Below are 111,481 nucleotides of genomic sequence, written 5' to 3'. Positions count from 1 at the left end.
CGACCTCGACCACCCATGCTGATCCTTCGGCCCACAGGTGCAGCGACAACGGCAACGCGCCATGCCGCTCGGCGTTGACCAGCAGGTTCTCCACCGCGCGCAGCAGGGCCATCGGCTTGCCAGGCAGCCAGGCATGTTCCGGCAGGTCCACGCGCCATCCTTTCGACGCGGCGGCGACCGCATGGCGGCAGATCGCGGCCAGGTCGACCGTTTCGCTGCCTTCGTCGCGGCCATCGCGTGCGAAGGCGATGAACTGGCCCAGGATCGCGTCCATCTCCATGATGTCGCGCTGCATGCTGCGGGTCAGTTCGGGATCGGTGTCCGGCACCATCTCCAGCGCGAACTGCAGGCGCGTGAGCGGTGTGCGCAGGTCGTGCGAGATGCCGGCGAGCAGCAGCGCGCGCTCTTCCGCCGCCGCGCGCACGTCGCGGCTGGCCTCGCCCAGCGCCTGCGCCAGGCCGGCGACTTCGTGCGGCGCGCGCGCAGGTACAACCGGCGGGGCGTCGCCGCGCACGATGGCCGGCGCCGCCGCCGCGAGCTGGCGCAACGGCTGCACCAGCCGGCGTGCGAAGTAGGCGGCCGCCAGCCAGACCAGCACCACGCAGCCGATCAGCATGAACACCGAGAAGCGGCGCATGCCGGTCCCCGGGCGGTCATAGGCGAACGACACCCACAGCGGTTCGCGCGTGGCCGGTTTCAGCCAGATCACCCGCAACCCGCGGCCGGCATCCATCCGCAGCTCGCGACCGGCGCCCAGCGTGCCTGCCGCCTGCTCGCGCAGTTCGCGCAGCAACGGGGCGAAACGCGGTCGCGCGTCGGCGGGCGGTGTGCTGCGCACCTCCATCCCGGCATCACGCAGCTGCTGCACGGTGCGCGCATGCGGCTGATGGTGATCAAGCGCTTCCACCACTTCAGCGAAGCCCTGCATCGCGCGCAGCAGCTGGTCCGCCGCCGGCCGCGTGGCCAGTTCCCGTCCGAGCAGGATCGCCAGCACGCCCGCGCCGATCAGCACCAGAGCGATCACCAACGCCAGCTGGCCGAACACGCTGCGCGGCAGTGGCGACCTCATGGCGCGGCCTCCGGCGGCACGAACACATAGCCCACGCCCCATACGGTCTGGATCAGGCGAGGATGGCGCGGATCGTCTTCCAGCAGGCGGCGCAGGCGCGCGATGGTGACGTCCATGCTGCGTTCGAACGCATCGTGTTCGCGGCCGCGCGCCAGGCTCATCAGGCGGTCGCGGCTCAGCGGCTGGCGTGGATGCCGCAGCAACACCGACAACACCGCGAATTCGCCGCTGGTGAGCCGCAGCAGCGCGCCGTCGCGGGTGAGCTCGCGCCGGCCCAGGTCGAGCGTGAAAGGCCCGAACACCACCTCGCCGCCGTCGGCCTGCGGTGCACCCGGCACAGGTCGCGTGCGCCGCAGCACCGAGCGGATGCGGGCCAGCAGTTCGCGCGGATTGACCGGCTTGGGCAGGTAGTCGTCGGCGCCGATCTCCAGCCCGACGATGCGGTCGATCTCGTCGCCCTTCGCGGTCAGCATGACGATGGGCGTGGCATCGCCCTGCCCGCGCAGGCGGCGGCATATCTCCAGACCGTTCTCGCCGGGCAGCATCAGGTCCAGCACGATCAGGTCGAAGTGGCCGCGATCCAGCGCCTGCCGCATCTGCGCGCCATCGCCCGCGCCACGCACGTCGAAGCCCTGCGACTGCAGGTAGCGCACCAGCAGCTCGCGCAGCCGCACGTCGTCGTCCACCAGCAGGATGCGCGCCGAAGTTTCGTCCATGCGGCCACTATCGCCGCCTCCACGACGGCCGGCAAACCCCGCCGGCGGCCCGTTTGTAAGCAGATGTTTCCGGCGCCGCCGGCAGACACATCTGCTGTCAACGGCGACACACCTGCCACCGTTGCCCGCCCTACCGTGGTCCTGCCGCCGCTTCCCTGCGCGGCCATCCCACACCCCAACGAGGATTCCGCCATGAGCAAGACCCCGTTCCTGATCGCCACCGCCTTCGCCCTGTGCGCCACCACCCTGTTCGCCGACCACGCCGAAGCGCGCGAGCGCAGCCGCGCCGTGCAACGCACTGCCCAGGGCGGCAGCGTCGCCGTCGAGCGCAGCAATGCGCGCTTCGACAGCCAGCGCCAGCGCGGCTGGCAGGCCGATGGCCAGGGCAATGCGAGCGCCGCGCGCAGCGGCAGCATCAGCGGCGGCAACGGTGGCAGCGCCGGTTACGACCGCAGCGCCTACCGCAATGCCGATGGCAGCGCCGGCCGCCAGCGCAGCGCCTATGCCAACGGTCAGAACGGCGGCACCGCCAGCACCAGCGGCGGCATCAGCCGCGACGCGGCCGGCCATGTCAGCGGCGCGCGCAACACCACGGCCACCGGCGCCAACGGCAACAGCTACACCGGCAGCACGACGGTGTCGGACGGCACGCTGGTGCATACACGCAGCTGCACCAATGCCGCCGGTGACGCCATCGCCTGTCCGCGCGGCAACTGATCGGCCGGCTGCACCCGCTTTCCCGCAGGCGCAGCGGCATGGCACTCCCCCCTGTCGCACGGATGCATTCCCGCACCGCCGCGCCTGCACCTTTTCCTTCCCTCACCCGGAGATTCCCGATGTCCCGTTCCATCCTGCTCCCCCTCGCCACCACGCTGTCCATCTTCGTGCTGGTGGCCGTCCCCGCCGGCGCGCAGCAGCGCACGTTGACCGAAGAACAGAAAGCCAAGCTGCAGGAACGGCTGCAAGCCGCCGATGCGAATGGCGATGGCCTGATCGACAAGGCGGAAGCCAAGGCCAAGCTGCCGCGCGTGGCGAAGAACTTCGACACGCTGGACACCAATGGCGACGGCAGGCTGTCGGCTGACGAGATGCGGGCGATGGCCACGCAGCTTGCCGAACGCCGCCGCCAGCGTTGAGGCCACGACGATGGCATCGCTGCCCCCGCTGTTGGGTGTGCCCCTGCTGGTGTTCGCCGGCATCGCCGCGCTGGAAGGCGCATGGTTGATGCGACGCGGCGGCTATGACTGGAAGAGCTATTGGGCATCGCTGGGCGATGCGGCGGGACGCGCATTGCTGGGGCTGCTGATCCAGGGCGGCGTGGTGGGCGTGCTGCTGCTGGCGATCTGGGACTTCCGGCTGACCACGATCGCGATGGACCGCCCCTGGCACTGGCTGGCGCTCTTCGTCGGCCAGGAGTTCTGCTACTACTGGATGCACCGCGCCGATCACCGCGTGCGCTGGTTCTGGCTGAACCATTCGGTGCATCACTCGTCCGAGCAGTACGCCCTGTCGACCGCGTACCGCTTGGGCTGGACCGGCAAGCTGACCGGCGCCGCGGTGTTCTTCGGGCCGTTGGTGTGGCTGGGCTTCCCGGTGCCGTACGTGGTCGGTGCTCTGGCGGTGAACCTGCTGTACCAGTACTGGCTGCATACCGAGCTGGTGCCGCGGCTGGCGGGCCCTATCGAGTTCGTCTTCAACACGCCCGCGCATCACCGCGTGCACCACGCCAGCAACCCGGAATACCTGGACTGCAACTATGGCGGCGTGCTGATCGTGTTCGACCGCCTGTTCGGCACCTGCCGCGAGGAAATCGTCGGGATACCGCTCCGCTACGGCCTGGTCGAGCCGGTGCGAAGCTACAACCCGGCGAAGATCGTCCTCCATGCCTGGGTGAAGCTGGGCCGCGACCTGCGCCGGGCGCGTGGCCTGCGCCAGGTCGTGATGACGCTGTTCGGACCGCCCGGATACGTCCCCGACGGTGCGGAAGCGGTCCGCCCGCGCCGTTGAGAGTGGCTCGCGCCCGCCCGGGCGGCGACAATACGCTCCCCCGGCGGCCCCACGCCGCCCGCATGCCGAGCCCCATGACCGCTTTCGTTTCCCCCGACCGCATCCGCGGCCTGTTCGCGCAGGCCATGTCCGACATGTACCGCGCCGAGGTGCCGCTGTACGGCGACCTGATCGAGCTGGTCGGCGAGATCAATACCGCGACGCTGGATAACGATGCCGCGTTGTCCGCGCGCCTGCAGCGCACCGGCGAAACCGAACGGCTGGACCTGGAGCGCCACGGCGCGATCCGCGTGGGCACGCCGGCCGAACTGGCGATGCTCGGCCGCGTGTTCGCGCTGATGGGCATGCACCCGGTGGGCTACTACGACCTGACCGTGGCCGGCGTGCCGGTGCACGCCACCGCGTTCCGGCCGCTGACAGAAGAAGCGCTGGCCGCCAATCCGTTCCGCATCTTCACCTCGCTGCTGCGGTTGGAACTGATCGCCGACGCGTCGCTGCGTGCGGAAGCCGAAGCGATCCTGGGGCGACGCGACATTTTCACCGCCAACGCACGCGCTTTCGTGGCGCAGGCCGAACGCGAGGGCGGGCTGGACGACGCCGACGCGCAGCGCTTCGTCGCCGAAGTCCTGGAGACCTTCCGCTGGCATGGCGACGCCACCGTCTCGCTGCAGACCTACCAGGCCCTGCACGGCCTGCACCGGCTGGTCGCCGACGTGGTCAGCTTCCATGGCCCGCACATCAACCACCTGACGCCACGCACGCTGGACATTGATGCCGCGCAGGCGGCGATGCTCGACCGTGGCATCCAGGCCAAGGCACTGATCGAGGGCCCGCCGCGCCGCGCCGTACCCATCCTGCTGCGCCAGACCAGCTTCAAGGCGCTGGAAGAGGAAGTCGCCTTCCCCGATGCCACCGGCACGCTGGTACCCGGCAGCCACAGCGCGCGCTTCGGCGAGATCGAACAGCGCGGCCTGGCGCTGACACCGGCCGGACGCGAACTCTACGACCGCCTGCTCGCGCAGGTCCGCCAGGCGGGCGGTGCCGGCAACACGTCGGCGGACTATCCGCAGCGGCTGGCGGCGGCATTCGCGGAATTTCCGGACGACGAAGACACGCTGCGCCGCGAAGGCCTGGGCTATTTCCGCTACCGCCTGACCGACAGCGGCGCCGCACTGCCGGCATCCGAGCGCGCCACGATGACGCCCGATGCCTTGGTCGAGGCCGGTCATGCCGCCGTCGATCCCGTCGTGTACGAAGACTTCCTGCCGGTCAGCGCGGCGGGCATCTTCCAGTCCAACCTGGGCGGCGGCGAACAACGCGCGTATGACGCGCAGGCCAACCAGGACGCATTCGAGGCGGCGCTGGGCAAGACGATCCATGACCCCTTCGCGCTGTACGCGCAAGCGCAGGAGGTTTCGATCGCGGCGTTGCGGGCGTGATGCTTCATTCCCTCTCCCCGCGCCAGTGGGGAGAGCGTGCCGAAGGCGGGTGAGGGGCGAACGGAGCCCGGGCACCCAATGCGCCGGATCGGGACAACATTCTTGATACCGAAGCGCTTCACGCACGAATCATCACCGCGCCTGCCCCTCATCCGCCCCCGTATCAAGTACGGGGCAGGCTCTTCGGGCACCTTCTCCCCGCCACACGGGGAGAAGGCTTCAAAGCGTGAAACCCGCATCGCGTCGATCTCGGCTGTTCCACACAACATTTGGTGTTGACGCTTCCATACACCCCCACTATCTTGTGGCCGTCGGTTCCGGGGGTCGCTAGCCTCCGGATGAAAAGGGAAGCCGGTGCGGCCTTCGGGCCCACTCCGGCACTGCCCCGCAGCGGTAATTGGGAACGACCCCGCCACACAGCACTGAGGCCACGCCTCGGGAAGCGGCGGATTAGGAGGAAGGCGCCGCCTTCCACGCCCATGAGTCCGAAGACCTGCCGACAGCCGCGCGATGCACACCGCGCGGTGCCGGCCGCGGATTCTCCGGGGGGAGATGGCTGGCGAAGCAGGACACCCGCAGTCCGTCTGCGTGGTCTCGCCGCCTGCGACGCCGCTTCCCCACTGTGATTCCCCATCCGGCCTTCCGCTGCCCCGCGAGGGACGGGCCGCCGCGTGCACCACGCATGGAGGAATCTCGTGACCCAGACCGACACCGCCGTCGTCGACGCCGGCACCACCCCGTCCCAGAAGGACGCGTTTTCGCTGACCCCGCCGCCCACCGCCACCGCGATGAGCGTGACCAAGCGCAGTGGCGGCCGCGAGCCGGTGGACCTCAACAAGATCGTGCGCGCGGTGCAGCGCAACTGCGAAGGCCTGCACGCGATCGACCCGATGCGCGTGGCCACGCGCACCATCTCCGGCCTGTACGACGGCGCCAGCACGCGCGAGCTGGACGAACTGTCGATCCGCACCGCCGCGCTTCTGACCGGCGAAGAGCCTGAGTACAGCCGCCTGGCCGCGCGCCTGCTGGCCGGCTACATCGTCAAGGAAGTCACCGGACAGGAGATCCATGCGTTCTCGCAGTCGGTGACGCGTGGCCACGAGGTCGGCCTGATCAACGACCGCCTGCTGAACTTCGTGCAGACCAACGCGCGCAAGCTCAACGATGCGCTGGACGCCTCGCTCGACCTGCACTTCGACTACTTCGGGCTGCGCACGCTGTACGACCGCTACCTGCTGCGCCACCCGCACACCCGCAAGGTGATCGAAACGCCGCAGCAGTTCTTCCTGCGCATCGCCTGCGCGCTGAGCGAGGACGTGCCGGAGGCACTGGCGCTGTACCGTCGCATGGGCAACCTGGACTACCTGCCCAGCTCGCCGACGCTGTTCAACAGCGGCACCACCCACGAGCAGCTGTCCTCGTGCTTCCTGCTGGATTCTCCGCAGGACACGCTGGAATCGATCTACGCCAAGTACGGCGACATCGCCCAGCTGAGCAAGTTCAGCGGCGGCATCGGCGTGAGCTACACCCGCGTGCGTTCGCGCGGCTCGCTGATCAAGTCCACCAACGGTCACAGCAACGGCATCGTGCCGTGGCTGAAGACGCTGGATTCCTCGGTCGCGGCGGTCAACCAGGGCGGCAAGCGCAAGGGCGCGGCCTGCGTGTACCTGGAAACCTGGCATGCCGACATCGAGGACTTCCTCGAATTGCGCGACAACACCGGCGACGAGGCGCGCCGCACGCACAACCTCAACCTGGCCAACTGGGTGCCGGACCTGTTCATGAAGCGCGTCGAGGCCGACCAGGAGTGGTCGCTGTTCGATCCGCGCGTGGTGCCGGAGTTGACCGACCTGTACGGCGCTGCATTCGAGCTGGCGTATACGCAGGCCGAGCTGCAGGGCAAGGCCGTCAAGACCATCCCGGCCCGCAAGCTGTACGGCCGGATGATGCGCACGCTGGCCGAGACCGGCAACGGATGGATGACGTTCAAGGACAAGTGCAACGCCGCCAGCAACCAGACCCTGCGTGCCGGCAACGTGATCCACCTGTCCAACCTGTGCACCGAGATCCTGGAAGTCACCTCGGCTGAAGAGACGGCGGTGTGCAACCTGGGCTCGATCAACCTCGCCCGCCACTTCGACGAGGATGGGTATTTCGATTTCGACAAGCTGGCCGAAACCGTCCGCCTGGCCGTGCGCCAGCTGGACCGCGTGATCGACCTGAATTTCTATCCGATCGAAACCGCGCGCCGCGGCAACCTGCGCTGGCGCCCGGTGGGCCTGGGCTGCATGGGCTTGCAGGATGTGTTCTTCAAACTGCGCCTGCCGTTCGACAGCGCCGAAGCGCGTGCGATGTCGGCGAAGATCGCCGAGACCATCTACTTCCACGCACTCGAAACCTCGGTGGAGCTGGCGCAGGAGCGCGGCCGCCATCCGTCGTTCGGCGACACGCGCGCCGCCAATGGCGAACTGCAGTTCGACGCGTGGAACGTGGCGCCCGAGAACGCAGAGCGCTGGGATGCGCTGCGCGCCCGCATCAAGGAGCACGGCCTGCGCAACTCGCTGCTGATCGCCATCGCGCCCACGGCGACGATCGCCTCGATCGCCGGCTGCTATGAGTGCGTCGAGCCGCAGGTGTCCAACCTGTTCAAGCGCGAGACGCTGTCGGGCGATTTCCTGCAGGTCAACCGCTACCTGGTGGACGAGCTGAAGAAGCTGGGCCTGTGGACGGCGGAGACCCGCGATGCGATCAAGCTGGCCGAAGGCTCGGTCCAGGGCATTGCCCAGATTCCCGAGACACTGCAGCAGATCTACCGCACGGCGTGGGAAATCCCGATGCGCTCGCTGATCGACATGGCCGCCGGCCGCGGCGCCTTCATCGACCAGTCGGCCTCGCTCAACCTGTTCATGGAAAGCCCGAACATCGGCGCGATGTCGTCCATGTACATGTACGCGTGGAAGCAGGGCATCAAGACCACCTATTACCTGCGCTCGCGCCCGGCGACGAAGATCGCGAAGACCACGGTCAGCAGCACGACGGCGAACGCGCCGAAGCGCGAGTACACGCCGACGGAGGCCATCGCCTGCTCGCTGGAGAACCCGGAAGCCTGCGAGGCCTGCCAGTAACACCTTTCCCACGTCGGCATCCCCGACGGACTACGGAACACGGAGGTTCCGGGCGCATGGATGCGCCGACCCACGTAAATCGCCCCCTCCCCGCGTGCGGGGGAGGGCTGGGGTGGGGGCCAGCCGACGACTCCGACGGCAAACCACCACAGGCTCGGCCGAAACCTTCGCTGCTCTTTCCGCTCCAGCAAACGAACGCCGAACGGCTTCGTTCGCCCCCATCCCAGCCTTCCCCCGCTCGCGGGGGAAGGAGCAGAACAGGAACACCGCACCATGTCCGCACACCCCAAGCAGATGCTGCTAGACCCCGGTTTCGAACTGACCCTGCGCCCGATGCGCTACCCGCAGTTCTATGACATGTACCGCGACGCCATCAAGAACACGTGGACGGTGGAGGAGATCAACTTCCAGATCGACATCACCGACCTGCATTCGAAGATGACGCCCGCGGACCGCCACCTGATCCACCGGCTGGTCGCGTTCTTCGCCACCGGCGATTCCATCGTGTCGAACAACCTCGTGCTGAACCTGTACCAGCACCTCAACGCGCCCGAAGCGCGCATGTACCTGTCGCGGCAGCTCTACGAAGAAGCGCTGCACGTGCAGTTCTACCTGACCCTGCTGGACAACTACCTGCCCGACCCGTCGGAGCGCTTCAAGGCGTTCGCCGCGGTGGAGAACATTCCCGCGATCAAGAAGAAAGCCGACTTCTGCTTCAAGTGGATCGATTCCATCCAGGACATGAAGCGGATCGAGACCCGCGACCAGCGCCGGCAGTTCCTGCTCAACCAGATCTGCTTCGCCGCGTGCATCGAGGGCCTGTTCTTCTTCGCCGCCTTCGCCTACGTGTACTACTTCCGTTCGCGCGGTCTGCTGCCGGGCCTGGCGTCCGGCACCAACTGGGTGTTCCGCGACGAGAGCTGCCACATGGAGTTCGCGTTCGAGTGCGTGCGCACCGTGCGCGAGGAAGAACCGGACCTGTTCGACGACGCCATGCAGCAGCAGGTCTACGACATGCTGGAGGAAGCCATCGAATGCGAAGTCCAGTTCGCCGAGGACGTGCTGTCCGGCGGCGTGGCCGGCATCTCGACCCGCGACATGCGCCAGTACCTGCAGCACTGCGCCGACCAGCACTTCGCCAAGCTCGGCATGCCCAAGCGCTACGACGTGCGCAACCCGCTGCCCTTCATGGAACTGCAGGACGTGCAGGAGCTGACCAACTTCTTCGAACGCCGCGTCTCGGCCTACCAGCTGGGCGTGCAGGGCGAAGTCGGCTTCGACCACGCGTTCTAGCGCTGGCCCCTTGTAGGAGCGACGTGAGTCGCGACCACGCAATGAAAGCCCCGTGGCGCCGCACCGTCCCGGAAATGTCGGCGACAGGCCCAGCGCCATCGCGAACCCATCGGGCATCCGGGCCATTCGTTCGTGCGGTCGCGACTCACGTCGCTCCTACATCCAGCCCGGACGAACCTCACGACCGGCTGACATCCCGGCGCGCTATGCTGCCGCCGGGAGCACGCGAACCGGAGTACCACCATGACCGAACTGGCCAACGCCGAAGTGCGTCCCCTCGAGGCGCGCCTGCTGCACATGGTCTTCCCCGATCACACCAACCACCTGGGCACGCTGTTCGGCGGCCAGGCGCTGGCGTGGATGGACATGTCGGCCTTCATCGTCGCCTCGCGCTATGCGCGCAGCACCGTGGTCACCGCACGCTCGGAGCAGGTGGATTTCAACCAGCCGATCCACAAGGGCGACCTGGTGGAAGTGGTAGCGCGCGTGGTGAAGGTCGGCCGCAGCTCGATGAACGTGGACGTGGAAGTCATCACCGAGAACCTGCTGACCGGCGAACGCAAACTGTGCACGCGCGGTCACTTCGTGATGATCGCGCTGGATCCACTGGGCCGGCCGACGCCGGCACCGCCGTTGCCCCCCGCGATTGCGCAGGACTGACCGCCGCGACGTTCAGAGGGTGGACGTCGTCTCGTTTCCCGCCTGCGCCAGGATGCGCTCGGCCTCGCGCTTCTGCTCGGCCGAGAGTGCATGGACCACGACCGCCGAGTCGCCTTCGCGCAACGCGCCGAGCACTTTCATCACGTAGGCGTCGTGGTCCGGACGAAGGGTAACCAACCCGCCCAGCATCAAGCCGGTGATCGCGCCGAAGAACAGCAATGCGCCCAGCGACAGCCACGGCGACTGGACGATCATCGGGACCGCCTGCATCCGCAGCACCGCATAGGCCAGCAGGCCGGCGAGCATGCCGAACACACCGAGCTTGGCATGCGACCACAGCATCGTGCGGTAGATGCCATGGCTTTCCGGTTCCAGCTTCCGCCCCGGTTGCGTCTCTCCCGGCACCAAGACCTGCACCTGCCGCTCGGACAGATGCAGCGCCTCGCGCACCCGGGCCGCCTGCAGGCGGGCAACCGCAACGCTGGGGCAGATCGCCGCGACCTTGCTGTTGGAGACTTCCTCGGTGAAGAACACGGTCCCGGTCATGATCGACTCCCGGTGTGGACGTGCGGCTACGGTCTCCCCAGCCACGTTGGCGCGGGGTGAACAACGCGTCGAGCCCGTGTTGCGCATCTCTCGCCGTTCATTCGGGGGTGATCCGACGAAAGGCGGGGTTCCCCACGTTCGTCCGTCTTCTTTCGGTATGCCTCCCAGTGCGTACCCCTCATGACGCCAGACGCCGCCCCCACTTCCCTCCAACGCCGCCGCTGGCTGACCACCTTCGGCGCTGCGCCCCTCGCCGCCATTGCATGGCCCCGCCTCGCCTCCGCTGCCGCCTGCAACGACGCAGCGGCCTGGATCCCGCCCGACGCCTTCCTGGCCGACCTTCCGCGCCTGATGCAGGCGCTGCGCGTGCCGGCCATCGGCATGGCCGTCGTGGAGCGGGGCGAGGTGGTGTGGTCGCGCAACGTGGGCGTGACGAACGCGGAGACCCGGACGCCTGTGGCGGACGACACGCTGTTCGAGGACGCCTCGCTGAGCAAGCCGGTATTCGCCTACCTGGTGCTGCAGCTGGCGGACCAGGGCGTGATCGATCTCGACGTGCCGCTGGTGGGTTACCGGCGGATGGACTATCTGGCCGACCATCCGTGGGTGGATCTGGTCACCGCGCGCGACGTGCTGCGCCATTCCACCGGCCTACCGAACTGGCGCAAGGATCCGGCGAACGAAAAGCTGGTGCCTGCGGTGAGGCCCGGTACGCGCATCGATTACTCCGGCGAAGCGATCTTCTGGCTGCAACTGGTGGTGGAGACCCTCACGGGAGAAAGCCTGGACCAGTCGATGCAGCGGCTGCTGTTCGGTCCGGCCGGCATGCGCGACAGCAGCTACACGTGGAGCGCCGATCTCGCCGCACGCTCGGTGTACGGTCATCGCGCCGTCGAGGACGAGGAAACCGGCATGCCGCCGCAGATGCTGCGCGACACGTGGAATGCCGCGCAGGTCGTGGCCGACCGCTGGGGAAAGCCGCTGTCAGCATGGCATTACGAAGACGCCGAGCGCGCGCTGCCGGACGTGCAGGCGATCGCGCCGAAGGGCCTGGTGAACTGGCCCGGCGACATCCTGGCCAACGCGGCCGCCAGCCTGCGCACCACGCCCGCCGACTACGCGCGCTTCATGACGCTGATGGTGCGCACGCCGCGCGAACCTTGGCAGATCACCGAGGCCACGCGACGCGAGATGCTGACCAAGCAGATCGACGTGCCCGGCCGCTGGACGGACAAGGGCCTTGGCTGGAACCTGGAAGCCACGCCACGCGGTCCGGTGTTCTACCACTCCGGCAGCAACGGCGGGATCTTCAAGAACTTCGCGCTCGGCGATGCCGCCGGCCAGCGCGCGCTGGTGGCGCTGACCAATGGCGGCAGCGGCAACGTGCTGTACCGGCGCGTGGTGCGTGCGGCCACCGGGCACGACCTGCTGGCGTTCGACCTGTGACTACAGGCCCAGGAACACGAACGACTCCGCCGGCCTGAAATCCTTCACTGCGTTGCCGGCGAACACGTTGCGCTGGTCCGGGCCCAGGTCGAGCCGCAGCACCTTGCCGGTGTCCTTCGAGAAATCCACCTCCTTCAGGTCCACCCAGAAGGTGTTGGGTGTCAGCGCGGATTCGAAGAAATAAAGCCTGCGCTTGTGGTCGGCCACCGTGCGCCAGCGGGTGGAGGAAATGTTGGGCTCCTCCGGCGTGTTGATGCCGAACGGTACCGATGCATTGCGGATCACGCTGAAGACACTGGCCAATGCTTTCACCGGATCTTCGCTCTTGGGAATCGCGTTGACGTAGAACGATGCCCGCGCGAAGCGGTCCGCGGCGCGGTTGGTGCCCGGCAGCATCACCGTGCCTCCGATCTGCTTCCAGTACGCGTTGAGCGCCAGCTGCTGGTCGAACACCGGTGAGTTGGTCATCACCTGGTACTGGCGCCCGTGGTGGATCACCTGCTTGCCGCCGATGTACTCGATGATGGCGCTGTCGCCGCTGGCGTCCGACAGCGACAGGTGCAAGGTGGCCAGGCGGTCCTCACCGGGAACCTTGTCGGTCACCAGAGTGAAGGGTTCCCGGCGCAGCGCGTCGACGGCTTCCTTCACGCTGCCGTAGTTGTCCAGCGCGTATTGCGCCCACGCGGCGATGCTCAGGCCCGGGCCGCGCCCGTTGTAGGCCGGGTACTCGGATTCCACCAGCCAGAGCACGTTGGCCATGAGGCCGGCTTCGTTCATGCCGTCGGTGGTGGAGACCTCGTAGCCGGTGGCGATGACGCTGCCGTACTTCGATGTCCACGTGATCGAGTTCGGCCCGGCCTGCCCGCTGCGCTGCATGCCGCGCGGGAAGATCCACAGGTTGGTCGCCACATCGTTCTTCCAGTCCATCGAACGGGCGGTGATGACGTCGTTGTCCGCCCCCAGATAGACCAGTCGGGTGCAGGCGACGGCGGGGCCGGAGGCAAAGGCGGGCAACAGCGATGCGGCAAGTGCGAGCGGCAGGACGAAGCGACGATCCATGACGATCTCCGGAGGCGTGGGATGGCGGCAGGCGACAGCGGCAGGGCTCGCCCTTTATGCCAGCGAGTGTGTTAAACAGCGATCCTCCCCCGCTCCGGAGATGCTGCCATGACATCCCCTCGTGTGTTGCGCCGTTCGTCTTTCCAGGCCTGCCTGCTGACAGGCGCCGCCTTCGCCCTGTCTTCCTGCGTCAGCACGCCGGGACCGCAGGTAGCCGGCAACGGCCGTTGCAGCGATGCCGCCCTCGGCTGGGCGGCCGGTCAGCCCGCGGACGAGGCCACGCTCAAGCGCCTGTCGCGCGAGAGCGGTGCCGGGCTGGTCAACCCCATCGGCCCGAAGACGGTCGTGAAGCACGACACGCGCGACGACCGCCTGCGCGTCTACATCGACGCCGACAACCGCATCACCGCGGTCCGTTGCGAGTAAGCCAGCCACTCATGCGCCGCGACCACATCCTCACGCTCTCCTGCCCGGACACCACCGGCATCGTCTATCGCGTCACCGGCCTGCTGTTCGACGCGGGCTGCAACATCCTGGACGCCCAGCAGTTCGGCGACGACGAATCCGGCCGTTTCTTCCTGCGCGTGCATTTCGACCTGCCGGAGGCCATCACCGCCGATGCCCTGCGCGCGCGCTTCGCGTCGCTGGCCGACGCGTTCGCGATGGAGTGGCAGATCCACGACGCCCGCCGCAAGGCGCGGCTGATGGTGCTGGTGAGCAAGCAGGGCCATTGCCTCAACGACCTGCTGTTCCGCGTGCACAGCCGGCAGCTGCCGGTGGAGATCGCCTGCGTCGCGTCCAACCACGACGACTTCGCGGCGCTGGCGCAATCCTACGGCGTGGCGTTCCACCACCTGCCCGTCTCCGCGCCGCATCGGGACGAGCAGGAGCAGCGCATCATCGACCTGGTCGAACGCGAGCAGATCGACCTGGTCGTGCTGGCCCGCTACATGCAGATCCTCTCGCCCACGCTGTGCGATGCGCTGGCCGGCCGCGCGATCAACATCCACCACAGCTTCCTGCCCAGCTTCAAGGGCGCCCGGCCGTACCACCAGGCGCACCAGCGCGGGGTCAAGATCATCGGCGCCACCGCGCACTACGTGACCCGCGACCTGGACGAAGGCCCCATCATCGAACAGGACGTCGCACGCGTGGACCACGCGATGACGCCGAAGGAACTGGTCCGCATGGGTAGCGACATCGAATCGCTGGTGCTCGCCCGCGCGGTGCGCCGCCACGTGGAGCACCGCATCCTGCTCAACGGTCACCGCACGGTGGTGTTCCGCTAGGCCGTTGCCTGATGTAGATGTAGGAGCGACGTGAGTCGCGACCGCACGCCCTGCAACGCCAGGCACGCGCCCATCATGCGATGCATGACCCATCCAGGCAGGTTGATTCTCGCGGTCGCGACTCACGTCGCTCCTACAGAATCCAGAATCAGAAGGACGCGAACCACATCCGCAAGGGATGCTGCGGGTCGGCCAGCAGCCGGATCGCCAGCGCGATCGACACCGTGACCAGCAGCGGCTTGATGATGCGGGCGCCCTGCTTCATCGCGAAGCGCGAGCCCAGCTGCGCGCCGAGGAACTGTCCCGCGCCCATCACCAGCCCCACCTTCCACAGCACCGCGCCGAACGCGAGGAACACCGCGAATGCGCCCAGGTTGGAGCCGAAGTTGAGGAACTTGGTATGCGCCGTGGCCTTGAGGATGCCGAACCCCGCCAGCGCCACGAAGCCGAGCATCAGGAACGACCCCGTGCCGGGACCGAACACGCCGTCGTAGAAGCCGATGACCGGCACGAAGGTCAGCCCGAACACGAGCGGGCGCATGCGCTGGTGCCGGTCCACGTGGCCGATGTCAGGTTTCAGACCGAAATAGATGGCGATACCCACCAGCAGGAACGGCAGCGCCAGCTTCAGCCACTCCACCGGGATGATGGTCGCCAGCAGCGCGCCGCCCACCGCGCCCAACGCCGCGGTGAGCGCCATCGGCAGCTGGCCTTTCAGGTCGACATGTCCATGCCGCGCGTAGGCCCAGCTGGCCGAGGCCGAACCGAACAGCGACTGCAGCTTGTTCGTGCCCAGCACGTGCAGTGGCGGAATGCCGGCCAACAGCATCGCCGGGATGGTGACCATGCCACCGCCACCGGCGATGGCATCGATGAAGCCCGCCAGCATCGCGGCGAGGAACAGCAGCAGGAGTAGCTGCACGGCGAGGTCGGGCATGGGGGTTCCGCAGCGGACGATGATGCGCGTCCGCCTGGGGACCAGCGCGTGCGACGCTCACGCATTCTAGAAGCTGCGATGCCATTGTAGGAAGGCTGACCCGCCCCTCCTGCATGCCATTGCGGTTAGCATCGGAACATCCCTCCAGGAGCCGACCCGATGCGCACAGCTCGTCCCCTTGCCGTTTCCCTGCTCGCACTCGCGCTCGCCTGCGCGCTCCCCGCCACAGCGCAGGATGCGGCCACTCCGCAGCGCCCCGAAGTCGTCGCCGCTGGCAAGGCCGTGCAGCAACAGGTCGTGGACTGGCGCCGGCACTTCCATCAGTACCCGGAACTGTCCAACCGCGAAGAGCAAACAGCCAAGCGCGTCGCGGAAGAGTTGCGCAAGCTCGGCCTGCAACCGCGCACCGGCATCGCGCACCACGGCGTCACCGCTGTCATCAAGGGCGGCAGGCCGGGTCCGCGCATCGCGCTGCGGGCGGACATGGATGCGCTGCCGGTGACCGAACGCAACAGCCTGCCGTTCGCATCGAAGGCGACCGCGACCTATCGCGGCGAAACCGTCGGCGTCATGCATGCCTGCGGCCACGACGCCCACACCGGCATCCTGCTGGGCGTGGCGAAGGCGCTGGTGGCGATGAAGGACACGCTGCCCGGCGAAGTGCTGCTGGTGTTCCAGCCTTCCGAGGAGGGCGCGCCGGCCGGCGAGGAAGGTGGTGCATCGTTGATGCTGAAGGAAGGCCTGTTCAAGGACTTCAAGCCGGACGCCATGTTCGGCCTGCACGTGTTCTCGTCGATTCCCGTCGGCCAGATCGGCGTGCGCCAGGGCCCGCTGATGGCGGCGTCGGACAGCTTCAACCTGAAGGTCGTCGGCCGGCAGACCCATGGCTCGCGGCCGTGGGGCGGCGTGGACCCGATCGTGGCGATGGCCGACGTCATCGGCACCACGCAGACGATCGTCAGCCGCCGCACCGACATCTCCCGGCAACCCGCGGTGGTCAGCTTCGGCGCCATCAAGGGCGGCATCCGCTACAACATCATTCCCGACGACGTGGAGGTGGTCGGCACCATCCGTACCTTCGACGAAGGCATGCGGCAAAAGATCTTCGCCGACCTGAAGAACGTCGCCAGCCATGTCTCCGCCGCGCATGGCGCGAAGGTGGAAGCCAACGTGCCCGACCGCGACGGCAATCCCGCCACCATCAACGACCCCGCGCTCACCGCCCGCATGACGCCCAGCCTGCAGGCCGTGGTCGGCGCGGACAACGTCATCACCCCGCCGCTGCAGATGGGTGCAGAGGACTTTTCGTTCTACGCGCTGGAAGTGCCGTCGATGTTTTTCTTCGTCGGCAGCACGGCGAAAGGCACCGACCCGGTGACCGCGCCCAGCAACCATTCCCCGGAGTTCATGCTGGACGAAGCCTCGCTCGACGTCGGCGTGCGCGCCCTGCTGCAGGTCACGCTGGATTACCTGGAGACGCCGAAGGGTTGAGATGGTTTCTCCCTCTCCCTGCGACAGCGGGGAGAGGGTGCCGAAGGCGGGTGAGGGGCGAACGGAGCCACGATGTCGTGAACTTCCGCGTGCCGGCAACAGGCGATTCGGACACGACGCGCTTCACGTCCGCGCGCGCGCGCCTCATCCGGCCTCCGGCCACCTTCTCCCCGCCTCGCGGGGAGAAGGACGCAGATGCGCCTTGCTACTCGAGCCACCCACACGGCGAGACAACTCCCCTCGCGTGACGGGGAGAAGGGGTCGGCATCACCTATGCTCACCTTCCACGTACAGCCACCGCCCGTCGAGGCGGACGAAACGGCTGCGCTCGTGCAGCCGCACGGCGCTCCCACCGCCGACACGGTAGCGGGCGACAAACTCCACCTCGGCGGTGTCCTGCCCGGTGACGCGGTGCTGCTTCACCGACAGGCCCAGCCACGTGGTGCGTAGCGCACCCGGTGCGTCCAGGCCCAGTGCGGGTGGACAGGTGTCGGGGTGCCAGGTGGCGCGCAGGTAGCCGGCATCAGCCGTGACGAAGGCGCTGTAGCGCGAACGCATCAGCGATTCGGCATCCGGCGCGATGCCGCCGGCGTGGTAGCGGCCGCAGCAGGCCGCGTAGTCGCGGCCGGTGCCGCAAGGGCAGGAGGTCATGCTTGTGCCCTTTGTAGGAGCGACGTAAGTCGCGACCGTACACCTTCCGATAACAGGGAAGCGGGCACCACGGGATGCGGCAGGCGAACGGGCGCAGACGTCATCCGGTCGCGACTCACGTCGCTCCTACAACGTCGCCCGCCCTCATCGCCGCCCGTTGCCGGTCTCGATGAAACGCAGGAATTCGGCGCGGGTGCGCGCATCTTCGCGGAAGGTGCCCAGCATCTTGCTGGTCACCATGCTGACGCCGCGCTTGTGCACGCCGCGCGTGGTCATGCATTCGTGCGCGCCATCGACCACGACCGCCACGCCGCGCGGCTGCAGCACATCCTGGATGCACTGCGCAATCTGCGCGGTCATCTTCTCCTGCACCTGGAAGCGGCGCGCATACACATCCACCACGCGCGCCAGCTTGCTGATGCCCACCACCTTGCCGTCGGGCAGGTAACCCACGTGCGCCTTGCCGATGATCGGCGCCATGTGGTGCTCGCAATGGCTTTCGAACTCGATGTCGCGCAGCACGATCATCTCGTCGTAGCCGGCCACTTCCTCGAACGTGCGCGCCAGGTACTCGCGCGGATCCATCTGGTAGCCGCTGAACCAGTCGCGGTAGGCCTTGGCCACGCGCTTGGGCGTGTCCAGCAGGCCTTCGCGCGCCGGGTCTTCGCCGGCCCATTCGAGCAGCACGCGCACGGCATCCTCGGCCTGCGCCTGGGTGACCTTGCCGGGATTGTCGTCGGACTGGCTCATCGCATCGATTCCTGCGGGGGGCGTGGAGGATAACCCATCATGCCGGACATGGCCCGGGCGGCCCCGGGCTGGGCCGCATCCAGTACTACGTAGCGGGACAACGTCCGGATGCGCGCATCCACAGTGCGCGGCGCGCCCTGCCGATGCCTGTTGCCGGAGCAGGATCGCCGGCACATGTCGGGAAGGCGTCGCGCATCGGCGTGCCGCATGCGCTTCACCATCGCGTGCGCAGTTGGCTATGTGAACGTCGTGCATGCGCCGCCATCACATCGTGTTTTCGCGCCTGCGCCTAGAACGGTTACTCCCTTCACAGCCACGGAGTACCGCCATGGCACGTTCCCGCACCGTCAACACCGCCCAAGTCCACGAGCTGCTGCTGCAGGCCATCGAAACCGAGCGCGGCGGCATCCAGATCTACACCACGGCGATCAAGGCCGCCGTGAACAAGGACCTGAAGAAGGAGTGGGGTGAATACCTCGACGAAACGCGCACGCATGAAGAAGTGCTTACCCGCGTGTTCGAGCAACTCGGCATGGATACAGAAGAGAAGTCGCCGGGCCGCAGCGTGGTCGCGCACCAGGGCGCTTCGCTGGTTAAGGCCATCGAGATGGCCATGAAGAGCGACACGCCGGAAGCCGCCGAACTGGTCGCTGCCGAATGCGTCGTACTGGCGGAAACCAAGGACCACCAGAACTGGGAACTGATCGGCAAGGTCGTGGAACAGGGCGGCGAACTGGCCAAGGTGCTGGAGCCCGCGTACAAGGCCGTGGAAAGCGACGAAGACCACCACCTGTACCACACGATGGGCTGGTGCCGGGAGCTGTGGATCCAGTCGTTGGGCATGCCCGCAGTGCTGCCGCCGCCGGAAGAGGTCAAGAAGGTCGAGACCGCGATTGGTGCCTCGCGCGCAGAGCAGAGCCGCGACGAGATGCTCGGGCACAAGCACTGAGTTTCCGAAGTGCGCGCGCCCGGTCTCTGGCCCCCTTCTCCCCGCACGACGGGGAGAAGGATGGGCGCACCGTATTGCCACCCACCTGGCTACCCGATCAGGGCTTCCTGCCGATGAAGGTGATCTCACCCGAGGTTTCCAGCACGGCCAGTTCGATTTCCCCCAGCCTGGCGTAGCCTGCGGAACGGCGCGCGATGGCGAAGTCGTGCTCGCTCAGCGACTGGCGCGCCAGCTCATCGCGGAAGAGTTCGCCGTGCCGCAGCAGGATCACCGGCTTGCCCTCCACCACCTGGTCGAAGCGGCGGCTGCGCGCGGAAAGTTTGCCCACGCTCCAGTTCAGGCCCAGCAGCGTTGCCGCCAGGATCAGGCCGCCCAGTAACGACGTGTCCTCGCCGATCAGCGAGTTCTGCACCGCCGTGCCCAGCAGCACCACCACCAGCAGATCGAACGGCGTGAACTGGCCTACGGTGCGCTTGCCGGTCAGGCGCACCATCAGCAGCACCACCACGTAGACGGCGACGGCACGCAACACGAATTCCCACCACGGCATGCCCAGTTCGAACAGGCTGCGCGCCACGCTCTCCATCGTCGTCACCTCGTCGTGTATCAGGGTTTGCCCGCCGGCCGCTCATCGCCGTCGGGCGTGTAAGCGGGCGGGGAATAGAAGTTGACCGTCTTCAGCGGCGTGCGGCCGGTGGCGCGGATCTCGTGGCGTTCGCCGCGTTCGATCAGCAGCAGGCTGCCGGGCTTCAGCGCGCGGCGCGCGCCTTCCACGATGGCCACGCCCTGGCCCTCGGCGACGAACAGCCACTGGTCGGCGCCGCGATGGCGATTGTCCGGCCCGCCTTCCCTGCCACCGGGCCTGATGACCATCTGCGCCGCCTGCACGCCGTTGGCCTCGAAGATCGGCACGAAGCCGATGCCCATGCGCAGATGCCTGGATTTCATCGAATGCCTCGCGTGTTGCCTGGACCGTGTGCAGCATCCGGGGTCCTACGTGCAGGTTCCGTCAAGCCCACAAAGAAAAACGGCGGGGATTGCTCCTCGCCGCCTGCATTCCCTTGCTGCCTCACCTCAGTGAGGCTTGGATTCCGGGATGTTCACTTTGTCGATGCCGTGGATCACGCCATTCCTGGCCATGATGTCGGGCCGCACCACATGGGCACCGCCTATGCTCAACTGTCCGTCGGCGACCGTGACCGGGGCTCCCTGGCCCTGCACGGTGCGTGCGGACTTCCACTTGCCGACGTCGGCCGTGGTCTTGCGACCCGTGACCAGGTGGTAGTTCACCAGCGCGGTGAGCTCGTCCTTGTTGGACGGCTCCAGCAGCCGGTCCAGCGTACCGGCGGGCAACGCCGAGAACGCATCATCGGTCGGCGCGAACAGGGTGTATTGGTCACTGCCATTGAGTGATGCTGTCAGGCCTGCCTTGTCGATGGCGTGGGCGAACGTGCCGAACGTGTGGTTGCTCCTCAGCGTGCCTACCAGGTTCTGTTGAACGAGGCCTTCTTTCTGCTGCATTTCCATGGGATTTCCTGCGGGATGGACCCCGTCACGGGTCTCGTGGACGGCCAAGGCCGTGACCCGGCGCGATGCCAGGTGCAGCTCAATGCGGAGAATGGGAAGAGGTGTTGCGCGGCTGAGCAGCCGATACGGTATTGCACCGTAGCGGCGCCACGATGCGCGCCCCGCCGTGATCGTGGCGTGACGCCCGCCTGTCCGAAACCGCGTCGTGCATGCTGGCGACGTGCTAGCGTGGCCTCGCGCGGGATTCCGAGACTGGCTAGCTTCCGCGCCCGCAGTGTGCCGGCTCGCACAACGTCCGGAGCCGCCATGAACACCAAGCTGCATCGCGTCATCTCGAATGCATCCGGCTTCCAGCGCGTCGCACACCTGCTGAATGACCGCGCGGTGGAATGCGCCGAGAACGAAGGCTGGCCCATTCCGGCCGAGGCGAGTGAACCCATGCTGGTGGTCGTGCAGACCGGCGTGGTGCAACGCGTGGCGGTGTTCTTCGGGCAGCACCTCAAGCGAGAGATCCATTTCTGGTCCGGAAGCAAGGACGCGCAGCGCAAGACGAGGCCGCGGCGCGCGCTGCCGTCGCTGCTGCTGCACGCGCAATCTACTTCACCGTGATCGCGCCCGGGTGAGGCCAGGGCCGCATCCGGCACTGCACATCCCGATACTTCGCTTTACCCCGGGCGCGTTGCGCCTGCCGGGGCTGCATGGCTGGACAGTGCTGCAGGTGCAATGGCATGGTCGCCCTGCCCGCGACGGAGGTGGTTCCCGCCGCCATCGCGCCACCCTGCACGGAGGCTCCATGAAGACCAAGTCCCTCGCCCTGTTGGCCATGCTCGCCCTGCACGCGACGCCGACGTTGGCCGCGTCACCGCTGATCGGTCGATGGGCACTCGATGTCGCGACATTGCCGATGCCGCCCGAAGCCCGCCCGCGCAGCGTGACGATGGAATTCAGGCAACCCGGCGACGGCCTGTGGTCGACCCACATCGAGATCGTCGATCCGAACGGCGGCACCATGGATTCGGACGCCACGCTGGCGCTGGATGGCACGCCAGGCAAGATCACCGGCAGCTACTGGGCCGACGTCGGCACGGCGAAGATGCCGGCGCCCAACGTGGTGGTGCTGCAGCTCGCTTACCAGGGCACGCCGTCATCGACACGCATCTATTCGGTGACGGAAGACGGCAGGACGCTGACCGAAACCAAGGCCGCCTTCCACAAGGATGGCACCCCGTTCCTGCAGACGACGACGTTCAAGCGGCTGCCGTAACGCGTCGCGAGCCGTGGACGTCGCTGTCACCGACACACCGCCCGCGCCGCGCATGCCAGCCACCGCATCACCGCATGGCATCACCGCCCTGGCGCACCCTGCTGGCCGTGGTGCCGGCGATCATGCTGAGCTGTCGCCGCAGGCACCCGCCGTTGCGCGTCCGTATCTACCCTGAGCCCGCCACCTCTCCGCATCATGTGCCTGTCCACGCTTCCACCCACCTGCGTCGAACACGGTGCGGCATGCCGATGACGCCTGTGCGCGCCAGCCGGCACGCGCTGCCGCCGTTCTGGCTGCCGGTGCTGGCCGGGCTGCCGCTCGGCGCCTGCCTGCTGGTGATGGCCATGCCGATCCTCGGCCACGGCAACGCCACGCTGGCGCGCACGCTGTACCTGTCGGCGTTCGTGCTGTGGGTGCTGCCGCTGACCGCCCTGCAGCGGTGGCTGTGGCGGCGCGGCATGGCAGTGTGGCGGATCGCGCTGGTGCTGCTGCTGGCCACCTATGCGATGACACTGGCCACGCGCCTGCTCAGCGTGGCGCTGCAGGCCTTCATGTCCGGCAGCCTGGCGCGGCTCGTCACGCCGGGCGCGCTGGATGTCGGCTTGCTGTTCCGTGGCCTGGAAGGCGCCTGGCTGGTGCTGGTGGCGTACTGCGCGGTGCATGCAGTGGTGACGTATTACGCGGAGCTGCGCCGCGAACAGGCCGAGCACCTGGAAGCACGCGCGCTGGCGCGCGATGCCGAACTGCGCGCGCTGCGCTACCAGTTGCAGCCGCACTTCCTGTTCAACACGCTCAACGCGGTCTCCACACTGGTCGCCGAGGAGCGGGGCCCGGAAGCACGGCAGATGCTGGCGCGGCTCGGCGATTTCCTGCGCGCGGTGCTCGATGCGCGTGCCGGCCACGAGGTGACGCTGGCCGAAGAAATCGCCATGACCGAAGCCTATCTGGAAGTCGAGAAGGCCAGGCTGGGCCGGCGCCTGCTGCTGTCATGGCATGTCGGTGACGGCGTGCTCGGTGCGCACGTGCCCGGGCTGCTGCTGCAGCCGCTGGTGGAGAACGCGATCCGACACGGCATCGCCCCGCGCAGTGCGCCGGGCCGCCTGGACATCCGCATCGCCCGCGACGATACGCAGCTGGATATCCGTATCGACAACGACCTGCCAGCGCACGAAGAAGCACCACCACGATCGGAGGACGCGCGTACCGCCGTCGGCCTGGACAACGTGCGTGGCCGCCTCGCCCGGCTTTATCCGGACCGCGCCAGCCTGCAGGCCGGCATCGACGCGGAGCGCTACCGCGTCCGGCTGACGTTGCCGCTGCGCACCGTGCCGGAGCCGGCTGCGTGATCCGCGTCTGCGTGGTCGACGACGAACCGCTCGCACGACGTGGCGTGCTGTCGTTGCTGGCCGCGTTCGACGATCTGCAGGTGGTGGGCGAATACGAAGACGGCACCACCGCGCTGGCCGGCCTGCAGGCGCAACCGCCGGACCTGGTCTTCATGGACGTGCAGATGCCTGGCATGACCGGCCTGGATGTGCTGGCGGCGCTGCCGTCGCAACAGCGACCGCTGGCGATCCTGCTGACCGCGCATGACAGCTTCGCGGTCAGGGCGTTCGCCTTGAACGTCGTCGACTACCTGCTCAAGCCCGTCGACGACGCGCGCTTTGCCGAAGCGCTGACCCGCGCGCGCCAGCTGCTGCGCCTGCGCTACCTGGACACGGCGCGCACGCCACCCGCCGCCACCCTGGCGCGGCACTTGGAGAAATTCTCGGTGCGGATCGGCCATCGCACGCTCTTCATCCGCGCCGACAGCGTCGCGTGGATCGGCGCCGACGGCGACTATGCGGTGCTGCATGTCGGCGAACGCACGTACATCGTGCGCGAATCCCTGCACCAGCTCGCCGCACAGCTGGACCCGGAGCGCTTCGTGCGCGTGCACCGCTCTTCCATCGTGCGCCTGGACCAGGTGGGGGAGCTGCAGCCGCTGACCAACCGCGATGCGGTGCTGCGGCTGCACGATGGCACGCCGGTGCGCGTCAGCCGCACCTACATCGACGCGCTGCTGTCTGCGCTTCACGCGGGCGGCTGACCCCGGCAACGGCGCCGGCGCACGCCGTCTTACCCGCCGCGCGAACACCGCCCCACCGGATCGGCGCAGCGCGTGCACGTGCAGCCGCACACGCGACGACAACGCAGGATCGCGCTACTAGGGTGAGGGCTCCCCTTCCGGAGCCGTCCGATGCGCGTCACTTCTTTCCGTCCGTCCGCACCACTGCGCTCCACCGCATGCGTGCTTGCGCTGTCCTGCATGGCTGCGCCCGCGCTTGCCGCCGACACCTGCACCGGGCCGTCCGACGATGCCGGCGCCGCCACTGCGCAGCAACTGCTCCAGGCGCTGGTCGCCACCAACGGTGTGCCGGGCATGGGCGCCGCCGTGTGGCGCGACGACCGCGTGGTGTGGACCGGCTGCGCGGGACTGCGCGATGTCGAAGCCCACGCGCCGGTGCAGCGCGATACGGTGTTCCGGCTGGCCAGCGTCTCCAAGGTCATCGCCGCCACCGCGGCGGCGAAGCTCGCGGAAGAAGGCCGTATCGACATCGACGCACCTGTCGGTGACGCTCTGCCGTGGCTGCCGGCGGCGTGGTCGCCCGTGACGGTGCGCCAGCTTGCGTCGCACACCTCCGGCGCACCGCACTACGCCGGCAACGACCTGCAAGTGCTCGGTCGCGTCCGCTATCCGACCGCGCGCGATGCGGTCGGTATTTTCTCCGGCCGCGCGCTGCTGTCGGCGCCCGGTACTACCTACCATTATTCGTCATGGGGCTACACGCTGCTCGGCGCGGTGATCGAAGCGCGTTCGGGCGAACACTTCCTCGACTACGTCCGCCACCACGTCACCGATGGCCTGGCGATCGGTGCCGACGGCGAAACGGATGGCGGACGCGCTTCGCAGCTGTACGACATCGAACACGGCGCTGTGCGCCACGTACCGCGCACCGACATGAGCTACACCTGGCCCGGGGGTGGACTGGCCGCCACGCCCGAAGCGCTGGCCACCTTCGGCGGCCGCGTGCTGCAACACCGCATCGTCGGCGCCGCGCGCTGGCAGGCGATGCAGCAGCCCACGCGCCTGGTCAGCGGCGAGCCCGCGCACGACAGCACCTACGACGTCGGCTTCGGCTGGCGCATCGGCCGCGATGCCGACGGCGAACCCATCGCGCACCACGCCGGCATCACCACCGGCGCGCGCAGCATGCTGATGCTGTGGCCGGCACAGGACACCGCCGCAAGTATGCTGTCCAACGCGAGGTGGGTGTCGGCGATGGAGCCCACCGCGCAGTTGCTGGCGGCGCCGTTCCGGCCGCAGCCGAACGGATTGGTCGCGGCGGCCTGCCCCGCTTCGGGTCGCCTGGCCGGCACGCTGAAGGGCGCGCGCTTCGACACCGACGCTTCGTTCCGCATCGAGGACGGCCGCTGCGTCGGCGAACTGGTCGCCACCGAAATCGAACCGCTGCGCGCGTTCTTCGCCAGCGCCTACGCGTGGCCCGATCAACGCCTGCGCATCGTCTCGCTGACCGCCGACAGCTCGCTGTCGCGTGCGGCGCTGGTCACGCCTTACGGCCTGTACGACCTGCGCGCCATCAGCGCAAGGCGCTGGTCGGTCACGTTCAACGCCGACGCGACGCTCGAACTGGCGCTGTGATCCACCCGCGCGCGCTTCCGGGGTCTGCGCGTGCGTTGCCTCTCCGGCCCCCATCATGAAAAGGATTCACACGATGCGTTTTCGCACCTTCGCCTGGCATGCCCTGGCACTCGGCTCTCTCACCGCCGCCGGTTGCAGCTCGATTGCCAGCCGCACCAACACCCTGTCGGACGAACGCATCCTGTCCGAAACCGGGGGCGTGCTGGGCCTGTCCCCCTCGGAACTCACCATCGCGGAACGCCGCACCGAAGGCACCAACACTTACGTCACCCTCAAGGCCCGCAACGGCAGAACGTATGCCTGCACCGTCAATGGCGGCAATCTGCTGTCGTTCGGCATGACCAACCCGCCGGTGTGCCAGCCGCGCTGACGCCGTTGCCGCCGCGACCGTTCCCGGTCGCGGCCTTGCCTGACATGAGGCGGGCCGTCAGGTGTTCGGCGCGCCGCAGGCCTGCAGGTCGTCCACCGAACGCGCCGCCATGGCGCAGTCGTAATGGCGCTTGGTGACCGTGCCGGCTTCGGCGCAGACCGCAGACTCCCTGGCCAGCAGCTCCTCGCCCATCATCGCCTGCAGATCGGCGCCGTCGAGCCGGTAGATGTGCTCGTAGTAGGCACGGCATTGCGCTGCCGTCACTTCGCGCGAATCCGACCCTGCGGTGCCGGTGCAGGCCGCTAACCACAACAGGCCGGTCGCGAAGAGAGTCCTGTTCACGTGCATGCGATTCACCTCTTTCATTCGTTGGACCGGATCGGTCGGCGGCACAGTAATGCCGCGTACCTCCGGCACGTTCCATCGTGCGGCCAGCCGGTGGTTGCCTGCGCCGATCCGGTATCGCGCGCGCCCTGCACACGCGAAGCGCTGTAGAACGTTGATGCACACGCGCGCTTTCGCAGTCACTGAACACAGACGTGCCCGGACTTTCACCTTCTCCCCGCTTGCGGGTAGAAGGTGCACGAAGGGCGGATGAGGGGTGCTCTTCGCGCAGAACGCTTGGTACTGATTGAAGGCGCGCATGCGCAACCACCTCAACGCTTCCTGCTGCGCCTGGATCAAGACAGTTGCTCTCTCCGCACGCGGTGCGAGGGAGAGGCGTTGAGGACAGCAGGTCCCCTCTTCATGCCCTGGGCGCGCTGCGGTTAACCGATCTACCTGCCTGCGCCCATCTCCAGGTGCGTCAGGTAAAGCCGCAGATCGAACTCCAGCTGGTGGTAGTCGGGTTCCATGTGCGTGCACAGCTGGTAGAAGGCCTTGTTGTGGTCGGCTTCCTTCAGGTGCGCCAGCTCATGCACCACGATCATCTTCAGGAACTCCGCGGGGGCGTCGCGGAAGACCGTCGCGATGCGGATCTCGCGGCTGGCCTTCAGCCGGCTGCCGTGCACGCGAGAAATCGCGGTGTGGGTACCCAGCGCATGCTTCATCACCTGCAGCGTGCTGTCGTAGGCCACCTTCCCCAGCGGCACCGAGCGGCGCATGTGGCGTTCCTTCAGCGCCTGCACGTAGTCGTACAGCTGGCCGTCGCTGCGCACCGTATGCAGCTGGCCGTACTTGTCGGCCAGCATCGGACCCAGCCGCTCCTGCGCGATCAGCGCACGCACGCGCGCCTGCAGGTCGGCGGGGTACCCGGCGAGGTATTTCAGGGCATCCATCGTGGGCGGGGACGGCGGGTGGCGGGCGGGGACGGCCGGTATGATGGCGCGGAAACCTCCTGCACGACACCACGACATGGCAAAGGGAAATCCGCTACAGGAACAGCTGCTCAAGGCAGGGCTGGTCAAGAAATCCAAACTGGCCGAGGTCGCGCGCGAGCAGAACAAGGCGCGCCATGGCAAGGGACCGGCCGCGCCCAACGACATCCAGCGCGATGCGGAACGGGCACGCGCCGAGAAAGCCGAACGCGACCGCGCCATCGAAGCCGAGCGCAAGGCGCAGGCGCGCAGCGCGGAACTGCGTGCACAGGCGCGGCAGATCATCGAAGACCGCAAGGTGCCGCGCACCGGTGAGCTGGAATACCGCTTCACCGCCCACGGCGCCATCCGTACCGTGCTGGTCAACGACGACCTGCGCCGGAAGCTGTCGGCCGGCGCGCTGGTGATCGTGCAGCTGGACGACCGCTACGAACTGCTGCCACGCGTAGCCGCCGACAAGGTGCGCGAACGCGATGCCGGCATGATCGTGCTGGACCACGGCCAGGGCACCAAGACCGAAGCCGCCACCTCCGAAGACGATGCGTACTACGCGCAGTTCCAGGTGCCCGACGACCTGATGTGGTGACGGCGTCCGCCGCATCGCTTTGACAAGGAGTTCCGCCATGCGCCTGCACCGTCTGCTCACCTGCCTGCCGATCGCGTTGCTGCTGGTGTTGCCGCCGGCACACGCCGTGGATGCCTCCACGGCGGTGGCTGCGCCGGCGGAAGACACCGGCACGTTGGCCGCCGCGCCGTACCGCATCGACATTCCCGTCGACTGGAATGGCGAGCTGGTCATGCTGGTGCACGGCTTCGAGCCGGTCGGCGTGCCGCGCGCGTCGCCGTGGCCGGCCAACGAGGCCACGCCGGTGTTCCTGTCGAAGGGATACGCGGTGGCGCAGAGCGGGTTCGCGACGCAGGGCTGGGCAATGCGCGATGGCATCGACGATACGGAGCGCCTGCGCGCGCACTTCGTCGAACGCCATGGCGTGCCGCGCCGCACGTGGCTGGTGGGTTTCTCGATGGGCGGCGGCATCGCGGTGGCCAGTCTTGAACAGCAGCCGGCGCAGTACGACGGTGCGCTGTCGCTGTGCGGCGCCAACGTGCCGGGCGCTCGGTTGGCGGAGGAGTTGTTCACCACGCTGGTGGCGTTCGATGCGTTCTTCCCCGGAGCCACGGGCGTACCCGACGGTGGGCTGTCCGGCCCTGCCGCGGTGGAGCTCGGGCAGATGGACGTGATGAACACGGTGACCGGCGCGTTGCCCGGCAACCCGCACGCCGCCGCGTTGTTGGCCAAGCGGATAGAGGTTCCTGTCGACACGGTGCCCGGCATCGTCAGCCTGCATGCCCTGGTGTTCAACGACATGCGCCGCCGCGCGGGTGGGCTGCCGGTGGACAATACGCGCACGGTGTACACGGGGTTTGGCGACAACGCGGTGTTCAATGCAGCGGTGCCACGCCATGCGGGCGATGCGGCGGCGATGGCCTATGCAGCCACCGCACCGGCGCTCACCGGGCAGGTGCGCAAGCCCCTGGTGATCCAGTACAACACCGGCGACCCGACCATCGCGCCGCGCCTGCAGCCTCTCTATGCGGCCCTCGTGCGCGCGGGCGGGGACGTCATCGCACCGCTGGTGCTGCCCGACGCGGGCGAAGGGCATTGCGGGTTTTCCCCGGAGCAGATTGGCGAGGCGTTCCGCACGTTGACCCAGTGGTCGGTCACGGGGAAGCGGCCTGGCGGGGAATGAGGCGTGGCCGGTATCGCCGGCCACGTGATGGTATTGCCGCAAAAGAAAGGCCCCGCGTCGCGGGGCCTTCTGCTGTCTGGGACGGCGGCGTATCAGGTACGGCATTGGGCTTCCCTGCGCTCACCCCAACCCATGTGCTGCGCAGGATAAGTCGGGCACGCACCATCCGTCGGCCCGCGTGGGGCCGCTTCGATCATCGGGAGGGAGCAACCACTGCCTGACGGCGCGTGCCGGGGCACGCGCGGGAGGTTCTCAGCGCCAGCTCGCCTTGCGCGAGGGCTGGGGGGGGGTCGGGGTCGGGTCGATGGTGGGCACCAGCATCGACAGGCGAGCCTTGGCGAACTCGCCGCCTCCGGCCACATCCAGCTTGCCCACGCTGTTGGCGTTGATCAGGCCGGTGTCCAGGAACACCTCCTCGCCCACCGTCAACGGATGACGGGCACTGCACAGCTTCGACGGCACATGCAGAACGCTGATGCCATCACGCTGCCACTTGGTCTCCGGCACCAGCCGACGGACGATGGAACCGTCGACCCACACTTCGACCGAATCCGACGATACCGACCGGCACTTGCCGATCCCGACATCAAAAGCCATGCACCCTCCTACAGGGCGGTATGCGTAAGCGTGAACAGGAAACCACGCGCTTCAAGCAGGGCACGCATCCGCCTTTCGGCCGGTGCGCGATGGAATTGGCGGCCCGCCCACAGACTGAAACACGGGCGACCGGTGTTGTGGCCGTGGCCAAGCTCGCGCCGCGACACTGCGATATCCAGCGACTCGCACGCCGTGGCCCACATGACCCGCAGATCGCCGGGACCAATGGATTGTTGCGACCCCAGATGGAGAATGAAGACCTGGACTTGCTGATTCGTCATACGCACCTCCTCGGCACGCGCTCAGTCGCGTTCGGTAAGCCGAGAGGGAGAGAAATCGGCCCGCGGGAGGCGGCGGAGGAGACTGCCAGTCAGCCAGGACAGGTATACGCCCTTGGGGGCGTGACCGCAAACCCGTGTTCATGCTTTGCGACGCGCGTGCGATGCGATCGCACGGCACTGCGGTGTCACGACGCGATGCGTGGCTGCGCCAACCGCCACCCCAGCCCGGACCATCGGCTTGCATGCCGCGACAGTGCGTCGCGGATCACCACTTCGTTGCCGGCGATGTGCAGCTCGCGCCGGGCGCGGGTGATGCCGGTGTAGACGAGTTCGCGCGACAGCACGCGGTTGCCGCGCGCGGGCAGCAAGAGCCAGACCGCGTCGAACTCGCTGCCCTGCGCCTTGTGCACGGTCATGGCGAATGCGGACTCGTGCGCGGGCAGCGATGCGGGGTGGAACGCGCGCGGCTGTGCGGGTGTGTCGCCCGGGAACCAGGCCAGCAGCACGCCTTGCGCATCGCGGAAACATAGCCCGATGTCGCCGTTGAACAGGCGGTGGCGATAGCTGTTCTCGGTGACGATGACCAGCTGGCCGTGGAAGTGGCCTTGCCCGGCGCGCTGCAGGCCGGTACCACCCTCCACCAGCAGGCGCTCGATGCGGGTGTTCAAGGTGCGCGCGCCCTGCGGGCCTTCACGCACGGCGGTGAGGATGCGCAGGCGTGCGGACAGCGCCAGCGCGTCGGTGGGCGTTGGGGCTTCGCCCAGCGCGCGCCAGTGCGACCACAGGTCTTCGCGCTGCATGTCCAGGGGATCGGCCAGGTCTTCGTGGAACCGCACGCCGGCCAGCGTGTCGCCGCGCAGAAGCGAGAGCGTGGCGGAGGCATCGCCTTCGCGCACGGCAGCGGCCAGCGGTGCCAACTGCAGGGCTTCGCTCTGGCGCCAGCCGCGCTGCAGGTGCACGCGGATGCCGGCGAAGCGGTCCTGTCGATGATCCCCGCCAGCATGGTGATCAGTGCGCGGAACATCGCCGAGCAGCGGGCGGAGCGCCCCGGCATCCTGCATGTCGATGTCGTTGCCGTCCCCTGCCGCGCTGAGAATGGCGGCCAGCACGTCGCCCGCTTCCACCGATGGCAACTGGTCCGGATCGCCCAGCAGCACCAGGCGCGTGCCATCGGCCACGGCGTCGACCAGCTTGGCCATCAGCGGCAGGTCGATCATCGAGGCTTCGTCGACGACCACCACGTCGAACGGCAGTGGGTTGTCGGCGTGGTGGCGGAAGCGGGGCGAATCCGGAATCGTGCCGAGCAGCCGGTGCAGCGTCGTCCCCGTGGTGGGCAGCGTTGCGAGCAGGTCGGCGTCCACGCCCTGCGCCGCCAAAGCCTGCACCGCATGGCGGACGCTTTCGGCCATGCGTTCGGCGGCGCGGCCAGTGGGCGCGGCCAGGGCGATGCGCGGCGCGGCGCGGCCTGCGTACTGCGCCTGTGCGGCCAGCAGCACCAGCAGGCGCGCGGTGGTGGTGGTCTTGCCGGTACCCGGGCCGCCAGTGACCAGCAGCAGGGCATGGCGCAGCGCGAGCGCGGCGGCACGCGCCTGGTGGGCATCATGCGCGGCCGGCGGAAAGAGCTGCGCGAACAAAGGCGCGAGCGCATCGATGCCGGTTGCCGGCACCGGGTGCACGGCGAGGCGTTGCAATCCGAGCGCGAGCGCGCGTTCGTACTCGCGATAGCGGCGCAGGTAGAGCAGGTCCTGTTCCAGCACCAGCGGCGCGTGCGGATCGGCGGCGGCATCGGCATCGTCCGGCGTGGCCACCCAGCGCGAGGCAGCAAGGCATGCGCGCCACGCGTCGGCGGATGGCCAGTCGATGGGGGCTTCGGCATCTAGCAGTGCTTTCGGCTCGCGCAGCGAGAGTCCGGCATGGCCCTTGGCGACGGCAAGCGACGCCAGCGCGACGGCGGCCAGCACGGTGTCGGGCGTGGACGCGTCCAGCCGACGCAGGCTCTGCGCGAGGGCGTGGTCGAGGGTGCGCAGGTGGCCGTTGCGGAACAGGGCATCGAGCAGGCTCATGCGGCCACCTCCTGCCCGTGGCCTGCGAACAGGGCGTCGAGTGCATGCACCAGTTCCGGCGCGAAGCGCTGCGCATGCACCCCGAGCGACGCATCGCGCGCGGGTTCGAGTCCACGGCAGAACACGTAGCGGATGCCGCCGAAGTCGCGTGCGTAGTCGTAGCCGTCGCCCAGGCGGAAACGCAGCCAGCGATGCAGCGCGACGGTGTAGACCAGGGCCTGCAGGTCGTACTCGCTGTGCGCCATCGCGGCGGCCAGCGCAGGCGCGTCGTAGCGCGGCAGGCGGTTGGATTTGTAGTCGAGCACGTACCAGCGGCCGTTACGTACGTAGGTCAAATCGATCTTGCCGGTCATCAACCCTTCCAGCCGCGTGCGCAGGCCGAAGCCCTGGCGGGCGCGCACCACGCCATGCGCGTGCAGCAGCGCCAGCAGCGCCGGCACGGCAGTGGGCGCGAGAGCGAAGTGGAATTCGATCTCGGCACGCCGCTCGTATTCGCCCAGCGCATGCAGTGCGCCGCCCTCGGGCAGCGCGACGGTCAGCGTGCGCCCGACCAGCGAGGTGAGCAGAGCGATGCCGTCGGCCAGGTCGTCCTGGGCGTAGCCTTCCCTGCGCAGCGCGGCAAGCAGGGCAGCATGCTCTCCTTCCGGCGCCGCATCACCCACCCGCCACTGCGCCCATGCGCTGAAGCGGGTGTCTTCGAGCGCCGCATGCAGCACGTTGCCGAAACGGCTGCCACTGAAACGCGGGTCGTACGCGTCGGCGGTGATATCGGGGGATGCGTCTGCGTCATCGGGCGGCTGCACTGGTTCGTCCGCGGCCGCGCCATCGGCCTCGGTGGAGGCGGCGTCGATGGCGTGGCCCGCATCGGCATGCGCAAGCTGGGTGAAGCTGTAGACCCACCAGTCGGGCGCGATGGAGCGCCGGGCGATGCGGGCGGGCGGCACCGCGCCCTCGGCCACGGGCGGCAACCACGGCAATGCGGCGGGCGGCGGCGCGGGATCGATGCGGATGCCCGGGTCGCGCGCCACCAAGGCGTCGGCATCGCGCACCATCGCCCACAGCGGAGACTGCGCATGCTGGTAGAAGGCGCCCGCTGCCAGCCACAGCGCGTGGCAGGCGCGGGTCAGGCCGACGTACAACAGGCGCGCGTCTTCCGCACGCTGCGCCTCGCTCCATTGCGCCTTGGCCGCGCTCCAACCGGAGACCTCGTCCTGCAGCTTCCAGTGCAGCACCCGGCCGGCCGCGTCGGTGACGACGACACGCTGGCCGGGATCGGGCGCCTTGCCGCCGATGCCTGCGTACGGCAGGAACACCAGCGGATACTCCAGGCCCTTGCTCTTGTGCAGTGTCACCACCTGCACGCGGTGCGCGTCGGATTCCAGCCGCAGCAGCTGCGCGTCGTCATCGGCGCCGGTGCCGGCATCGGCGATGGCAGCGGCCAGCCAGTCGACGAGGCCGGGCAGGCCGAGCGTCCGCGCGTCGGCTTCCTGCAGCATTTCGGCCGTCTGCAGGTAGTTGGTGAGCCTGCGCTCACCGTCGAGCAGCCCGAGCAGGCGCGGGGCGTGCTCCGCGCACAGGTCGTTGACCAGCGCCAGCGGGCCGCCGCGTTGCAGGCGTTCGCGCCAGTCCTGCGCGCGCTGTTGCCAGCGGCGCATCGCATCGCCGTCGGTCTCGAGTGCGGCGATGCCGGCGGCATCCACGCCCAGCAGGACGGTGGACAGCGCGGTGCGCAGATGGCCGTCGTCCGCGCCGTGCATCAACGTGCCCAGCAGCGCGTGCAGTTCGCGCGCTTCCGGCGTGGCGAACAGGCTGAGCTTGCCGGCCGCGACGGCGGGAATGCCGACCTCGGCCAGCGCCTGCCGGATGCGGGTGGCATCCCGGTGCGTGCGGACCAGCACGGCGATGTCGCCGGGCCGCACGGGCCTGCCGGCGATCGTCGCCGCGCCGGACCGCGCCTCGACCAGCACGCCATGGATGGCGGCCACGCAGGCAGCGGTGGCCAGCTCACGCGAGGTGCCTGCGTCCCAGGGCTTGAGCTTGCCGTCCGGTCCGGGCGCTGGCGATGGCGCCTGCCACACGGTCAGCGCGGGTGCGGCCGCGCCATGGCGCTGGAAGTCGTCATCGTGACGGGTGCCGCCGGGCGCGACCGGATGGAAACGGATCCGCGCATCGACGAACGCGGCGTCGCCGGCCTGTGCGTACAGCGCTTCGATGGCGCGCAGCACCGAGGGCCGCGAGCGGAAGTTGTGCGAGAGCGGCGGCGCGACGACGGCATCGGCCTGCGCGGCGAGGTAGGTTTCCACGTCGCCGCCACGGAAGCCGTAGATCGCCTGCTTGGGATCCCCGATGACGAACAGCGCCGGCTGCGGACTCCTGCTGCCGAACACGCGGTCAAAGATGCGCCACTGGCGCGGATCGGTGTCCTGGAACTCGTCGACCAGCGCGACGCGGTACTGCGCCCGCAGGCGCTGCACCAGGGCGTCCGCATGCGGCGTTTCGAGCGCGTCGGCGACGCCGTCGATCAGGTCGTCGTAGGTCTGCACGCGCAGCTGCTGTTTGCGCAGCGCCAGCCGTGCCCGGGCATCGTCGCGCAGGCGATGCAGCAGGGCGACGCGGCGTGCTTCGCTGTAGGCGTCGACGCGGTCCTGCGCCTGCAGATAGGCATCGATGGCATGAGTCAGCGGCGATTCCGGGGTGCGGCCCGCGCCGCCCTTGCTGGTTTTCTGCAGCAGCGCCTCATGGCGCAGCTGCGGCAGCTTGTCGTGCGCGAATGGCGCGCCTGCATCGTCCGCGATCGCCCACGCACCCAGCGCGTCGAACAGCCCGGTGATCCACTCGACCTTGTAGCTGCCGCCGTGTAACACCTTGCCCTCCACCGCGGCGACCAGCGCATCACGAAACGCGTTCCCGTGGGCGCGGTATGCGGCAGCCAGTGCTTCGCCCGCCGCGCGCAAGGCGGGTGCAGGGTCGGCAGGCAACGGATCGACGGGGTGCGGCTGCAACCGCTGCTCACGCAGCAGCGCGGGCAGGTCGGCCGCCAAGGCCCCGGGACCGCCCTTCCATAGCGCAAGCAGATCCTCCGCACCGTCATCGTCCACGCCATACGCGCGCCACAGGTCGGCCGCGATTTCCTGCCGCAGCGATGTGTCGTTGGCCAGCAACACCGGGGCATCGAAACCATGCCCGCTTTCCAGGGCGTGCTCGCGCAGCACCCGTGCGCAGAAGCCGTGGATGGTGAACACCGCCGCCAGGTCCATGCCGTCGGCGGCGTCGCGCAGGCGACGATGCAGTGCAGCGGGGGATTCGCCACTCCGCGCGACATGCGCGTCGAGGAGCGCGCGCGTCAATGCCACCTCCGGCCCTTCATCGGCGGCGGCGACGGCGGGCAGCGATGCCGCCAGCAGCAGACGGGCACGGATGCGCGCGCGCAGCTCCTGGGTGGCGGCCTCGGTGAAAGTGACGGCCAGGATCTCGCCGATGCGCAGGCCGCCTTCCACCAACAGCCGCACGACCAGCGTGGCCAGGGTGAAGGTCTTGCCGGTACCGGCGGACGCCTCGATGGACTGCACGCCATCGAGCGGCAGCGCGAGATAGGGATCGCGCGCGGCGGTCATCCAGCGTCCTCCGCGTCGAAGACGGGGGCCAGCGCGCGCAACGCATCGGGATCGGTGCCGGCGTAGACCTCGCCCTGCGTGACCGCGAGATAGATCGACATCGAGAGATCCGCGAACCGCAGCCGCGTTGCGTCATCGCTGAACGGATCGCGCCCGCGCAGCGCGAGCCGCAGCGCATCTCCGCTGCCTTCGCTCCAGCTGCGCTCGCTTCCGTACCATTTCTTCGCCGCTTCCTTCAGGCCCGCTTCCATGTCGGGCGCGGCGGCGAAGAATTCCCAACCGCTGTAAGGCGCGAACGGCAGCGGTTCGCGCAGGCCCTGTCCGCGCAGCCAGAGCAGGTGCCGGAGCACAGTGAGCGCCTGGTCCGGAGCGAGCGGCGGGCGCATGTGAGGACCGAACGGATGGCCGGATGCCGGCTTCCTGCCGCCCTCGTGGAATTGAACCAGGGGCAGCGCCAGGCCGGCCGCACTGGCGAGCAGCCAGTCCAGGCCGTCGCGGATCGCCGCGGTTCCGCCCGGAGTACCGATGCGAACGCGGGCAAGCCCGTGCGGATACACGCCCGCCAGCGTGCCGTGCAATGCGACGCCGTCGATGTCCACCTCGATGCGCTGCGTCGCCGGCACGTCGCCGCCACGCCAGTCGGCGAAGGCGCGTGCATACGGCATCACCTCGCTGCGCAGCGCAGCCAGCGTGCGTCGCCCCAACGTACCCGAGGGCAGCAGTGCGCGGGCACGCAGGGCGGCATGCAGCGTGGCGTCATCGTCGCCCTGCAGCACCCCGGCGAACACGGCCGCCTGCACTTCACTGCGCGCCAGGCCGCGGCCCGGCAGCAGCAGAGGTTCGACGTCGTCGCCCGTCTCGTCGATCCCGTCCAGCCGCAAGCCGAGCCGCTGGCGCAGGAACTGCTCGGCCGGTGCGGTCAGGAAGCGGCGCAACAGGTCGACCGACAGCGGGGAGCCGGCGTCGTCAGGTGGCGGCATCGCGTCGCCCGGGAACCAGCGCGGCAGGGGCGAGCGTCGCCCCGCCAGCTGGCCGGCGGCGGGATGCCATTGCCGCCGGTAACTGAAACGGCGCGAGTCCTCGTCGCCACCGAACGCAGCGGGCGAGAACGGCTGCAGCGGGTGGTGCACCACCAGCGTCCTGGCGACGCACGCCGGATCGGCATGCTGCCGCGCGGCGGCGTCGATGAGTTCACTGACCAGCACCGACGGTTCGCGTGCGCTGCCGTCGCGCGGATCGGCACCGAGATAACTGAGAAGGAACACGTCCTGCGCGGCGGCGAACAGTTGCAGGAACAGGAAGCGATCGTCTTCGCGCAGCGAGCGGTCGCCATGCCGGCGCTTGTCGGTGCCGAGTTCGGCCGTGAGCTTGCTCAGGCCGGCGGCGGGATCGCGGCGCGGATAGTCGCCATCGTTCATGCCGAGCACGCAGATCACGCGGAACGGCAACAGCCGCATCGGCACCATGCGGCCGAAGCTGATGCCGCCGGTCAGCAGGGGCGCGCGCGTATCGGCTTCGGCAAGCGTGGTGGTGAAGTGCGCGCGCACCACGTCGGCCGGCACGGTGTCGGCATAGCCCGCTTTCTCCGCCTGCGCGGCGAAGTCGTCGATGAGCATGCGCAGGCGGTCGAGTGCGCGCTGTCGGGCGGGCAGCGTGGGCTCGCGCGGCAGCAGTGCGGCGAGCAGTCCGAGCAGCCGTTCGCGCCATTGCGCGGGCGTGATCGCCTCGCCCAGCGATTTCTGGTGGCGGGCCAGCACGCGCAGCAGGCGGATCAGGGTATCGAGCGCATCGAGCGCGCTGCCTTCCAGTTCCGGCCAGGGCGCGACACCGGCGATGTCGTCCTGCGCGCCACTGGCGTGGCCCAGCAGCAGGCGGTCGAGTGCGAACTGCCAGGTGTAGGCATCGTCGGCGGGCGCGTCGTGCGCGGCACGGTGCTTCGCATCCAGTCCCCAGCGCGCGCCCGCGGCCTGCAGCCATGCGTGCAGGCGCTCGAAGGCGGGGGCATCGAGACCGGCTGCCTCCGCGATGGGCGCACTGGCGAGCAGATCGAGGATCTCGTGGGTGCCGAAGCGCGAGACCGGCAGGCCGAGCAGGCGCACGAGCACGTCGGCCAACGGCTCGCCGGCCAGCGGACTGGTGTCGGCCAGCGCGTACGGCAACCGGTCGCCATCGCCCGGCGCGCCGAACACGGCTTCCAGATAGGGCACGTACGGGTCGATGTCCGGCGCCAGTACCGCGATTTCGCGCGGCTGCAGCGGCGGATCGAAGCGCTCGTCCTCCAGCAACGCACGCAGTTGGTCGTGCAGGACCTGCAGTTCGCGCAGGCGTGTGTGGCAGGCGTGCACCTGCAGGCTGGGATCGTCGGTGCGCAGGGCCGGCAGCAGGTCGAGCGGCTGCGGGCGGCGATGGAACAGGTCCGACTGCAGCCGCCGCAGCAGGCTGCCCCGGAACTTGCCTCCCCCCGCACCGGGATCGGCATGGCCGCGCACGTCCAAGGTGGGGTGCACCAGTTCGTAGCCGCCGATCACGGCCATGAAATCGCGCCCCGCCGCGCCCCAGGCCTGCAGCAGGCGGGCGTCCGCGGTCGTGTCGTCCTCGGCGCCCGCGCGCAGGCGTTGCAGGTCGCCCCAGTAGTCCTTCACCGGCGAAGGGACATAGAAATGCAGCGTGCCCACACGCGCCTGCGTGGCCAGCACGCGCAGCACGTCGGGGGAGACATTGAGCGTGGCGAACGCGAATACGCGCGGCGGCAGTCCCTGCGGCAACGGCTGGCCCGCGCCCTCGAAGCGGTCGAGATAGCGCTGGATGCGCCGCGCGCGGTAGTCGTGGCCGCCGGCAACGTGGCGCCACAGGATCGCCTGCGGGTCGTCGGGATCGGCGCCACTTTCCCAGCGCAGCAACCAGTCGCGACGCCAGGCCTGGTACTTCTCGAACACGTCGGCCAGTTCCCCCGCCAGCGCCCACGGCTTGAGTGGATCGGGCCGGCGCGATGCGGTACCCGCCAGGTAGGCGGCGATCTGCGCCATGGCCGGACGCACGAGCAGCACGGGGTCGGTCAGTGCGGCGTACAGCCGCCAGTGCAGCGCCGCGGCATCGAGATCGTCGCCCTCGCCCGGCACATTGGCGTCCAGCGCACGTGCGACGAACTCGCCGGGGGTGAGGAATTCCAGGTTCGCGGCGATGCCGTGCTCGGTGGCCAGCGTGGCCTGCAGCCAGCGCCGCATCGCGACCTGCGGGATCAGCACGGTGTCCGGCGCCAGCAGCGGCACGCCGGGCGCGGGCGTGCTCAATTCCCGTGCCAGCAGGCCCGCCAGCACCTCCAGCGCATTGGAGTGGTAGAGGCGGAAGTCGGGCGTGGCGTCGGTCGTCATCGTCGTCGCCATTGTGCCGGATGCCGGGCATGGCGCCGGAGACGCGGCGGTTTGGGCCACAGCATCCCGCACGACCGTGCGCGCGGGCGGCGGTCGGGTGCCACAATAATCAAACTGCGCGGTACGGTTTATGTTCAGCCGTCGGCCGTGAAGCTACAGCGTTGTTTTTCCGTTAACCCGCTACTCCCCGCTCCGCCACCCCGCTCGCCGACGACGCCCATGACGCCTGCCGACGCCCCTGCCGTGCACCTGTCCGGCCTCCGCCTTGACCGCGGCGGCCGCACCATCCTGCGCGGCATCGACCTGACGGTGCCGCGCGGCAGCATTACCGCCGTCCTTGGCCCGTCCGGCAGCGGCAAATCGACGCTGCTGGCCGCGCTGACCGGTGAGCTACCGCCCGCCGCGGGTACGGTGGAGGTGTTCGGCCAGCCCGTGCCGCACGGCAGCCGCGCGCTGCTGGAGATGCGCAAGGGCATCGGCGTGCTGCTGCAGGGCAACGGCCTACTGACCGACCTGACCACGGCGGAGAACGTGGCGCTGCCGCTGCGCACGCATACCAAGCTGCCGGAGGCGCTGATCCGCCGACTGGTGGACCTGAAGTTGAACGCGGTCGGCCTGCGTGCCGCCGCCGACGCCTACCCGCGCGAGTTGTCCGGCGGCATGGCGCGCCGTGTGGCGCTGGCGCGCGCGCTGGCGCTGGATCCGCCACTGATGCTCTACGACGAGCCGCTGACCGGCCTGGACCCCATCGCCTCGGGCGTGATCATGAGCCTGATCCAGCGCCTCAACGACACGTTGGGCCTGACCAGCATCATCGTCAGCCACCACGTGCACGAGACCCTGCCGATCGCCGACCAGGCGGTGGTAATCGCCAATGGCGGCCTGGTGTTCTCGGGCACCTCCGCCGAACTCGACGCCACGTCGGACCCGCTGGTGAGGCAGTTCCTGCGTGGCGAGCCGGACGGCCCGATCGCCTTCGACACGGTCAAGCGCGGGGAGGCCGCCTGATGGCCTTCGCCACCGCCATCCGGTCGCTGGGCCGTGCCGGCCTGTTCTCGCTGTCGGTATTCCGTGCATCCACGCCGACCCGCGACTTCCTGGCCGAGCTGACCCGCGAGATCTACAAGATCGGCGGCCGCTCGCTGCCGATCATCGCCGTGGGCGGCGCCTTCGTGGGCCTGGTGCTGACCCTGCAGGGCTACCGCACGCTGACCACGTTCGGCGCCAGCGACGCGCTGTCCACGCTGCTGGGTCTGTCGCTGTACCGCGAACTGGGCCCGGTGCTGACCGCGCTGCTTTTCATCGGCCGCGCCGGCAGTTCCATCGCCGCCGAACTGGGCCTGATGCGCGCCACCGACCAGATCAAGGCGCTGGAGCTGATGGCCATCGATCCGGTGGCGAAGGCCGTGGCGCCGCGCTTCTGGGCGGCGGTGCTGACCGTACCGCTGCTGACCGGTTTCTTCTGCTCGCTGGCGATCAGCGCCAGCTATTTCGAAGCCGTGCACGTGCTCGGCCTCGACAATGGCACGTTCTGGTCGGCGCTGCAGAACAGCGTGGATTTCTGGGACGACTTCGGCGTGGCGCTGCTGAAGTCCGCCGTGTTCGGCGGCACCGCCGCGCTGGTCGCGGCCTACGTGGGCTTCCACGCCGAGCCGACCATCGAGGGCACCTCCGTGGCCACCACCCGCGCCGTGGTGAACGCCTCGCTGCTGGTGCTGATGTTCAATTTCGTCATGTCTGCATTGCTTTTCAGGAGCTGACCCATGTCCGTCCGTGGACCCCGTCTCGAGTTCGCCGTCGGCGCCTTCCTGCTGCTGGCGCTGGCGTCCCTGCTGGTGCTGGCACTGGCCTCCACCAACAAGCGCTTCGGCGTGGGCGGCGGCAGCTACGAGCTGACTGCGCGCTTCTCCAACCTCGGCCAGTTGCGCAAGCAGGCGCCGGTGAAGATCGGTGGCGTGGTGATCGGCCAGGTGGCCGACATCCGGTTGGATCCGGTCAAGTTCGATTCGCTGGTCACGCTGTCCATCGACAGCCAGTACAAGGACCTGCCGGCCGACACCGCGGCCGGCATCTTCACCAGCGGCCTGCTGGGCGAGAACTACATTGGCCTGTCGCCGGGCGGTGATCCCGAAGTCCTGAAGCCCGGCGAAGAGATCGCCTTCACCCAGCCGGCGGTCGACCTGCTGCAGCTGGCCGGCAAGTACATGTTCAGCGGCGGCGCCAACAATGCCGATGCAGGCTCCGGGGATACCCCCCCGGCCAGCGGCGATAACGCCGCGCCCCCCGTTACGGAAGAACCGACGCCATGAAGACCCTGATGAAGCCCTCCCTCCTGTCCGTCGTGCTGTCTGCCGCGCTGCTGGCGTCCGCGCCGGTCGCCGTGTTCGCGCAGACCGCGGCACCCGCCACCGCCACCAAGGCCAGCGCCAGCCAAGTCGTGCTGGCCAGCAGCACGCGCATCCTGACCACGCTCGACCAGCGTCGTGCCGAATTCAAGTCGAACCCAGCCGCACTGCGCCAATTCGTCACCTCCGAGTTCAACACGCTGTTCGACGGAGACTACGCCGCCCGCCTGGTACTGGGCGTGCACGGTCGTGGTGCCTCCGATGCCGACGTGAAGCTGTTCGGCCAAGCCCTGACCGAGCGCCTGCTGTCGGCCTATGGTGCGCGCCTGGCCGACTTCAACGCGCGTCTGAAGGTACGGGTGAAGTCCGAAACGCCGCTGCCCGGCGGCCGCGGCGTGAAGGTCGACACCGAGTTCCTGCAGGCCGACCAGACCGTCACCCCGATCACCTTCTATGTGCGCAACGTCGGTGGGCAGTGGAAGGTGTTCGACGTGCTGCCGGAAGGCGTGTCCTTCGTGCAGACCTTCAAGACCCAGTTCGATACGCCGTTGCGGCAGAAGTCCATCGCCCAGGTGGCGGCGGACCTGAAGGCCGGCAGGCTGCAGGTCAATGGCAGTGCCGGCGGCAACTGACGCCAGCGTCCAGCGGGACGGCGACGCGCTCGTGTTCACGGGTGCGCTGGACCGTGCGGCGGTGGCAGCGCTGTGGCCGCAAGCAACCGCGCACCTGGCCGGCGTGCAACGCTTCGTCCTGACCAACGTCACTACCGTCGACAGCGCCGGGCTGGCACTGTTGTCCGAGTTGGCCGCGCGCGCGCGCGCCAGTGGCACCACCCCCCGTTTCGATGGACAGCCTGCAGGTCTTGCCGATCTCCAGGCGGCGTACCGACTGACGCCGGAACTGGATTTTCCCGCGTAACCCCACCCGAAGTTTCCAGGAATCAGGATGAATCTGTTCCGCCTCTGCACCGTCGCCCTGCTGGCCGCCCTGGCGACCGCCTGCGCGTCGGCACCCACGTCCTCGACGGCGCCGCCTGCCGACGCCGTGGTGATCGACAGCACTGCCACGGCCGCCGCGCCGCTTCCGCCCGAGCCACCGATCGACCCGTCGAGCATCGATGCCCCCACGGCCGCGACGGATCCCGCCACGACATCGGAAGGCGAGGATGACTTCGCCGCGATCTATGGCCAGGGTGCGTACGACCCGGTCGCCGACCCCACTCTGCCCGCACCCGCCCAGGCACCGACCTCGTACGACCCGTGGGAGAAGTTCAACCGCAAGGTGCACCGCTTCAACAACGCGGTGGACCGCGCCATAGCCCGCCCGCTCGCACGCGCCTACGTGGCGGCGGTGCCCCGGCCGGTGCGGCTGGGCGTCGGCAACTTCTTCGACAACCTGCGCCAGCCGCTGACGATGGTGAACCAGCTGCTGCAGGGGCGTCCGCGCGATGCGACACAGACGCTCGGCCGCTTCGTGCTGAACTCGACCGTCGGCATCGGCGGCATCTTCGATCCCGCCAGCGACCTGAAGATGAAGCGCCGCAGCGAGGATTTCGGGCAGACGCTGGGGACGTGGGGCTGGAGGCGCTCGCGTTACGTGGAACTGCCTTTCTTCGGCCCGCGCACCATCCGCGACGTCTTCGGTATGGCCGGCGACATGCCGCTCAGTCCCGTGCGGCAGATCGAGGACGACAAGACGCGCATCTTCCTGCAGGGCCTCAACCTGGTCGACACGCGCGCGCAGTTGCTGTCGCTGGACAGCCTGCGCGAGGGTGCGGTGGATGATTACGCCCTGGTCCGTGATTCGTGGCTGCAGCGCCGCAACTACCAGATCGAAAGCCACCGCACGCAGCAGAAGACCGAGAGCGAGCTGCCGGAATACCTGCAGGACGAGAACAACCCGACGGTGCCCGTGGACGCCATGCCGATGCCGGAGATCAACGGCGGCGGTTGAGGCCGGGCATCATGCTGCGATGAAGGAAAACGGCGCCGAAAGGCGCCGTCGTCCTTTGAGGGGCAACGACGGCCGGCGCACCTCCCTCCAACGGGAGGAGGCATCACTCCTTGTCGTGGTCATCGCCTCGGGCGGGTGCCGTGAGCTGCTGAAATGTGTCGGGCTGCAGTTCCGGCGGCAACGCGCGCTTCGCCTTGCTTCCAAGTTCCGCGAGACGTCGTGCGCGATGGAGCGCAGACTGAGGGGAGTCGGCGAGACGATTACGGGCGCGATTGAAAGCCTGACTGGCGTCGTCCAGCCGCTTGCCAACCGTATCGAACTCGGTGAGGAATGCCGTCAGCGCGTCAAGCACACGTCCACCAGCCTCGCTGATCTCCAGCGCCTGCTTCTGCACCTTGTCCCTCGTCCACAGGCGCTCAGTGACCCGCAGCAACGCCATCAGAGTATTGGGGGACGCGAAGACCACCCGGCGATCAAAGGCATACCCTTGGAGATCTGTATCTGTACCAAGCGCAGCGGAAAGCGCGCCCTCAATAGGCACGAAGGCGATAGTGATGTCTAGGGCACTCTCCCCGACCGCCTTCGGATAATTCTTGTCGCCCAGCTCCTTCACATGCTGGCGCAAGCCCACCGCATGACGACGCAATGCGTCCTCTTGCTCGTCCGGGGTCGCCGCATTCATTGCTTCCTGCCAAGCGATAAGGTTGACCTTGCTGTCGACAACCACCTTGCGCTGGTCCGGAAAGTTCACGACGACGTCGGGCCGCAATCTTCCCCCTTCGTCGTCCACGGCGTGCTGCTGGCGCTCGTAATGTGTCCCCTCCTCCAATCCAGACCCACGAAGCACGCTATCCAGCATCAACTCGCCCCAGTCGCCACGTATACGCGCATTGCCTTTCAGCGCATTCGTCAGCGCGGCGGCTTGGGTGGCCATGTCCTGATTCAGCGTCTTCAGTTCGCCGACCGCGCCCAGCAGGCTCGCACGCTCACGCGACTCCTCCCCATACACGGTGTCAACACGCTGGCGAAACTCCCCCAGTTTGTCGGAGAAGGGCTTGAGCAGCCCCTCGATGTCCACGCGTGACTGAAGCGTCGCCTGCCGGACGTTCTTCTCAAATTGCTGCCCTCGCTCCTCGAACACCTTGCCGGCCAATTCCGCGAAGGCACCGGACAGCTTCTCCTGAGCACTGTCCAGATAGGTGCGCAACTCTTGCTGCGCCTGCCGTGAATGCTGGAGGTCCGCGGCGATCTGGGCATGCTCACCGTGCAGGCGCTGGTACGCCAGGCGCTGACTCTCCAGCTGCCTTTCCAGTTCGGTCATGCGCTGCTTGGCTTGCAGCGCATCGGCGATACGTTCGCCCAACTGCGCATCACGCTCAGCGGATAGAGTCAATTCCCGCTCGATACGCAGCCTCGCCTCAGCCAGTTCCTTCGCATGGCTCACCGAACGCGCGCGCTCAGCATCGAGTTCGACTTGCAGCGCGTCCAGCCAGCCACGTTGCTGCGCAGCTTCCACCGCGATCGCTTGGCTTCGTGCACGTTCTGCTTCGAGGTCACCAAGCAGCTTGTCACCGTCTGGTCCGCTCCCGGCGCGCGGGCGCAGCACCAGCACCGCCAGCAGCACGATGGCGGCGGCCACGAGGATCAGCAGGAGGACGAGCAGGGTCTGGGAATCCATGCCGACAGTGTAGCCGCTGGCGTCTCACCGCCTGAGCCGGCCACGACGCGAACGCCCTCCCACAGGAAGCGCGCGCCGCGTCACGGGACGTGGAGATGCGGCTTGACCCGCTCGAGCCGGCGGCGCACAGTCGCCGCGCACTGACCGCTTGGGGAAAGCCGGCATGCTGCAACGCCTCCGCACGCTGATGGGCGCCGCGCCCGATCCGCTGCCCGCACTCGCCGGCGCGCGGATCGCCGCATTGCGCGACGCGCTGGGCGAACCCGAGTACGTCGACCGCGACGGAGACCGCCAGCACCGCGTGGACGTGCACGTGTACGCACGCGAGTTCTCCAGCAGCGGCGACACCGGCCATGTGCTGGTCACCAGTGGCATGAGCGACCGCCTGATGACGATGCCGGAGGGCTATGACGGCGATGAATCCGCTGCGCGTGAGCTATTCTGGTATGTCCGCGAGCCGCATCCGGACTTCATCGCCCAGCTGCGCTGGCTGGCCAAGCTGCCGTTCGCCGAAGGGAGCTGGCTGGGTTACGGCCACACCGTGCCCATGCCCGTGCCACCCCTGGCCACCTCGCCGTTCTCCACGTTCCTGCTGCTGCCGCCCGCGGTCGCGGCGGACCGGCACCTGTTCGACAACCTGCATCTGCACGGCCATGGCATAGAGACGCTGGTGGTGCACCTGCTGTCGGACGCGGAGTACGACCTGGTGCGATCGGACGAGGGCCTGGATGTGTTCCTCGACCTGCTGGATGTGCACCACTACCCGCAGGTTTTCGACCCGTCGCGATCGTCCTACCTCTGAGTGGCCCCGCATCGCGTGGTGCGGCGCCGATTGCCAGCGCGGGGCCGGGCCGCTTAGGCTGCGGGCGGCCTCGGATGAGACGCATGTGACCGGAGCCCGCAACGGTGCGGCTTGCAGGTCCACGACTCTCTTCCCGCGAAACACCCGTCAGAACATCAAGGATCCTGCATGACCGTCAGCACACCGCTGCTCGTCACCTTTGCCGCCTACCTGCTGCTGATGGTGGGGATCGGTTTCGTCGCGTGGCGAAGGACGCGGACATTCGACGACTACATCCTGGGCGGACGCTCGCTGGGAAGTTACGTCACTGCGCTGGCAGCCGGCGCCTCGGACATGAGCGGCTGGCTGATGATGGGTCTGCCCGGGGCGCTCTATCTGGGCGGCGCTTCCGAGGCATGGATCGCCATCGGCCTGGTGATCGGTGCGTGGTGCAACTGGAAGTTCGTGGCGGGCCCGCTGCGCGTCTATACCGAACGCACGGACAACGCGCTGACGCTGCCGGACTATTTCACCCACCGCTTCGAGGACCGCAGCAGGCTGCTGAGGATCCTGTCGGCCCTGGTGATCCTGGTGTTCTTCGCCATCTACTGCGCATCCGGCATCGTGGCCGGGGCGCGCCTGTTCGAGAGCATGTTCGGCCTGCCTTACGGACAGGCGATGTTCTGGGGCGCGGTGGTGACCATCGCGTACACGTTCGTCGGCGGCTTCCTGGCCGTGAGCTGGACCGACACCGTGCAGGCGACGTTGATGATCTTCGCGCTGCTGCTGGTGCCGGTATTCGCCATCGTCGGTGCAGGTGGTCCGGGTTCGGCGATGACATTGATCGAACAGGTCGATCCCGCGCGCCTGCAGTGGGTTGGGGCGGGCGGCATCATCGCCATCGTGTCCGCCACGGCATGGGGATTGGGTTACTTCGGACAGCCGCACGTACTGGCGCGCTTCATGGCGGCCGACGACCTTGCCACCATTCCACCCGCGCGCCGCATCGCCATGACCTGGATGATCCTCTGCCTGATGGGTGCGATGGCCACCGGCTTCTTCGGCATCGCCTGGTTCGCTGCCCATCCGGATGTCGCGGCACCGGTGGACGCCAATCCGGAGCGGGTGTTCATCGTGCTGGCCGACCTGCTGTTCAATCCCTGGGTCGCCGGCGTGCTGCTGTCCGCGATCCTGGCCGCGATCATGAGCACCCTGTCGGCGCAGCTGCTGGTCTGCTCCAGCGCGCTGACCGAGGACTTCTACCGTGGCTTCATCCGGCCGAGCGCGGGACATCGCGAACTCGTCTGGTTCGGTCGCCTGGCGGTGCTGGCGGTGGCATTGCTGGCCATCTGGATCGCGCGCGACCCCGAGAGCCGCGTGCTGGGACTGGTCGCCTATGCATGGGCGGGTTTCGGCGCGGCCTTCGGTCCGGTCGTGGTGCTGTCGCTGTTCTGGAAGCGCATGACGCGCAACGGTGCGCTGGCCGGCATGATCGCGGGCGCGGCGACGGTGGTGCTGTGGAAGCAGACCGGCAGCGCGCTGTACGAGATCGTGCCCGGCGTCATCGCCGCGACATTGGCCGTGGTGGTGGTGAGCCTGCTGGGCAGGGCGCCGCAGGCGCTGTACCCGCGGCACGAAGCGGTGCACGCGACGTTGCGGCAGGAAGGATACTAGACCTCCATCCTGCCAACGCGCGCATGATCACGACTGTGCGCGATACGACATCCATACGCCTGCGTGTGCATGCATGACGCTTCATTCCCGGCGCCTGCGGCACTAAGATGCCGCGCAGGCACACCATCCCCCGGGTTACGACGTTGATCATCCATCCCAAAGTCCGCGGCTTCATCTGCACCACCACCCATCCGCTCGGTTGCGAGCTCAACGTGCGTGACCAGATTGCCGCGACCCGCGCGCAGGGCGTGCGCACCGACGGGCCGAAGAAGGTGCTGGTGATCGGCGCGTCCAGCGGCTACGGCTTGGCGGCGCGTATCAGCGCGGCGTTCGGTTTCGGCGCGGACACGCTGGGCGTGTTCTTCGAGAAGCCGGGCAGCGAGAAGAAGCCGGGCACCGCGGGCTGGTACAACTCGGCCGCGTTCGACAAGTTCGCGAAGGAAGCCGGCCTGTACAGCAAGTCGATCAACGGCGATGCGTTCTCCGACGAGGCTCGCGCGAAGGTGATCGAGCTGATCAAGACCGAGATGGGAGGCCAGGTCGATCTGGTGATCTATTCGCTGGCCTCGCCGGTGCGCAAGCTGCCGTCCACCGGTGAAGTGAAGCGCTCGGCGCTGAAGCCGATCGGCGCGCCGTACACGTCCACCGCCATCGATACCAACAAGGACGCCATCACCCAGGCGACCATCGAGCCGGCCACCGAACAGGAGATCGAGGACACCGTTACCGTGATGGGCGGACAGGACTGGGAACTCTGGATCGATGCGCTCGACAAGGCCGGCGTGTTGGCCGACGGCGCACGCACGGTGGCTTTCAGCTACATCGGCACCGACATCACCTGGCCGATCTACTGGCACGGTGCGCTCGGCCGCGCGAAGGTCGACCTGGACCAGACCGCACAGCGCCTGGACGCGCGCTTGAAGGCCACCGGAGGCACCGCGAATGTCGCCGTGCTGAAGTCGGTGGTGACGCAGGCCAGCTCCGCGATCCCGGTGATGCCGCTGTACATCAGCATCGTGTTCAAGGTGATGAAGGAGCTGGGCCTGCACGAAGGCACCATCGAACAGCTGGACCGCCTGTATCGCGACCGCATGTACCGCGCCGACGGCGCCCCGGCGGAGACCGACGACGAGAACCGCCTGCGCCTGGACGACTGGGAGCTGAAACCCGAAGTGCAGACGCAGGCCAAGGCGCTGTGGCCGCAGGTGACGACCGAGAACCTGTTCCAACTGACCGACTACGCCAACTACAAGCGCGAGTTCCTGAAGCTGTTCGGCTTCGAACGCAGCGACGTGGACTACGACGCCGATGTGGATCCGGACGTGCAGTTCGACTGCATCGAGCTGTCGCCGGAGAGCTGAGCGTCTCGCATAGTGCATGAAAAAGGCGGGCTTAGGCCCGCCTTTTTCCTTTGCCCTCCTGTAGGAGCGACGTAAGTCGCGACCGAACGGACGGACAGCAGGGACACCATCAACAAGCGCAGATTCGCCGGGATGCATCATCATCCGGCGCCATCGACATCTGTCAGCGCGCGGTCGCGACTTACGTCGCTCCTACAGTGAAGCCGGCTTGCAATCCGGGCCCAGCGCCCGGATGCGCATGTTGCGCAGATACACCGCATTGCCGTGGTCCTGCAGGGCTAGATGCCCGCGGCGCGCTTGCGCGAAGTCCACCTGCCCGGCGAACTTACTGGCGGCGACGCGACGTTTCCAGTCATCGCTGTCGAGGTCGTAGGTCGCCACGCGCAGGCCATTGAGCCAGTGCTCCACGTGCGGTCCGCAGGCGACGATGCGCGCGTGGTTGTACGCATCGATGGGACGAAGCGCGTCCTGTGCCGGCGCGACCAGGTCGTACACCGCACCTGCGCGATGGCTCGGCACGATGCGGTCCTCGGCTTCGCGGTCGTCCAGCATCTGGTACTCGACTGCACGTGCCCACACCGGCTCGACATCGGCCGCGCGGTAGAACAACCCGCTGTTGCCGCCGGCCGGCAACCGCCATTCCCATTCCAGTTCGAAATTGCCGTAGGTGCTGGCGCTGATGATGTCGCCGCCACCGGCAGCAGTCAGCACAAGATCGTTCCCGCGGACCTGCCAGCGCGCGTCCAGCGTGGAGGCACCCACATTGCGCCACTGGTCCTCATCGGACAGCGACTGCCAACGCGCCTGGGGCGTCGACGCGCAGCCTGCCAACAGTGCGGCGAGCAGGATCGGAACGATCCGCGCGCCGCGCACCTCAGTCCACCACGCGGCAGAACACCGCCTTCAGGTAGCGCGATTCCTGCACGTGCGCCATGAAGGGATGGTCGGGGCCGGCGCCGGCGACCTTGAGGATCTGGATCGTGCGGCCGGAGAAATACGCGGCGCGGCGCAGCATGTCGAGGAACTGTTCCTCGCTGACCAGGCCGGTGCACGAGAACGTCGCGAACAAACCACCGGGCTTGACCACACCCAGCGCCAGCTTGTTCATGTCCAGGTATTTCTTCAGCGCGGCGATCACCTGCTCGCGGTCGCGCGTCATCTTGGCCGGATCGAGGATCACCACGTCGTACTGCTCGCCGCGGTTCGCCGCGTCGCGCAGGTAGGGGAAGATGTCGGCCTGCACGAACTTGGGCCGCACGTTGTTGAGCTTGGCGTTGCCCTTGGCGATCTGGATGACGTCCTGGTCGATGTCCACGCCGACCACCTCGCTGGCGCCACGCGCCGCGGCGTACACCGCGAAACCGCCGGTGTTGCAGCACAAGTCCAGCACGGCCTTGCCTTCAACCTGCCGGCTCAGCCACTCGCGGTTCTCGCGCTGGTCGGCGAAGAAGCCGGTCTTGTGCGCACCGGCGGGATCGGCGCGGAACTTCACGCCGTACTCGGTGATGACGGCCGCTTCGGTGGTGGTATTGCCGTGGAAGTCGAAGCTTTCCTGCTTCTGCACATGCTCGTCGGCGAAGCTGTGGAAGCGGCAGCCGGGGAACTGCTCGCGCAGCGCCTCGTAGATCCATTCGCGGTGGCGGAACATGCCGGCGGCGAAGAACTCGACGACGATCAGGTCGCCGTAGCGGTCCACCACCAGGCCGGACAGCCCGTCGCCCTCGCTGTGCACCACGCGCCAGGCATCGCTGACGGCATCCAGCTTCAGCACGTCCCGTCGCAGGGAAACCGCATCGGCGATCTTGCGCGAGAACCAGCCGGCATCCACCGGGATGTCGGGGTGGGTCTCCAGGATGCGCACGGCGATGCGCGAATGGCCGTTGTAGAAGCCCCGGCCGATCCACTCCCCATCCACGCCGACCACCTCGACGAGTGTGCCGGACTTGGGCTTGGCGACGGGCTTCTCGACCAGCTTCTGGAAGATCCACGGGTGGCTGGAACGCCAGGCGTTCTTCAGGCGTACGGTCGGGTTGGGGGTATTCATGAACGCATTTTACCCGCGCGGTTGACCGCATCGCGTGCCGCCCGGACAATTCACGGCAGAAGGGGAGTAGCTCCCAACGTGCCGGCCGTCATTTCGAGCAGCGATGCTCCGGTCCCACGGCAGCCCACCGGGCTGTGAGCGAGACCTTCGCCGCGATGGCGAAGGCACCCCCGGACTCCCGTTTCCCCGGTTTCCGAGATGTCCGCGCCTGCGGCCGTCCTCCACTTTTTTCGGGAATCTCAATGGAAACGATTGGCAACCCCTGGTTATGGGCCGGCTTCGGCGGCCTGGTGGTGATCGCGCTGCTGGTCGACCTGGTGCTGATGCGCCACGGCGGCGCGCACAAGGTGACGTTCAAGGAAGCGGCCTGGTGGAGCCTGGGCTGGATCGCCCTGGCGATGGTCTTCAACGGCGCCCTGTGGTGGTACGTCGGCCAGACCGCCGGTGCGGCCGAAGCCAACCGCGTGGGCCTGGAATTCCTGACCGGCTACCTGGTCGAGAAGGCGCTGGCAGTGGACAACATCTTCGTGTTCCTGATGCTGTTCACCTACTTCGCCGTCCCCGAGGAGCAGCGCCAGCGCGTGCTGGTGATCGGCATCCTGGGCGCCATCGTCCTGCGCGCGATCCTGATCTTCGTGGGCGCCGCGCTGCTGGCCAAGTTCCACTGGCTGCTGTACCTGTTCGGTGCGTTCCTGCTGCTGACCGGCATCAAGATGTGGTTCGCCGCCGGCAAGGAGCCCGACCTGGACAAGAACCCCGTGCTGCGCTGGATCACCGGCCACCTGCCGCTGATCAACCGCTATTACGGGGCAGCGTTGTGGCTGGGCCGTGGCAAGCGCCGTCGCTACACGCCGCTGTTCGTGGTGCTGGTGATGATCGCGGTGACCGACGTGATCTTCGCCGTGGACAGCATCCCGGCGATCTTCGCCATCACCTCGGACCCGTTCATCGTGCTGACCTCGAACGTGTTCGCGGTGCTGGGCCTGCGCGCGATGTTCTTCCTGCTGGCCGGCATGGCGGACCGCTTCCACCTGCTGCCCTACGGCCTGGCCGTGGTGCTGGCCTTCATCGGCAGCAAGATGCTGCTGGTGGACGTGTACAAGATCCCGGTGCTGTGGTCGCTGGGCACGGTGGCGATGATCCTGGCCGTGACCGTGGCGCTGAGCTTGGCGCGTCCGCAGAAGACAGAGCCGCAGGTCTGACGCGGCTTGACGGACCATCCCGTGCGCGGGATGGTCTGTCCATCCCGGCTGCCCTTGCATTCGTCGGCCCTGCCGCCAGAACTGGACCATGGACCTGCCCCCCGACGACCCGGCGTTCGATCCGGAATCCCAACAGCACCACGACCGCAAGCGCCTGCTGCGCGCGCTCAACCTGAGCCTGGCCTTCGTGCTGTTGCTGGCCATTGTGTACTCGGCGCAGAACAGCTTCGATGTGCGCGCCTTCACCATCTCGCCACTGTCGATGGAGGGCCTGCTGGGCATACTCACGGCGCCGCTGTTGCACGGCTCGCTGGAACACATCGCCGCGAACGCTTCGGCGCTGCTGATCCTCGGCACGCTGGCCGGCGCGGTCTATCCGCGCGCGACGCTGTGGGCGATCCCGTTGGTGTGGCTGGGCGCGGGCCTCGGGCCGTGGCTGCTGGCCGAACCCGGCACGCACACGCTCGGCGCCAGCGGCCTGACCCACGGCCTGATGTTCATGATCTTCATGCTCGGCCTGCTGCGCCGCGACCGCGCCGCGATCGCCGCGGGCATGATCGCGTTCCTGTTCTACGGCGGCATGGTGCTGACCGTGCTGCCGCGCGAGGCCGGCGTGTCATGGCAGGCGCACCTGGGTGGCGCCGTGGCCGGCCTGATCGCGGCGTTCCTGTTCCGGCGCCTGGACCCCGAGTTGCCGAAGAAGAAGTACAGCTGGGAGATCGAAGAAGAGGAAACGGCTGCGCGTGGCGACGATGAGCTCGAACTGCCGGCGCCACGCGAAGTCCCGCTGCTGTGGGTGCGCCCGGAGCATCCGGAAGAGGAACAACGCGGCGTGGTGTTGCGCTTCCCTCCGCGCGAGCCGCCCACGTCATGATCGTTCCTGTCTGAGCGACGGGAGTCGCGACAGCTGCGGGTTTACTGACAACCCAAAAGAAAAGGCAGACCGTTCGGTCTGCCTTTGTCTTCACGGCGATCTCGTTTCTCGGTCGCGACTCACGTCGCTCCTACAGTGGAACCGTCAGAACTTCGCGCTGAACTCCACGCCCACCGTGCGCGGCTCGTTGATGAAGCCGGTCAGGTTGTTGAAGTCGATGCCGCCGACGATGCGACGCTGGTCGGTGATGTTGCGGCCGAACAGCGCGACCTCGTAGTCGCCGTAACCCCAGCCGTAACCGACACGCAGGCCGCCTTCCAGCGACGACTTGCCGGTGAATTCGATGGAGTCGTACAGGAAGAAGTTCACTTCGCTGCGGTAGGCCCAGTCGGTGTAGACGTACAGTTCGCTGCCCTCGCCCAGGCCGACGCTGTAGCGCGCGGTGAAGTTGTGCACCCACTTGGGTGCCTGCGGCAGGCGATTGCCACCGATGTAGTAGCGACCCGTCGGATCGCCGTTCTCGTCCAGCACTTCCTCATCGGTCACGGTGCAGGCCGCACAGACGGCGACGTTCAGGTCGTCGTCCTTGATCTCGGTGTCGTTGTAGCTGCTACCCAGCGTGACCAGCAGGTTGTCCAGTACGTAAGCCTGCAGGTCCAGTTCGAAGCCCTTGCCCACCGACTTCTCGGCATTGACCAGGATGTTGGCGTTGGCAGCGCCGCCGACGGCGGTCAGCTGCTGGTCCTTGACGCGGTAATAGAAGACGCCCGCGCTCAGGCGCGCGCGCTTGTCCCAGAAGTCGGCCTTCACGCCCGTCTCGAACGAGGTGACGGTTTCCGGACCGGCGACCGACTTGCCGTTGAATGCGCCGGCAGCCTGGATGCTGCTGCCACGGAAGCCGGTGGCCGCGCGCGCGTACACGTTGACGTCGTCGTTGACCGCGTAGGTGGCTGACAGGTCCCAGTTGAACTTCTTGTCTTCCGGCGATGCGGAGAGGTCGCCATCGGGTTCGAGCGCGGCCAGCTGCGCCAGCGTGCACTTGCCCGCCAGCACGCAAGCGGCGAAGCCGGTGTTCCAGTAGTCCTCGACGGTCAGCTTCTTTTCGTCGACGGTGTAGCGCATGCCGGCACGCAGTTCCAGTTGCTCGGTCGCCTGCCACGTCACCGCACCGAATGCCGCCCACGCGTCATTGGTCTGGCGGATGCGCTGGTAGCCGTCCTGCGCACTGTTGTTGAGCGAGTCGTAGCTGAAGCTTTCGACGCGGTAGTCTTCCTTGAAATAGAACACGCCGGCCTGCCAGTTCCACGGGCCATCGAAGGCCGACTCGATGCGGAACTCCTGCGTCCACTGCGAATGGTCGGGAATGCCGTCGGCCGTCTCGGACGCGAACGGGATCACGCCAGGACCGGAGTCGGGCAGGAAGACCGCGCCGTAGCCGCCGTCGATGTCGCCGCGGTTGATCGTTTCGACGCTCTCGTACCCGGTGATCGAGTAGAGCTTGTAATCCCCGATGTCCCAGTTGAGTCGCGCACTGGCACCCTGCGATTCCAGCTCGGAGTAGTTCAGGCCGTCCTGCGACACCTTGTCTTCGTCGAAGCCGGGCACGAAGTCGTTGGTACCCGGCTCGATGATGTTGGCGCGGAACAGGCGCGCAGTGCCGTTGAGCTTGCGCGCATGCGCGTTGAGCAGTGCCTCGAAGCCATCGCCTTCGTACAGGAACTGGACGCGACCAGCAGACTCGTCATAGCCCTCGAACCCGTCGTTCGGACCCGGGTAGGTGTTCTCCACCCAGTCGTCGCGGCGCTGGTACAGCACGGACGCGCGCGCGGACCAGTTTTCGCTCAGCGCGCCACCAACGGCACCTTCCAGGTTCCACATGTTGTCGCTGCCCACGCCGACCTTGCCGTAGCCGCTGGTTTCCTGCGACGGCTTGGCCGATTCGAACTTCACCACGCCGGCCGGCGTGTTGCGGCCGAACAGCGAGCCCTGCGGACCGCGCAGCACTTCGATCTGGTCAAGGTCGAACAGCGGGAAGCCCTTCAGGATCGGGTTTTCCTGCACCACGTCGTCGTACACCAGCGAGACCGGCTGCGAGGTGTTGAGGCGGAAATCGGTGTTGCCGTAGCCGCGGATGTAGAAGCGCGGGAACGCGCGGCCGAACGAGGACTCGATGTTGAGGCTGGGCACGCGGCCCGACAGGAAGCGGATGTCGGTGCCGCCGGACGCCAGCACGCCCAGCTGTTCGCCGTTGATGGTGCTGATCGACACCGGCACGTCCTGGATGTTCTCGACCTTGCGCTGCGCGGTGACTTCGACGGTGTCGAGGGTGGTTGCGCTCTGCGTCGCCGGCTCGGCGGGTGCGGGCGTTTCCTGGGCGAAGGCGGTGCCGAAAGGCAGCAGCGCGGCGATGGCAAAGGCGAGACGATGCGGCCGGGCGACGGCCGGGCGGAGTCGGGACATGGCGGTGGCTTTCCGAGTGGGTGGGAGTCGGGGCGCGCGGCGGCGCTAGCACGCGAATGTTGCATTACAGCAACAGCAGGGGCAATGGCCGGAAGTCCCGTTACTGACGAAGGTAACGGCGATTGCCCGCCCCGGTCCGTATTTCCGTACGCCAGGCGGCCGGCCGGTACGTTCGGGCCACCGACGTGACCGCTGGCAGGTGACGGCACGCGGGCACGGCGAGCTAGACTCGGCGCCCTTTCCAAGCCTCAGGATGACGCCCATGACGCACTGGTTCTTCAATCTTCCCGGCAGCGCCGACCGCACCGGTCCGCTGGACGAAGACGCCGCCCGCGCCTATGCGCAGCGCAATCCCGGCGCCCTCGGCTGGCGCGAAGGCATGCGCGAGTGGAAGCCGGTGCGCGAGCTGCCCGAACTGGCCGCCGGCGCCACGCCGCCACCCCACCTGCCGCCCCTGCCAGGCGCCGGTGGCCGCCGCGGCGCCGACGAGATCGACTTCCGCATCGTCGGCCACGAAATGCAGTTCGTCGAAGTGGAGCTGGACCCGGGCGAGAGCGCCATTGCCGAAGCCGGCGCGCTGATGTTCAAGGACAGCGCCGTGCAGATGGATACGGTGTTCGGCGACGGCTCCCACAGCGGCCAGGGCGGCGGCTTCATGGACAAGCTGTTCTCCGCCGGCAAGCGCGTGCTGACCGGCGAGAGCCTGTTCACCACGCTGTACACGCATACCGGCCAGGGCAAGGCCAAGGTCGCCTTCGCGGCGCCCTACCCCGGCACCGTGCTGGCGATGAAGCTGGACGATCATGGCGGTCGCCTGATCTGCCAGAAGGACAGCTTCCTGGCCGGCGCGCGCGGCGTCACTGTCGGCATCCACCTGCAACGCAAGATCCTGACCGGCCTGTTCGGCGGCGAGGGTTTCATCATGCAGAAACTGGAAGGCGACGGCTGGGTGTTCGTGCATGCCGGCGGCTGCGTGGTCGAGCGCGAACTCAAGGCCGGCGAGCGCATCGACGTGGACACCGGCTGCGTGGTGGCCTACCACGCCAGCGTCAACATGGACGTGCGCCCGGTCAGTGGCATCAAGAGCATGTTCTTCGGCGGCGAAGGCGTGTTCCTGGCCACCCTGACCGGCCCGGGCAAGGTGTGGATGCAGTCGCTGCCGTTCTCGCGCCTGGCCGGCCGCATGCTGCAGGCCGCGCCGCAGGGCGGTGGGCAGGCCCGCGGCGAGGGTTCGGTGCTCGGCGGCCTGGGCCGCATCCTGGACGGCGACAACAGCTTCTGAGGACTCGACGCCGGTTGGCCCTCATTGCGGCGGCGCACGCTATGCTCCGCCGCTGATCGCCACCCACCCTGCCCCGCCCCATGCACCTGATCCCGCGTCCCCTGCTGCTCGCCGCCTGCGTCACCCTGCTTGCCGCGTGCGGCGGCGACAACGTCAGGCCCACGCCACCGCCAGCGGCGGTGAAGCCGACGCCCGCGGCGCCGAAGGTGAAGGTCGGCATCGCGCTGGGCGGCGGCGCAGCGAAGGGTTTCGCGCACATCGGCGTGATCAAGATGCTGGAGGCCAACGGCATCGAGCCGCAGGTCGTGTCCGGCACCAGCGCGGGCAGCGTGGTCGGCGCCCTGTACGCCAGCGGCATGGACCCGTTCCGGATGCAGACCCAGGCGTTCGCGCTGGACGAAGCGAAGATCCGCGACGTGCGCCTGTTCTCCGGTGGGCTGGTGCAGGGCCAGAAGCTGCAGGACTACGTCAACGAGCTGGTCGGCAAGCGCACCATCCAGCAACTGAAGAAGCCCTTCGCCGCCGTATCCACCCAGCTGGAGAACGGCGAGCGCACGGTGTTCGTGCGCGGCAACACCGGCCAGGCGGTGCGCGCGTCCAGCAGCATCCCGGGCGTTTTCGAACCGGTGGTGATCGGCAAGGCCAGCTATGTCGACGGCGGCGTGGTCAGTCCGGTGCCGGTGGACGCGGCGCGCCAGCTGGGCGCGGACTTCGTCATCGCCGTGGACATCTCCACCAAGGCGCCGGGTACCAAACCGGGCAGCATGCTGGGCATCGTCAACCAGTCCATCAGCATCATGGGCCAGCGCTTGGGCGAACAGGAACTGGCGCGCGCCGACATCGTCATCCGGCCCAAGGTCAACGACATCGGCCCGGCCGATTTCGAACAGAAGAACACCGCCATCCTCGAAGGCGAACGCGCCGCGCTGGCGGCGATGCCGCAGATCAAGGCCAAGCTCGCCGAACTGCAGCGCACCCGCAACGCCGCGCACGCAGCGCGCCACGCCCCCCCCAAACCGGATCCGCGTTGCCTGGAAGAACCCTCACGCCTGGGTCGCCTGTTTGGCCGCGACGTGAAGTGCGACGCCGCCGGACAACCCTTGAAGCAGTAGCGCGGAGCTCGCTCCGCTGCGCCTGACATCAGCGCTCTACCGGTTACTGACATCCTGCGCGGCCGGGCAAGTCCAGCTCTACCTGGCGGTGACGCGGCGTAGGTTGTCGCGTGCCCTCGCCTCCAGCGCTTCGTGGAAATACGGTGTGCTGTAGATCGCCGGACGGTCGAGGAAGCCCTCCAGGATCTGCCGCCGCTTGCGCCGGAACAGGAAACCGGGGACGTACGCGTATTCCCTGCGGATCTGCTGTTCGTACTCGTCGAAGCGCGCGCGCTCCGCGCCGAGGATGGCCAGGTCGATGTCGACGAGCAGCTGTTCGTCCCGCCCTGACGGAACCGCGGTATGCCGCGTCGCCATCACCAGATCGTGCACGCGCCCTGCCGCGTCTGCCGGCGCACCTGCACTCCGCAATGCATCGCGCGCCCATTCGGCGCTGCGCTGCTCGTTGTCGTGGCCCCTGATGTCGTAGATCGCGTCGTGGAACCACAGTGCGAGCTCCACTTCGTGCGCATGCTCAGCCTGAGCGTGCACGTTGTCGAACGCCGCGAGGCATTCACCGAGGTGCTGGAGCGTGTGGTAATGGCGTTGCGGTTCGGCGTACGCCCCCTTCAGCTGCGCGAACAGCTCATCGCCCTCGCCTGCCGCGCCGATGCCGGCCCAGGCGCGTTGCCAGGAAGGGAGGAGGCTATCCATGGTGTAGTCCGTGCCGAGAGCGGTGCTTCCATTGTAGGAGCGATGTAAGTCGCGACCGCGCTTCGTGGACGCCATGAGACGCACCCGGGAGCCGCGCAACATCACGTCGGGATCACTCGTCTTCCCGCCATCCCGACAAGGTGGGCGTGCGGTCGCGACTTACATCGCTCCTACGGAGAAGCAGGCAGCCCATGCCCACCGACCGGCACCGTCTCGACATGGCTGTCGAATCCCGCGATCAACGGCCGTGCCTTCGCGATGGCCTGTTGCACGGCGGGCAGCGAGAGCGAGGCCTTGTGGCTGGCCGCATCGGTCCAGACCTCGGTGATCCAGATCGCATCCGCGTCGGAGGGATCCTGCGCGAGGACATAACTCAGGCAGCCGGGCATGGCCTCGGTGCCTTCCAGCAGGATCGCGAGCAACGCCTCGCGCTGGCCGGGCGAGGCGCGCATCTTGCCGATCAATCCGTACATGGTGGTCTCGAGGGTCGGTAGCCGCGAGCGTTGTAGCACGTGTCGGGGACAGGATCCGCGTGGAAGCGACCTGGGGACGCTGCGCTAGTCGCCCCACTTCGCCAGATAGTCGCTGTAGGCGACCGTCCACGCATCCGACCCGAACGCGCCTCCACTCTGGTGCGTCAACGCGATCGGCCAGGTTCCCAGGCGCAACCCCGCCTGCCTGGCGGACCGGCAGAAATCCATGTCGTAGAAGTGGAAGCCGAAGCGTGGATCGAACTCGATGCGCGCCTGCGACAGGGCTGCCCGGCTTGCGGCGAGGAAGACGCCATCCAGCAGTTCGCAGTCGGCAGGCATGCTGCCGAAGTAGGACACCCCGCCAAAAGGATATGCGCCGTGCGCCACCCCGCCCGACAGGTGGGCCTTGTCGTCCCATGCCAACGTCATATCGGCGAACGCCCATGCGGGCTGCCGTGGCCGCCTGCGCCGGTTGCCTGCCACGCCGACCACGTCGTAGCGGAGCAGCGCGTCCTGCAAGCGGTCAGCAAGGAAACTGTCGTCGATCCAGACATCGTCGTGCACGAATACCAGCACATCACTGTCCTCGCTTTCCCTGATCGCCTGGTTGTAGACCTCTGGCAGGCCGCGACCGTTCTGGTACGCGATCCGGCTCCGGATGCGCGCGTCGAACGACAGCCGGCGCAACGATGTCCCCAGCGCGCTGCCCTCCTGGAAATCCCGCTCTGTCCGCCGTGTCGCGCTGACGATCATGATCGATGTCATCCGGCATACCCCAATGGCAGGCCGGCGTCGGTCTTCACCGCGCGCAGCACGAAGCTGGAATTGACGTCGGCCACGCCGCTGGCGTTGAGCAGACGGTCGAGCAGGAAGCGTGAAAAGTGCTCCAGGTCCTGGACCACCACGTGCAACAGGTAGTCCATGTCGCCGGTCAGCGCGTAACAGGCCACCACTTCGTCCCAGCCCCGCACGCCATCGCCGAAGTGCTGGACGCTGGCCGGGTCGTGCTTCTCCAATTGCACGCGCACGAAGGCCTGCAGCCCGAGCCCGACAGCCTTGGGGTCGACGCGGGCGGCATACCCGGCGATCACCCCGGTCGCCTCGAGTCGCTGGATCCGGCGCAGGCATGCCGAGGGCGACAGGTTCACCTGGCCGGCGATGTCGGCATTGGTGGCGCGACCGTCGCGCTGCAGCAGGGCCAGCAGGCGCAGGTCGGTGCGGTCGAGGGTGTGCGGTTCGGCCATTTGGTGCGCAGAATAACGTATTGGCGCTCGATCATTGCGCCATCGATCAGGAGAGACGCAATTTTGCAAGCCTGTTGCGCGGTTCTGCCGCTAGCATCGTCCCATCACCCGCCGATCGAAGGGAGTCGCCATGAACGAGCCGCGCCGCGTCGAGCACCAGCAGACCGACAAGGGCTACGTGCCGGTGTACACGACCGCCGTCGTGGACCAGCCCACCGACTACCCCGCCGCCGACCACGCCACCTGGGGCGCGCTGTACGAGCGCCAGCGTGCCCTGCTGGTCGGGCGAGCCTGCGACGAGTTCCTGCAGGCCCAGGACGCCATGGGCATGACGCCGGACCGCATCCCGCGCTTCGATGAATTGAACGACGTGCTGCGTGCCACCACCGGCTGGCAGCTGGTCGGCGTGGAAGGCCTGCTGCCGGAGCTGGAGTTCTTCGACCATCTGGCCAACCGCCGCTTCCCGGTGACCTGGTGGATCCGCCGCCCCGACCAGATCGACTACATCGCCGAACCCGACCTGTTCCACGATCTGTTCGGCCACGTGCCGCTGCTGATGAACCCGGTGTTCGCCGATTACATGGAGGCGTACGGCAAGGGCGGCGTGAAGGCGCATGGGATCGGCCCGGATGCGCTGCAGCACCTGACCCGGCTGTACTGGTACACGGTGGAGTTCGGCCTGATCGACACGAAGGACGGCCTGCGCATCTACGGCGCGGGCATCGTGTCGTCGAAAGGCGAGTCGCTGTATTCACTGGAATCGGATGCGCCCAACCGCATCGGCTTCGACCTGGAGCGGATCATGCGCACGCGCTACCGCATCGATACGTTCCAGAAGACCTACTTCGTGATCGACAGCTTCGAGCAGCTGATGAACGCCACCGCGCCGGATTTCACGCCGATCTATGCGCGACTGGATGCGCAGGACGCAGTACCGGCCGGCGATGTACGCGACGGCGACAAGGTCTACACCCGCGGCACCGGCGAAGGCTGGGCCGACGGCGGCGACGTCTGACGCGCACGCCCGTGCAGGAGGGTTTCAGCCCCGACCACTCTTCGTGTCCAGGACTGTCTCCAGGATTGGTTGAAAACCATCGGGGCTGAAGCCCCTTCCACAATCGCCGGAGTGCCGAATCTACAATCGGCTTCCTCTCATCGTGTGCCCGGCCATGCCCCGACTGCTTGCCATGTTCGCCTTGCTGGCGTTCTCGCTCTTGTCCGTTCCGGCCCTTGCCCGCAGCTGCGCGGTGACCGTCGAAGCCACGGACATGATGACCTTCAACCTGAAGACCATCCGCGTGCCCGGCGACTGCGTGCAGCTGCGGGTAGTGTTGAAACACACAGGTCGCATGCCGGCACAGGCGATGGGGCACAACTGGGTACTGGCCGAAACACGCCATCACCGCGACCTTGGCTTGGCCGGCGGCCGCATGAAGCTGGCTGACGACTATCTGCCGCGCAACGACGCCCGCGTGATCGCCCACACGCCGGTGATCGGCGGCGGGCAGGCGACCGAGGTGGTGTTCCCGACCTCGCTGCTGCGCAGGGGTGGCGACTACACCTTCTTCTGCACCTTCCCCGGGCACTGGAACATGATGAAGGGCAAGCTGGTGTTCGAATGACCCGCGCATGTTGATGGTCTTCATCAACGCATCGGTGATTTCTTGCCGGTAACAGGCGTTTTCCCGGCCATGGACACCTGCCTCCGGTAGCATGTCGTCACGCGCCGACCCGCTTCGCGCGCACCCGTTCACAGCAGACGGCACGCCATGAATACCGACTTCCGCACTCCGCTCCCGGGCACCACGCTCGACTACATCGACGCGCGCGCCGCGGTCGATGCCCTGCAGCCTGGCGCCTGGGCCACGCTGCCGTACACCGCGCGCGTGCATGCCGAGAACATCGTGCGCCGTGCCGATCCCGCGCGCCGCGACGCCTACCTGCGCCAGCTCATCGAGCGCCGCCGCGACCTTGATTTCCCGTGGTTCCCGGTGCGCGTCGTCTGCCACGACATTCTCGGGCAGACGGCGCTGGTGGATCTCGCCGGCCTGCGCGATGCGATCGCCGACATGGGCGGCGACCCGGCGCAGGTGAACCCGGTGGTTCCGGTGCAGCTGATCGTCGACCATTCGCTGGCGGTCGAGTGCGGCGGTTACGATCCGGATGCGTTCGCCAAGAACCGCGCCATCGAGGACCGGCGCAACGAGGACCGCTTCCACTTCATCGACTGGACGAAGCAGGCGTTCAAGAACGTCGACGTGATCCCGCCAGGCAACGGGATCATGCACCAGATCAACCTGGAGAAGATGTCGCCGGTCGTCTACGTCCAGGACGGCGTCGCGTTCCCCGACACCTGCGTGGGCACCGACAGCCACACGCCGCATGTCGATGCGCTGGGCGTGATCGCGATCGGCGTGGGTGGGCTGGAGGCGGAGAACGTCATGCTCGGCCGCGCGTCGTGGATGCGCACACCGGACATCGTCGGCGTCGAACTGCAGGGCAAGCCCGCACCCGGCATCACCGCGACCGACGTGGTGCTGGCTTTGACCGAGTTCCTGCGCCAGTCGAAGGTGGTCGGCGCCTATCTCGAATTCCGTGGTGAAGGTGCGGCGGCATTGACCATCGGCGACCGCGCGACGATTTCCAACATGGCACCCGAGTACGGCGCCACTGCGGCGATGTTCTTCATCGATGACAACACGCTGGACTACCTGCGCCTGACCGGCCGCAGTGACGAGCAGGTGGCGCTGGTCGAGACCTACGCGAAGGCCGCCGGCCTGTGGGCCGACGACCTGCAGACCGCGCAGTACGAACGCACGCTGCAGTTCGATTTGTCCACCGTCGTGCGCAACATGGCTGGCCCGTCCAACCCGCACAAGCGCCTGCCGACCAGCGCGCTGGCCGAGCGCGGCATCGCCGACGAGGGCAAGCTGCAAGCGGGCAGGGCGGAGGAGGCGCAGGGCCTGATGCCCGATGGCGCGGTGATCATCGCCGCCATCACCTCGTGCACGAATACGTCGAATCCGCGCAACGTCATCGCGGCTGCACTGCTCGCTCGCAATGCCAACTCGAAAGGCCTGGTGCGCAAGCCGTGGGTGAAAAGTTCGCTCGCGCCCGGCTCCAAGGCCGTGCAGCTGTACCTGGAGGAATCCGGCCTGCTGCCGGACTTGGAGAAGCTCGGCTTCGGCATCGTCGCGTTCGCCTGCACCACCTGCAACGGCATGAGCGGCGCGCTGGATCCGAAGATCCAGCAGGAGATCATCGACCGCGACCTGTATGCGACCGCCGTGCTGTCGGGCAACCGCAACTTCGACGGCCGCATCCACCCCTACGCCAAGCAGGCCTTCCTCGCCTCGCCTCCGCTGGTGATCGCCTACGCCATCGCTGGCACGGTGCGCTTCGACATCGAGAAGGACGCACTGGGCGTCGATGCGGAAGGCCACCCGGTCACGCTGAAGGACATCTGGCCCAGTGATGCCGAGATCGACGCCGTGGTGAAGGCCAGCGTGAAGCCGGACCAGTTCCGCAAGGTCTACGAGCCGATGTTCAACGTCCGCATCGAACATGGCGGCCGTGTCGACCCGCTGTACGCCTGGCGCCCGCAGAGCACCTACATCCGCCGCCCGCCGTACTGGGAAGGCGCGCTGGCCGGTGAGCGCACGCTGACGGGCATGCGTCCGCTGGCGGTGCTGGGCGACAACATCACCACCGACCACCTGTCGCCGTCGAACGCGATCCTCGCCTCCAGCGCGGCAGGCGAGTACCTGGCGAAGATGGGCCTGCCGGAAGAGGACTTCAATTCGTATGCCACGCATCGTGGCGACCATCTCACCGCGCAGCGCGCGACCTTCGCCAATCCTCAGTTGGTCAACGAAATGGCGGTGGTCGATGGCGAAGTGAAGAAGGGTTCGCTGGCGCGCATCGAACCGGACGGGCAGGTAACCCGCATGTGGGAAGCCATCGAGACCTACATGCACCGCAAGCAGCCGCTGGTGATCGTCGCCGGCGCCGACTACGGCCAGGGCAGTTCGCGCGACTGGGCGGCGAAGGGCGTGCGGCTGGCGGGCGTGGAAGTCATCGTGGCCGAGGGCTTCGAACGCATCCATCGCACCAACCTGATCGGCATGGGCGTACTGCCGCTGGAGTTCAAGCCAGGCGAAACCCGCAAGACCTACGGCATCGACGGCACGGAGACCTTCGATGTGGTGGGTGCCCGCAAGCCGCGCGCCGATCTGTCGCTGGTGATCCACCGCCGCAACGGCGAGACCGTACAGGTTCCCGTGACCTGTCGGCTGGATTCGGACGAGGAAGTCTCGATCTACGAGGCGGGCGGGGTGCTGCAGCGGTTCGCCCAGGATTTCCTGGACGCGTCGAAAGCGGCTTGACCCGTTCGTCGTATCGGTACACCCAACGCACAGGAATCCGATCATGTCCGAGAACACCTCCCCCGGTACCGTCCGCCTGCATCGCGTGCTGCGAGCACCGCCTTCGCGCGTCTACCGCGCGTTCCTCGATCCCGATGCGATGGTGAAGTGGCTGCCGCCGCATGGCTTCACCGGCAAGGTCCATTCGATGGACGCCCGCGTGGGCGGCGGCTACACGATGTCGTTCACCAACTTCGGCACCGGTTCCAGCCATTCCTTCGGCGGCCGCTATGTGGAGCTGGTCGAGGATGAACTGCTGCGCTACACCGACCAGTTCGACAATCCCGGCCTGCCGGGCCAGATGCAGGTCACGGTGACGCTGAGGAAGAGCGTCGTCGGCACCGAGCTCAACGTCGTGCAGGAAGGCATTCCCGCCGCGATCCCGGTCGATTTCTGCTACCAAGGCTGGCAGGAATCGCTGGAGATGTTGGCGAAGCTTGTGGAGCCTGAGATTCCGGATGGGGCGTAGTGTTGCGCCCAAGTTCTTGCGCATGGTCATCAGGTGAAAAGAACTTCTTCGCCTCGCATGTTCTTCGCAGCGCTGCCTCCGGCCGCGTGGTCGAAGGACGCGCTGCAGCGGTTCAACGCCCTTGGGTTGATGCTCGAGTTGGGAACTACCCTATTTCCTGCCGAAAACTGGCATCAGTCTTTCTCGGAACGGATTTTCGATCCGACGACGAGGGATCGCGATGCGTTGCTGCGGGTTGGCGATCGCATTTCGGCACATGCTTGCACGCTGCTATTCAATCGTATCGAAGGTCCGGATCTTGCAGCCCCGAAGCAGCACTGCACCCTGCGTGCGTACGGCAAGCCCACGGCATTCAAAGATTTGCTGGCTGCGGTGCAGCACCAGCTGACCGACGCAGGATTCGACCAGATTGCGACCGGCGTGAATCCCCATGTCACTTTGAGCTACAGGCACCACGCGCGTTCGACAAGATCGCGCTCGATCCGGCCATCTCCTGGACGATCGATACCTTGTGCCTAGTGATCGGTAGCGGCGACCCATATGACTACGAAGTTGTCGGGAGCTGGCCGTTACTGCCCGAGCTTGATCCGCCCGCAACGCAATCTTCTTTGTTCTGAGTCGTACCACCACCAAGTCAACGGATAACTTCCATGTCACACGCCCTCCAGATCCGCATCCCCGCCACCTACATGCGCGGCGGCACGTCGAAAGGCGTGTTCTTTCGCCTGCAGGACCTGCCCGAGCGAGCACAGGTGCCGGGACCGGCGCGGGATGCGTTGCTGTGTCGCGTGATCGGTTCGCCGGATCCGTACGGCAAGCACACCGACGGCATGGGCGGAGCGACGTCGAGCACCAGCAAGGTGGTGATCATCGCGCCCAGCGCGCAGCCCGGGCATGACGTGGATTATCTGTACGGCCAGGTCCCGATCGACGAGGCCTTCATCGATTGGAGCGGCAACTGCGGCAACCTGTCGTCGGCGGTGGGTCCGTTCGCGATCGCGAACGGGATGATCGATCCCGCGCGCGTGCCGCGCGACGGCCTGTGCACCGTGCGCATCTGGCAAGCCAACATCCAGAAGACCATCGTCGCGCATGTGCAGGTCACCGGCGGCGAAGTGCAGGAGACGGGCGACTTCGAACTGGATGGCGTGACGTTCCCGGCGGCGGAAGTGCAGCTGGAATTCATTGATCCGGCTGACGAGGGCGATGGGGACGGCGGTGGCGCGATGTTTCCCACCGGCAACCTCGTCGACGACCTGGACGTGCCCGGCGTGGGTATGTTCAAGGCCACGATGATCAATGCCGGCGTGCCGGTGGTGTTCGTCGAGGCTGCCGCACTCGGCTACGACGGCACCGAACTGCAGGGCGCGATCAACGAAGACCAGGTCGCCCTGGAGAAGCTGGAAGCGATCCGCGCGCACGGCGCGGTGCGCATGGGCCTGGTGGCCGATGTGGCAGCGGCGGCGAAGCGCCCGCTGACGCCGAAGGTCGCCTTCGTCGCGCCGCCGAAGGATTACGTCTCATCCAGCGGCAAGCCGGTCAACGCGGCCGATGTCGGCCTGCTCGCGCGCGCCATCTCGATGGGCAAACTGCACCACGCGATGATGGGCACGGCCTCGGTCGCCATCGCCACGGCGTCGGCCGTGCCGGGCACGCTGGTCAATGCGGCCGCAGGTGGCGGCACGCGCGACGTGCTGGTGTTCGGCCATCCGTCCGGCACGCTGCGCGTCGGTGCCGACGTCAAACAGGTGGACGGCACCTGGGTGGTGACGAAGGCGGTGATGAGCCGCAGCGCGCGCGTGCTGATGGAAGGCACGGTGCGCGTACCGGGCGACGCGTTCTGACGGGTTCCCGCTGACCTGCCAGAAGTCACCACTTGCGCCGGGGCCATTGCTCCGGCGCGAGGCAGGCGACAGCATGGGTGCATGTGGACGGCCCTGACCCGACTTCGCGAACCCATGACCCTCGCCGGGGTGTTCACGCTGGCGGCGGTGTCGTTGGGTCTGCGCTTCCTGCCGCCCGAGGTGCTGCCGGCCGCGGCTGCCGCGCTGGCGGCTTACGCGCTGGGATTCCTCCTGTTCGCACTTGCACCGGACACCTGGGAGCGGCAGCGGCGGGTCGCCCTGGTGGCGATGGCCGGCCTCGCGCTGCTGCTGGCCTGGCTGACGCCGCGCGTGGGCACCGCGCAGGTGCTGCTGGTGGTCTGGATGGCGTGCGCGGTGAACGTGCTGTCGCCACGCGGGGTCGTCGGCGCCGCGCTGGTGTTGAACGTGGCGTTCTACACGCTGATGGTGCACCACGAATTCGGCGCGCCGCTGACGATGACGCTGATCAACATCGGCTTCCAGGCGCTCGCCGGCCTGTGCGTGCACTATGCCCGTCGGTCCGAAGAATCCCGCGACCAGTTGGCGCTGGTGAATGCGGACCTGCTGGCCACGCGGGCGCTGCTGGCCGACAGCGCGCGTGATGCCGAACGGCTGCGCGTGGCACGCGAGCTGCACGACGTGGCCGGGCACAAGCTCACGGCGATGAAGCTCAACCTGCGGGCGTTGGCCAGCGATCCGGCGTTCGCCGTGCGCGATGAAGTCCGCATCGCGCAACAGTTGTCCACCGAGTTGCTGGACGATATTCGCAACGTCGTGCAGGCCCTGCGCGATGCGCGCGGGCTGGACCTTCAGACCGCGATCCGTGCCCTCGCCGCGCCGCTGCCACGACCCGCGCTGGATCTGCGTATCGCGGAAGACGTTCGCATCGACGATCCGGCCATAGCGGAGTCGCTGCTGCGCATCGTGCAGGAGTGCCTGACCAACGCCGCACGGCACGCGAACGCGGAGACATTGATGGTTTCGCTGAGCAAGGAAGACGCTGATATGCGCCTGTGCATTGAGGACGATGGCAAGCTCAGGGGCGGTTTGCGCGAAGGCAATGGACTATCGGGCATCCGCGAGCGCGTGGCGGCGCTGGGTGGCGACCTGCGCCTGGGCACCACGCCTCGCGGTGGCTTGCGCCTGGACGTGAGGCTGCCCGCATGAGCGTGCGGGTCGCCCTGGCCGATGACCAGGCGCTGGTGCGCGCCGGGCTGCGCGCCCTGTTGAAGGCGCAGCAGGTGGACGTTGTGTTCGAGGCCGACGACGGCGCGGACCTGCTCGCCAAGCTGGAAGCGCAGCCGGTGGACGTTGTGCTGAGCGACATCCGCATGCCCGGTGTCGACGGCATCGAAGCCTTGATCAAGCTGCGCCAACGCGGCGACCGCACGCCGGTGCTGCTGCTGACAACGTTCGACGACAGTGACCTGTTGCTGCGCGCCACCGAAGCCGGTGCGCAGGGCTTCCTGCTGAAGGATGCCGCGCCCGAAGACCTGCATGACGCCATCCAGCGCGTGGCCGCAGGCGAGACGTTGCTGCAACCGGTGAGCACAGATCCCGTGCGCGCGCGCTTCCGCTTCCGCGACGAAGCGCCGCCCAGCGATACGTTCAGTGGGCGAGAAGTGGCGATCCTGCGGCTGTTGGCGGGCGGGTATTCCAACAAGGAAATCGCGCGCACGCTGTTCCTGGCGGAAGGCACGGTGAAGAACTATGTCTCCACCATCCTGGACAAGCTCGGTACGCGCGACCGCACCCGCGCCGTGCTGAAGGCGATCACGTTGCGGATTATCTGAGGGGCGCCCGGTAGTGCTTCCTGTGGGAGCGACGTAAGTCGCGATGCTTTTTTGCTGACGCCCAATCGCTACTTACGTCGCTTCCACAACAGCACAGCTTCCCTTCAGAACCCCACCATCACCGCGCCCGCCGCCAACGCCGCCATCAGGCCCGCGGACACGCGCAGCCCGTAGGCCTTGCCGCCGCTGATCCAGGCGATGACCGACTTGGCGATGAGGCTGGCCGCCAACAACGCCAGCATCCACCAGCGTGCTTCCGCGGCCTCCAGTCCACCACGCGAAAACTGGTTGGCCAGCGTGGCCACGGCCGCATGCAGTTCCGCGATCGCCGACAGCGCAGCAGCCGCCATCGCGCCCCGTGGTCCGATCCACGCCGCGAGCGCCGCCGCCACGAACGTCAGCACACCCACCAGCAAGGCGAATCCGAGCGCCTGCCCGAAGCGGAACATGCGGCTCTCGGAGGTTGGGGGCTTCACGGTTTCCTCGTGTCCCGCACGCAGGCCCAACACGCCGCCGGCCAGCAATACGCCGCCGATGGCGCAGAGTTCCGGCAGCAAGTCGCGCACCAGCGCCGGCGATACCGCCCACAGGATCGGGATGCACAACGTCAGCGAGGCCAGATTCGCCAGCAGCGCGGCCGCAACGGCCGAGCGCAGAAGGGCCGGTGTTTCCTTCGCCCGCTGTCCGAACCCGATGGTGGCCGCCGTCGAGGACACATAGCCGGCAAAGAACCCCGCCGCCGCCAACCCCCAACGATTGCCCACCACGCGCAGCACGACATGGCCCAGCGCACTGACCGCCATCACCAGCACCACGAGTTTCCAGATGGTGGCGAGGTTGATGGCGTCGAAAGGCCCGATCGGGCGGTCCGGCAGGATCGGCAGGATGACCAGGGCGGACGCCAGCAGCAGCAGGCCGTCGAAGACCTCGCGTTCGCTGAAGGTGTCGCGGGTGAGTTCATGCAGCGGCTGCTTGGCATACAGCAGCACCGCCACCACCACCGCCAGCGCGGTGGCCAGCGCCGGGACGCGCATCGCCATGGCGCCCAACAGGAAGGTCAGCACCAGGGTCACTTCGCTCGTCAGGCCGGGATCGTCCTGGCGCGTGGCGTGGTACGCCATCGCCGCCAGCGCTCCGACGACGCCCAACCCGACCATCAACACGGGCAGTCCCAGCCACGCCGCGACCGCCGCGCCCAACGCCACCAGCGCGTGCGTGCGCAGGCCGGCGATGGCATGCGCACGACCGTGGCTGCGTTCGCGCACCAGGCCGATCAGCAGGCCCAGACCCAGCGCCGAGGACAGCGCCAGCCAGGTCTCCGGGGTTGCTTCGTCCATTCCTTCCTCCAGACCCGTCAGCATAGCGAATGGTCTTGCATTGGTCCCATCAACCCGGACAATGCGCGCACCGTTCGCCGTGGATCCCATCATGCCCGCTTCTGCTCCATCCGCCGTCTCGCTGAGCCGTTACCTGATCGAGGAACAGCGCGCGGGCCGCATCAGCGCCGACCTGCGCCAGCTGATCGCCGTGGTGGCCCGCGCCTGCACCAGCATCTCCATCGCGGTCAGCAAGGGCGCGCTGGGCGGCGTGCTGGGCGATGCCGGCACCGGCAACGTGCAGGGCGAGGCGCAGAAGAAGCTGGATGTGCTGAGCAACGACATCCTGCTGGAAGCCAACGCCTGGGGCGGCCACCTCGCCGCGTGCGCGTCGGAGGAAATGGACCACAGCCAGCCGATCCCGGATGCCTATCCGCGCGGCGGCTTCCTGCTGCTGTTCGATCCGCTGGACGGCAGCTCTAACATCGACGTAAACGTCTCGGTCGGCACCATCTTCTCGGTGCTACGCAGTCCGGATGGCGTGACCACGCCGGGTGATGAGCACTTCCTCCAGCCCGGTCGCGAGCAGGTCGCCGCCGGTTACTGCATCTACGGCCCCAGCACGATGCTGGTGCTGACCACGGGCAACGGCACCCATGCGTTCACCCTGGACCGCGAGCAGGGTGCGTTCGTGCTGACCCAGCGCGACATGCGCATCCCGGAGGAGACGAAGGAGTTCGCCATCAACATGTCCAACCAGCGCCACTGGGAAGCGCCGATGCAGCGCTACGTCAGCGACCTGCTCGCCGGCAGCGAAGGCCCGCGCGGCAAGGATTTCAACATGCGCTGGATCGCCAGCATGGTCGCCGACGTGCACCGCATCCTGACCCGCGGCGGCATCTTCATCTACCCGTGGGACCGCAAAGACCCGGGCAAGGCCGGCAAGCTGCGCCTGATGTACGAGGCCAACCCCATGGGCATGCTGGTGGAGCAGGCCGGCGGCGCGGCCAGCACCGGGCGCGAAGACATCCTGACCCTGCGGCCGACGCAGCTGCACCAGCGCGTGCCGGTGTTCCTCGGATCAAAGAAGGAAGTCGAGGCGGCCGTCGGCTACCATCGGGCCCACGACACCGCCTCCGCCTGACCGCGACGCGGGCGGCTAGAATCCGGCCATGACGCCGCATCCGCATCCCGCCGACTTCATCGAGGTTTATCACGACGCGCTGGACGCGGCGACCTGCCGCGCCATCGTGGCGCGCTTCGACGCCAGCCGGCAGGACCGGCCGGGAAAGGTCGGGGGTGGCCACCATCCGGAGCTCAAGCACAGCCGCGACATCAGCATCAGCGGGCAGGCCGACTGGCGCGACGTGGAACAGCGCCTTAACCTGGCCGTGCTCGCCGGGCTGAAGCAGTACCTGCGCACTTATCCCTTCAGCCTGATCGCACCGCTGATGCTGCAGCAGCCGGGCGAGGACGGGCAGTTGCACCGCCTCGGTTACGAGGACGTCGCCGGCATGGACGACGATGCGCTGATGCGACTGATCATGGCGGTGTTCGTGCCGGGCCGGATCAACCTGCAGCGTTATCCAGCCGGCGAAGGCGGTTATCCCTACTGGCATTGCGAGCTGTTCCCCAAGGGCGCCGATGCGGAGCCGCTGCACCGCCACGTGTTGTGGACGCTCTACCTCAACGATGGCTTCGAGGCGGGCGAAACCGAATTCTTCCACCAGCAGCGCAAGATCGCGCCGCGCACCGGCAGCCTGCTGATCGCCCCGACCGCGTTCACCCACACGCACCGCGGCAACCGCCCCGTGGGCGGCGACAAGTACATCGCGACCAGCTGGATCCTGTTCCAGCGTGCCGAACGGCTGTACGGCGGCCGCTGACGCGGCTCAGGCGACCCTGTGCCGGGCGTCCAGGTCGCGACGCAGGCGCTGCAACGCCGCTTCGGCATCGCCCACCACCATCACGCAGGGCACGGCGAGCATCAGGTTGAGCGGCAGGCCGAACTCCTCCAGCTGCCAGCCCTGCATGTCGTTGCCGGCGTCCTCGCCCAGGTATTCCGGGCAGCGCCGGCGGATACGCTCTGCCAGGCTGCCGCCTTCGGGCACGTAACCGTAGACCGGCTTGCCGCGGGCGATCGCGTAACCCACTTCGAAGCAGGTGCCACTGTCCGGTTCGGCACCGCGGAAGAAATCCAGGTTCGCCAGCACCGCATCGGCCGCATCGAGCAGGCCGATGTCGGCACGGTAGATCCAGCGCGCGGTCTCCAGCGGATCGCCGGTGGCGTGGCCGGCCACCTGGACGTCCAGCGGAAACAGGCCTTCGAAGCCATGACGTGCGCACAGCGCCTTGAGTTGCTCGCCGCGGGCGGCGGCGTCGGGGCGGAAGATGTCGGGACCGGCAAGGTAGAGCGACTGGATCATCGGCACGGGGCGCAAGGCGGGGATGATGGATTGTCCCTGGCCGTCGGCGGGCCGCCGCGTGACCGATCGTCGCAGTGGTGCCGTCGCTGGCGTCAGAACAGCTCGCCCTGCGGCGACGGCGCGCGGGGTGGCACGAAGCGTGTGCAGTCGAACGGAGGATGGCGCCGTCCTTCGAAGCCGTGGCGCTTCAACGCCAGCCCGAAGCGCCGCGCCAGCAGGTCGGCGTACACGCCCTCGCCACGCAGGCGAGTGCCGAACCGGCTGTCGTAATCCTTGCCGCCGCGCAGCTGCTGCACCGTGCTCATCACGTGCGCCGCACGATCAGGCAGGTGCGTCTGCAGCCAGTCGCGGAACAGCGGGGCGACTTCGTGCGGCAGGCGCAGCAGCACGTAGCCGGCCGCCGTGGCGCCGGCATCGCGCGACGCTTCGAGCACCGCTTCCAGCTCGTGGTCGTTCACCCAGGGAATCGCCGGGGCGAACATCACGCCCACCGGCACGCCCGCCTCGCTGAGCCGCGTCACCGCCTTCAAGCGGCTGTGCGGCGCGGACGCGCGCGGCTCCAGCCGCGAGGACAGGCCGTTGTCGAGCGTGGTGATCGACAAGTAGACGTGCACGAGGTTCTCCCGTGCCATCGGCGCCAACAGGTCCAGGTCGCGTTCGATCAGCGCGTTCTTGGTGATCAGCGACACCGGATGCTTCGCTTCGGCCAACACCTCCAGGATCCGGCGCGTCAGTTGCAGGCGACGTTCGGCGGGCTGGTAGGCGTCGGTATTGATTCCCAGCGAGATCGGACTGGGCTGGTAGCCACGCCTGGATAGCTCTCTGCGCAGCATCTCCGGCGCATTCGTCTTGGCGTAGATCTTGGTCTCGAAGTCCAGCCCGGGCGACAGGTCGAGATAAGCATGCGACGGGCGCGCGAAACAGTAGCTGCAACCGTGCTCGCAGCCGCGGTACGGATTCAACGATTGATCGAAGGGGATGTCCGGCGATTGGTTGCGGGTGATGACGCTGCGCGCCACTTCCTCGTGCAATTCGGTCTGGGGTGCCGATGCGGTATCGCCTTCGTTATCGGCCTCGTGCCAGCCGTCGTCGACCGTCTCCGGCGTGGTCACGGCGAACCGGCCCGGCAGGTAGCCGGTAGAGCCACGTCCCTTGATGCCGGGGTGTCGCATCGTCGCCATGCCGGCCAGCTTGCGCCCGCGGCGTCGCAGCGTTCGCGACACGGCATATAGAATCGCCCCATGCGCAACGCTCTGACCTCCCTCTGGGACACGCTTGGCTCAGTGCCGAACCTGCAGCTGTGGGTCACGGTGGCGTGGCTGCTCTACCTGGTGCCGCTGTGCTCCTGGATCATCCTGCAGAAGCGCGAGCCGGTCGCCACGCTCAGCTGGCTGCTGTCGCTTGCGCTGTTGCCCTACGTGGGCTACCTGATCTACTTCCTGCTGGGGCCGCAGCGGATCAAGCGCCACCAGTTGCGACGTACGCGTTCGCGCGAAAGTCTCGATCGCTACGAAGTCTTCGCGCCCACCGACGGCAACAGCGCCGAGCTGCCGATGCTCGCGCAGAAGATCACCGGGTTGCCTCCTTCCACCGCCACGTCCGTGCAACAGCTGGTCGACGGTTGCGCCACGTACCAGGCGATCCTGGATGCGATCGCGGCTGCCGACAACCATATTCACGTCGAGTACTACATCTTCAATGGCGATCGCACCGGGCAGCGCGTGCTGGACGCGCTGACGACCAAGGCACGCGAGGGCGTGAAGGTCCGCCTGCTGCTGGACGCGGTAGGCTCCAACCGGTTGAAGAAACGTGCCCTGCAACCGCTAGTGGAAGCCGGTGGCGAGTACGCATGGTTCCACCCGACCAAGTTCAGGCCCTTCACCCGGCCCTGGCTCAACCTGCGCACCCACCGCAAGATCGTGGTGGTGGACGGTCGCATCGCCTTCACCGGCGGCATCAACGTCACCGATGAGGAAGACGAGTCCCTGCGCGACGATGCCTACCGCGACCTGCACCTGCGCCTGGAAGGTGAGGTCGTCCGCAGCATCCAGCAGGTGTTCGTGGAAGACTGGGTCTACGCCACGGGCCAGCAGCGCAAGGATTTCCAGGGCACGCGCCTGTGGAGTGCGAGCGATGCGAACGTGCAGGGCGGTATCGCCGCGCAGGCGCTGGTATCGGGGCCGGATTCGGCATGGGAGCCGATCCATCGCATGAAGGTGGCCGCCATCCACGAAGCGAAGTGGCGCGTGTGGCTGGTGACGCCGTACTTCGTGCCGGGCGAGGCGGCACGCATGGCGCTGACCTCGGCCGCGCTGGGCGGATTGGATGTAAGGCTGGTGGTGCCGAAAGTGAGTGATTCGAGACTGGTGACGCTAGCCGCACGGTCCTACTTCGACGAGCTGCTGGCCGCAGGGGTGAAAGTCTACGAGTACGGACCGCGGATGATGCACAGCAAGGCGCTGCTCTGCGACGATGCCATGGCGGTCATCGGCAGCGCCAACTTCGACCACCGGAGTTTCCGCCTCAATTTCGAGATCTCGATGATGTTCCGCGACCGCGGCGTCGCCGGCACGCTGGCGCAGTGGCTTGAGGGCGAGATCGCCGCCAGCGAACCGGTGAAGCTGCAACGCGGCCGCTCGCTCTGGCGGCATCGGCTCCCCGAGGCGCTGGCCCGCCTGATGTCGCCGCTGCTGTGAAGCAGGCCCGTTTTTGTGCCGTGCCGGAGGCGGTAATATGCCGCGACCAACCCCGGGGGTGGACGATGCACTGGTTGTTCCTGTTGATGGCGGTCGGCGCCCTGTATGTCGGCTTTTCCGTGACCTCCACTCCGGTGATGGTGATGTCGCTGCTCGCCTCGCTGGTACTGTTCCTGCTCTGGATCGTCAGCTGGTACGCACGTCGCATCGGTGAGAGCAGCCAGGATCCGTCGCAGATGATCGATCCGGCCGAGCTGCGTCGCCTGCGCGAGGTGGCAGAGGCGCGCCGCAACGCGATCCCCCCCTCGGAGCCCCCTGCTTCGTGACCCTGCTCAGCGTCAACGTCAACAAGATCGCCGTGTTGCGCAACTCGCGCGGCGGCTCGGAGCCGGACGTGGTGCGCGCTGCCCGCACATGCCTGTCCGCAGGCGCGCATGGCGTCACGGTGCACCCGCGGCCGGACCAGCGGCACATCCGCACGGCGGACGTACATGCCCTGTCGGCACTGACGCGTGAGTGCAACGTTGAACTGAACCTGGAGGGCAATCCTTTCGCCCCACCCCGCGAGGGCTATCCCGGCTTCCTGGCCCTCTGCGATGCCGTGCGGCCGGCACAGGCGACGCTGGTGCCGGACGCCGATGGGCAGATCACGTCGGACCATGGCTTCGATTTCAGTCATGACATGGATCGCCTGCAATCATTCGTCGCCGAATTGAAGGCGATGGGCTGTCGCGTCAGTCTGTTCGTCGATGCAGGCTGCGAGGGCCTTGCTGAAGCTGCCCGTGTTGGCGCGGATCGCATCGAAATCTATACCGGCCCGTTCGCCGAGGCCGCCGCGCGTGGCGACGCCGCAACCGCGCTGGCGCTGTGCACCCGCACCGCACGCGAAGCTCACGCCCTGGGCTTGGGCGTCAATGCCGGGCACGACCTGAGCCAGGACAATCTGGGAGAATTCCTGGTTGCGGTGCCTGACGTTCTGGAAGTCTCCATCGGTCATGCGTTGATTGGCGAGGCGTTGTACGCCGGCCTCGAGCGCACGGTGGAAGCCTACCTGTCCATCCTGCATGCAACATGCAGGGATACCACCAGCGCCGGTCGCTGAGTACCGACCGGCGCCGTCATCCGGTCGTCAGTTCCGCATCACGATGTTGTCCAGGCCGCTCGCTTCTGCCTGGGCCAATGCGCTGACCAGCTGCTGGTAATCGGCCCCGCTTGCGGCTTCCACCTGCAACACCGTACGCGGATCAGCGAGGACAGCGTCCTCTAGCCGAAGGCGCAGGTCGGCAAGTGATACCGGGCGATCATCCAGTGTGTAGGCTCCCGCCAACCCGACCTTGAGGACCAAGTCATTCGGTGGCTCGGTTCTTTCCCCCCGTACGGACTGCGGCAGGATCGTTTCGATGGGGCGCGAGAGCAACGGTGCGGTGACGATGAAGATCACCAGCAGCACCAGCATCACGTCCACGAGTGGGGTGATGTTGATCTCGGCCAGTTCACGACGGCTTGCGGGAACGGAGAACGCCATGGCACACCTCCTTCTGTCAGGACCGTGGCCCTGACGCTACGCCGCCCGCGGCGTCGCCACAAGAGGGAGCCGGTGCGCTCCCAAAGAAAAACGCCGCCCAAGGGGCGGCGTTCAAAGGCGTCTTTCGCGTCAGGCTTACTGTACGAAACCGATCTTCATCATCTGCGCGTTCTTCGCAGCAGCCAACACCTTGGCCATCACGTCGTAGTGCGATTCCGAGTTGGCTTCGATGCGCAGCTCCGGCTGGTTGGTCGGATCGCGCTGCACTTCCTCTTCCATCCTCCGCTGGAGGTCGGCCACGTTCGCCGGGCTGTTGTTCCAGTAGATCGTGCCATCGGCCTCGATGCGCAGATCGATCGGCGGCGGCGGCTCGCGCACCTGCGGCGGCGGGTTGATCACGCGCTGCGGCAGGGCCACTTCGATCGGATACGTCATGATCGGCGCGGTCACGATGAAGATGATCAACAGCACCAGCATCACGTCCACGAGGGGCGTGACGTTGATGTCGGCCATGGGGCCCTTGCTTCCACCACTGCTGAATGCCATGGCTTACTGCCCCTTCTCTTTCGTGGCCACGTAGCCGATGTCCAGCATGCCCTGACCCTGCGCGATCTTGGTGACGTCGGCGATGGTGCCCATCTTCGTCGTCTTGTCGCCGCGCAGGTTGAGCTTCGGCTGCGGTTGCAACTGGGCCACGCTGGACAGGCGGGATTCCAGGATCTCCTTGGTCACCGGCTCGTCGCCCCAGTACAGATCGCCATTCTCCTTGACGGAGATGGTGATCGGCGGGGTCGCCGGCGCGGTCTTGTCCGCCGGATCCTGTATCAGGTTCGCTTCGGGCAGTTCGATCTTCACCTTGTGCGACATCAGCGGCGCCGTGATGATGAAGATGATCAGGAGCACCAACATCACGTCCACGAGGGGCGTGACGTTGATCTCGGCCATCGGGCCGCTGCTATTACCACTACTGAAAGCCATGACGGGCTCCGTCTAGAACGTTGCGTTGACTGCTTGTACCGCCGGCTCAGCGAACGCGCGAGCCGGTGGCGAAGAAGTCGTGCAGGTCGTGCGCGAACGTGTCGAACTTGGCGATGGTCGCCGAGTTGGTCTTGCTGAAGAAGTTGTAGGCGAACACGGCCGGGATGGCGACGAACAGACCGATGGCGGTCATGATGAGCGCTTCACCCACCGGGCCGGCGACGGCGTCGATCGAGGCCTGACCGGTCGCACCGATGCGGATCAGGGCGCCGTAGATGCCCCACACCGTACCCAGCAGACCTACGAACGGCGCGGTCGCACCGACGGTGGCCAGCAGCGTCATGCCGCCCTGCAGGTTGGTGCTTTCCCGGGTCACGGCCTGGCGCAGTGCGCGGTCGACGAACTCCGAGCGGCTCAGGGTTTCACCCAGACCTGCTGCAGAGCCTTCGGCGCGCTGGTGGTGCGCGGCAGCCTGGGCAGCGTCAAGCGCGATCTTGGAGAACGGCTCGTTCTTCGGCTGCTCTTCCATCAGGCGGATGGCGTCCTGCGCGTTCGGGGTTTCCCAGAAAGCGCTGGTGACGCGGTCGGCCTGGCCCTTCAGGCGGCTGCTGCGCAGCACGTTGATGACCGTCCAGTACCAGGACATGGCCGACATGATGACGAGGGTGAGCAGCACGACCCACGAGACGATGAACTCGCCGGGCTTGCTGATCATTTCGCTGATCATGTGCTCGAAGCCCATCTGCGACAAGGCATTCGCGGCGTTGGTGCCCCCGGCGGCGGCGGCAAAAAGGGTTTCCTGCAGCATGACGCTTACCTTTATATAAGTGTTGATAGAGGGTGTTGCGGTTCTGAAAGGATGAAACGTTGACTTTGGCCCAGGTGTTGGCCGCCGTCTTCCTTCTTAAAGCGTGAAATCCACCGGTACGCGGACCCGGCCAGCTGACTTCTGGCCATTTACGACGGAAGCATTGAAGCGCCACTTGCGTGCAGCATCGATCGCGGCACGGTCGAGGTCGCGGTTGCGGCTCGACTTCTCCACCGACACGTTGGTCACGTTGCCGTTGGCATCCACGTCGATGATCAGGATCACCGTACCCGTGATACCGGCTCGCGCGGCGGCGGGCGGGTAACGCGGCGGATTCATGTTCTTCGACGAGATATCCACGCTGGCGCCGATGTCCGGCGTCGGCGCAGGCGGTGCGGGCGGCGACGGCGGGGTGACGATGTCGGTCGGACGCGGCTCGGCGATGTCGACCGGCGGTGCTTCCGGCGGCGGCGGCAGCGGGGTGGTCTTCGGCGGCGCCAGGTTCTTGACCGGCGGCGGCGGCGTGTCCTGCTTCGGCGGCGGCGGCGGCGGCGGCGGCGGGGGAGGCGGCGCGTCGACGATGACGACCGAAGTGCGGCGCTCTTCCTTCTTTTCAGCCGGCGGAGCAACCGCCGGGATCAACAGCGCAAGCAGGGCCGCTGCGTGCAATGCGATCACGAAGGCAATACCGATGATACGGGGCCAGTTGAGGCTGTTGTCCTCTTCTTCTTCCCGGTACCTGTTGATGACCAGTTGTTCAGCCATGCGCCAATTAACTCAAGGTTGATACGAGCGCCGAGACGCGTCGTCGATTCTGGGTCCTGCCGGTGGTTTTCACCGACGGAACCCCCAGCTTATACCAATCCGGCGCCCCGATGCCATCATCCGTATGGATTAATTGGCCTTCGGTGTCATCGAATCCCGTCACGGCAGCGCGATGATCTTCTTCGCGTCGTCCGGCTTCTTCAAACCCTTGGCCAGTGCGGCACGCGCGGCCACCTTGGCTTCCGGGATGCGGCCTTCCTGCCAGAGGACGCGCGCAAGGTTCAGATAGGTTTCGCCATCCGCGGCAAGGGGCGCAGCCTTCTGCCAGGCATCGATGGCTTGCGGGATTTGCTCGGAGTAGTAGTACGCCTGCGCCAGGGCCAAGAAGGTCTGGTGGTCCGGCTTCAGCAAGCCCTTCTCCAAACCTTCGTTGACGACGGAAATGACGTCCTTCTCCCGACCATCCATGTTGGCGTAGGTCACGTAGAGCTGACGGTATTCCTTTTCTTCCGTCAGCTGGCCAGCGGAACGCATCTTCTCCAGCGTGGTGGCGGCTTTGTCGTACTGGTCCGCCTGCTGGTAGGTCGCGACCAGGTTGAGCTGGGCCTTCTTGTCGGCCGGATTCTTGGCTGCCATCTGTTCGGCGATCTTCACCGCTTCGGCAGGGCGCTCGGCGGCGATGAGCGACGCCAAGAGCAGGCCGTACCAGTTGTCCTTCGGCTCCGGCGTGGCGGCGATGGCCTGCTCGAGTACCGGGATGGCTTCCGCATACTTCTCCATCTGGTACAGCGCCTGTCCCTTCTGGATCAGGTCTTCGGGCTTGTTGGATTTCGTCTCTGTGAGATAACGGTTGAGGTTGGCCATGCCCGGCTCGAACTCGTCGTCCTGCAGCTGCAACTGGGCCAGCATCAGCATCGACTGGTAGTGGCCGTTGTTGTCCAGCGCATTGAGGTCGATCACCTGCTGGAGCAGCTGCTTGGCGGTCGCCATGTCATCCAGGTTGTACGCCGCCTGTCCACCCAGCTGGGCAGCCATGGCCTTGTCGTACTCGTTGGCATTCGGTTCGGCCATCAGCTCCTTGGCCAACGCCAGTGTTTCGGCGTCGTTGTCTTCCTTCTCGTATGCCTTGAACAGCTTGCTCAACTTGCCCTGCATCTTGCTGGAAGGCTTAGCCTTGGGATCTTCGCGGGTTGCGTCGGGGTAACGGACCTCCGCCTTCTGGCTGCCTTCGCGCGAACTGCTGCGATTGGAGGACCGTGCGGACTGCGCCACGGCGTCGGCGACGATGCCGCCGCCAAAGGCAGCCAGCAACATCATGCTGAGTAGGGACTTCTTGTGCATGCGGAGCTTCATCTTCAAACCTCGTCAGGCCATCCGGGGGATGACGGTCCAACCCGCCTGCGTGCGGGGCCGGCAAAACTAACAGAAACCTGGTGCGTGCGGATACCGTTTCAGGTGCTGCATAGCAGCAATACCGTGGCGTGTGTCAGCCGCATTTCGGCGCATTTCCCGCCTTCCTGGCAGCCTCGTAGGTAGGTACGAGAGAGGGTGCATCGCGTTGCAGTTCGCGGATGCGGTTGGTGGGGTCAGGGTGCGTAGAGAGCCACTGCGGCTGACGGCCACCACTGGCGGCCATCATGTTCTGCCAGAGATTGACGGCCTGGCGAGGATCGAAGCCCGCCTGAGCCATCAGGCGCTGGCCGACGACATCCGCCTCGCTCTCCTGAGTGCGCGACCCTGGCAGCAGGAACGCGGCCTGCGCGGTCATGCCGCCCAGCTGATTTACCGTGCTGGCCGCGCCATCGCCGTAGCGCGCACCAGCCAGTGCCCCCAGGACGCCCAGGCCCGCCTGCGCTCCCATCTGACGGGTGATGCGTTCTTCATGATGGCGCGCGATCACATGGCCGATCTCATGACCAAGCACCGCCGCGAGCTGATCCTGGTTCTTCGCCACCGTGAAAATGCCGGTGTTAACGCCAACCTTGCCTCCCGGCAGTGCGAAAGCGTTCGGTTCTTTGTCCGAGAAAACCGCCGTTTCCCACGCGAACCTGCGCTGCTCGGGGGGCAATTGGCGCACGAGGGCGTTGACCACGCAGGTGACATAACTGTTCTGTCGCGCGTCGCGACTCAGCGTTTCCTTGGCCTTGGTCTCGGCAAAGGCCTGCGCGCCCAATTGATCGAGCTGCGCCTGCGAGACGCCACCGACCATCTGGGTCCGCCCAGTGGGCGAGGTCGTGGTGGCGCATGCCGTCAGCCCTAGAGCAGCGACGGTTCCGAGAATCCAGACTTTCATGCGATCCCCCTGAGATATTGCGTACAGCAGGAGTCTGGGCAAACGCGTCTTAAACTTTCGTCAATCACATTAAGCCTGTGTCTGGCCGTAGACCTGCAGGACCGCCAGCGCCAGGGCATTGTTCAGTATGTGCGCAGCGATCGGCGCCCATAGCGTCCTCGTCGCCCGGTAAACGCCGGCAAACATGGCGCCCATGCCGGCATAGACGAAGAGCAGGAAGAGCGTGCTGGATGGCGGCTTTCCATTGAGGCCCGGCATTTCATGCACAAGGGCGAACACCAGGCTGCTCAGCACAAGGCCAAGCACCGGCCAGCCCGCATGCCACAACCGCCCGAACATGACGCGACGGAACAGCAGTTCCTCGTACATCGGCGCAAGGACGACGGCGAACAGGGCCAGGAAGATGGGATATTGCGCGAATCCGGCCTTGATCACGTCCAGGTTGCTGGGTTCCAGTTCCAGCCCCAGCGCGCGGCCGCATCCGCTCATGATTGCACTGAACAGGAAGGTCGAAATCCCCGCACCAAGCGCCCAGAACCAGGTCCGGGCCAAGCGCACATTAGCCAGGGATTGGCGCAGTTCGATGATCGTCGCGCGTCGGCGCCAGAAGTACAGCAGCAGCGCTGTGCCGCCGGTGCTGACGAGCGTGGCCATGATGAGGAACAGAACGGGCGGAGCGCCCACATTCGCCTGCAGGGCCTGCGCGTCGATCGTGCCGCCATGCGTGCGCGCCAACTGCACACCGCGCCAGGCGGCCCATCCCAGCAAACCCAGGAGCATGGCTGAGAACGAAAGCAACACCGCCAGCACGACGTCCAATGCGAACGCCGGCAGCACGTCGCGCAATGGACGTCGGTCGGGGGCTCCCGCGTCCACCAGGGAGGAGGGGACCGGGCTCATCCTCCGCAACGTCACACGTCGAGGTTGGAAACCTTCAGCGCGTTGTCTTCGATGAATTCGCGACGCGGCTCCACCACGTCGCCCATCAGCGTGCTGAAGATCTGGTCGGCCGCCACGGCGTCCTCGATGCGCACCTGCAACAGGCGACGCGTATCCGGGTTCACCGTGGTATCCCACAGCTGCTCCGGATTCATTTCACCCAGGCCCTTGAAGCGCTGGATGCTGCGGCCCTTCTTGGCCTCTTCCAGCAACCACGCTTGGGCATCGGCGAAGGTAACCACCGGCTGCGCCTTGTTGCCACGGATGACCTGTGCGCCTTCACGCACGAGTCCGTGCAACAGCGCTGCCGCTTCGCGCAGCGGACGCAGTTCGCCGGTCTCGAAGGCCGACAGCGAGAGCACCTGCACAAGTTCCTCGCCCATGTGCCGACGCGTCGCGAGCAGCGCTGCGGGGCGTTGTTCGGTGGCCGGTTGCAGCGTCAGCGCATAGCGCGCACTTCCCAGGCTGCTCCGGTTGAGTTTGGCTTCCAGTGCGGCCAGTTCGTGTCGTTCATCGATGTTCTTCTGCAGGTGCTCCGCATCGAGCGGGGTGAAATCGATCAGCGACTCCAGCAGCACCGGATCGTAACGGTGCGCGTTGCGCGCGATGGCATCGCGCGCGGTGGTGAACGCGAGCAGCAGCTTCTCCAGGGCTTCACCGGAGATCGGCGGCTCGCCATCGGCGGGAATCAGCGATGCACCTTCGACCGCGTTGTTGGCCAGGTACACGTTGAGCGCCGCATCGTCCTTCAGGTAGAGCTCCTGCTTGCCCTGCTTGAGCTTGTATAGCGGCGGCAGGCCGATGTAGATGTGGCCTCGTTCGATCAGCTCCGGCATCTGCCGGTAGAAGAACGTCAGCAGCAGCGTGCGGATGTGCGACCCGTCGACGTCGGCGTCGGTCATGATGATGATGCGGTGGTAACGCAGCTTGTCCGGGTTGTATTCGTCCTTGCCGATGCCGGTGCCCAGCGCGGTGATCAGCGTGCCGACTTCGGCGGAGGCGAGCATGCGGTCGAAGCGCGCGCGTTCCACGTTGAGGATTTTTCCCCTCAAAGGCAGCACCGCCTGGTTCTTGCGGTTGCGGCCCTGCTTGGCGGAACCGCCGGCCGAGTCGCCCTCGACGATGAACAGTTCGGACAGCGCCGGATCCTTCTCCTGGCAGTCGGCCAGCTTGCCAGGCAGGCCGGCGATATCCAGCGCCCCTTTGCGGCGGGTCAGGTCGCGGGCCTTGCGCGCGGCTTCACGCGCACGGGCGGCGTCGACGATCTTGCCGGCGATGGCTCGGGCCTCGTTAGGGTGTTCCTGCAGGAACTCCTCCAAACGTGCGCCGAACGTGCTCTCAACGACCGGCCGAACGTCTGAACTGACCAGTTTCTCCTTGGTCTGCGAGGAGAAGCTCGGATCCGGCACCTTCACCGACAGCACGGCGATCATGCCTTCGCGCATGTCGTCGCCGGACAGATTTACCTTGGCCTGCTTGGCGATGCCGTTCTGTTCGATGTAGTTGGTCAGCGTGCGCGTCAGCGCCGCGCGGAAACCGATTAGGTGGGTGCCGCCATCCTTCTGCGGGATGTTGTTGGTGAAGCAGAACATCGTTTCCTGATAGGCGTCGGTCCACTGCAGAGCGACTTCGACCGTGATGCCGTTCTGCTCGCCACTGACCGAGATCACATTCGGATGCAACGGCGTCTTCAGATGCGCCAGATGCTCAACGAAGCTGCGGATGCCGCCTTCGTAGTGGAAATCGTCGCGACGGCCTTCGCCCCGCTCGTCAAGCAGTACGATCTTGACGCCGGAATTGAGGAACGACAGCTCGCGCAGGCGGCGGGCCAGGATGTCGTAATGGAACTCGACGTTGCCATGGAAGGCGGTCACCGACGGCCAGAAGCGCAGCGTGGTGCCGCGCTTGGTCGAACTTTCGAGCTGGGTCAGCGGCACCAGGGCCGCACCGTTGCTGTATTCCTGGCGGTAGTGGGAACCGCCCTGGAAGATGTCCAGCTGCAGTTTTTCGGAAAGAGCGTTGACCACGCTGACGCCCACGCCGTGCAGGCCGCCGGAAACCTTGTAGCTGTTGTCGTCGAACTTACCACCCGCATGAAGGACGGTCATGACGACTTCGGCGGCGGAGACCTCACGCCCCAGCTTGGCGCTCATCTGCGCATGATTGCCGACCGGAATGCCGCGGCCGTTGTCGGAAACCGAGACCGAGCCATCCTCATGGATCGTCACTGCCACGTGGTCCGCATGGCCCGCCAGCGCCTCGTCGATGGAGTTGTCGACGACCTCGAACACCATGTGGTGCAGGCCCGTGCCGTCATGCACGTCGCCGATGTACATGCCGGGGCGCTTGCGGACCGCTTCCAAACCTTCCAGTGCGGTGATGCTGTTGGCGTCGTACGTGTTGCCGTTCGGTGCAGAAGAGGTCGTTTCGTCGGTCATTCGCTTCGTGTCGGCTGCATGGCAGGCGCCGCGTCACCGGGTCGGTGGGCGCCACGCGCGGGCCAAGGGATTCAACGCAGAATTATAGCACTGGTGCGCACTTAGCCCCCGCCGCCGCCAACCTGCAGGAGCTTGATGGCGCCCTGTTCCACGTGGAACACAGTAGGCGCCGCCTGCATGCCATTGAGTCCGGAGGGAGTTTCGGTGCCGGTCATCAAGACCTGGGTACCGCAAGCCAGCAGCCGCTCCAGGATCCGGCGCTGGTGGTGTCGATCCAGCTCCGATGCCAGGTCATCCAGGGCGATGACGGGCCATTCGCCTCTTCTGGCTGCAAAATCCTCCGCCTGCGCCAGCAGGCAGCACAACGCAGTCAGTTTCGCTTGGCCGCGGGACAGCGTTTCTCGACCGGGCAGGCTGGAATAGTCGATGCGCCAGTCAGCCCGGTGAGGGCCGACGGTGGTGTAACCCGCCGCACGGTCGCGATCCCGGGCGAGCAGCAACGCGTCTGCCAATGCCAGCTCGTGGCGGCGCCACCCGGGCTGGAACTGCAGGTCTGCGGTACCGAGCGACGGTGCCAGGTCGGCAGCGACCGCAGACAGATGGCCCTGCATGGTTTCGAGATAACGCAGCCGGTGGCTCGTCAATAACTCACCCGTCTCGGCCATCTCGTGGTCCCAGGCGTCGAGTTGAGCACTGCCTGAGCCTGACTTCAGCAGGGCATTTCGCTGCTTGAGTGCCCGGGCATATCGGCGCCACAAGGGCAGGAAGGTTCCCTCGCCCCCCTGTTCCACGTGGAACAAGCCCCAATCGATGAAGCGACGGCGGGGTTCTCCTCCCCCGGTAACCAGAGCGTGACTACCCGGCTCGAAGCTGACGACCGCAAGCGCGGCGCAAAGATCACCGAGCTGGGAGACATTCTCGCCATCTAGTCGGCCGGTCCACGCTTGCCCGGTGTGGCGCAGGCCGGCACGACGAAGACGGCCCTGGGTGGTTTCGCGCCACTCCACGAAGACCTCGACAGCATCGGCCCCTGTTCGGACCAGGCCATCACGCACTCGTCCACGGAAGCTGCGTCCGTAGGCCATCAGGTGGAGGGCTTCGAGCAGGCTGGTCTTGCCTGCGCCATTGTTGCCCGTGATCAGATTCAGCCCTGGTCCTGGGACCACTGAAACCTGCTGGAATCGGCGTAGCCCGCTTACATCAAGACGGGTCACCTGCACGGAGAGATCCCCTGTCTGGGCAAGGGCTGCTGGGCGAGTGAATGGTGAGGGCGGGGCAACGGGCAGGCGGGCGACAGCGGCATCGGATGATTCTATCGCCTAGCGTTCCCGGACAAGCGAATCGCCTAGGGGTGCTTGTAAACGACATCGCCCGGCGCAAGGCCGGGCGAGTCGGGTGTTTCACGTGGAACAGGGCGTCAGAGGCGCAGCGGCATCACCACATGACGGGACTTCTCACTGCTCGCCTCGCGCACCAGGGCTGACGAATTCGCGTCGCGGAGTTGAATGACGACGTGTTCATCACGCAGAGCAGACAGGGCATCGAGCAGGTAGTTCACATTGAAGCCGATAGCCAGACCGTCCACCTTGGTGTCGGCTTCGATCTCTTCCTGAGCCTCTTCCTGCTCCGGATTATGTGCACTGATCTTCAGCTGGCCTGGCGAGACTTCCACGCGCACGCCCCGGTACTTCTCGTTGGACAGGATGGCGGCACGCTGCAGGGCGGCACGCAGGATCTCGCGGTCCAGCAGTACCTCGCGGTCCGCGCCGATCGGGATCACCGCGGCATAGTCGGGGAAACGGCCATCGATCAGCTTCGAGGTAAAGGTCACATCGTCCCGCTTGACCCGGATGTGGCTGCGGCCAACCTCCAGTTCCAGCGAACGGTCACCGCCTTCCAGCAAACGCTGCAGTTCACTCACGCCCTTGCGCGGCACGATGATCTGGCGCTTGCCAACGGGCGTGCCTTCAAGCTCCGCCTCGCACAGTGCCAAACGATGACCGTCGGTCGCCACACAACGCAACGTCCGCTCGCTCAGGTCGAAAAGCAGCCCGTTGAGGTAGTAGCGCACGTCCTGCTGGGCCATCGCGAACGAGGTTCGTTCGATCAGCTCTTTCAAGGTCGCTTCCGGCACCTCGATACGTTCGGTCGCTTCCACTTCATCCACTGACGGGAAATCGTTCGCCGGCAGAGTGGCCAGCGTGAAACGGCTGCGACCGGCCTGCACCGTGACCTTGTCGCCCGTCTGACTCACCGTCACCTTGCTGCCGTCGGGCAGCGCGCGAATGATGTCGAACAGCTTGCGCGCGGGGATCGTGGTTTCGCCGTCCTGCGCTTCATCCACGGCGATACGGGAAATCATCTCCACTTCCAAGTCGGTACCGGTCAGCGAGAGCTGTCCGTTCTGCACCTGGACCAGGAAATTTGCCAGTACCGGCAACGTCTGCCGGCGTTCGACCACATTGACCACTTGGGCCAAGGGCTTGAGGAAAGCTTCGCGCTGCAGACTGAAACGCATGAGTGTTGGGGCCCCTTCGCTTTGGATTTTAAAGACTAAAAGCTTAAAAGCTGGTGGTGATGGTAGGGCCCGAAATCCGGGAAAACCCACATAACCATTTGAATTGAATCAATTTCTTCTTCTTCCAACCCGGTGGACAGGGGCAGGTGTGCCTATGCAGAAACCTGTGGACAACTTTCCGGCCTGATTCCACGCACATCTTATCCACAGAAGGCAGGCCCGCTTGTCCACGATGTTATGCGTTGCCCCGATTCGCGGCCCTGCCTACAGTGTCGCCACAGGAAGCGGCGGCGGCCTGAAGCAAGGACCTCAAAGAGAAAAACGGCAACGCAGGCGAAGCAGGCACCCACCAGGCCCGCGCGCACTGGACACTCTCGCCTGCCGGATAACGTGAAGCGCTGGCCCGGAAACCGCGTGAACACGGATGCGCCGCAGGGCGCCCGCAATTACTCGCTGAGCTTCCGGATCAGTTTGTCCCAGTCCTCGCGCAGCTTGCCATCCGCTTCCATCAGGGTGCGGATCTGTCGGCAGGCGTGCAGCACGGTCGTGTGGTCACGGCCGGCGAACGCGTCGCCGATTTCCGGCAGGCTGTGTTCGGTCAGTTCCTTGGCCAAGGCCATCGCCACCTGCCGCGGACGCGCCAGTGAACGCGTCCGCCGCTTGGACAGCAGGTCCTTGACTTGCAGACCGTAGTAGTCTGCCACGGTCTTCTGGATATTGGGGATGCTGATGGCCTGCTGCTGAGCGCGCAGCAGGTCGCGCAGGGTTTCCTGCGCGAATTCCGTGGTGATGGCGCGCCCGGTGAAATTGGCGCGCGCCGCCAGCGTGTTGAGCGCGCCTTCCAGGTCGCGCACGTTGCTGCGCATCTTCTTGGCCAGCAGGAAGGCCACGTCATCCGGAATCTGCGCGCCCCGCTCATGCGCCTTGGCCAACACGATGGCCGCGCGCGTCTCGAAGTCCGGCGGATCGATCGCCACACTCAGGCCCCACGCCAGGCGCGATTTAAGCCGGGGTTCCAAGCCTTCCACTTCGCGCGGATAGCGGTCGCAGGTCAGGATGATCTGCTGGCGACCGTCGAACAGCGCATTGAAGGTGTGGAAGAACTCTTCCTGCGTGCGGTCCTTGCCGGCGAAAAATTGGATGTCGTCGATCAGCAGCGCATCCACTTGCTGGAAGCGGCGCTTGAACTGGTCCATCGACTTCTCGATCAGCGCCTTGGTCATGGCGCTGAAGAACTGTTCGCTGCGCAGGTACAGCACGCGTGCATTCGGGTTCTGCCGGCGCATTTCGTTGCCGGCGGCGAACATCAGGTGCGTCTTGCCAAGGCCCGTGCCGCCGTACAGCAGCAGCGGGTTGTGGGAACGGTCGCCCGGCTTCTGTGCGGCCTGCCACGCGGCGGCGCGGCCGAGCTGGTTGCTTCGGCCTTCGACGAAATTGTCGAAGGTGTAGTGCAGGTCCATGTTGCCGGCGAAAGGCTCGGCGGGCGCCGCGACGCCGGGTGCGGCATGGCCGTTCGCGACCGGCATGCCGATGTCGGCCGGCCTGCTGCGCGAACCTATTTCCAGCGAAACGTCATCGTGTCCGACGAAGTAATCCAGCAGCTCACGGATGCGACCCAGGTAACGCTCGCGCACCTGTTCCACAATGAAGGCGTTGGGTGCGTACAGCACCATGGCATTGCTGCGCTGCTCGGCCTGCAAAGGTTTGAGCCAAGTGTGTACATCCTCGGCCGGCAGTTCGGCTTCCAGGCGTTCGAGGCAACGGGGCCAGGCATCCATCAGGTGGAACAACTCGCGTGTGGGGTAGAACAGGCCATCCCGCGTTGCCGGAGGCAGCACGGGGCGGAGTCAATGGGGTCGGCCAGACTACCACCGGCGTCGGGACCCGCCAACGATCCTGTGCATAAGATGTGGATGAAGCGCGTGAACGGCACCGTGTTCAGCCACTTGCGAAGGACCATCGTGTCGAAAGCACCGAGGGAGTTGACCGTAAGCCGGTGGTTCCTATAGAATTTCCGGTTCTTTCCACCCGAACACGCCCGAGGGCCCCATGGCCACCAAGCGCACTTACCAACCCAGCAACCTGAAGCGCAAGCGCGACCATGGTTTTCGTGCCCGCATGAAGACCGCCGACGGCCGCAAGATCCTGGCCCGTCGTCGTGCCAAGGGCCGCAAGCGCCTGACCGCCTGATGGCTTGGCCGCACATCGCGGCCATGCATCCATGCGTTCACTGCATCACCAGGAGCCCGCCCGGTCACGAGCGGGCTTCTTGCTGAGATGAACACTACTTTCCCGCGCGCAGCGCGCGTCCGCGCGCGCGCAGACTATGCACGCGTGTTCGATCAGGCGCGCCGCACCTCCGATCCGATGCTGAGCCTGCACTGGCTGCCGGGCGAGGGGCCTGCACGCCTGGGGTTGGCGGTATCGCGCAAGGTCGATACGCGCGCCGTCGTGCGAAACCGGATCAAGCGCCAGTTGCGCGAGCACTTCCGTCGTCTGCGCGCGGGCCTTCCCGGCGGCGACTACGTGGTGGTCGCGCGCGCGCCGGCTGCCCAGGCGGATGCAGGCCAGCTGCGGGCGACCTTCGAGCGCGTCCTCGTGCGTGCCGGCGCATTGCCGCCATCGGCACCGGGCGGCACAATGCCGCCGGGCTTGAATTCCCCTTCGCCGCCACCCACTCCTTTTTCTTCGACCAAACCGGTTTCCGACGCCGGTTGAGACTGCCTGCCTGATGAACCAGACCCGTGTATTCCTGATCTTCGCCTGGCTGATGGTGGCGACCTTGTTGTGGATGCAGTGGGGCCAGCAGAAGGCGGCCCCCGTGGCGCCCGCTGCGGCCTCGCTCGCGACGGCAGCGCCAGCCGGCAGCACCGTGCCGACCGCGACCCCCAGTACCGGCACCGCACCCAATGCCAGCGGGACCGTGCCGACGGCGCCGATGGTGCCCGCCACACCCGCGCCGGCGGCGAAGACATCGACAGCTGCACGGGTGACCGTGTCCACGGACGTGTTGCGCCTAGTCGTGGATGGGGGCAGCGTGCTGCAGGCAGACCTGCTGCATTACCCGCAGAGCAAGGCGCCGGGCAGTGGTCCGGTCCGTCTCATGAGCGAGGACCCCCAGCATTTCTACGTGGCCGAAAGCGGTTGGGTCAGCGGGCAATCGAAAGCCCCCGACCACCATGCGTTCGTGCCCGAGAACGGTGCCGGAGATGTCGCTCTCGCCCAAGGCGCCGACAGCGTCCGCGTACCGTTCCTGTGGCAGGGCCCGGACGGTGTGAGCATCCGCCGTACCTATACCTTCAAGCGCGCCAGCTATGAGGTGGAGGTACGCGACGAGGTCGTCAACGCGGGCACCGGCACTTGGCAGGGCACGGTCTACCGTCAGCTGCTGCGCACACCGCCTGAGGTCAAGAGCGGCATGACCAATCCGGAGTCCTTCAGCTTCAGCGGCGCCACCTGGTGGGATGGCGGTTACCAGCGCCGCAAGTTCAATGAGGATTATCTGGAAGACGGTCGCGTCGATGCGCAAGTGAAGGGCGGCTGGATCGCGATCCTGCAACACCACTTCTTCACCGCGTGGATTCCGCACACCGACGACACCACCACCATCTCGCTCGACAATCCGAATGGCGGCGCGCGCGCGCTGATCCGCGAAATGGGTCCCGGCGTCAACGTCGGTCCCGGCCAGCAGGCCACCACCACCGCACGCCTGTGGGTGGGCCCGAAGCTGGTCGACAAGATCCACGCGATCAATGCGCCCGGCATCGACCGCGTGGTCGACTACAGCCAGTTCGCGATCCTCGCGCTGCTGGGCCAGGGCCTGTTCTGGGTGCTGAATTTCCTGCATGGCTTCATCGGTAACTGGGGCTGGTCGATCATCGGCCTGGTGATCCTGGTGAAGCTGGCGCTGTATCCGCTGTCGGCGGCGCAGTACAAGAGCTTCGCCAAGATGCGCAAGTTCCAGCCGCGCATCCAGCAGTTGAAGGAGCGCTACGGCGACGACAAGCAGAAGTTCCAGGTCGCCATGATGGAGCTGTACAAGAAGGAGAAGATCAATCCGATGGGCGGCTGCCTGCCGATCCTCGTGCAGATGCCGGTGTTCCTGGCGCTGTACTGGGTGCTGGTGGAAACCGTCGAGCTGCGCCAGGCACCGTGGTTCGCGTGGATCCAGGACCTGACCGCGCGCGATCCGTACTTCATTCTGCCCGTGCTCAACATGCTGGTGATGTGGCTGACGCAGAAGCTGACGCCGGCGCCGGGCATGGACCCGATGCAGCAGAAGATGATGCAGTTCATGCCATTGGTGTTCGGCGTGATGATGGCCTTCTTCCCGTCTGGCCTGGTGCTGTACTGGGTCACCAACGGTGCACTGGGCTTGCTGCAGCAGTGGTGGATGACCAAGCGCCACGGCGAGTCGGCCACCCCCCCAAAGGCCGCGACGGCGAAGTAATTGCCGCCCACCGCTGCGCCACGAAGCCCGCCCTCCGGCGGGCTTCGTGTTTCCGCTACGCTGAAAGCTCACCCGCCGGCATTTCCCCATGAACAATGCACAGGACACCATCGTCGCCATTGCCAGCGCTCCGGGCGCAGGCGGTGTCGGCATCGTGCGTCTGTCCGGGCCTGTCGCGCAGGCCATCGCGACGGACATGTGCGCGCGTACGCTGACACCACGGCACGCACACCACGTGCGTTTCCTTGATGAAGAACGCCACATCATCGATGACGGCATCGCGCTCTCGTTTCCCGGCCCTGCCAGTTTCACGGGAGAGGACGTAGTCGAACTGCAGGCGCACGGCAGTCCCGTCGTGCTGCAGCAACTGGTGGCGCGCGCATGCGCGCTGGGCGCGCGCATGGCACGGCCGGGCGAGTTCTCCGAACGCGCCTTCCTCAACCACAAGCTCGACCTCGCCCAGGCCGAGGCCATCGCCGATCTGATTGCCGCCGCGGATACCCGCGCGGCGCGTGCAGCGAGGCGCTCGCTCGACGGCGTGTTCTCCACGCGCATCGATGGCGTCGGCCAGTCGCTGCTCGCTCTGCGCGTGCATGTGGAAGCCGCGATCGACTTCGCCGACGAATCGATCGACACGCTCGGAGGCGAGCAAGTGCGCGCACGTCTGGCGGATACCCGCGATTCGCTTGCCGGCCTGATCGCAGATGCGGAGCGCGGGCGCAAGCTGCGCGACGGCATGCACGCCGTCATCGTCGGTCCGCCGAATGCCGGCAAGAGCTCGCTGCTCAATGCACTGGCGGGCAGTGAGCGGGCCATCGTCACCGACGTGGCGGGGACCACACGCGATACCTTGCGCGAAACCATCCGGCTGGATGGCCTGGAACTGCATCTGGTGGATACCGCAGGGCTCCGGGATGGCGGCGACGCGATCGAACGCGAAGGCATGCGGCGCGCGCGCGCGGAGCTCACGCGCGCCGATGTCGCGCTGGCGGTGGTCGATGCGCGCGATCCCGACGTCGGCCGCGCTGCGATCGCCGACAGCATCGCCGGTGTGCCCATGGTGCTCTGGATCCACAACAAGGCCGACCTGCTCGCCGAGATGCCTGCGGATGATGACGCCAGGGTGCATGTCTCCGCAGCGAAGGGCACCGGCCTGGCGCGTCTTCACGAGCGCCTGCGTGCGCTGGCCGGAGAGCCGGCTGCCGCGGGAGGCGAAGGCGAGTTCTCGGCGCGCGCCCGCCATGTGGAAGCACTGCATCGCGCGTCCCTCCATGCGGCGTCCGCAGCGGAGCAAGTGCAGCACGAACAACTGGAACTGGCGGCCGAGGAACTGCGGCTCGCCCATGACGCACTGGGCGAAATCACCGGCCGCCTCAGCGCGGATGACATGCTGGGCCACATCTTCTCCACGTTCTGCATCGGCAAGTGATGTGGCTCTTCGCGGGTCTGGCCAAAACTGTGACGCACGTCAAGTGTCGATAATGATGAGGCGACGTACCCTGACCACCGGGTAGGGGTACCCGGAAGGCATCGCGCCGTTTCCCGCCTGACCAAGTGTCGGCGTGCGGCGACGGGCCCACGTTGACAACCAACGTCCGATCACGCGTCCTATGCGGGTCGGGGCTGTGTCGCCATCATTAGAAACGCACTTGGGGGAGTAGAAACTGATGTCCTTGATCAAAACGACCGGGCGCCTGCGCTACATCGCGCCGTTCCTGTTGATCGTCGCGGTGGCGGCGTGCTCGAAGAAGGAAGAACCCGCGGCACCTGCGGCGGGCGCAACGGCCACACCCGCCGCGCCGCCGCCGCCCGCCGTGTCGGCGGAGGTCCAGGCCATGGACGCCGATGCCCTGCGTGATGCCGCCACCAAGGCACTGCGCGAAAACCGGATCTATGCGCCGGGTGGCGACAATGCAATGGAGTACTACCTCGCCCTGCGCGACAAACTGCCTAACGATCCCGGCGTCAGCAGTGCGCTGACCGACCTGATGCCGTACACGCTGATTGCCGCCGAACAGAGCATCGCGCGCGAAGAATTCACGGAGGCTCAGCGCCTGTCCGCCATCATCGAGAAGGCCGACCCCAAGGCACCGGCGCTGCCGCGTCTGCAGCAGAGCATCGCCGCCGCGCAGCAGGCGGTGGCGCAGCGCACGGTCACCGATGAAGCCAAGACCAAGGCCGACGAGGAAGCACGCCTGAGGGAACAGCAGCGGCTCACCCAGCAGGCTGAGCAGCAGCGTGCCAACGAGGCCGCCGCAGCGCAGCAGTTGGCCCAGCAACAGGAAGCCGCCCGAGCCGAAGCCGCTCGCCAGGAAGCCGAACGCCAGGCCGCAGCCCAGCGTGAAGCTGCGGAACGCCAGGCCGCTGCGACCCGTGCTGTTCCTGCCGCGGCCCCGGCGCAATCGCTGCGTGCGGTCAGCACGCCGGCACCGCGCTATCCGCCCGAAGCCCTGCGCTCGGGCACCAGCGGTGAAGTATTGGTTGAACTCACCGTGGGCATCGATGGATCGGTGACCAACGCGCGCGTCGTGCGCGCCACGCCTGCACGCGTATTCGACCGCGAAGCGCTCAATGCGGTGCGACGCTGGCGCTTCGAACCGCTGGATGCCCCGGTCACCACGCGCCGGACGATTGGTTTCAGCCCCGGTTGAACCACGCTTCGGCGAGAAGAGAGAAGAGCCGGCCATGGGCCGGCTCTTTTTTTGAAAACGAATGGCGAAGCGAAGTGGGCAGCGTGCGCGAACGGTCGACCCAACCCTGCGTTGGCGCTGGTCTTGGCTATGACTTCGATCACCACAACGGTGGCAGCTTGAACTACGACTACAACAAGGCTGACCTGCTCAATGCGGATGTGGAGGCGCAGACGCCGACGCTGGGATACGAATACCGCTTCTGAAGTAACCCCAGGCACGGAAAAAAAGAACGGCCACCTGCGGGTGGCCGTTCTGGATTGCAGCAACGACGCAGTGGGCATCAACCCGCGACGGCCAGCTTCTCCTGGTGATAACGACGCACGGCGGCGAACCACAACAGTGCAGCCACGCCGAATGCTGCAGCGATGTAGATGGCCCACGTCTGCGGCCCGATGTACTCGTTGCGGATGACCTTCAGCAGCAACTGGTTCTGTGCAAGGAAGGGCACGGCGAACTGCCACAACTGGCTCTTCAGCGGATTGGCCATCAGCGCGAACGTCGGAATCATCGGCAGCAGCATCAACCACGTCATATGGCTCTGCGCTTCCTTCATGCTCTTGGCCGACGCGGCAAGATAGGTCAGCAGCGAGGTGCCGATGAACAGCATCGGCACCAAGATCAGCAACATCTTGCCGATCGCCAGGAACGACACATTCAATTGCCGCCCCAGCGTACCGGCGAACTGTGCGCTGAACTTGAAGGCGAGCAGGGTGAGCAGCAGTGTAGCGAGGCCGATCACGCACGCGGCCGCGATCTTGCCGCTGACCACCGCGCTGCGCGGCGCCGGCGTGGCCAGCAGCGGTTCCAGTGACTGCCGTTCGCGTTCGCCGGCGGTCGCATCGAGGATCAGGTACGCACCGCCGATGAACGACGTCAGGATCAGCAGGTACGGCAGCAGCACCGACAGCAGCATGCCTTGCTTGGCTTCTGGCGTGGCCAGGTCCTGCATGCCCACGTTCACCGGCCGTGCCACCGATGCATCGACACCCCGAGCGAGCAACCGCAGTGCGCCGACCTGCTGGCTATAGGCCGACAACGCGGCATTGACGCGCTGCGTGGGAATGTCTGCGTCGCGTCGCGTGCTGTCGCGGATGATTTCCACCAGCGCGGGACGACCGTTGCGCCAGTCCTCCGCGTAATCGGAGCTTATGCGCAACGCGACATCGATCTCCTGTGTGCGGATCGCGGCATCGAGATTGGCCGGCGCCTTCGCGGCGGTGATGCCGTTGGTGGCGAGGAACTTCACCAGGTTGGGCGCGTGCTCGGCACCGACCATGGGAATCTCCAGGGTCTTGTCCACCTGAGTGCGGATGCGGTTCTCGGTCAGATAGCCCATGCCCAACATCAGCGCGGGATACAGTAGCGGGCCGAGAAAGAGGGCGAGTGCCAGCGTGCGGCGATCGCGCGAGAGATCGCGCAGTTCCTTGCGCATCACGGTGAACACAGTAGACAAAAGACGGGTACGGAACATGTTCATGCCAGCAGGCCCTCCTCCGATCCGATCACTTTGACGAACGCGTCCTCCAGGTTGTCCTCGCCCGCCTGTTCGCGCAGTTCGTCCGCGGTGCCGGCAGCGACCACCGTGCCCTTGGCGATGATGACGATGCGGTCGCAGAGCGCGGCGACCTCCTGCATGATGTGGCTGGAGAAGATCACGCAGCGGCCTTCGTCGCGCAGCTGGCGCAGGAAGCCGCGCATCGCGCGCGTGGTCATCACGTCCAGGCCATTGGTGGGTTCGTCCAGGATGACGTTGCGCGGGTCGTGCACGAGTGCACGTGCGATGGCGGTCTTGGTGCGCTGACCCTGGCTGAAGCCTTCGGTCTGGCGGTCGAGGATGTCGCCCATGTCCAGCGCGTCGGATAATGCCTTGGTGCGTTCGGCGATCTGCTTCGACGACAGCCCGTGCAGTTCGCCGAAGTAGGCGATGTTTTCGCGCGCGGTCAGACGCTTGTACACGCCACGCGCATCCGGCAGAACGCCGAGCGCGCGGCGTACCGCGACGGGATCGCGCGCGGTGTCGATGCCGTCCACGGTGACCTGCCCGCGATCAGGCGTCATCAACGTGTAGAGCATGCGCATGGTGGTGGTCTTGCCGGCGCCGTTGGGGCCGAGCAGGCCGGTGATCTGGCCGTCGTGGGCGGTGAAGCTGACGCCGTCCACGGCGGTGACCGTTCCGGTCTTGGTCTTGAAGGACTTGTGCAGGTCGTTGGCGATGATCATTCGGTCATGTCCATTGAAAGTGGCGGGCGCGCGGGACGCGGCTCACGGCTCCCAGCCGTTGAAGCTGGTGAAGGGCGGCACGTAGTCGAGGCTGTCGAGGCACTTCGCGTCCAGGTCCTTGGCGCTCGCGGTCTCCAGGAAGCGGCCGAGGAGCTTGGGCATGCAGCCGACAGCGAACGTCCCGTGGCCTTGGCCCTTGAGCACCAGGTGGCGGCCGTTCGACAGCGTGCGCAGCACCTGCTCGCCGTAGCGCGGAGGCGTGACCGGGTCCAGTTCGCCGGAAGCGATCAGCGTGGGGATGCCGGACGTCCACGCGGTGTGGAAATCCGCCGGCCGCTTGCCCGTGGGCCACGCACCGCACTGCGCCTTCAGCGTGTCGCCCAGCATGCTGCCGAGCACTGTGTCGGTGTCGGCGGGATCGGCCTTCAGCAGGTCCGCGTCCTCGGCACAGATCACCGACAGCTGCATGCCGTGCATGAACTGGTCACCGACCTGCGACTCCAGCAGCTTGGACAGCGACATCAGCGAGCCGTATCTGCCCTGCTGCGCTTCGTTCAATACCAATGGGAGCAACGCGGCGCCTTGCGGGTAGTAGGAGTACATGCGGGTTATGCCGGCGACGGTGCCGGCATTCACTTCGCCCGAGACCAGTTCGCCGGTGGAAGGTTCGCGGTAGTCGGTGTTCACCGGCGTGGTCGCCAGGCGCGTCATCAGTGCACGCAGTTGCCCACGCAGGTCGTCGCCGAAGCGCTCCTTGCAGGCCGCATTCGCCTGGCAGCGCTGGAACTGCAGTGCCAGCGCCGCGTCCAGGTTGCGCGCGTGTTCGCTCCCCAGCACCAGTTCGTTCGGCACCACGCCATCGATCACCACGGCGCGCGTGCTGTCGGGATGGCGCATGGCGTACTGCTGCGCCACCCGCGTGCCGTACGAGCCGCCGACCAGGTTGATCTTCGCCGCGCCCAGCGCCTTGCGCACGCTGTCCAGGTCGCGCACGGCGTCGGTGGTGGTGTAGAAGCGGGGATCGGCCTCGAGCGACGCGGCACAAGCGCGGGCGAACTCGACCGCCGACGCTTCGCTCATGTCTTCAGGATCGCCGTAGGCGTTGCGGCCTTCGTCATCCTTGCAGGACAGCGGGTTGGACTTGCCGGTGCCGCGCTGGTCCACCAGCACGATGTGGCGAGACTTGCGCACCTCGCGGAAGGCGCCGTCGATAGCCGGCCAGACCTGCACGGCTGACTGGCCCGGGCCCCCGGCGAGGAAGAACACCGGGTCTTCGGTCGCCGCGCCCTCGTTGGTGGCGGGCAGCCACGCGATGTTCAACGTGACCTTGCGGCCTCCGGGCTTGGCCGGATCTTCTGCCACGTCGTAGGTCGCGCATTGCGCTTCCACGGTGGTGGTCAGGTACGGCGCGGTCAGGGTGCAGGGCTTGAAGGCGATGTCGCCGTAGTGGCGCACGGCCTGTTGGCCGGGGCTGGTGGCGGTGCCATTGCAGCCGGCCAGCAGCAGCGCACCCAACGCGGGCGCGAGTGATCGATGAAGAAGTGCCATGTATCAATTCCGTTGGAGGCGGGTCCCAGCATGCCATGACGATGCGGCGGGACGGATGTGACCAACGAATTGCACACGTCGCGCACGCATCGTGCGTGCCGAGCGGTCGGACAGGCCCGATCGTGCCGGCGGGCGGAACTACTTGCTGGAGACGTATTTTTCCCGGCGAATCTGGGGAATCGGCAGGCCGTGTCCCTTCAGCGCCTCGAAGCAGGCATCGACCATGTCGGGATTGCCGCACAGGTAGGCGATGTCGCGGGCCGCATCCGGCGCGAACTCGGCCAGGTGCTGTTGTACATAGCCCTGGCGCACGTCGGGGTGCGGGTCGCGGGGCAGCTCACGCGACAGGCAGGGCACGAAGCGGAAGCCGGGATGCGTGTCGGCGAAGGCGCGGAACTCGTCGCCGTACAGCAACTCGGTCGGCGTGCGGGCGCCCTGCAGCAGCACGACCTCCACGCCGCGGTCGGCCATGAGTGCTTCCAGCTGGGGCAACATCGAGCGATACGGCGTTACGCCCGTGCCGGTGGCGATGAGCAGGTAGCGCGCATTGCGGTCGCCCGGCATCAGGCAGAAGCGGCCGAAAGGCCCGCTCGCGTCCACGTGACCGCCTTCCGGCAGGCCTTCGAACAAGGCGGTCGCGGCACCCCCGGGTACATAACTGACCGCGATCTCCACCGCTTCGCCCGGGCCCAGCGCGTGGTCGTGGATGGTGGCCAGCGAATAGCTGCGCTTGGTCGCGGTGCCGTCGGCGTAGCTGAAATGCACCTGGATGAACTGGCCGGGGATGAAATCCAACGGCTGTCCATCGTCGCGGACGAAGCTGTAATGGCCCACGCTGGGCGCCAGCATGCGGCGCCCGACGAGCTTCAAGGGAAAATGCACGATCGCCAAGGCGGCTGGAACACTGTGTGGCCCGGGGCGGCCCCGGCGGGACGCCTATAATAAGCGCTCGCTTCCCCCGGGCGCCTTCATGGCGCCACAAGGTACCTCATGGCGTCTGCAACAACGGCTTCGGCGGCGGCTCCCGCGCTGGCCATAACCGACCTGCGCAAGGTCTACGACACCGGCGTGCAAGCCCTCAAGGGCGTCTCGCTGCAGGTCGAACCCGGCGATTTCTTCGCGCTGCTTGGTCCCAATGGCGCAGGCAAGTCCACCCTCATCGGCATCGTCAGTTCGCTGGTCAACAAGAGCAGCGGGCAGGTCAGCGTGTTCGGCGTGGATCTGGACAAGGACCGCGACGGCGCGATGCGCCTGCTGGGCCTGGTGCCGCAGGAAATCAACTTCAACATGTTCGAGAAGCCGCTGGACATCTGCGTGAACTACGCAGGGTTCTACGGCATTCCGCGTGCCGAGGCGCTGGTGCGGGCCGAAGAGGAACTCAAGCGCGCGCAGTTGTGGGAAAAGGCCCACGTCATGAGCCGCACCCTGTCGGGTGGCATGAAGCGCCGGCTGATGATCGCCCGCGCCATGATGACGCGGCCCCGCCTGTTGATCCTGGACGAACCGACCGCCGGCGTGGACATCGAGATCCGCCGCGGCATGTGGAAGACGCTAAAGGACATCAACGAGGCCGGCACCACGATCATCCTGACCACGCATTACCTGGAAGAAGCCGAGAGTCTCTGCCGCAACCTGGCCATCATCGACCGTGGCGTCATCGTCGAACAGGGGCCGATGCGCGCCTTGCTGGCCAAGCTGGACGTGGAGGGCTTCCTGTTCGACATCGACGGCGACCTGCCGGCGCAGCTGCCGGTGATCGAAGGCACCACGCTGTCCGCCACAGACAGCCACACTCTGGACCTGGACATGCCGCGCGCGATGGACCTCAACCGTGTGTTCGCCGCGCTCAACGACGCTGGCATCCGCGTGCGCTCCATGCGCACCAAGAGCAACCGGCTGGAAGAGCTGTTCGTGCGCCTGACCGGCGATGAAGCCGCCGCCAAGCGGGAGCAGGCCGCATGAGCCCCGCCGATCCGCAGGAAACCGCCGTGACCACGCCGCTGCAGAAGAATCTGGTCGCGCTGGGCACCATCGTGCGCCGCGAAGTGAACCGCATCCTGCGCATCTGGGGTCAGACCCTGGTGCCGCCGGCCATCACCATGACGCTGTACTTCCTGATCTTCGGCGGCCTGATAGGCTCGAAGATCGGCGACATGGGCGGCTACACCTACATGGAGTTCATCGTGCCGGGCCTGGTGATGATGAGCATCATCCAGAACAGCTACGGCAACATCAGCTCCAGCTTCTTCGGCGCCAAATTCGGCCGCCACGTGGAAGAGCTGCTGGTCAGTCCGATGCCGAACTGGGTGATCCTGCTGGGCTACGTGGCCGGCGCAGTGCTGCGCGGGCTGATGGTGGGCGCCATCGTGCTGGTCATCGCGATGTTCTTCACCAAGGTGCGCGTGCCGCACCCGCTGGTGACCATCACCACCGTGCTGCTGGGCGCGACGATCTTCTCGCTGGCCGGGTTCGTCAATGCGGCGTATGCGAAGAAGTTCGACGACATCGCCATCGTGCCGACCTTCATCCTCACCCCGCTCACCTACCTGGGGGGTGTGTTCTATTCGGTGACCCTGCTGCCACCGTGGGCCGAAGCGCTCACGCATGCCAACCCGATCTTCTACATGGTCAACGCGTTCCGCTACGGCCTGCTCGGCACCAGCGACGTGCCGCTGTGGGTGGCGTATGCGCTGATGATCGGGTTCGTCGTCGCGCTGGCGTCGCTGGGCCTGTGGCTGTTGAAGAAGGGCGTGGGGCTGCGCAGCTGATGCGCGTACTCGTTCTCGGAGCCGGCGGCACCGGTGGCTACTTCGGCGGCCGGTTGGCGCAGGCCGGCATCGACGTAACCTTCCTCGTCCGTCCCGCACGCGCGGCGCTGCTGCGTGAACAGGGCCTTCGCATCCGCAGCCCGTTGGGCGATGCCGATATCCCCGTGCAGGTGCTGACAGCGGACGAACTGGCCAGCGCCGCACCGTTCGATCTGATCCTGCTCAGCAGCAAAGCCTACGACCTGGACAGTGCGATGGACGCCATCGCGCCCGCAGTCGAAGCGGGCGCCCGCGCGCTGCCGCTGCTAAACGGCCTGCGCCATTACGAAGCCCTGGATGCGCGCTTCGGCTTCTCGAACGTCCTCGGCGGCCTCTGCTTCATCAGCGCCACGCTGGGAGCCGGGGGCGAGATCCTGCACCTGGGCAAGCCGGCGTCGATGACGTTCGGCGAACGCGAAGGCCAGCCGCCCGATGCGCGTCTGCAGGCGCTCGCCGCCGCGTGCGCGCAGGCCGGTATCGATCACCTGCACGCGCCGGACATCGCGCAGGCGCAGTGGGCGAAGTACAGCTTCCTCACCGCGCTCGCCGCCGGCACCTGCCTGATGCGCACTTCGATCGGCACGATCGTCGCGGGCGAGGGCGGTGCGGACTTCATGGCGGCGCTGCATGGCGAATGCCTGGCGGTCGCCGCGGCCTCGGGCCAGCCGGTATCCACGGCAGCACAGGCCTCCGCGCGCGACACGCTGACCACGGCCGGTTCGCCGATGAAGGCCTCGATGCTGCGCGACCTGGAAGCAGGCCAACGCGTCGAAGCCGCGCACATCGTCGGCGACATGGTCCACCGCGCGACGGCGCACGCTATCGCCACGCCCCATCTGCGGGCTGCATGGGTGCACCTGCAGGCCTACGAGGCGCAGCGCGCGGCCTGAAACAGGGACGGGGAAACCCCTCAGCCGGCGCCGGGCAACCGGAAGAACGCGCGCGCGGTCGCCGTCGTGGCGGCGGCCGTGACCTCGATGTCCTCGCCGCGGTCGCGCGCCAACTCGGCGACGATGTGCGCCAGGTACATCGGCTCGTTGCGGCGGTGCGAGGGTTGCGGCTTTACCGTACGCGGCAACAGGTAGGGCGCGTCAGTCTCGATCATCAGCCGGTTCGCCGGGATGTTCTTCACCAGCTCGCGCAGGTGCAGGCCGCGGCGCTCGTCGCACAGCCAGCCGGTGATGCCGATGTGCCAGTCCTGGTCCAGGCAGTCGAACAATTCCTTCTTCGTGCCGGTGAAGCAGTGCACCACGGCCGGCCCGAGCTTGCCGTCGAAGTTCTTCATCATCGCCACGAAGTCGTCGTGCGCGTCGCGCTGATGCAGGAACAGCGGCTTGCGGGTGTCCACCGCGATCTGCAGCTGGCGTTCGAATGCCTTGCGTTGCGCCGGCCGCGGCGAGAAATCGCGGAAGTAGTCCAGCCCGCATTCGCCCACCGCGACGACGTCGGCATGCGCATGCAGCGCGCGCATCTCGGCGTCGCATTCGTCGGTGTACTCGGTGGCGTGGTGCGGGTGCACGCCCGCCGTGGCAAACAGCTCGCCCGGATGCGACTGCGCCAGACGCAGCGCCGTCGGCGAATGCTCGCGGCTGGCCCCGGTGACCACCTGCTGCACCACGCCGGCCTCGCGCGCGCGCTGGAGCACGGCGTTGCGGTCGTGGTCGAAGCTTTCGTGGGTGAGGTTGGCGCCGATGTCGATGAGATCCATGCCCGCATTTTAAGCTGTCGTGCCAGCTCTTGTAGGAGCGACGTGAGTCGCGACCGGTTGAACGACACGTCCTAGCGACATGATCTGCAAGGAAGGGGCCGGCAGAAGACCCGGACTGATCTCTGCAGCGGGCGCGCCGACCGTGCGGTCGCGACTCACGTCGCTCCTACAGGAAGACCGCATGCGTTTATCCTTTGCGCCGCATGCCGTCGCCCACCTTCCCCATCACCCCGCTGCTGCCGGATATTGTCCGCAGCCTGTCCGGACATCCGCGTCTGGTGCTGGAGGCGCCGCCCGGCGCGGGCAAGACCACGCAGGTGCCGCTGGCGCTGCTGGACGAGCCGTGGCTGCAGGGCCGAAAGATCGTGATGCTGGAGCCGCGTCGCGTTGCGGCGCGCGCGGCGGCCGGGTTCATGGCGAGGCAGCGCGGCGAAGCGGTTGGCGAGACGGTCGGCTACCGCATCCGCTTCGAGAACAAGGTCGGGCCGGACACGCGGATCGAGGTGGTCACCGAAGGCATCCTGACCCGGATGATCCAGGACGATCCGATGCTGGAAGAGGTCGGCGCCATCCTGTTCGACGAATTCCACGAACGCCACCTGGCCGGCGACCTTGGTCTGGCGCTGGCGTTGGACGTGCAGGCGCAGCTGCGCGACGACCTGCGCATCGTCGTCATGTCCGCCACCCTCGACGGCGAGAAGCTGGCGCGGTTCCTTGATGCGCCCAGGCTGAGCAGCGAAGGCCGGGGTTTCCCGGTGCAGGTCGCGCACTTTCCTGCCCGCCGGGACGAGACGATTGAAGTGCAGGCACGCCGCGCCATCGAACACGCCGTGCAGACGCACCCGGGCGATGTGCTGGTGTTCCTACCGGGCCAGCGCGAGATCGCGCGGGTGGAGGCGATGTTGAGCCCCTCTCCCGCCGGGAGAGGGGTTGGGGAGAGGGGAGACGAGGGACGCGATAGTGCCGGCAATATGGCTGCGTTCGCCCCTCATCCGCCCTCCGGGCACCTTCTCCCGAGGGGAGAAGGAAAAGAAGATTTCGTGGTGCTCGCCCTGCATGGCGAACTGCCGGTGGAGAAACAGTCCGAAGCCTTGGAACCCGATCCCCGGGGCCGCCGCCGCGTGGTACTGGCGACCAACGTGGCCGAGTCGTCGGTGACGCTGCCCGGCGTGCGCGTGGTGGTCGACAGCGGACTGGCGCGCGAGCCTTCGTACGACCCGAACAGCGGCTTCTCGCGCCTGGAAGTGACGACCATTTCGCAGGCATCCGCCGACCAGCGCGCCGGTCGTGCGGGGCGCGTGGCCGAGGGGTGGGCGTACCGCCTGTGGCCGCAGTCGCAGCGGCTGGATCCGCAGCGGCGGCCGGAGATCGCGCTGGTCGAACTCGGCGGCCTAGCATTGGAATTGGCCGCGTGGGGCAGCGACGACCTGCGCTTCGTCGATGCGCCGCCGCCCGGGGCGATGAATGCCGCGCGCGACCTGCTACGCCGGCTCGGTGCGCTGACGGCATCGAACGCCATCACGCCCTTGGGCAAGCGCATGCTCGCGCTCGGCACGCACCCCCGGCTCGCGGCGATGCTGCTGTCGGCGGACGAGGGTGAGGACCGCGCGCTGGCGTGTGATCTCGCGGCGCTGGTCGAAGCGCGCGATCCGCTGCGCATGGGCGGGGACGCGCTGGCCGCGCGCTGGCGTGCGCTGGCGGCATTCCGCAACGGCCGCGCGCCCCAGGACGCGAGCCGTTCGGGCCTGGCCGCGATCGACGCCGCCGCGAAGCAGTGGCGACGCCGCGTCCGCGAGGCCACCGCGCCGCCGCCCTCGGTGGAGGCGCACCGCCTGGGCGACGTGCTGATGCATGCCTTCCCGGACCGCATCGGCTTCCAGCATCCGCAGGACGCGCGCCGCTATCTGCTGGCGAACGGACGCAGTGCACGGCTGTTCGATGACAGTGCGCTGGTCGGTGAACCGTGGATCGTGGTCAGCGAGTTGCGCCACGAAGCGCGCGATGCGCTCGTGCAACGCGCGGCACCGCTGGACGAACAGCGCCTGCGTCGCGAGTTCGCCGACCGTTTTGTCACCGAGGACACCGTCCGCTGGGATGCCTCGCGGCGCGCACTGTCGGCGCAACGCGAATCGCGGTTCGACCAGATCGTGTTCGATGCACGGCCCGCCGGCCGCGTCGACCCGGCGCTTGCGGCCGCCGCATTGACCGACGCGGTGCGCGACCTGGGCCTGGACGCCTTGCCGTGGCCGGAATCGCTGCAGCAATGGCGCGAACGCGTGCGCTGCCTGCGGGAGTGGATGCCCGACCTCGGCCTGCCCGACCTGTCCGACGACGTGCTGGTGGCGACGCTGGACACGTGGCTGAAGCCCGTCTTCGCCGGCAAGACGCGGCTGGACGCACTGGGCGAAGACGATCTCGCGAACGCGTTGAAGTCGGGCCTGGACTGGTCGCTGCGCCAGCGCATCGACCAGCTGGCGCCCATCCGCATCACCGTGCCCTCGGGCATGGAGCGCCGTATCGAGTATGCGCACGGGCAGCCCCCGGTGCTCGCGGTGAAGCTGCAGGAACTGTTCGGCCTGGCCGATACGCCGCGCGTGGCCGACGGTCGCGTGCCGGTGCTGCTGCACTTGCTGTCGCCGGGCGGCAAGCCGCTGCAGGTGACGTCCGACTTGCGCAACTTCTGGAACTCGACCTATGCCGAGGTGAAGAAGGAGATGAAGGGGCGGTATCCGAAGCATCCGTGGCCCGATGACCCCTGGAGTGCCCAGGCGACCCATCGGGCGAAGCCGCGCGGCACGTAGCGTGCGCCATGCGCACGACCGCATGAAGCCCCGCCTCATACCGATCGACACGGTCGCTCGAATCCGCATCGCGGGTCGTGTGCATGGCGCACGCTACGTTCAGCCGGCGGCCAGCGCCGGGCGACGGAACTAACACCGCGTAAACATCGCCGCACGGACACTGGCGTCCTACCCACCTCTTTCAGGGAAGGCCCCCATGAGCAAGCTCACCACCATCACCGACCGCGCGCTGGAACTGGCCAGCCAAGCTGGCACCAGCCTCAAGCACGCCGTGCCGAGCGCCGACAGGTTGCTGCAGACGGGTGCCGCACTCGGCGTTGCGAAGACCGGCGGCAGGCTCGCGGTGAACTTCGTGCGGCGCAACCCGGCGGTCGCCGTCGCCACGGGCATCGGCGTGGGCCTGCTTGCACTGGTGGCCTATCGGAAGCGCAAGCAGGACCAGGCGAACGGTCCGATCGAGGGCAAATCGCGTCGCGTGGAAGCGCGCAAGGTCAACGGCACGGCCAAGACTTCCACCGCGCGCAAGACTGGTACGCCGCGCAAGCCGCGCAGCACCACCCGCGCCACCGAGAGCTGATGTTGCGCTGCGCCTGCGTCAGAGCGGGCGCCAGGTACCAGGCGCAAGGTCTCCCAGGTGTGTGTCGCCCATCGCGGCACGCACCAAGCGCAACGTAGGCAGGCCGACCGCTGCGGTCATGCGCCGGACTTGGCGATTGCGGCCTTCGGTGATCGTTATCGACAGCCACGCGTCGGGCACGGATTTGCGAAACCTGACCGGCGGATCCCGAGGCCACAGCGTGGGTGCCGGATCCAGCCGCTCCACCACCGCGGGCCGCGTGGGTCCATCGTTCAACACCACGCCACGCCGGAGCGCGTCGAGCTGGTCGTCCGCGGGCGTGCCTTCCACGAGCACCCAGTAGGTCTTCGGCTGCTTGTGCCGTGGATCTGTCAGCCGGTTCGCCAGCGAACCATCGTCGGTGAGCAGCAGCAGGCCTTCGCTGTCGTAGTCCAGCCGTCCCGCCGCATAGACGCGCGGCGGCAGTCCGAACTCAGCCAGCGTCCTGCGCGGCGGGTCGCTGCGATCGGTGAACTGACAGAGGACGTTGAACGGCTTGTTGAAGGCGATCAGCACACGGAGTTTTCCGGAGAGACGACAGGGCGCATTGCAACGTCATCGGCGCGCCGCGTCCAGCGCGCGATCGCCCTCATGCTTCCGGTCGCGCCTCCGGATCCGGCTCGGCCGCGGTCGTCGTCCTGGATCGCCCACGCGCCATCGCCTCGAACACGCCATCGCGGCGCACCCAGGCGTGATGCAGCGCGGCGGCCATGTGCAGCAGGATCAAGGCGAACAGCGCATAGCCCAGCCATCCGTGTGCCTGCCGCAACAGGCTGTACAGCGCCGGATCGTGCGGCAGGATCGGCGGCAGCGAAAACGACGACGTCATGCGCACCGGATAGCCGCCCGCCGACAGCATCGCCCAGCCGAGCAGCGGCATCGCCAGCATGGCCGCGTACAGCGCGACGTGCGAGGCCTTGGCCGCGAGCACCTGCGTGCGCGGCAGCGAAGCGGGCAGCGGCGGTGGCGGATGACGCCAGCGGTGCAGCAATCGGATCACGGCCAATACGAGCAGCGTGATGCCCAATGGACGGTGCAGGTCGATCAGCACCGGGCGCAGCGTCAGCGAGGCGACCATGCCCACGCCGACGAACAGCATCGCCAGGATCAGCACCGCCATGCCCCAGTGCAGTACGCGCGCGAAGGTGTCGAAGTGCTCGCCGCGATTCATCGTGTCGCCTCCGTACCGTGCGCAGGTGCGGGCCTGGCGATATCGCCGCGGGCGGTCTCGCGCTCGCGCCGGTTGAACGAGACGCTGTAGGCGGCCGCGCGCGCGGCCAGGATGGGATCGTCGGACAGCGCCACGCCATCGGGTACCACGGTGGGGTCGTAGTTGACGTCCCGGCAGGCGCCGGTCGCCTGCGGTTCGCTGCGCTCCAGCACCAGCGTACCGGCCACATGCGTCGGGCGCGACGCCGGCCAGGGCTGCGAAGGATCGTCGACCGGATCGCCGGCCGCCGCTTCGGTAACCACCAGGTCCCAGCGCAGCGGAGCCTGCGCCAGTTGCTCCTGCAGCTCGCGCTGGAGGTAGTCCGCCTCGGCCCGCCGGCGGGTCGTGTCCGCCAGCGGCTGGAACGGGGCCTGCGGCTGCATCGACCAGCGCACGAAGCGCGATCGCCCCTGTGCATCGATGAAGCGGAAGGCATTCACGCCGTTGTATTCGGTATTCGCCCAGCTGCTCGACCATGGCGCGGATTTGGCCCAGGCCTGGAAGCGAGCGGCTTCCGGATACCGTTCGAGGAACGCCGCCATCTTCGCCGGATCGGGCTTGCCGGTGGCCGGGTCGGGTCGCGAAGCCAGCAGCTGCGCGTGGAAGCCCGCCGGCGTGGCGACGGCGAAGAACGGAAAACTGTTCATCGCCATCCGCCACTCCTGCCCGTCATCGGTCCGCAGCGACAACGCCAGGCTGCGCACGCGCGCCTGTGCTTCGGCACCGAAGGGATCGCCGCCACCGATCGACAGGCGACCCTGCACCGGCGTGCGTGGCTGCCGGAACACCCGTGCACGCGACAGCGTGGCCGCCTCTGCGCTCGGTTCGAAGTAGCCGGCCACGCAGACGCCCCGGCTATGCGCGCGCCGGAAGCCGGGAAAGGGCTTGCCGTTCTCGATGTCGTTCACCAGGCGCGGCGCGGTGAGTCGCCCGGCCGGCCCGATCCATCCTGCCACCCAGGCAAAGACCAGCGACAGAGCCAGCACCAGACAGGCGATGGCGGCCCAGGGACCCCAGGGGCGGGATGGCGGCGAGGGCGGTGATGGATCGTCTGGGAGAGGCGGCATGAGGCGCTCCTGTTCGTGTATGCCGGTGGGACGCATGGGTGCCGGATTTATTCCCGCGCCGTGCGTGTGCATCCGGATGCATACGCGGACGGGAATAATCCGGATATTGGTGCGTCCTACCCTCATTCCCGCCCTGACTGGCCCATGCCCGCCCGACCGCCCCCCCTGGACGACGAGACCCTGCACGTGCTGATCCCGCGCCTGCGCCGGTTCGCGCGCTCGCTGGCATCCGACGCCGCGGCCGCCGACGATCTGGTCCAGGCCACGCTGGAGCGCGCGCTGACGCGCGGCGCCGACATGCGCGACCCGTCGGCGCTTCAGGCCTGGCTGTTCTCCGTGCTGTACCGCATCTTCGTCGACGAGCATCGGCGTGCGGCACGCTGGAAGCGCATCGCACGGTTGTTCTCCGCCGAGGACGACACCACGTCACCCACGCCCGAGCAGGTGTTCGACGCACGCACTTCACTGGCCGGCTTCGCCCGCCTGGCGCCCGAGCAGCGCGCGCTGCTGATGCTGGTGAGCGTGGAAGGGCTGGCCTACCGCGAGGCCGCCGACGCGCTGGGCATCCCGGTGGGCACGGTGATGTCGAGGTTGTCGCGCGCGCGCCAGGCACTGCGCGCGATGCAGGAGGAAACGCCGCCCACGTCCACCCTGAAGGCCTTGCGATGACCATCAAGACCCTGCACGACGCACCCACGGACGACGAACTGCACGCCTACGTCGACGGCCGGCTCGATCCTGCGCGCCGTGCGGTCGTCGCCGCCTGGCTGGAGGCGCATCCGGAGCGCGCGGCCCAGGTGGAAGGCTGGAAGCGCGATGCCGAACGCCTGCGCGCGCTGGCCGCGAATCCCGAACGCTGGCCCGCGAATGCATCGCTGACGCCCGCACAGGTCAGACGCGGCCTGCAGGCGCGGCGCCGCCGGCGCGTGGGCATCGCCGCCTCATGGGTGTTTGCGTTCGTCATCGGCGGTGGCGCGGGCTGGCAGATGCGCGAGCTACGCCCGTCGCCTTCAAACCTGCCCATGGCGGATGCGGTGGCCGCGTACCGCCAGTTCGCCGAGGCCGATGCGCCGCCGATGGAATTCGACACGGCCCGTGCGGACGACCTGCAGCGCTGGCTGCTGCGTCACTTCGGCGAGGCCGGGCGTGTGCCCGATCTCAGCCAGGCCGGTTACCGGCTGATGGGCGGTCGCTTGCTGTCCACCGAACAGGGCGCCGCCGCGATGCTGGTCTACCAGGACGGATCGGGCGCGCGGGTCGGCTTCTATCTGCGGCCGCGTGGCCGGCTGGCCGGCGACGGTCAACGCCGCGATGGCGACCTGCTGGCGCAGTACTGGTCCCGCCGCGACACCAGCTTCGCGCTGGTCAGCGATGCCGCCGATGCCGCCGCACGCGCATTGCCGCGCCTGCTGGAGAACGGCTGACCGCCGGTGCGACCCCGGACGGGCCGCACCGGGCGCGACTCAACGCGGTTTCACGAACCGCAGCGTCATGCGGTCGCTCTCGCCGATGGCCTGGTATTTCGCGCGGTCGGCTTCCGGGTGGTTGTTGGACGGCGGCAGGGTCCACACGCCGTTCGGGTGGTCCTTGGTGTCCTTCGGGTTGGCGTTGACCTCGCTCTTCGCGTCGAGGCGGAAGCCGGCGGCTTCGGCCAGCGCGATCACCTGCGCCTCGCTGACATAGCCGGAGTCGTCATCCGCGGCCACGTCCTGGTTCGCCCGGTGCTCCACCACGCCCAGCACGCCGCCCGGCTTCAGCACGGCGAAGAAGCCCTTGAACATGCCCTCGGCCTGGTTGGCGCTGCGCCAGTTGTGCACGTTGCGGAAGGTCAGCACCACGTCGGCGGAGCCTGCGGTGCCGAACACCGGCGCGGCCGGGTCGTACTTCACCACGGCGGTCTTGTCGAACTGCGCCGGACCGTCGGCGAACTTCTTCTGCAGCCCGTCCAGGCTGCGCTGATAGTAGTTGCGGCTCTTCTCCGCCGCCGCCGCCGGGTCCACCACCGCGGCCACGTAGCGGCCGTCGTTCTTCAGGTAGGGTGCCAGGACTTCCGAGTACCAGCCGCCGCCCGGCGTGATCTCCACGACGGTCTGCGTGGGCGTCACACCGAAGAACGACAGGGTTTCCCTCGGATGGCGATGGGTGTCGCGCGCCACGTTCTTCGGGTCGCGCCACTCGCCCTTCAGCGCGGTGTCCAGCGCCGCCGCGTCGGCGGCGGGCAGTGCCTGCGCGGTGTCCGCGGGCTTGGCCGGCGATGCGGCAAACGACGGTTGCGATGCGGCCAGTGCGGCCACGAGCGCCAGGGACAGCGGAACAATGCGGATCGTCATGCGTCAGCCCTCCAGAAAGGTGCGCGGAGCCTAGCACGCGGTCTGTTCACCGGGCATCGCGGCCGTCGCACCACAGGCACGCTTCATCGCACACGGATAGGGCATCGCTAGACTGCATGTCTCGGCTGCTCCGGAGACCTCGCATGACCGCCCACGACGCCACCCGCAACATCCGCATCGCGCTGGCCGCGCGTCCGCGTGGCGAGCCGACCGCCGACGACTTCCGCCTGGAACACATGCCGCTGCCCGTGCCCGGCGAAGGCCAGGTGCTGCTGCGCAACCGCTACCTGTCGCTGGACCCGTACATGCGCGGACGCATGA

Annotated in this window: 108 protein-coding genes, 2 pseudogenes and 1 riboswitch (2 of these 111 cut by a window edge); of the genes and pseudogenes, 61 read left to right on the top strand and 49 right to left on the bottom strand. The window is 67.3% G+C overall.

Annotation, left to right across the window (positions count from 1 at the left end):
- Positions 1-1,069 carry the 5' portion of an ATP-binding protein gene (locus tag FB548_RS01090; protein ID WP_185741926.1) on the bottom strand. 197 nt of this gene lie to the left of the window's left edge, so 1,069 of the gene's 1,266 nt are visible here — the first part of the coding sequence; the start codon lies at positions 1,067-1,069; its stop codon lies off the left edge, out of view.
- Positions 1,066-1,785 carry a two-component system response regulator OmpR gene (gene ompR, locus FB548_RS01085; RefSeq protein ID WP_142122930.1) on the bottom strand — a complete coding sequence of 240 codons (720 nt, stop codon included), beginning with the start codon at positions 1,783-1,785 and terminating at the stop codon, positions 1,066-1,068. The genes FB548_RS01090 and ompR overlap by 4 nt, the downstream gene beginning before the upstream one ends.
- Before the next feature lie 192 nt (positions 1,786-1,977).
- Between ompR and FB548_RS01080 the strand changes: the two genes are divergently transcribed.
- From FB548_RS01080 to FB548_RS01050, 7 genes and pseudogenes are all read left to right on the top strand, one after another.
- Positions 1,978-2,502, top strand: coding sequence for a hypothetical protein (locus FB548_RS01080; protein ID WP_142122929.1), 525 nt, complete (start codon positions 1,978-1,980; stop codon positions 2,500-2,502).
- Positions 2,503-2,756: 254 nt separating this feature from the next.
- Positions 2,757-2,921: pseudogene (locus FB548_RS18930) on the top strand (hypothetical protein); the annotation flags it as partial.
- A gap of 10 nt (positions 2,922-2,931) precedes the next feature.
- Positions 2,932-3,792 (top strand): sterol desaturase family protein, encoded by an 861-nt coding sequence (locus tag FB548_RS01070; protein WP_142122927.1) that lies wholly within the window; start codon positions 2,932-2,934, stop codon positions 3,790-3,792.
- A gap of 74 nt (positions 3,793-3,866) precedes the next feature.
- Positions 3,867-5,231: a VOC family protein gene (locus FB548_RS01065; RefSeq protein ID WP_142122926.1), complete on the top strand. Its 1,365-nt coding sequence runs from the start codon at positions 3,867-3,869 to the stop codon at positions 5,229-5,231.
- A gap of 295 nt (positions 5,232-5,526) precedes the next feature.
- Positions 5,527-5,747, top strand: a riboswitch (cobalamin riboswitch).
- Positions 5,748-6,019: 272 nt separating this feature from the next.
- Positions 6,020-8,356 (top strand): ribonucleoside-diphosphate reductase subunit alpha, encoded by a 2,337-nt coding sequence (locus tag FB548_RS01060; RefSeq protein WP_142124043.1) that lies wholly within the window; start codon positions 6,020-6,022, stop codon positions 8,354-8,356.
- A 273-nt stretch (positions 8,357-8,629) separates the two neighbouring features.
- Positions 8,630-9,649, top strand: coding sequence for a ribonucleotide-diphosphate reductase subunit beta (locus FB548_RS01055; RefSeq protein ID WP_142122925.1), 1,020 nt, complete (start codon positions 8,630-8,632; stop codon positions 9,647-9,649).
- A gap of 243 nt (positions 9,650-9,892) precedes the next feature.
- A complete protein-coding gene (locus tag FB548_RS01050) occupies positions 9,893-10,309 on the top strand; it encodes an acyl-CoA thioesterase (protein WP_142122924.1) in 417 nt (138 codons plus the stop codon).
- Positions 10,310-10,321: 12 nt separating this feature from the next.
- Here the strand turns inward: FB548_RS01050 and FB548_RS01045 are convergent, their stop codons facing one another.
- Positions 10,322-10,855, bottom strand: coding sequence for a riboflavin biosynthesis protein RibA (locus tag FB548_RS01045; RefSeq protein WP_142122923.1), 534 nt, complete (start codon positions 10,853-10,855; stop codon positions 10,322-10,324).
- Positions 10,856-11,035: 180 nt separating this feature from the next.
- On the opposite strand from FB548_RS01045, the gene FB548_RS01040 reads away from it, so the two are divergent.
- Positions 11,036-12,301: a serine hydrolase domain-containing protein gene (locus FB548_RS01040; protein WP_142122922.1), complete on the top strand. Its 1,266-nt coding sequence runs from the start codon at positions 11,036-11,038 to the stop codon at positions 12,299-12,301.
- Here FB548_RS01040 and FB548_RS01035 read toward each other — a convergent pair whose 3' ends face one another.
- Positions 12,302-13,360, bottom strand: coding sequence for a linear amide C-N hydrolase (locus FB548_RS01035; protein WP_142122921.1), 1,059 nt, complete (start codon positions 13,358-13,360; stop codon positions 12,302-12,304).
- A gap of 108 nt (positions 13,361-13,468) precedes the next feature.
- Here FB548_RS01035 and FB548_RS01030 point away from each other — a divergent pair, with 108 nt between their 5' ends.
- Complete coding sequence (locus tag FB548_RS01030) at positions 13,469-13,786, top strand: hypothetical protein (protein ID WP_142122920.1); 318 nt, start codon at positions 13,469-13,471, stop codon at positions 13,784-13,786.
- Between the two features lie 11 nt (positions 13,787-13,797).
- The gene (purU, locus tag FB548_RS01025) at positions 13,798-14,649 is read left to right on the top strand and encodes a formyltetrahydrofolate deformylase (protein ID WP_142122919.1); all 852 of its coding nucleotides are present in this window, start codon (positions 13,798-13,800) and stop codon (positions 14,647-14,649) included.
- 148 nt (positions 14,650-14,797) lie between these two features.
- Here the strand turns inward: purU and FB548_RS01020 are convergent, their stop codons facing one another.
- Positions 14,798-15,586 (bottom strand): TSUP family transporter, encoded by a 789-nt coding sequence (locus FB548_RS01020; protein WP_142122918.1) that lies wholly within the window; start codon positions 15,584-15,586, stop codon positions 14,798-14,800.
- A gap of 159 nt (positions 15,587-15,745) precedes the next feature.
- Between FB548_RS01020 and FB548_RS01015 the strand changes: the two genes are divergently transcribed.
- Positions 15,746-17,077 carry a M20 family metallopeptidase gene (locus FB548_RS01015; protein WP_142122917.1) on the top strand — a complete coding sequence of 444 codons (1,332 nt, stop codon included), beginning with the start codon at positions 15,746-15,748 and terminating at the stop codon, positions 17,075-17,077.
- 267 nt (positions 17,078-17,344) lie between these two features.
- Here the strand turns inward: FB548_RS01015 and FB548_RS01010 are convergent, their stop codons facing one another.
- Together FB548_RS01010 and folE are read right to left on the bottom strand one after the other, a co-directional pair.
- Positions 17,345-17,728 (bottom strand): YchJ family metal-binding protein, encoded by a 384-nt coding sequence (locus FB548_RS01010; protein ID WP_142122916.1) that lies wholly within the window; start codon positions 17,726-17,728, stop codon positions 17,345-17,347.
- 144 nt (positions 17,729-17,872) lie between these two features.
- Positions 17,873-18,478: a GTP cyclohydrolase I FolE gene (gene folE, locus FB548_RS01005; RefSeq protein ID WP_142122915.1), complete on the bottom strand. Its 606-nt coding sequence runs from the start codon at positions 18,476-18,478 to the stop codon at positions 17,873-17,875.
- A 328-nt stretch (positions 18,479-18,806) separates the two neighbouring features.
- Here folE and FB548_RS01000 point away from each other — a divergent pair, with 328 nt between their 5' ends.
- Positions 18,807-19,427 carry a hypothetical protein gene (locus tag FB548_RS01000; RefSeq protein ID WP_142122914.1) on the top strand — a complete coding sequence of 207 codons (621 nt, stop codon included), beginning with the start codon at positions 18,807-18,809 and terminating at the stop codon, positions 19,425-19,427.
- A gap of 97 nt (positions 19,428-19,524) precedes the next feature.
- On the opposite strand, the gene FB548_RS00995 is transcribed toward FB548_RS01000, so the two are convergent.
- The 3 genes from FB548_RS00995 to FB548_RS00985 all read right to left on the bottom strand — a co-directional run bounded on the left by FB548_RS00995 (position 19,525) and on the right by FB548_RS00985 (position 20,954).
- Positions 19,525-20,013, bottom strand: a complete 489-nt coding sequence (locus FB548_RS00995; protein ID WP_142124042.1) for a YetF domain-containing protein — start codon at positions 20,011-20,013, stop codon at positions 19,525-19,527.
- Between the two features lie 20 nt (positions 20,014-20,033).
- Positions 20,034-20,375, bottom strand: a complete 342-nt coding sequence (locus tag FB548_RS00990; RefSeq protein ID WP_142122913.1) for a cupin domain-containing protein — start codon at positions 20,373-20,375, stop codon at positions 20,034-20,036.
- Positions 20,376-20,501: 126 nt separating this feature from the next.
- On the bottom strand, positions 20,502-20,954 hold the full coding sequence (locus FB548_RS00985; protein ID WP_255470266.1) for a fasciclin domain-containing protein: 453 nt from the start codon (positions 20,952-20,954) through the stop codon (positions 20,502-20,504).
- A gap of 306 nt (positions 20,955-21,260) precedes the next feature.
- On the opposite strand from FB548_RS00985, the gene FB548_RS00980 reads away from it, so the two are divergent.
- From FB548_RS00980 to FB548_RS00955, 6 genes are all read left to right on the top strand, one after another.
- A complete protein-coding gene (locus FB548_RS00980) occupies positions 21,261-21,563 on the top strand; it encodes a hypothetical protein (protein ID WP_142122912.1) in 303 nt (100 codons plus the stop codon).
- Between the two features lie 184 nt (positions 21,564-21,747).
- The gene (locus tag FB548_RS00975) at positions 21,748-22,218 is read left to right on the top strand and encodes a LuxR family transcriptional regulator (protein ID WP_142122911.1); all 471 of its coding nucleotides are present in this window, start codon (positions 21,748-21,750) and stop codon (positions 22,216-22,218) included.
- Between the two features lie 242 nt (positions 22,219-22,460).
- Complete coding sequence (locus FB548_RS00970) at positions 22,461-23,564, top strand: histidine kinase (protein ID WP_221625891.1); 1,104 nt, start codon at positions 22,461-22,463, stop codon at positions 23,562-23,564.
- A complete protein-coding gene (locus FB548_RS00965) occupies positions 23,561-24,307 on the top strand; it encodes a LytTR family DNA-binding domain-containing protein (protein WP_142122909.1) in 747 nt (248 codons plus the stop codon). Before FB548_RS00970 ends, FB548_RS00965 begins: the two co-directional genes overlap by 4 nt.
- Before the next feature lie 150 nt (positions 24,308-24,457).
- Positions 24,458-25,921, top strand: a complete 1,464-nt coding sequence (locus FB548_RS00960; RefSeq protein WP_142122908.1) for a serine hydrolase domain-containing protein — start codon at positions 24,458-24,460, stop codon at positions 25,919-25,921.
- A gap of 73 nt (positions 25,922-25,994) precedes the next feature.
- Entirely contained in the window at positions 25,995-26,291 is a 297-nt protein-coding gene (locus FB548_RS00955; protein ID WP_142122907.1) for a hypothetical protein, read from the top strand.
- 57 nt (positions 26,292-26,348) lie between these two features.
- Here the strand turns inward: FB548_RS00955 and FB548_RS00950 are convergent, their stop codons facing one another.
- Positions 26,349-26,936 carry a hypothetical protein gene (locus FB548_RS00950; RefSeq protein ID WP_142122906.1) on the bottom strand — a complete coding sequence of 196 codons (588 nt, stop codon included), beginning with the start codon at positions 26,934-26,936 and terminating at the stop codon, positions 26,349-26,351.
- Positions 26,937-27,067: 131 nt separating this feature from the next.
- The gene (locus FB548_RS00945) at positions 27,068-27,568 is read right to left on the bottom strand and encodes a M48 family metallopeptidase (protein WP_142122905.1); all 501 of its coding nucleotides are present in this window, start codon (positions 27,566-27,568) and stop codon (positions 27,068-27,070) included.
- Between the two features lie 76 nt (positions 27,569-27,644).
- Between FB548_RS00945 and FB548_RS00940 the strand changes: the two genes are divergently transcribed.
- Together FB548_RS00940 and FB548_RS00935 are read left to right on the top strand one after the other, a co-directional pair.
- Complete coding sequence (locus FB548_RS00940; protein ID WP_142122904.1) at positions 27,645-28,193, top strand: DUF2058 domain-containing protein; 549 nt, start codon at positions 27,645-27,647, stop codon at positions 28,191-28,193.
- Between the two features lie 37 nt (positions 28,194-28,230).
- Entirely contained in the window at positions 28,231-29,355 is a 1,125-nt protein-coding gene (locus FB548_RS00935) for an alpha/beta fold hydrolase (protein WP_142122903.1), read from the top strand.
- 252 nt (positions 29,356-29,607) lie between these two features.
- On the opposite strand, the gene FB548_RS00930 is transcribed toward FB548_RS00935, so the two are convergent.
- The 5 genes from FB548_RS00930 to recC form a co-directional block, all read right to left on the bottom strand.
- Entirely contained in the window at positions 29,608-29,952 is a 345-nt protein-coding gene (locus tag FB548_RS00930) for a hypothetical protein (protein ID WP_142122902.1), read from the bottom strand.
- Positions 29,953-29,960: 8 nt separating this feature from the next.
- Positions 29,961-30,233 (bottom strand): hypothetical protein, encoded by a 273-nt coding sequence (locus tag FB548_RS00925; RefSeq protein WP_142122901.1) that lies wholly within the window; start codon positions 30,231-30,233, stop codon positions 29,961-29,963.
- Positions 30,234-30,418: 185 nt separating this feature from the next.
- Positions 30,419-32,296: an exodeoxyribonuclease V subunit alpha gene (gene recD, locus FB548_RS00920; RefSeq protein WP_142122900.1), complete on the bottom strand. Its 1,878-nt coding sequence runs from the start codon at positions 32,294-32,296 to the stop codon at positions 30,419-30,421.
- The gene (locus FB548_RS00915) at positions 32,293-35,910 is read right to left on the bottom strand and encodes an exodeoxyribonuclease V subunit beta (RefSeq protein WP_142122899.1); all 3,618 of its coding nucleotides are present in this window, start codon (positions 35,908-35,910) and stop codon (positions 32,293-32,295) included. Before FB548_RS00915 ends, recD begins: the two co-directional genes overlap by 4 nt.
- Positions 35,907-39,281, bottom strand: coding sequence for an exodeoxyribonuclease V subunit gamma (recC, locus tag FB548_RS00910; protein WP_142122898.1), 3,375 nt, complete (start codon positions 39,279-39,281; stop codon positions 35,907-35,909). The genes FB548_RS00915 and recC overlap by 4 nt, the downstream gene beginning before the upstream one ends.
- Positions 39,282-39,500: 219 nt before the next feature.
- Between recC and FB548_RS00905 the strand changes: the two genes are divergently transcribed.
- Genes FB548_RS00905 through FB548_RS00880 form a run of 6 tightly spaced genes read left to right on the top strand, consistent with a single transcriptional unit; the run spans position 39,501 to position 43,579 of the window.
- Entirely contained in the window at positions 39,501-40,289 is a 789-nt protein-coding gene (locus FB548_RS00905) for an ATP-binding cassette domain-containing protein (protein ID WP_142122897.1), read from the top strand.
- Positions 40,289-41,041, top strand: a complete 753-nt coding sequence (locus tag FB548_RS00900) for an MlaE family lipid ABC transporter permease subunit (RefSeq protein WP_142122896.1) — start codon at positions 40,289-40,291, stop codon at positions 41,039-41,041. Before FB548_RS00905 ends, FB548_RS00900 begins: the two co-directional genes overlap by 1 nt.
- A gap of 3 nt (positions 41,042-41,044) precedes the next feature.
- Positions 41,045-41,590, top strand: a complete 546-nt coding sequence (gene mlaD / locus FB548_RS00895) for an outer membrane lipid asymmetry maintenance protein MlaD (protein ID WP_142122895.1) — start codon at positions 41,045-41,047, stop codon at positions 41,588-41,590.
- 8 nt (positions 41,591-41,598) lie between these two features.
- Positions 41,599-42,258, top strand: coding sequence for an ABC transporter substrate-binding protein (locus FB548_RS00890; RefSeq protein WP_142124040.1), 660 nt, complete (start codon positions 41,599-41,601; stop codon positions 42,256-42,258).
- Positions 42,242-42,544, top strand: a complete 303-nt coding sequence (locus tag FB548_RS00885; RefSeq protein WP_255470265.1) for an STAS domain-containing protein — start codon at positions 42,242-42,244, stop codon at positions 42,542-42,544. Before FB548_RS00890 ends, FB548_RS00885 begins: the two co-directional genes overlap by 17 nt.
- Positions 42,545-42,571: 27 nt before the next feature.
- Positions 42,572-43,579, top strand: coding sequence for an MlaA family lipoprotein (locus FB548_RS00880; protein ID WP_142122893.1), 1,008 nt, complete (start codon positions 42,572-42,574; stop codon positions 43,577-43,579).
- Between the two features lie 103 nt (positions 43,580-43,682).
- On the opposite strand, the gene rmuC is transcribed toward FB548_RS00880, so the two are convergent.
- Positions 43,683-45,257 (bottom strand): DNA recombination protein RmuC, encoded by a 1,575-nt coding sequence (rmuC, locus tag FB548_RS00875; RefSeq protein ID WP_142122892.1) that lies wholly within the window; start codon positions 45,255-45,257, stop codon positions 43,683-43,685.
- 163 nt (positions 45,258-45,420) lie between these two features.
- On the opposite strand from rmuC, the gene FB548_RS00870 reads away from it, so the two are divergent.
- From FB548_RS00870 to fabV, 3 genes are all read left to right on the top strand, one after another.
- Positions 45,421-46,059, top strand: a complete 639-nt coding sequence (locus FB548_RS00870) for a suppressor of fused domain protein (RefSeq protein ID WP_142122891.1) — start codon at positions 45,421-45,423, stop codon at positions 46,057-46,059.
- Between the two features lie 168 nt (positions 46,060-46,227).
- Positions 46,228-47,712, top strand: coding sequence for a sodium/proline symporter PutP (putP, locus tag FB548_RS00865; protein WP_142122890.1), 1,485 nt, complete (start codon positions 46,228-46,230; stop codon positions 47,710-47,712).
- A 143-nt stretch (positions 47,713-47,855) separates the two neighbouring features.
- A complete protein-coding gene (gene fabV / locus FB548_RS00860; RefSeq protein WP_142122889.1) occupies positions 47,856-49,073 on the top strand; it encodes an enoyl-ACP reductase FabV in 1,218 nt (405 codons plus the stop codon).
- A 192-nt stretch (positions 49,074-49,265) separates the two neighbouring features.
- Here fabV and FB548_RS00855 read toward each other — a convergent pair whose 3' ends face one another.
- A complete protein-coding gene (locus FB548_RS00855) occupies positions 49,266-49,946 on the bottom strand; it encodes a DUF1080 domain-containing protein (RefSeq protein ID WP_142122888.1) in 681 nt (226 codons plus the stop codon).
- 1 nt (position 49,947) lies between these two features.
- Positions 49,948-51,117 (bottom strand): class I SAM-dependent rRNA methyltransferase, encoded by a 1,170-nt coding sequence (locus FB548_RS00850; RefSeq protein ID WP_142122887.1) that lies wholly within the window; start codon positions 51,115-51,117, stop codon positions 49,948-49,950.
- A 242-nt stretch (positions 51,118-51,359) separates the two neighbouring features.
- Between FB548_RS00850 and FB548_RS00845 the strand changes: the two genes are divergently transcribed.
- Both FB548_RS00845 and FB548_RS00840 read left to right on the top strand, forming a co-directional pair.
- Positions 51,360-52,319 (top strand): TerC family protein, encoded by a 960-nt coding sequence (locus tag FB548_RS00845; RefSeq protein ID WP_142122886.1) that lies wholly within the window; start codon positions 51,360-51,362, stop codon positions 52,317-52,319.
- An 88-nt stretch (positions 52,320-52,407) separates the two neighbouring features.
- Complete coding sequence (locus FB548_RS00840; protein WP_142122885.1) at positions 52,408-53,193, top strand: rhomboid family intramembrane serine protease; 786 nt, start codon at positions 52,408-52,410, stop codon at positions 53,191-53,193.
- A gap of 144 nt (positions 53,194-53,337) precedes the next feature.
- On the opposite strand, the gene FB548_RS00835 is transcribed toward FB548_RS00840, so the two are convergent.
- The gene (locus FB548_RS00835; RefSeq protein WP_142122884.1) at positions 53,338-55,653 is read right to left on the bottom strand and encodes a TonB-dependent receptor; all 2,316 of its coding nucleotides are present in this window, start codon (positions 55,651-55,653) and stop codon (positions 53,338-53,340) included.
- Between the two features lie 262 nt (positions 55,654-55,915).
- Here FB548_RS00835 and FB548_RS00830 point away from each other — a divergent pair, with 262 nt between their 5' ends.
- Positions 55,916-56,935, top strand: coding sequence for a TIGR00266 family protein (locus FB548_RS00830; protein WP_142122883.1), 1,020 nt, complete (start codon positions 55,916-55,918; stop codon positions 56,933-56,935).
- Between the two features lie 80 nt (positions 56,936-57,015).
- Entirely contained in the window at positions 57,016-58,047 is a 1,032-nt protein-coding gene (locus FB548_RS00825; RefSeq protein WP_142122882.1) for a patatin-like phospholipase family protein, read from the top strand.
- Positions 58,048-58,125: 78 nt separating this feature from the next.
- On the opposite strand, the gene FB548_RS00820 is transcribed toward FB548_RS00825, so the two are convergent.
- The 4 genes from FB548_RS00820 to FB548_RS00805 all read right to left on the bottom strand — a co-directional run bounded on the left by FB548_RS00820 (position 58,126) and on the right by FB548_RS00805 (position 60,457).
- Positions 58,126-58,740, bottom strand: a complete 615-nt coding sequence (locus tag FB548_RS00820) for an N-methyl-D-aspartate receptor NMDAR2C subunit (protein ID WP_142122881.1) — start codon at positions 58,738-58,740, stop codon at positions 58,126-58,128.
- A 170-nt stretch (positions 58,741-58,910) separates the two neighbouring features.
- On the bottom strand, positions 58,911-59,213 hold the full coding sequence (locus FB548_RS00815; protein ID WP_142122880.1) for a putative quinol monooxygenase: 303 nt from the start codon (positions 59,211-59,213) through the stop codon (positions 58,911-58,913).
- An 84-nt stretch (positions 59,214-59,297) separates the two neighbouring features.
- Positions 59,298-59,978, bottom strand: coding sequence for a glycosyltransferase (locus FB548_RS00810; RefSeq protein WP_142122879.1), 681 nt, complete (start codon positions 59,976-59,978; stop codon positions 59,298-59,300).
- Entirely contained in the window at positions 59,975-60,457 is a 483-nt protein-coding gene (locus tag FB548_RS00805; protein WP_142122878.1) for an Lrp/AsnC family transcriptional regulator, read from the bottom strand. The genes FB548_RS00810 and FB548_RS00805 overlap by 4 nt, the downstream gene beginning before the upstream one ends.
- Positions 60,458-60,587: 130 nt before the next feature.
- Between FB548_RS00805 and phhA the strand changes: the two genes are divergently transcribed.
- The 8 genes from phhA to FB548_RS00765 all read left to right on the top strand — a co-directional run bounded on the left by phhA (position 60,588) and on the right by FB548_RS00765 (position 69,008).
- Complete coding sequence (phhA, locus tag FB548_RS00800) at positions 60,588-61,472, top strand: phenylalanine 4-monooxygenase (RefSeq protein WP_142122877.1); 885 nt, start codon at positions 60,588-60,590, stop codon at positions 61,470-61,472.
- A 154-nt stretch (positions 61,473-61,626) separates the two neighbouring features.
- Positions 61,627-62,079: an azurin gene (gene azu / locus FB548_RS00795; protein ID WP_142122876.1), complete on the top strand. Its 453-nt coding sequence runs from the start codon at positions 61,627-61,629 to the stop codon at positions 62,077-62,079.
- 147 nt (positions 62,080-62,226) lie between these two features.
- The gene (acnD, locus tag FB548_RS00790; protein ID WP_142122875.1) at positions 62,227-64,842 is read left to right on the top strand and encodes a Fe/S-dependent 2-methylisocitrate dehydratase AcnD; all 2,616 of its coding nucleotides are present in this window, start codon (positions 62,227-62,229) and stop codon (positions 64,840-64,842) included.
- A 43-nt stretch (positions 64,843-64,885) separates the two neighbouring features.
- Entirely contained in the window at positions 64,886-65,350 is a 465-nt protein-coding gene (locus FB548_RS00785) for an SRPBCC family protein (RefSeq protein ID WP_142122874.1), read from the top strand.
- Between the two features lie 57 nt (positions 65,351-65,407).
- A complete protein-coding gene (locus tag FB548_RS00780) occupies positions 65,408-65,869 on the top strand; it encodes a hypothetical protein (protein ID WP_142122873.1) in 462 nt (153 codons plus the stop codon).
- A 131-nt stretch (positions 65,870-66,000) separates the two neighbouring features.
- Positions 66,001-67,194, top strand: coding sequence for a 2-methylaconitate cis-trans isomerase PrpF (prpF, locus tag FB548_RS00775; protein ID WP_142122872.1), 1,194 nt, complete (start codon positions 66,001-66,003; stop codon positions 67,192-67,194).
- Between the two features lie 81 nt (positions 67,195-67,275).
- Positions 67,276-68,382: a histidine kinase gene (locus FB548_RS00770; RefSeq protein WP_142122871.1), complete on the top strand. Its 1,107-nt coding sequence runs from the start codon at positions 67,276-67,278 to the stop codon at positions 68,380-68,382.
- The gene (locus FB548_RS00765; protein WP_142122870.1) at positions 68,379-69,008 is read left to right on the top strand and encodes a response regulator transcription factor; all 630 of its coding nucleotides are present in this window, start codon (positions 68,379-68,381) and stop codon (positions 69,006-69,008) included. Before FB548_RS00770 ends, FB548_RS00765 begins: the two co-directional genes overlap by 4 nt.
- Positions 69,009-69,112: 104 nt before the next feature.
- Here the strand turns inward: FB548_RS00765 and FB548_RS00760 are convergent, their stop codons facing one another.
- Positions 69,113-70,345, bottom strand: coding sequence for a DUF4010 domain-containing protein (locus FB548_RS00760; protein ID WP_185741925.1), 1,233 nt, complete (start codon positions 70,343-70,345; stop codon positions 69,113-69,115).
- Positions 70,346-70,436: 91 nt separating this feature from the next.
- On the opposite strand from FB548_RS00760, the gene FB548_RS00755 reads away from it, so the two are divergent.
- Together FB548_RS00755 and FB548_RS00750 are read left to right on the top strand one after the other, a co-directional pair.
- On the top strand, positions 70,437-71,468 hold the full coding sequence (locus tag FB548_RS00755) for a class 1 fructose-bisphosphatase (RefSeq protein ID WP_142122868.1): 1,032 nt from the start codon (positions 70,437-70,439) through the stop codon (positions 71,466-71,468).
- Between the two features lie 28 nt (positions 71,469-71,496).
- Positions 71,497-72,210 carry a 2OG-Fe(II) oxygenase gene (locus FB548_RS00750; RefSeq protein ID WP_142122867.1) on the top strand — a complete coding sequence of 238 codons (714 nt, stop codon included), beginning with the start codon at positions 71,497-71,499 and terminating at the stop codon, positions 72,208-72,210.
- A gap of 6 nt (positions 72,211-72,216) precedes the next feature.
- On the opposite strand, the gene FB548_RS00745 is transcribed toward FB548_RS00750, so the two are convergent.
- Both FB548_RS00745 and FB548_RS00740 read right to left on the bottom strand, forming a co-directional pair.
- Positions 72,217-72,756 (bottom strand): nucleoside 2-deoxyribosyltransferase, encoded by a 540-nt coding sequence (locus tag FB548_RS00745; RefSeq protein ID WP_255470373.1) that lies wholly within the window; start codon positions 72,754-72,756, stop codon positions 72,217-72,219.
- Between the two features lie 86 nt (positions 72,757-72,842).
- A complete protein-coding gene (locus tag FB548_RS00740) occupies positions 72,843-73,922 on the bottom strand; it encodes a PA0069 family radical SAM protein (protein ID WP_142124038.1) in 1,080 nt (359 codons plus the stop codon).
- Positions 73,923-73,991: 69 nt separating this feature from the next.
- On the opposite strand from FB548_RS00740, the gene cls reads away from it, so the two are divergent.
- From cls to FB548_RS00725, 3 genes are all read left to right on the top strand, one after another.
- Positions 73,992-75,446 carry a cardiolipin synthase gene (gene cls / locus FB548_RS00735; RefSeq protein ID WP_142122866.1) on the top strand — a complete coding sequence of 485 codons (1,455 nt, stop codon included), beginning with the start codon at positions 73,992-73,994 and terminating at the stop codon, positions 75,444-75,446.
- Between the two features lie 65 nt (positions 75,447-75,511).
- Entirely contained in the window at positions 75,512-75,772 is a 261-nt protein-coding gene (locus tag FB548_RS00730) for a hypothetical protein (protein ID WP_142122865.1), read from the top strand.
- Complete coding sequence (locus tag FB548_RS00725; protein ID WP_142122864.1) at positions 75,769-76,548, top strand: pyridoxine 5'-phosphate synthase; 780 nt, start codon at positions 75,769-75,771, stop codon at positions 76,546-76,548. The genes FB548_RS00730 and FB548_RS00725 overlap by 4 nt, the downstream gene beginning before the upstream one ends.
- 27 nt (positions 76,549-76,575) lie before the next feature.
- Here the strand turns inward: FB548_RS00725 and FB548_RS00720 are convergent, their stop codons facing one another.
- The 12 genes from FB548_RS00720 to dnaA all read right to left on the bottom strand — a co-directional run bounded on the left by FB548_RS00720 (position 76,576) and on the right by dnaA (position 89,488).
- Entirely contained in the window at positions 76,576-76,971 is a 396-nt protein-coding gene (locus FB548_RS00720; RefSeq protein WP_142122863.1) for a biopolymer transporter ExbD, read from the bottom strand.
- 135 nt (positions 76,972-77,106) lie between these two features.
- Positions 77,107-77,517: a biopolymer transporter ExbD gene (locus tag FB548_RS00715; protein WP_142122862.1), complete on the bottom strand. Its 411-nt coding sequence runs from the start codon at positions 77,515-77,517 to the stop codon at positions 77,107-77,109.
- Positions 77,518-77,520: 3 nt separating this feature from the next.
- Positions 77,521-77,949: a biopolymer transporter ExbD gene (locus FB548_RS00710; RefSeq protein ID WP_142122861.1), complete on the bottom strand. Its 429-nt coding sequence runs from the start codon at positions 77,947-77,949 to the stop codon at positions 77,521-77,523.
- Positions 77,950-77,995: 46 nt separating this feature from the next.
- Positions 77,996-78,757: a TonB-system energizer ExbB gene (gene exbB / locus FB548_RS00705; RefSeq protein ID WP_142122860.1), complete on the bottom strand. Its 762-nt coding sequence runs from the start codon at positions 78,755-78,757 to the stop codon at positions 77,996-77,998.
- Between the two features lie 96 nt (positions 78,758-78,853).
- Complete coding sequence (locus FB548_RS00700; protein ID WP_142122859.1) at positions 78,854-79,522, bottom strand: energy transducer TonB; 669 nt, start codon at positions 79,520-79,522, stop codon at positions 78,854-78,856.
- Positions 79,523-79,681: 159 nt separating this feature from the next.
- On the bottom strand, positions 79,682-80,875 hold the full coding sequence (locus FB548_RS00695) for a tetratricopeptide repeat protein (RefSeq protein ID WP_142122858.1): 1,194 nt from the start codon (positions 80,873-80,875) through the stop codon (positions 79,682-79,684).
- Positions 80,876-81,008: 133 nt separating this feature from the next.
- Positions 81,009-81,815, bottom strand: coding sequence for a M48 family metallopeptidase (locus FB548_RS00690; protein WP_142124037.1), 807 nt, complete (start codon positions 81,813-81,815; stop codon positions 81,009-81,011).
- A gap of 69 nt (positions 81,816-81,884) precedes the next feature.
- Positions 81,885-82,652, bottom strand: coding sequence for a CPBP family intramembrane glutamic endopeptidase (locus tag FB548_RS00685; protein ID WP_255470372.1), 768 nt, complete (start codon positions 82,650-82,652; stop codon positions 81,885-81,887).
- A 74-nt stretch (positions 82,653-82,726) separates the two neighbouring features.
- Positions 82,727-85,192 carry a DNA topoisomerase (ATP-hydrolyzing) subunit B gene (gyrB, locus tag FB548_RS00680; RefSeq protein WP_142122856.1) on the bottom strand — a complete coding sequence of 822 codons (2,466 nt, stop codon included), beginning with the start codon at positions 85,190-85,192 and terminating at the stop codon, positions 82,727-82,729.
- A gap of 101 nt (positions 85,193-85,293) precedes the next feature.
- Entirely contained in the window at positions 85,294-86,412 is a 1,119-nt protein-coding gene (gene recF, locus FB548_RS00675) for a DNA replication/repair protein RecF (RefSeq protein ID WP_142122855.1), read from the bottom strand.
- A 197-nt stretch (positions 86,413-86,609) separates the two neighbouring features.
- On the bottom strand, positions 86,610-87,710 hold the full coding sequence (gene dnaN, locus FB548_RS00670) for a DNA polymerase III subunit beta (RefSeq protein ID WP_142124036.1): 1,101 nt from the start codon (positions 87,708-87,710) through the stop codon (positions 86,610-86,612).
- Between the two features lie 446 nt (positions 87,711-88,156).
- A complete protein-coding gene (gene dnaA / locus FB548_RS00665; protein ID WP_142124035.1) occupies positions 88,157-89,488 on the bottom strand; it encodes a chromosomal replication initiator protein DnaA in 1,332 nt (443 codons plus the stop codon).
- Positions 89,489-89,759: 271 nt separating this feature from the next.
- Here dnaA and rpmH point away from each other — a divergent pair, with 271 nt between their 5' ends.
- The 6 genes from rpmH to FB548_RS00635 all read left to right on the top strand — a co-directional run bounded on the left by rpmH (position 89,760) and on the right by FB548_RS00635 (position 95,056).
- Positions 89,760-89,900, top strand: a complete 141-nt coding sequence (gene rpmH / locus FB548_RS00660) for a 50S ribosomal protein L34 (RefSeq protein ID WP_013536759.1) — start codon at positions 89,760-89,762, stop codon at positions 89,898-89,900.
- 87 nt (positions 89,901-89,987) lie between these two features.
- Positions 89,988-90,428, top strand: coding sequence for a ribonuclease P protein component (rnpA, locus tag FB548_RS00655; protein ID WP_142122854.1), 441 nt, complete (start codon positions 89,988-89,990; stop codon positions 90,426-90,428).
- Positions 90,429-90,441: 13 nt separating this feature from the next.
- Complete coding sequence (yidC, locus tag FB548_RS00650; protein WP_142122853.1) at positions 90,442-92,160, top strand: membrane protein insertase YidC; 1,719 nt, start codon at positions 90,442-90,444, stop codon at positions 92,158-92,160.
- Positions 92,161-92,248: 88 nt separating this feature from the next.
- On the top strand, positions 92,249-93,589 hold the full coding sequence (mnmE, locus tag FB548_RS00645) for a tRNA uridine-5-carboxymethylaminomethyl(34) synthesis GTPase MnmE (RefSeq protein ID WP_142122852.1): 1,341 nt from the start codon (positions 92,249-92,251) through the stop codon (positions 93,587-93,589).
- Positions 93,590-93,827: 238 nt separating this feature from the next.
- Complete coding sequence (locus FB548_RS00640) at positions 93,828-94,811, top strand: energy transducer TonB (protein ID WP_142122851.1); 984 nt, start codon at positions 93,828-93,830, stop codon at positions 94,809-94,811.
- An 83-nt stretch (positions 94,812-94,894) separates the two neighbouring features.
- Positions 94,895-95,056, top strand: a complete 162-nt coding sequence (locus FB548_RS00635) for a porin family protein (RefSeq protein WP_142122850.1) — start codon at positions 94,895-94,897, stop codon at positions 95,054-95,056.
- Positions 95,057-95,133: 77 nt separating this feature from the next.
- Here the strand turns inward: FB548_RS00635 and FB548_RS00630 are convergent, their stop codons facing one another.
- The 4 genes from FB548_RS00630 to FB548_RS00615 all read right to left on the bottom strand — a co-directional run bounded on the left by FB548_RS00630 (position 95,134) and on the right by FB548_RS00615 (position 99,512).
- Positions 95,134-96,324, bottom strand: a complete 1,191-nt coding sequence (locus tag FB548_RS00630) for an ABC transporter permease (RefSeq protein WP_185742004.1) — start codon at positions 96,322-96,324, stop codon at positions 95,134-95,136.
- 2 nt (positions 96,325-96,326) lie between these two features.
- Positions 96,327-97,073 carry an ATP-binding cassette domain-containing protein gene (locus FB548_RS00625; protein WP_142122848.1) on the bottom strand — a complete coding sequence of 249 codons (747 nt, stop codon included), beginning with the start codon at positions 97,071-97,073 and terminating at the stop codon, positions 96,327-96,329.
- 42 nt (positions 97,074-97,115) lie between these two features.
- Positions 97,116-98,621, bottom strand: a complete 1,506-nt coding sequence (locus FB548_RS00620; protein WP_142122847.1) for an alpha/beta fold hydrolase — start codon at positions 98,619-98,621, stop codon at positions 97,116-97,118.
- Positions 98,622-98,759: 138 nt separating this feature from the next.
- Positions 98,760-99,512: a ferredoxin--NADP reductase gene (locus tag FB548_RS00615; RefSeq protein ID WP_142122846.1), complete on the bottom strand. Its 753-nt coding sequence runs from the start codon at positions 99,510-99,512 to the stop codon at positions 98,760-98,762.
- A 99-nt stretch (positions 99,513-99,611) separates the two neighbouring features.
- On the opposite strand from FB548_RS00615, the gene FB548_RS00610 reads away from it, so the two are divergent.
- The 3 genes from FB548_RS00610 to panE are packed head-to-tail and all read left to right on the top strand — an operon-like array spanning position 99,612 to position 102,318.
- Positions 99,612-100,583: an ABC transporter ATP-binding protein gene (locus tag FB548_RS00610; RefSeq protein WP_142122845.1), complete on the top strand. Its 972-nt coding sequence runs from the start codon at positions 99,612-99,614 to the stop codon at positions 100,581-100,583.
- Positions 100,580-101,389, top strand: coding sequence for an ABC transporter permease (locus FB548_RS00605; RefSeq protein ID WP_142122844.1), 810 nt, complete (start codon positions 100,580-100,582; stop codon positions 101,387-101,389). Before FB548_RS00610 ends, FB548_RS00605 begins: the two co-directional genes overlap by 4 nt.
- Positions 101,389-102,318, top strand: a complete 930-nt coding sequence (panE, locus tag FB548_RS00600) for a 2-dehydropantoate 2-reductase (RefSeq protein ID WP_142122843.1) — start codon at positions 101,389-101,391, stop codon at positions 102,316-102,318. The genes FB548_RS00605 and panE overlap by 1 nt, the downstream gene beginning before the upstream one ends.
- Positions 102,319-102,338: 20 nt before the next feature.
- Here panE and FB548_RS00595 read toward each other — a convergent pair whose 3' ends face one another.
- Entirely contained in the window at positions 102,339-103,136 is a 798-nt protein-coding gene (locus FB548_RS00595; RefSeq protein ID WP_142122842.1) for a TatD family hydrolase, read from the bottom strand.
- Positions 103,137-103,339: 203 nt separating this feature from the next.
- Between FB548_RS00595 and FB548_RS19110 the strand changes: the two are divergent.
- The 3 genes and pseudogenes from FB548_RS19110 to FB548_RS00580 all read left to right on the top strand — a co-directional run.
- Positions 103,340-104,029 (top strand): annotated as a pseudogene (locus tag FB548_RS19110) (DEAD/DEAH box helicase); the annotation flags it as partial.
- Positions 104,030-104,035: 6 nt separating this feature from the next.
- Positions 104,036-105,937, top strand: coding sequence for an ATP-dependent helicase HrpB (hrpB, locus tag FB548_RS00585; RefSeq protein ID WP_142124034.1), 1,902 nt, complete (start codon positions 104,036-104,038; stop codon positions 105,935-105,937).
- Between the two features lie 196 nt (positions 105,938-106,133).
- Positions 106,134-106,514, top strand: coding sequence for a hypothetical protein (locus FB548_RS00580; RefSeq protein WP_142122841.1), 381 nt, complete (start codon positions 106,134-106,136; stop codon positions 106,512-106,514).
- A gap of 18 nt (positions 106,515-106,532) precedes the next feature.
- On the opposite strand, the gene FB548_RS00575 is transcribed toward FB548_RS00580, so the two are convergent.
- The 3 genes from FB548_RS00575 to FB548_RS00565 form a co-directional block, all read right to left on the bottom strand.
- Positions 106,533-107,069, bottom strand: a complete 537-nt coding sequence (locus FB548_RS00575) for a pseudouridine synthase (RefSeq protein ID WP_142122840.1) — start codon at positions 107,067-107,069, stop codon at positions 106,533-106,535.
- A 73-nt stretch (positions 107,070-107,142) separates the two neighbouring features.
- Positions 107,143-107,724, bottom strand: a complete 582-nt coding sequence (locus tag FB548_RS00570; RefSeq protein ID WP_142122839.1) for a cytochrome b — start codon at positions 107,722-107,724, stop codon at positions 107,143-107,145.
- Positions 107,721-108,830, bottom strand: a complete 1,110-nt coding sequence (locus FB548_RS00565; RefSeq protein ID WP_142122838.1) for a catalase family peroxidase — start codon at positions 108,828-108,830, stop codon at positions 107,721-107,723. The genes FB548_RS00570 and FB548_RS00565 overlap by 4 nt, the downstream gene beginning before the upstream one ends.
- Before the next feature lie 144 nt (positions 108,831-108,974).
- Here FB548_RS00565 and FB548_RS00560 point away from each other — a divergent pair, with 144 nt between their 5' ends.
- Positions 108,975-109,499 carry a sigma-70 family RNA polymerase sigma factor gene (locus tag FB548_RS00560; protein ID WP_142122837.1) on the top strand — a complete coding sequence of 175 codons (525 nt, stop codon included), beginning with the start codon at positions 108,975-108,977 and terminating at the stop codon, positions 109,497-109,499.
- 11 nt (positions 109,500-109,510) lie between these two features.
- Positions 109,511-110,254 (top strand): anti-sigma factor, encoded by a 744-nt coding sequence (locus FB548_RS00555; RefSeq protein WP_142124033.1) that lies wholly within the window; start codon positions 109,511-109,513, stop codon positions 110,252-110,254.
- A 39-nt stretch (positions 110,255-110,293) separates the two neighbouring features.
- On the opposite strand, the gene FB548_RS00550 is transcribed toward FB548_RS00555, so the two are convergent.
- A complete protein-coding gene (locus tag FB548_RS00550) occupies positions 110,294-111,160 on the bottom strand; it encodes a class I SAM-dependent methyltransferase (protein ID WP_142122836.1) in 867 nt (288 codons plus the stop codon).
- A gap of 143 nt (positions 111,161-111,303) precedes the next feature.
- Between FB548_RS00550 and FB548_RS00545 the strand changes: the two genes are divergently transcribed.
- Positions 111,304-111,481: the 5' end (the start) of an NADP-dependent oxidoreductase gene (locus FB548_RS00545; protein ID WP_142122835.1), read on the top strand. Its footprint extends 851 nt past the window's final position; the window shows 178 of its 1,029 coding nt (coding positions 1-178); its start codon is at positions 111,304-111,306; its stop codon lies beyond the right edge, outside the window.

Source organism: Pseudoxanthomonas sp. 3HH-4 (assembly GCF_006716465.1).
Classification (GTDB): domain Bacteria; phylum Pseudomonadota; class Gammaproteobacteria; order Xanthomonadales; family Xanthomonadaceae; genus Pseudoxanthomonas_A.
This window is presented reverse-complemented; position numbering and strand designations above follow the sequence as displayed.

What these genes read in the sequence shown, in the direction of transcription:
- ompR (WP_142122930.1), bottom strand. Translation starts at nt 1,785, where the DNA reads ATGGACGAAACTTCGGCGCGCATCCTGCTGGTGGACGACGACGTGCGG.
- FB548_RS01080 (WP_142122929.1), top strand. Translation starts at nt 1,978, where the DNA reads ATGAGCAAGACCCCGTTCCTGATCGCCACCGCCTTCGCCCTGTGCGCC.
- FB548_RS01070 (WP_142122927.1), top strand. Translation starts at nt 2,932, where the DNA reads ATGGCATCGCTGCCCCCGCTGTTGGGTGTGCCCCTGCTGGTGTTCGCC.
- FB548_RS01065 (WP_142122926.1), top strand. Translation starts at nt 3,867, where the DNA reads ATGACCGCTTTCGTTTCCCCCGACCGCATCCGCGGCCTGTTCGCGCAG.
- FB548_RS01060 (WP_142124043.1), top strand. Translation starts at nt 6,020, where the DNA reads ATGAGCGTGACCAAGCGCAGTGGCGGCCGCGAGCCGGTGGACCTCAAC.
- FB548_RS01055 (WP_142122925.1), top strand. Translation starts at nt 8,630, where the DNA reads ATGTCCGCACACCCCAAGCAGATGCTGCTAGACCCCGGTTTCGAACTG.
- FB548_RS01050 (WP_142122924.1), top strand. Translation starts at nt 9,893, where the DNA reads ATGACCGAACTGGCCAACGCCGAAGTGCGTCCCCTCGAGGCGCGCCTG.
- FB548_RS01045 (WP_142122923.1), bottom strand. Translation starts at nt 10,855, where the DNA reads ATGACCGGGACCGTGTTCTTCACCGAGGAAGTCTCCAACAGCAAGGTC.
- FB548_RS01040 (WP_142122922.1), top strand. Translation starts at nt 11,036, where the DNA reads ATGACGCCAGACGCCGCCCCCACTTCCCTCCAACGCCGCCGCTGGCTG.
- FB548_RS01035 (WP_142122921.1), bottom strand. Translation starts at nt 13,360, where the DNA reads ATGGATCGTCGCTTCGTCCTGCCGCTCGCACTTGCCGCATCGCTGTTG.
- FB548_RS01030 (WP_142122920.1), top strand. Translation starts at nt 13,469, where the DNA reads ATGACATCCCCTCGTGTGTTGCGCCGTTCGTCTTTCCAGGCCTGCCTG.
- purU (WP_142122919.1), top strand. Translation starts at nt 13,798, where the DNA reads ATGCGCCGCGACCACATCCTCACGCTCTCCTGCCCGGACACCACCGGC.
- FB548_RS01020 (WP_142122918.1), bottom strand. Translation starts at nt 15,586, where the DNA reads ATGCCCGACCTCGCCGTGCAGCTACTCCTGCTGCTGTTCCTCGCCGCG.
- FB548_RS01015 (WP_142122917.1), top strand. Translation starts at nt 15,746, where the DNA reads ATGCGCACAGCTCGTCCCCTTGCCGTTTCCCTGCTCGCACTCGCGCTC.
- FB548_RS01010 (WP_142122916.1), bottom strand. Translation starts at nt 17,728, where the DNA reads ATGACCTCCTGCCCTTGCGGCACCGGCCGCGACTACGCGGCCTGCTGC.
- folE (WP_142122915.1), bottom strand. Translation starts at nt 18,478, where the DNA reads ATGAGCCAGTCCGACGACAATCCCGGCAAGGTCACCCAGGCGCAGGCC.
- FB548_RS01000 (WP_142122914.1), top strand. Translation starts at nt 18,807, where the DNA reads ATGGCACGTTCCCGCACCGTCAACACCGCCCAAGTCCACGAGCTGCTG.
- FB548_RS00995 (WP_142124042.1), bottom strand. Translation starts at nt 20,013, where the DNA reads ATGGAGAGCGTGGCGCGCAGCCTGTTCGAACTGGGCATGCCGTGGTGG.
- FB548_RS00990 (WP_142122913.1), bottom strand. Translation starts at nt 20,375, where the DNA reads ATGAAATCCAGGCATCTGCGCATGGGCATCGGCTTCGTGCCGATCTTC.
- FB548_RS00985 (WP_255470266.1), bottom strand. Translation starts at nt 20,954, where the DNA reads ATGGAAATGCAGCAGAAAGAAGGCCTCGTTCAACAGAACCTGGTAGGC.
- FB548_RS00980 (WP_142122912.1), top strand. Translation starts at nt 21,261, where the DNA reads ATGAACACCAAGCTGCATCGCGTCATCTCGAATGCATCCGGCTTCCAG.
- FB548_RS00975 (WP_142122911.1), top strand. Translation starts at nt 21,748, where the DNA reads ATGAAGACCAAGTCCCTCGCCCTGTTGGCCATGCTCGCCCTGCACGCG.
- FB548_RS00970 (WP_221625891.1), top strand. Translation starts at nt 22,461, where the DNA reads ATGCCGATGACGCCTGTGCGCGCCAGCCGGCACGCGCTGCCGCCGTTC.
- FB548_RS00960 (WP_142122908.1), top strand. Translation starts at nt 24,458, where the DNA reads ATGCGCGTCACTTCTTTCCGTCCGTCCGCACCACTGCGCTCCACCGCA.
- FB548_RS00955 (WP_142122907.1), top strand. Translation starts at nt 25,995, where the DNA reads ATGCGTTTTCGCACCTTCGCCTGGCATGCCCTGGCACTCGGCTCTCTC.
- FB548_RS00950 (WP_142122906.1), bottom strand. Translation starts at nt 26,936, where the DNA reads ATGCGCGCCTTCAATCAGTACCAAGCGTTCTGCGCGAAGAGCACCCCT.
- FB548_RS00945 (WP_142122905.1), bottom strand. Translation starts at nt 27,568, where the DNA reads ATGGATGCCCTGAAATACCTCGCCGGGTACCCCGCCGACCTGCAGGCG.
- FB548_RS00940 (WP_142122904.1), top strand. Translation starts at nt 27,645, where the DNA reads ATGGCAAAGGGAAATCCGCTACAGGAACAGCTGCTCAAGGCAGGGCTG.
- FB548_RS00935 (WP_142122903.1), top strand. Translation starts at nt 28,231, where the DNA reads ATGCGCCTGCACCGTCTGCTCACCTGCCTGCCGATCGCGTTGCTGCTG.
- FB548_RS00930 (WP_142122902.1), bottom strand. Translation starts at nt 29,952, where the DNA reads ATGGCTTTTGATGTCGGGATCGGCAAGTGCCGGTCGGTATCGTCGGAT.
- FB548_RS00925 (WP_142122901.1), bottom strand. Translation starts at nt 30,233, where the DNA reads ATGACGAATCAGCAAGTCCAGGTCTTCATTCTCCATCTGGGGTCGCAA.
- recD (WP_142122900.1), bottom strand. Translation starts at nt 32,296, where the DNA reads ATGAGCCTGCTCGATGCCCTGTTCCGCAACGGCCACCTGCGCACCCTC.
- FB548_RS00915 (WP_142122899.1), bottom strand. Translation starts at nt 35,910, where the DNA reads ATGACCGCCGCGCGCGATCCCTATCTCGCGCTGCCGCTCGATGGCGTG.
- recC (WP_142122898.1), bottom strand. Translation starts at nt 39,281, where the DNA reads ATGACGACCGACGCCACGCCCGACTTCCGCCTCTACCACTCCAATGCG.
- FB548_RS00905 (WP_142122897.1), top strand. Translation starts at nt 39,501, where the DNA reads ATGACGCCTGCCGACGCCCCTGCCGTGCACCTGTCCGGCCTCCGCCTT.
- FB548_RS00900 (WP_142122896.1), top strand. Translation starts at nt 40,289, where the DNA reads ATGGCCTTCGCCACCGCCATCCGGTCGCTGGGCCGTGCCGGCCTGTTC.
- mlaD (WP_142122895.1), top strand. Translation starts at nt 41,045, where the DNA reads ATGTCCGTCCGTGGACCCCGTCTCGAGTTCGCCGTCGGCGCCTTCCTG.
- FB548_RS00890 (WP_142124040.1), top strand. Translation starts at nt 41,599, where the DNA reads ATGAAGCCCTCCCTCCTGTCCGTCGTGCTGTCTGCCGCGCTGCTGGCG.
- FB548_RS00880 (WP_142122893.1), top strand. Translation starts at nt 42,572, where the DNA reads ATGAATCTGTTCCGCCTCTGCACCGTCGCCCTGCTGGCCGCCCTGGCG.
- rmuC (WP_142122892.1), bottom strand. Translation starts at nt 45,257, where the DNA reads ATGGATTCCCAGACCCTGCTCGTCCTCCTGCTGATCCTCGTGGCCGCC.
- FB548_RS00870 (WP_142122891.1), top strand. Translation starts at nt 45,421, where the DNA reads ATGCTGCAACGCCTCCGCACGCTGATGGGCGCCGCGCCCGATCCGCTG.
- putP (WP_142122890.1), top strand. Translation starts at nt 46,228, where the DNA reads ATGACCGTCAGCACACCGCTGCTCGTCACCTTTGCCGCCTACCTGCTG.
- FB548_RS00850 (WP_142122887.1), bottom strand. Translation starts at nt 51,117, where the DNA reads ATGAATACCCCCAACCCGACCGTACGCCTGAAGAACGCCTGGCGTTCC.
- FB548_RS00845 (WP_142122886.1), top strand. Translation starts at nt 51,360, where the DNA reads ATGGAAACGATTGGCAACCCCTGGTTATGGGCCGGCTTCGGCGGCCTG.
- FB548_RS00840 (WP_142122885.1), top strand. Translation starts at nt 52,408, where the DNA reads ATGGACCTGCCCCCCGACGACCCGGCGTTCGATCCGGAATCCCAACAG.
- FB548_RS00835 (WP_142122884.1), bottom strand. Translation starts at nt 55,653, where the DNA reads ATGTCCCGACTCCGCCCGGCCGTCGCCCGGCCGCATCGTCTCGCCTTT.
- FB548_RS00830 (WP_142122883.1), top strand. Translation starts at nt 55,916, where the DNA reads ATGACGCACTGGTTCTTCAATCTTCCCGGCAGCGCCGACCGCACCGGT.
- FB548_RS00825 (WP_142122882.1), top strand. Translation starts at nt 57,016, where the DNA reads ATGCACCTGATCCCGCGTCCCCTGCTGCTCGCCGCCTGCGTCACCCTG.
- FB548_RS00820 (WP_142122881.1), bottom strand. Translation starts at nt 58,740, where the DNA reads ATGGATAGCCTCCTCCCTTCCTGGCAACGCGCCTGGGCCGGCATCGGC.
- FB548_RS00815 (WP_142122880.1), bottom strand. Translation starts at nt 59,213, where the DNA reads ATGTACGGATTGATCGGCAAGATGCGCGCCTCGCCCGGCCAGCGCGAG.
- FB548_RS00810 (WP_142122879.1), bottom strand. Translation starts at nt 59,978, where the DNA reads ATGACATCGATCATGATCGTCAGCGCGACACGGCGGACAGAGCGGGAT.
- FB548_RS00805 (WP_142122878.1), bottom strand. Translation starts at nt 60,457, where the DNA reads ATGGCCGAACCGCACACCCTCGACCGCACCGACCTGCGCCTGCTGGCC.
- phhA (WP_142122877.1), top strand. Translation starts at nt 60,588, where the DNA reads ATGAACGAGCCGCGCCGCGTCGAGCACCAGCAGACCGACAAGGGCTAC.
- azu (WP_142122876.1), top strand. Translation starts at nt 61,627, where the DNA reads ATGCCCCGACTGCTTGCCATGTTCGCCTTGCTGGCGTTCTCGCTCTTG.
- acnD (WP_142122875.1), top strand. Translation starts at nt 62,227, where the DNA reads ATGAATACCGACTTCCGCACTCCGCTCCCGGGCACCACGCTCGACTAC.
- FB548_RS00785 (WP_142122874.1), top strand. Translation starts at nt 64,886, where the DNA reads ATGTCCGAGAACACCTCCCCCGGTACCGTCCGCCTGCATCGCGTGCTG.
- FB548_RS00780 (WP_142122873.1), top strand. Translation starts at nt 65,408, where the DNA reads ATGTTCTTCGCAGCGCTGCCTCCGGCCGCGTGGTCGAAGGACGCGCTG.
- prpF (WP_142122872.1), top strand. Translation starts at nt 66,001, where the DNA reads ATGTCACACGCCCTCCAGATCCGCATCCCCGCCACCTACATGCGCGGC.
- FB548_RS00770 (WP_142122871.1), top strand. Translation starts at nt 67,276, where the DNA reads ATGTGGACGGCCCTGACCCGACTTCGCGAACCCATGACCCTCGCCGGG.
- FB548_RS00765 (WP_142122870.1), top strand. Translation starts at nt 68,379, where the DNA reads ATGAGCGTGCGGGTCGCCCTGGCCGATGACCAGGCGCTGGTGCGCGCC.
- FB548_RS00760 (WP_185741925.1), bottom strand. Translation starts at nt 70,345, where the DNA reads ATGGACGAAGCAACCCCGGAGACCTGGCTGGCGCTGTCCTCGGCGCTG.
- FB548_RS00755 (WP_142122868.1), top strand. Translation starts at nt 70,437, where the DNA reads ATGCCCGCTTCTGCTCCATCCGCCGTCTCGCTGAGCCGTTACCTGATC.
- FB548_RS00750 (WP_142122867.1), top strand. Translation starts at nt 71,497, where the DNA reads ATGACGCCGCATCCGCATCCCGCCGACTTCATCGAGGTTTATCACGAC.
- FB548_RS00740 (WP_142124038.1), bottom strand. Translation starts at nt 73,922, where the DNA reads ATGCGACACCCCGGCATCAAGGGACGTGGCTCTACCGGCTACCTGCCG.
- cls (WP_142122866.1), top strand. Translation starts at nt 73,992, where the DNA reads ATGCGCAACGCTCTGACCTCCCTCTGGGACACGCTTGGCTCAGTGCCG.
- FB548_RS00730 (WP_142122865.1), top strand. Translation starts at nt 75,512, where the DNA reads ATGCACTGGTTGTTCCTGTTGATGGCGGTCGGCGCCCTGTATGTCGGC.
- FB548_RS00720 (WP_142122863.1), bottom strand. Translation starts at nt 76,971, where the DNA reads ATGGCGTTCTCCGTTCCCGCAAGCCGTCGTGAACTGGCCGAGATCAAC.
- FB548_RS00715 (WP_142122862.1), bottom strand. Translation starts at nt 77,517, where the DNA reads ATGGCATTCAGCAGTGGTGGAAGCAAGGGCCCCATGGCCGACATCAAC.
- FB548_RS00710 (WP_142122861.1), bottom strand. Translation starts at nt 77,949, where the DNA reads ATGGCTTTCAGTAGTGGTAATAGCAGCGGCCCGATGGCCGAGATCAAC.
- exbB (WP_142122860.1), bottom strand. Translation starts at nt 78,757, where the DNA reads ATGCTGCAGGAAACCCTTTTTGCCGCCGCCGCCGGGGGCACCAACGCC.
- FB548_RS00700 (WP_142122859.1), bottom strand. Translation starts at nt 79,522, where the DNA reads ATGGCTGAACAACTGGTCATCAACAGGTACCGGGAAGAAGAAGAGGAC.
- FB548_RS00695 (WP_142122858.1), bottom strand. Translation starts at nt 80,875, where the DNA reads ATGAAGCTCCGCATGCACAAGAAGTCCCTACTCAGCATGATGTTGCTG.
- FB548_RS00690 (WP_142124037.1), bottom strand. Translation starts at nt 81,815, where the DNA reads ATGAAAGTCTGGATTCTCGGAACCGTCGCTGCTCTAGGGCTGACGGCA.
- gyrB (WP_142122856.1), bottom strand. Translation starts at nt 85,192, where the DNA reads ATGACCGACGAAACGACCTCTTCTGCACCGAACGGCAACACGTACGAC.
- dnaN (WP_142124036.1), bottom strand. Translation starts at nt 87,710, where the DNA reads ATGCGTTTCAGTCTGCAGCGCGAAGCTTTCCTCAAGCCCTTGGCCCAA.
- dnaA (WP_142124035.1), bottom strand. Translation starts at nt 89,488, where the DNA reads ATGGATGCCTGGCCCCGTTGCCTCGAACGCCTGGAAGCCGAACTGCCG.
- rpmH (WP_013536759.1), top strand. Translation starts at nt 89,760, where the DNA reads ATGGCCACCAAGCGCACTTACCAACCCAGCAACCTGAAGCGCAAGCGC.
- rnpA (WP_142122854.1), top strand. Translation starts at nt 89,988, where the DNA reads ATGAACACTACTTTCCCGCGCGCAGCGCGCGTCCGCGCGCGCGCAGAC.
- yidC (WP_142122853.1), top strand. Translation starts at nt 90,442, where the DNA reads ATGAACCAGACCCGTGTATTCCTGATCTTCGCCTGGCTGATGGTGGCG.
- mnmE (WP_142122852.1), top strand. Translation starts at nt 92,249, where the DNA reads ATGAACAATGCACAGGACACCATCGTCGCCATTGCCAGCGCTCCGGGC.
- FB548_RS00640 (WP_142122851.1), top strand. Translation starts at nt 93,828, where the DNA reads ATGTCCTTGATCAAAACGACCGGGCGCCTGCGCTACATCGCGCCGTTC.
- FB548_RS00630 (WP_185742004.1), bottom strand. Translation starts at nt 96,324, where the DNA reads ATGTTCCGTACCCGTCTTTTGTCTACTGTGTTCACCGTGATGCGCAAG.
- FB548_RS00625 (WP_142122848.1), bottom strand. Translation starts at nt 97,073, where the DNA reads ATGATCATCGCCAACGACCTGCACAAGTCCTTCAAGACCAAGACCGGA.
- FB548_RS00620 (WP_142122847.1), bottom strand. Translation starts at nt 98,621, where the DNA reads ATGGCACTTCTTCATCGATCACTCGCGCCCGCGTTGGGTGCGCTGCTG.
- FB548_RS00610 (WP_142122845.1), top strand. Translation starts at nt 99,612, where the DNA reads ATGGCGTCTGCAACAACGGCTTCGGCGGCGGCTCCCGCGCTGGCCATA.
- FB548_RS00605 (WP_142122844.1), top strand. Translation starts at nt 100,580, where the DNA reads ATGAGCCCCGCCGATCCGCAGGAAACCGCCGTGACCACGCCGCTGCAG.
- panE (WP_142122843.1), top strand. Translation starts at nt 101,389, where the DNA reads ATGCGCGTACTCGTTCTCGGAGCCGGCGGCACCGGTGGCTACTTCGGC.
- FB548_RS00595 (WP_142122842.1), bottom strand. Translation starts at nt 103,136, where the DNA reads ATGGATCTCATCGACATCGGCGCCAACCTCACCCACGAAAGCTTCGAC.
- hrpB (WP_142124034.1), top strand. Translation starts at nt 104,036, where the DNA reads ATGTTGAGCCCCTCTCCCGCCGGGAGAGGGGTTGGGGAGAGGGGAGAC.
- FB548_RS00580 (WP_142122841.1), top strand. Translation starts at nt 106,134, where the DNA reads ATGAGCAAGCTCACCACCATCACCGACCGCGCGCTGGAACTGGCCAGC.
- FB548_RS00570 (WP_142122839.1), bottom strand. Translation starts at nt 107,724, where the DNA reads ATGAATCGCGGCGAGCACTTCGACACCTTCGCGCGCGTACTGCACTGG.
- FB548_RS00565 (WP_142122838.1), bottom strand. Translation starts at nt 108,830, where the DNA reads ATGCCGCCTCTCCCAGACGATCCATCACCGCCCTCGCCGCCATCCCGC.
- FB548_RS00560 (WP_142122837.1), top strand. Translation starts at nt 108,975, where the DNA reads ATGCCCGCCCGACCGCCCCCCCTGGACGACGAGACCCTGCACGTGCTG.
- FB548_RS00550 (WP_142122836.1), bottom strand. Translation starts at nt 111,160, where the DNA reads ATGACGATCCGCATTGTTCCGCTGTCCCTGGCGCTCGTGGCCGCACTG.